Raw genomic sequence first — 107155 nt, forward strand, 5'->3', positions numbered from 1 at the left:
GGTTCGCGATCCTTCATGAAGTTCAGTTGCGAACCGAGCCCACCCGTTGGCGCGGAAGTAGGTGTTGCCGGTGCTGATAGAAGAGCTGCCGTGCGAAAGCGCCATGAAGAGCGGCTTCAAATCCACGTTGAAATAAGCCGCCATCCGACTTCACCCATCGCGACGAATATCACGGGCGCATGGGCAAACCCTCGAGAACCAATTGGTGACATCTTGGATGCAACGTGCCAGTGCTAAGCCTGCGAAGTATTGATCGGCGTGGACATGGGTGTCGATGACGTGGGCAATCGCCACACCAGTTTCTCGGCCTCGGCGAGGCAGTGGAGCAAGGACATGGAGCCTCATGTTGTCTCGGCGACGCCGCGCTGGGAGATTCTGAGGATCGTTTGACAGCGCCATGACGCGACTTCCGGAGTCGCTGTCACCCCAAGCAACGTCACGCCGGCACAGTCAGCGAGTCTGTTCCTGCTGCTGGCCCGAGGATTCGATCACGTTGGGGTGGCCGGCAGGATGCAGGCGCGGCTCGAAGGCATTGTGGACGGCCAGGCCGATGAGCGCCCCGATCAACTCTGCGAGCACGAAGCCCGGCGCGCTGGCGGGCGCGATGCCGGCAAAGCTGTCGCTGAACATCCGGCCGAACACCGCCGCCGGATTGGCGAACGAGGTCGACGCGGTGAACCAGTAGGATGAACGACCTGAACATGCAAGGCCATCCCATTGCGACGACGTGGGGCCGCTCTGACCTTGCCTCCTCGGACATGATGAGCATGGAGACCACCAAGCGTGTGTGGCAGGCCCGCCTGGATCCGCGGCGCAACACGCCCTCGATCGGCATTTACTCCCATGTGGGAGATCGATGGGGCATCTTTCACGCACAACCCTTTGTGCTGAACGAACGGCAGGCCGGCGTGGCGATCGAAGGGGTCGTGCGGCAAGAGCGGATCGTAACTTCTCAGCTCGCCGTAGATTCCCACGGCTACACCGACTTCGCGATGGGTCTGTCTCGCCTGTTGGGCTTCGATCTATGCCCGCGGCTAAAGGATCGTAATAGTCCGGCCGACCCCGTTCTTGACGTCAGTGGTCACGGCCAGGAGGGCGTCAGGCTGTGACGTCAGTGATGTGCTGAAGGAAGGCGAACCCAACTCGCCAGGCACGGCCGTCGCAATGAATGGTGGCGGTGCGTTGGTTGATGCGCGTGATTTGCCCGATGTGCCGCTGCAAGCCTTGATCGGCGAAGCTCACGCGCTGGCCGACACGGAAGTTTTCGCGGCGCGGAATCTCCGGCGGCGGAGTGGGCTTGCTCGGCGCGGATGCTTGCTCGCCCGTGTTTGCGGTGGCCGACTCCGTCGTCATGATGGCGGCGTAAGGCAGGCTGAGATGTTTGTTGTTGGCCTCGTCGAGCACCGTCACACGGTCGTTCTTCATTGACACGACCCGCACCGTCCGCCACTTGCCGTCGCCCCAATGGAGATACTGCACCTGCTGACCCAGATGCAGTTGGCTGCGCGCCTGTACGACGCGCCGCGGATCGGCCAGCAGTTGTTCGATCACCCAGCTGAGCTGGTACAGCTCAGCACTGGTGGCCATGGGCAAGTCTTCGATCAGCTTGATGCGCATGGCCCATTTTGCCCACGACGCCAGCTCAGGCGGCCTGCGCGAGCTCCTCGTACCAGGATGGCCGAAGCTGTTGGAGCTGGGGCGCCACGACCTAGGGCAGCAGCTCGTCGATTCGGTTGATCGGGTGGTCGGCGATGCGCTCCAGTACATGGCGTAGATACGCCTGCGGGTTGATCCCGTTGAGCTTGGCCGTTCCGATCAACGTGTAGATCACTGCAGCGCTGTGGCCGCCGGCATCCGAGCCCAGATGCAAGAAGTTTTTTCTTCCGATTGCAACGCCGCGCAGCGCGCGCTCGGCCGCATTGTTGTGCGCCTCGATGCGCCCGTCATCCACGAAGCGTGTGAGCGCCGTCCAGTTGCCCAACGAGTATCCGATGGCCAGCGCCAAGGGCGACTTTGCCGAGAGCTGCGCCAAGGTCGTGTTCAGCCAGAGCTTCAGGTCCTCGAGCAAGGGGCGCGTGCGCGCCTGCCGAACGCGCATGCGTTCATCGGGCGGCTTGCCATTGATCTCGGCCTCTACCTTGAAGATCTTGCCGATGCGCAGCAGCGCTTGATGCGCCAAGGTGCCAGCCAGCTTGTGTTGCCGCTCGTGGATGTCCCACACCTTTCGTCGCGCGTGGCTCCAGCATGCCGCCTCGATGACCCGGCCGTCTTCGTAAAGGGGGTGATACCCCGCGTACGCATCGGCTTGCAGGATTCCCCGGAAGTCCTTCAGGTGACGCACCGGATGCTCGCCCCGGCGGTTGGCCGAGTACTGGAACCACACCGCCGGCGCGGCCGTGTCGGCACTCGGGCGATCATCTCGCACATAGACCCACAGCCGCCCGGTGCTCGCCTTGCTCCCGGCACCGCCGAGCACACGGATAGGCGTGTCGTCGCCGTGGACCTTTGCGGCGCGCAGCACATGGCGCCCGAGGGCATCGGCCAGCGGCGCCATCAGGCGTGCCGCCTGGCCGACCCAGTCTGTCGGCGTGGAGCGAGGCAACTCCACGCCATCGCGCGCATAGATCTGGCACAGCCGGTACAGGGGCGTGTGGTCCGCGAACTTGCTCGTCAGTACGTGGGCGAGCAATCCGGCACCGGCCAGGCCGCGCGCGATCGGACGGCTCGGCGCGAGCGCCTGCACGATCGTGCTGCATCCGCCGCAGGCCAGCTTCGGTCGAACATGGCGCACGACGTGGAAGCTGCCGGGCTCGTAGTCGAGGACCTCCGAGACGTCCTGGCCGATCTCGCGCAGGCCGTTGCCGCACGCCTCGCACGTGCAGCCACCTTCAGGCGTGTGCATCACGGTGCGCCGCGGCAAGTGCTCGGGCAGTCCGCGCGAGCCGGTTTCCTGCCCGGCCTTGCGCTTCTTGCGAGCGTCTTGCATCGACCTGACGTTGGACTGCTGCTCGCTGTCTTCGGCGCCCTCGCTGCCCTCGCAATGAGCCGTCAACACCACGGCCGGCTGCGCGACCTGGCCACCCACTAGTTCAAGCTGTGCATGCTCGAGCTGTTCGCTGGAACGGCCGTATTTCATGCGCCGCAAGTAGGCCAGCTCGACCTTGAGCTTGTCGATGGTCAGCAACGCGATCTTCAACGCCTCCTGCGAACGCACCACTTCGCCATTGAGCAAAGCGTTGCTGGCAAGCAGTTGTTCGGGCGTCATGGCATGACTGTGCCGGATGCGCCCGGCACTCCCCACGGGAGATGTCCTGTCAACCCGTCGGCTTGGGTCTACGCCGCGGCACGCGGTTGCCAGGTGCGCTCGGGGCGGCGCCAGTCGATGCCTTCGAGCAGCATGGACAGTTGCGCGGCACTGAGCGCGATCGAGCCGGACTCGGCGTTCGGCCAGATGAAGCGGCCACGCTCCAGGCGCCGGGACAGCAGGTACATGCCGTCCCCATCGCTCCACAGCAGCTTGACCAGATCCCCGCGGCGGCCGCGGAAGACGAAGACGTGACCGCCGTACGGATCTTCAGTGAGCGCGGTCTGCACTTTGACGGCGAGCGTGTCCATGCCACAGCGCATGTCGGTGACACCGGCGGCCAGCCAGATCCGGGTACCCGCGCGCGGACCGATCATGACGATTGGCGCAGCGCGCGCAACACGCTGCACAGGCTCGCTTCGTCGACGGCGCCGTGCAGGCGCAACTGCGCACCTGCGATCTCCAGTTCGATGACGCCGGTCCGCGCGGGCTTGGCCGGCGCCGGTGCGATGGTGGCAAGCGGCGAAATCGCGTTGACACCCGAATCTTCGCCGACCGATGCCAGGCGCACGGGCAGCAGTACGGCAGGCGTCGTATGAAGCAACGTCAATTCGCGTTGGCGATCGCGCCGCCACTTGAACAACAGGTTGGCGTTGATGCCGTTGGCCATCGCGATGGCCGACACCGACGCGCCGGGCTGCATGCTCAACTCGATCAGCCGCGCCTTGAATGCGCGCTCGTGATGGCGACGTGACGGTTCGACGCCCTCTGCTTGACTCTTCATGGTGTGCACGATCTCCTGTTGGTGCACACCATCTCCGGGCACGCACTGTTCAGGTCACATGCTCCGAGATCTCGCCAGCTCCAACAAGAACGGTGCTGGCCGGACTATTACAAAGGATCTGAAGCAACGACAGCTCTATGTTCCCCGTGGCATGCCGATACCGGCCGACGTCGCATCGGTGTGCGTAGCCAGCGTCGATGCTTCGCTCATTGCGTCGCACTGGGACGCGCTCGTTCACCTCACTGCGTCCGTGATGTCCGCGCACGCCAGCGCGGTGGCCGTGTTGGCGCGCTTCGGATCGGCCTCCAGGTCTGACCCGATCTATGAGGCCGGCGTGCAGCTTGGCAGGCTGTGGCGGACGGCCTTCCTGGCGGACTACTTCGTCAACGCAGCGTTCCGTCGCGAATTGCATCGGGTGCTCAACCGCGGCGAGGCGGTCAACGCCTTGAAGCGCGCCATTTACACCGGGCGGGTCAGTCCAGTGCAGGCCAGGCGTGTCGACGAGATGCAGGCCGTGGCCGACGCCTTGAGCTTGCTCGCCAACATCGTGATGGCATGGAACACCGCGCAGATGCAGGCGGTGCTCGATCGGTGGGCCAATCGGCGTCAAATCGTCCCAGCCGAGCTGATCGGGCGGATTGCGCCCACGCGACTGGAAGGCATCAATCTTCGCGGAGTGTTTCGGTTTCCCATCGAGCGCTATGCCGACCAGCTCCTACCGTCACAAACTGCAGCGAAAAAGAGCGCCAGAGCTTGAAATCGACCACAGATCGGGCCGTCCCGCAAGGCAATTGGGGGGTAACAGAATCTCAAGGTGGGACAAGGACTTAGGAGTGACGACGCGTGGAAAGCCGCATTCTTGACGGTGCCCTTACCGTCACTCAGTGCACTGAAAACGAGTCGACCCCTCTTTCGCCGCATCCGCAAGGGCGGGCATCTCGGGGAGCCACTCGCGCCAGCGGCCGTGCGCGACATCGTGAAGGAGCGATGCACGCTCGCCGGCGTCCAAGGGAAGTTCTCGGCCCACTCGTTGCGCGCGGGGTTCGTGACCGAGGCCGGAAAACAGAACATGTCGCTGCCCGAGACCATGGCGATGACGGGACACCACAGCGTGGCCACCGTGATGGGCTACTTCCGCGCCGAGAGCTCGCTGGGCAGCAAGGCCAGCCGAATGCTCGACGAAGATTGAACCGCCCCCAGATCTCCGCTTCGAAACCAGCCATGCATACGCCGTCAAACAGCACGGCTACATGTACATGATGATAATATACATCCATGATTGACCTGAACCCCGTGATCGGGTTTGACTGGGATGAAGGCAACGCCCGCAAGAACGAAAAGCATGGTGTTTCCAAGGCGGAAGCGGAGCAACTCTTCTTCAATGCGCCATTGCTTCTCTTGGAAGACGTGGCCCATAGCTACCAGGAACCTCGGTTCCACGCATTGGGAAAGACTGACGACGGGCGAACGCTGCACATCACATTCACCCTGCGCCAATCGAACCTGTTGATTCGTGTTATCTCAGCGAGGGACATGCACCGCAAGGAGCGCGCAATCTATGAACAAGCAGACTAAAGCCATCCCGAAGTTCGCCAGCGAAGCGCAAGAGCGCGCCTACTGGGAAAAGCATGACTCCTCGGTTCACCTTGACTGGTCGAAGGCCAGAAAAGTCACGCTGCCCAACCTGAAGCCCACAACGAAGACGATTTCGCTGCGCCTGCCCCAGCACTTGCTGGATGCGATCAAGGTTGCGGCCAATTCCCGAGATGTGCCTTATCAGTCGCTGATCAAGGTCTGGCTACAGGAGAAGCTGCGCGCGCATTGAATCGCCCCGTGTTTCGCGGAGGCCCGTTGGCTTGAGTCAGGCCGACATGGCCTGCAGCTCCCGACGGGCACGACAGCTCAAAGTGCCTCGGCGCAGAAAGCGACTGGGGTGACGATGCGACAGTGGCCAAGATGCCCACGCTTCAGGAGGCCGGCGCGATGATCGCCGGTCACGAGGTAGTCGGCGTCGCCGGTTCTGGCCATGGCCAACAGGAACGCGTCGAACGGATCGTCGGCCTCGACGTCCGTTGGCAGTTGCTCCAACACGAGCGCGCGTTGCAGGTTGTTGACCATCGTGCCAACGCGATGAGGCTGAAGCACGGACTTGAACTTTGGGTAGCGACTGGCGCGCCTGAGTTCTTCGAGTTGGGACAACGAGGTCACGACCTCGAAGCGTGCCGCGCGCCAAGCGCGGTAGATCGCCTCGGGCGACCCGTGCGGCGAGATGAGGGCGCTGAGCAGGACGTTGGTGATGGCCTCAACCGGCCAGATAGTTGTCGTTAACCGGCCAAGGTAATTGTTGTCAGCCAAGTTCGGCTGATCGCTCGGCCGATATGAAGTACAGGGTGCGCTTGTCCGTCAGCACGTGGCCAAGGTGATGACGGTCGGGCCACAAGGGTCTGGTGCTGACCAACCAGGTCATGGCTTCCGCGGTGCTGAAGTAGCGCAAAATGTTCAAAGCAGAACTCATTCTTCTCTATTTCCCCGACCGGCTACTCCGTACCCAGTCGTTCGAGCAACACCATGGATTCGATCTCGATACGTCCATAGCCAAGGCAGATTGCCCCATGGTGGGCCAATGCCCTCAGCTCCTTACTCAGGGTTTGTCGTGTGATGCCCAGCATCATGCTCAGAGCTTCCTGCGACACCGTCAGCACTACGCGCCTATCAAGAGCGCTGCTGGCTTCATTGCGCGCCAGCAGCAGCAGCCGGCGTGCCACGCGTGCACCAGTGGATCGCAGCGTCGCGTCTTCAATCAAGCCGTAGACCAAGCGTAGGCGCGCGGCAAGCATGCGGCACATCGCCTCCGAGAACACGTTCGTCTTCATGAGTGCGTCGAAGGCCGGACGTGGCAACGCTAGCAGTTCGGTCGGGCCCAACACTGTGCCCTGGTGCGGCCGCGGCTGGTGGTCGATCAGCGCGATCTCGCCAAACCAGTTGCCCGCCTCCAGCACCGCGAGAATGGCTTCTTTGCCGTCTTCACGCAAGCTCGACACCTTCAGACGGCCCTTGACCAGGCAATAGAGCGCCCCGGTGCCCGGCTTCAACTTGTCACCCTGCCGAAACAGCACCTCCCCTGGCCCGAGCCGCCACCACGTACATGCCGACAGCATCGCCTTCCGCTCGCTCAAAGGCAAACTGCCAAACCAATGGTTGGCCGACAAACTCGGCAAAAGCTCAAGAGTGGATTTCGTGAAGGGTGGTGAAAGATCGATTTTCCGGCGAGACATTGTTCAATCCTTGACAGTCAGCGGTCCGGGCGCCTGCGAAGATTCGTTCGCGTCCCCGATCCGCAAGGCCTTTGCACTTGCATCATGACCATTGAACTCCCACCGGAAAGGAAATCCTCACCATGAAAATCGCGTCCTTGAAGGAAGTCGTCAGCGCCGAGGAATGGCAGCTGCGCGTCGACCTCGCGGCTTGCTATCGCCTCGTCGCACTATACGGCTGGAGTGATCTGGTTTTCACGCACATCAGCGCACGAATTCCTGGTCCCGAACATCAGTTTCTGATCAATCCGTATGGACTGATGTTCGATGAGATCACAGCGTCTTCGCTGGTCAAGGTGGACCAGCAGTGCAACAAGCTGATCGAGTCGCCCTTTCCCGTGAATCCAGCAGGCTTCGTGATCCACAGCTGCATCCACGACGCGCGGCCCGACGTCGGCTGCGTGCTGCACACCCATAGCCGCGCCGGTGTGGCCGTCAGCGCGCAGAAGAGCGGCGTACTGCCCATCAGCCAGCAAAGCACCTTTGTGCTGGCGTCTCTGGGCTACCACAATTACGAGGGTATCGCGGTGCGCGACGACGAAAAAGCCTGCTTGCAATCCGACCTGGGCACCAACAAGTTCCTCGTGTTACGCAATCACGGTCTGCTGACTGCGGCCGGAACCGTGCCCGAAGCTTTCCTCGCCATGTACACCTTCGAGAACACCTGCCGCATCCAGGTCGACGCACAGGCAGGCGGTGAACTCATGTTCTTCGATCCGCACATCATGGAAGGCCTGGCGGAAGCGCGAAAGACTGCCACCCTGGGGCAGGGCTCCAATATCGCGTGGCCGGCACTGATTCGCAAGCTGGACCGAATCGATCTGAGCTACCAGCAGTAGGCGTCTTGATGAACCCGGTGCCCTTGCCGAGCAGCAAGGCGAGGGCCTGCGCCTCTTCGGGATGAGATTGCTCTAATACATGTCCACAGCGGCATCGCCTGACGCAGGCGGAGCGGTCGCTACTGAGGGCATCGGTCGCGCGCGTCCGACACGTTGTGCAACCGGCTTTTGCCGCGGTCAAGTGACCGCCTCAATATTCATAAGATTGGAGACACGCGATGTCGAAGTTCCCGCTTTCATTGCGCCGCCGTGATGCAATGGCCGCGCTGTTCGCCTCGGGCGCCCAGATGGTGTGGGGCAGTGCCATGGCCAGCGACCCTTACCCTAACAAGTACATCGTACTGGTGATGCCGTTTCCCCCGGGCGGCTCGATCGACCCCATCTTTCGGCCCCTGGTCGAAGCCGCGGCGCGCGACCTGGGTCAGCCCATCGTGCTGATGCACCGGCCGGGCGCCGGCGGCATCACTCGTAGCGCGAGTGTGGCGATGATGAACGAGGCCGACGGCTACACCATCGCCGTCATGCACAACTCGGTGATTCGCGCACCGCTGGTACAGAAGGTGGCTTGGGATCCGCTGCGCGACTTCACCTACCTGGCTGGCCTGTTCGGCCTGACCACCGGCGTTACCGTTGCCGTCGACGCACCGTGGAAAAGTTTGGCAGAACTGCTGGCCGACGCAAAGACGCGCCCGGGTCAGATCAGTTGGGGAAACGTCGGTGCGACAAGCGCTAACCGCATCTATGGCGAGCGCCTAGCGAAGCTGGCTGGGACCAAGTTCAACATGGTCCCGTTCAAGGGTGGCGCCGAAAGCTTCCAGGCGCTGATGGGCCATCACCTCGACGTGATGGGGGATCCCGGCTTCGGCCCACAGGTTAAAGGCGGCAAGGTGCGGCTGCTGGCCACCTTCACGGCACAGCGGCTCATCAGCTACCCCGACGTACCGACGGTGAGGGAACTGGGTTATGACCTCGTGATCGAGTCGCCCATCGGTCTGGTCGCACCCAAAAACCTCGATCCCAAGATCGCCGCGCGACTAGGCGCCGCTTTCCGCAAAGCGACCACCGACCCGACGTACCTGAAGCAGCTAGACCAGTTCGATATGCAGCCCAATGTGATGAACGGTGAGGTCTACACGGCGTACGCCAAGGCTCAGTTCGAACGCGAAGGCAAAATGCTGTCCGAGATTGGCTTTAAGCAAGAGTGAACCGCCCCAATGGGAGGGACGCCCCACCAGCAGCTTCATCCGCGTGCTGCGGGCGACAGGTAGCCGTGGTGCGCCTGATGTTGATTCCCGCTGAAAACTGACCCACTTCGCGAGTGATGGCCCGAAGGGGCGAGAGCGTCAGAGCAATCGCGAAGCAGCTGGAGTGCTCGCGCAACACGGTGCGTCGATATCTGAGGGACGAGACGGCACGGCGCTACGGCCCGCGCGAACCGCGAGCGTGCAAGCTCGACGTTCAAGCCCTATTTGCGTGAGCGCGTCGAACAGGCGCGCCCGCGCTGGATTCCAGCCACAGTGCTCTTGCGGGAGATCCGCGAGCGCGGCTACGCCGGCGGCATCAGCCAACTCAAGGCCTGGCTGGCGCCTCTGAAGAAGAGCGAACCAGAGCCATTGGTGCGCTTCGAGACGCCGCCGGGCAGCCAGATGCAGGCCGACTTCACCTATGTCCGGCGATGCCGCCATCCGCTGCTGGCGCTGGTGGCCACCATGGGCTAAAGCCGCGCAAGCTTCGTGAAGTTCGTCGAGTGTGCCGGCGAGAACGTCAGCACCCTGTGTGCCGGCCTTCGCGAAGCCTTCGACTACTTCGGCGGGGTGCCTGAGCATGTCCTGTTCGACAACACCAAGGCCGTGGTGATCGAGTGCGATGCCTACGGCGAAGGCCTGCACCGCTGGAACAGCGAGTTGAGGGATCTCGCCGAGGCTTGCGGCTTCACGCCCCGGCTGTGCCGGCCCTACCGAGCGAAGACCAAGGGCAAGGTCGAGCGATTCAATTCGTACCTGAAGGGCAGCTTCCTAGTCTTACTGTGTTAGTAATTTGAGCGAAATCAAGGCATTATGCGCACTTCTTCAGGAGAAGGGTGAACCTTGATGGAAGACTTACAGGAATTCGAGCGCTACATGGCCCATCTGAGCGGGGGGCTGGGTCATTCCGACCGTCATGCGGGCTTGCGGGGTTACACCACGGGGCTGATGTCGCCGCTGCAGCGCAAGAGCGTGGAGCCGATGGCGGCGCATATGGACCCGCTGAATGTGCGTTCGCGCCACCAGTCGCTGCACCACTTCGTGGCCGATGCGAATTGGTCGGACGAGCAGATGCTGCTGGGGGTATGCCAGTGGGTGGTGCCGTTGATGGATTTCAGCGACGGCGGTTGGTGGATCATCGACGACACGGGATTTCCCAAGCAGGGGCGGCACTCGGTGGGCGTGGCGCGCCAATACTGCGGGATGCTGGGCAAGCAGGACAACTGCCAGGTGGCGGTGAGCGTGTCGCTGGCCTGCGCGGCGGCCAGCATTCCGGTGGCGTGGCAGCTGTACCTTCCCCAGGAGTGGGCCGACGACCCGGCCCGACGCGAGAAGGCCCGCGTGCCCGAAGCGCTCGAGTTCGCCACCAAGCCTCAAATCGCGCTGCAGCAGATCGAACACCTGCTGGCCCAGGGGGCGCCGAGGCACTGCGTGTTGGCCGACGCGGGTTACGGCGTGGACACGGCGTTTCGCGAACGCCTGGGCGAGCTTGGCTTGCGCTACGTCGTGGGGGTGACAGGCAGCGTCACGGTGTGGCCGCCCGGGCACGAACCCCTGCCGCCCAAGCCTTACAGCGGCAGGGGCCGTGTGCCACGGCGGCTGCGCCACGGCGATGCCACCGCCCCAAAGCACCGGCCCCGCACGGTCAAGGACGTGGCCTTCGACATCGAGCCCGACGACTGGCAAGAAGTCACCTGGCGCGAGGGCACGAACTCTCAGCTGCGCTCGCACTTCGCCCGAGTGAGGGTACGTGCGGCGCATCGCGACCAGGAGCGCAGCGAACTGCGCGAGCCGCAATGGCTGCTGATCGAATGGCCCGAGGGCCACGACGAACCGCTGAAGTACTGGCTGTCGACGCTTGCCGAAGACACACCGCTGGAGCGCATGGTCTATGAGGCCAAGATGCGCTGGCGCATCGAGCGCGACTACCAGGATCTCAAGCAGGACCTGGGCCTCGGACAGTACGAAGGCCGAGGCTGGCGCGGCTTTCATCATCACGCCAGTCTCAGCATTGCCGCCTACGGCTTCTTGCTTGCGCAACGGCTGCAGCACCCCGCCGAGATCGACGGTAAAAAAAACTCCGCACGCCAGGAGCCTGCCCTACCCACGCATTACAAACCTCGGGGAAGCCCAGAGGGCGCAGCGCCACGTCCCATCCTCCATCACGAGCTTGCGATTGCGTATCGGCGCGCTGCTGGCTCGTAACCTGCCTCGGTGTCCCTGTTGTCTTCGGCATCAACCAGCACCAAATATCTAACACAGTAAGACTAGTGGTCTGCAAAAACAGGCCCGCGACTTGCATGGTCTGAAGCCATGATTGCCAAACGCGTGACCGCCTGTTGATTGGAGTTCAAGTTGGACCCACTATCAACTTGGTGACCGAACCGGCGTCAGCAGCGATGGTCCGGTTGCTATTCACCAACGCAGGAGCCGATGGCCAATCGCGGCGCCGGCCAGCACCGGCAGCGTCATGCCGGCCACATACCAGATTGCCAGGAACGACGCGGCCAGTTCCGGGCAATGCAGCGCATAGACCGCGGCCCCCGCGCCACCGGCCATCGCGCCTCGCGGCTGGCCTTGCTGCGCAGCAGGTCGATCATCTTGTAGCGCGCGATCGCATGCACCCAGGCCGTCAGGGGGCCTTCCACTTCGTCGGGCCAGCCGAACAGCCGCCTGCCCAAGAACGCGCGCAGGTATGCGCTGAGCTTCTGCAGGAAGGCGTGGTAGGCCTGGGCGTCGGCGTCCAGGCCGCGCACGAACAGGTCGTGCAGCACCGTCTCCGCTTCGCCTTTTGCCATCGGGCCCCACTTGTCGTGAGGTGTAGTAAAGATGCTTCTTTTGCGTAGTAAAGTTGCTCCATCTGAATTTCCTGACGCATCGTCCCCTGAAGCGCGCGAGCCGGCGATGGCGAATTGGCTCGCTGGACTTTCGTCGGTCGATTGTGTAGGATTTAATCCTATTGAACGAGTTGGGAGCGTGTTCATGCGCACAACGCAACAACTGAGCATCACCCTGCCCAAGGAGATGGCCGAGGCCGTGAAGGCGAAGGTCTCGGCGGGCGAATACGCCACCGAGAGCGAGGTCATCCGCGATGGACTGCGCGCCCTGATGGCGCAGGACCGCGCCATGCAGAGCTGGCTGCGAGATCAGGTCGGTCCGGCCTACGACGCGTTGAAGGCTGATCCATCGCGCGCCGTCACCGCCCGTCAGGTGCGCGCCAAGCTGGCGGCCGAGCGCGCCAAGGGGTGACGCCTTACCGCGTCGTCTTCTCGCCCGAGGCCGAGGAGCAACTGGCCAATCTGTACCACTACATCGCGCACGCGGCTTCTCCGGACATCGCGGCGAACTACGCCGAGGCGATCGTCGCCTACTGCGAGAGCCTTCAGACGTTCCCCCATCGCGGTACCAAGCGCGATGATGTGCGCCCGGGTCTGCGCATCACCCACTACAGGAAGCGCACGGTTATCGCCTTCGATGTCGCCGCCGAACAGGTTTCCATCATCGGCATCTTCTACGGCGGACAGGATTACGAGAGCCTCTTGCACGACGAATCCGAGAACCCTTGAGCGTGGAGTCCTAACCTCACTCCGGCGTCCACCCCTGGCGATACCTGAAGCGCGAGCCGATCAGCGCAGCAGTTCCGGCAGCAACGCTACCTTCCGTCCCTGTGCCAGCATCGCCTCGACGAGGCGGCGGCTTTCACGCTCGACGCGTTCCGTCTCCAAGACCCGGATAGCCCCGATGCGCGAAGGTCACGCCGTAGCAAGGGCACGTGCCCAGAGCACACTCACAGCCTGGGCCGGGCTTGCCGGCCCGACCCCAACCGCGCTCTCACTTCTGACTTCGAAATGATCCATCCTCGGCGAGAGCAAAATATGGCCCATTTCGCACGCATAGCAATTGCACTACAATGCACATCTATGAAAAGCGCTCAATTGCCTCCGGTGCGCGTCACGCCAGCTGTGCGGCACCAGATCGAGAGCGTCCTGCATGACGGAGAAACGCTCTCTCAATTTGTCGAGCAGGCCGCAGTCCAAGCCGCGCAGCGCCGCAAAACTCAACAGGAATTTGTTGCGCGCGGCCGCGCATCGCTGGCCCGCGCGCGAGAGACCGGAGAGTACTACCCCGCGACGGACGCGCTTAGCGCGATGCAGGGGCGACTTGATGCCCGGCTTGCAGCACCTCGACAACGCGATCGCGTTTCCAAGCGAAGTTCGTGACCTACACAGTTAGCCTGACGCACGAAGCAGTCGAAGACCTGCAGCGACTTGAGAACTTCCTCCTAAACACGGCACTGGAGCATGGGGACTTGGATCTGCCAGACCGGGCACTCGCCGCCATCCGAGCAGAGTTCAGAATCCTCGAGCGCAATCCGTTCACCTGCAGAATCGCTTTCGATGACCGCCTTGAGCGCGAACTGGTGATTCCATTTGGTGCAGCGGGATACGTCGCGCTGTTCCATATCATCAGTGATCGAGAAGTCATCGTTTCGGCGATCCGACATCAGCGAGAAGACGACTATCACTGACGAATTCGCGCATCAAGCTCGACAAGCCGAACTGGACTGCGCACACGCCGGCGCGGCTTTCTTACAGCTCGGCTATGCGGGAACGCATGGCACATGAGCTCGCATGCCTGGCGCTCGGGCTCTCTGCGATCAATGCGGTCACTTCGACAGCGCCTTCGACTGCGCGGCTCACCAGACCAGCAGCACAACCCGCCCGGTCCGTTCCTGCAGCTGCGCCGAGCGCTGCTGATCGTGAACATCCTGTGCCAACCGCCGCAACGGCGTCGTGAAGTCGTGTTGCGTTGCGGCGAGCGTGATCAAACCAGCAGGATGCCGCAGGCGCTCGATGGTTGCCATGCCGATCCACAACGGGCGCGGCGGCCCTGCTCCGACGTTGTCGACGACATAGGTCGACGGCCACAGACGCAGCACGATGCGTTCGTCGGCGTTCAGCACTTTCAAGAAGGTCATCCCTTGCGCTTCGCCATGGTCGAGCTTTGGCAGCACGGCGAGCTGATCGATCGGCGTGTTCGGCAACAGCCACAGCAGCGCCGTCTTCGCGGCCCAGGGCGGGGGGACATGCCATCCCGCGCCCTTCAGAACGCCCGCGACCTCCTCCGCCGGGCCCGCCCATTGAACCGACAGCGGCTCTTCGGCGTCCCCGCCGAGGTCGGTTCGGGTGGAGGCAAGTCCGCGCCATCCGTCCGCTCGCCAATCGGCGACCGGCACCGTGTCGCTTCGTGGGCGGTAGGCGTACTGCGCCAGATCGGCGCGGTGATATTCGCCGACAACCCAACCACCGACGAGCGCCAAGGTCATCCCGGCGACCATCGACAGCGGCAAGGCAGACACCTTCTCAGGTCGCACATGGTTGGGGTAGGCGATGCTCAGCAACGCCACCCAGGCAAGACCCAGGCTCAAGCTGGCGAGCACGTCCGAGAACCAGTGAGCGCCCAGGTACAACCGTGAGAACGCGACCAGCGCAATCACCATCGCGGCCGATAGCGTGATGGCGATTTTCGTTCCAATCGGTTTGGCACGCGCCAGCAGGAAGGCCAGGAAGCCGTAGACCACGATGTTCATCGCGGCGTGGCCGCTCGGAAACGAAAAAGGATCGATCCCGCTGTAGATCTCGGTCGGTCGCGCTCGGCCGAGAGTGAACTTCAGCGTCCAGACGAGCAGTTGGGCAAAACCGGCGGCCGCCAGCCAATAGCCCAGTGTGCGCCAGCAGCGCTTTGCTGCCAGCCACAACGAGACAGCGGCGATGACGGAAATCACGACGGGGGCACTGCCCAGTTCGGTGACGGCCACCATGACACTGTCGCCCCAGCCCGTGCGAAGCGCCTGCAGTATCGAATAGATGCTGCGGTCGACCTGCACCAGCGGGTCGTTGGACAGCACGTCCTCCAGCACGCCGAAGAACAGCCAGGCGCTGCCGATCAGCATCAACGCGGCGGCGAGCAGCGCCTTGGACTCAGCTCGGGCGGGATCGAACAGGGACAGCACGATGCGCGCGGGCAGGTTCGATCTTGTGCTGGCCCAGGCCACGGCGCGATCTCGCCAGCCTTCGATGCGCGGCCGTGCCCGGCGATGCAGGAAGGCGATGACCCAAGCAACGAGCCACAGGGCGCCGACGACGAGGAGCACCAGGACGGCGAGCCGTGAACTCACGGCACCGGCCAGTTGGAGCGAGGCACCAAAAAGGAAACCGGGAGCGAGGTGAGCCGCCGCCCACACCAACGCCGACAGGACGTTGAACACGTAGAACTGCGGGGCCGGCAGACCCGACATGCCGGCGATGATGGGCACGATGGCTCGCAGCGGGCCGAGAAAGCGTGCGAGAAAAACGCTCTTGCCGCCATTCTTCGAGAAGTACGCTTGCCCTCGATCGAAAAGGGCGGGATAGGCCTTGATCGGCCACAGCGCGCGAATCCGATCGCGATGGCGGTGGCCGAGCCAGTAGCTGATGCTGTCGCCGGCGACCGCACCGCTCACCGCGGCAGTTGCCGTCCACGCCGGGTCGAGCGCCTGGAGGCCGACGAGCATGCCGCCGACGAAGACGATCGAACTGCCCGGAACAACCGTACCGATCACCGCCAGCGCCTCGAGCAAGGCCGCCGCGAACACCGCACCGAGCGCCAGTTGCGGGTGCTCTGAAAAATAGCCGATCAGTGCTTGAAGATGTGGTTCCACCAGCGTTCCATTGTCGGCGCCCGCACCATTCACGGGTGATCGAACGTTGTGATCGGACTTGGCCGTCGTTGCATCAGTGCTAGGCGGCCAAGCTGGCGTTGGGAGAGCAGATGTGCGACGGAGCGCGAGGAAGCGATACGCGAGCATGTCGCAGAGACCCGCGCCTTGTTGCAGGAGTGACCACCGAGAGCAGTTCCTGATCACTGATCTCGGTCTTCAGTTGCGGATAGGCGGTGTCGTTGATGCCACTCATGGGACGGCCCCTCCAGCGGGTGCGGGGGCGGACAAGATTCGATTGAATCGCTGGTACCGCCCAGGCATTTTGTGCTGCCGCGTGCGCTGTCCGGAGCAGCAACGGCCATGTCGCGACGGCCGTCAAGTTGGCGAAGCGCACGCGGCGGGGTCCGCGCGCGAATCATCCCCACAACATGGCTTCTGCGCCTGGACCGGTGGGCACTTCACCGAACCGAAGGAGCAGAACACGCAGCAATCGCAGGGCTTCGGGCGCAGCAGTGTCTTGCAGTGCTCGCACTCATAGAAGAACTGACACGCGTCGGCGGGCATGTGCTCGCATTTCGCGTGGCCGCAATACGGGCAGGTCAGCACCGCGTCGAGAACCACGGTGCTGTTCATGCTCCGCCCTCGCGTCATGGGCGCGCCTGCCGGGTCTCACAGCCCTCTGCACTGCAGCGCTTGTTTATCGGCGACAAGAGATCCCACAGTGAGATGCCGACCATGAAGGCCAACCCGGTGTACATCAGCCCGGGGGTCCACCATTGGCCGAAGAACAGCAGCATGGCCGCGAGCACCATCGCCGGGCCGATCATGCCAAGCAGGCTTGACGCAGGCGCGGCAGGAGCCGGTCTCGCCTTCCGAGTTCGTGGCCTCCACCTTCCATGCTCTCCTTGCTTCGATTGGATCACTAAGCAAGGGATACGGTTTTCAGGGGCAAGGTCAGTCGAAGAAATGCGCCAGACGGCATGGACTCGTCCGCGATCGTCGATCTGCGTTGTGTTTGACAAAAGCCAACCTCCTTTACAGGACTTTCCTATCCTTTACTGGTCGACCTTGATGTTCGCCTCCTGCGCGATCTTGCGATATTTGTCGATTTCCGCCTTTTGAAAGGCCGCGAGCTCTGACGGCGAATTGCCGATGGCCTCGCTGCCCTGCTCCGACATGCGCGCCTTGTAGTCGGGCGACTGCACGATGCGCGTGATTTCCGCGCTCAGCTTGTCGAGCACGTCCTTCGGCGTCGCGGCCGGCGCCCACACGGCGTTCCACTGGCTGATGTCGAATCCGGGCAGCGTCTCGGCGAGCGCTGGCACGTCCGGCAACAGCGGCACCCGCTTTTGCGTCGTCACCGCCAGGGCGCGCAACTTGCCGCTCTTCATATGCTGCATCGCCGGCAGCAGCGTGGCAAAACCGCTTGGTGAATGCCCGCCGAGCAGATCGATGATCAACGGGCCGGAGCCCTTGTACGGCACGTGCACGATGTCGACCTTGGTCAGCATCTTCAGCCACTCACCGGCGAAGTGGTGGGGGGTACCGTTGCCGACCGAACCGAACGTCATCGATCCGGGCTTCGCCCTTGCGATCGCAATGTATTCCTTCAACGAAGTTACGGGCACCGACGAATGCACGACGAGCGCCATGGGGGTCACCGTCGCCAGCGTGATCGGCGCGAAATCCCTGACCGGGTCGTACGGCATCTTCGGGAAGAGCGCAACATTGAGCGCGACTTCCGCCGAGGCACTGACCAAGAGGGTATAGCCGTCGGGCGGCGCCTTGGCGACAATGTCCGCGCCAATCATGCCGCTCGCCCCGCCGTGGTTCTCGATGATGACCGGCTGGCCCCAGCGTTCGCTGAGCATCTGGGCGATCGGCCGCGCGGTGATGTCGGCGCCGCCGCCCGGCGGGTACGGCACGATGATGCGAATCACCCTGCTCGGGTAGGTCTGCGCCAACGCCGTCGCGGCTGCAAGCGCGAGCAGTGCCGCGCAAATTCGGTGTACTGAGAGGTGTGTCATGTTCGTTCCTTGGTTGGAATGAACTGCGGCGTCAGCTCAGGCAGTCCGGCGTCTCGCGCAGCACGCGCCGCGCGAGGTAATTGAACGTCGCAGCGATGTACTTGGGACTGCCGCGATAGCTACGGGCCTCGCGCGCAAGTTCCGGCTTCACCCGCCTGATCGGCCCCACCGCTCGCGCGATGAGTTGCAGCTTCGCCGCGCGCTCGACGTAGAACGCGAGCACCGCCGCGTCCTCGATCGTCGTCGCCGCAGTCAGCAGGCCGTGGTGCGCGAGTAGCACCGCCTGCTTGTCGCCCAGCGCGGTCGAGATCATCTCGCCCTCCTCGTCGCCGATCGGCACGCCCGGCCACTCGGGGAGATAAGCGCAATTCTCGTAGAGCACGCAGGTGTCCATGTGCGACACGATGAGTTCCTCCGCGATCATCGACAGCGCCGAAGCGTGCGGCGGATGGGTGTGCACGATCGCGTTGGTCTCGGGACGGGCGCGATAGATCCAAAGATGGAATCGATTCGCGGGGTTGGCCATGCCCTCGCCCGCGAGGACGTTCAAGTCATCATCGATCAGCAGGATGTTGCTCTCGCGCGCCTCGTCGAAGCCCAGCCCGAAGCGCAGCGTCCAGTAGGTGCCGGGCTTCTCCCCGCGCGTCGAAACCTGGCCCGCGAGCGCGGACTCGTGCCCGTCGCGATCGAGGATGCGGCACGCGAGCGCGACCTTCTGTTGCAGCGTCCAGCTGGTCACTTGCACGAACTTGTCCAGATCGGCCCGGAACTTCGCGTCGTACTCGGATTTGGGCCGGGATACCATGTTGTTCACTGGGGATTCCTTTCTCTCTCACACCCCACATTCAGCTCACCGGCCTCGACCGGGCGAACGCGAGCAATTCCCGGCTGCGCGAGGCTCTCGCTCAGCGAAGGCGACGACCGTCGAGGCCGCCACAACACCAATGAGGGTGAGCATCGCTGCGCTCCCGGTTGATGGCACTACGTCAAAAGTTTGGACGCGCCCGGCCCCGTTCGCAACTGATCTTTCGGAACGCCGGCCGTCGCGGGCCGCGATGGCTCAACCCGCAGCGAGATGCGCGAGGAGTTCCTCGATCACAGGGGTGCCGGCCGTGCGCGGGGCGCACACCAGGTAGAGCTGCATGCACGCCCAATCGTCGGTGAGCGGCAGCGCGCGCACCTGTAGGAGATCCTCGTACGGCAGAATGTTTGGCGCCGGCATCACCGCGATACCGAGACCCGCCTGCACCATCGCGCGCATCGCCTCGTAACTCTGGACCTGCATGGTGAACTTCGGCTTGCGCGCCATGCGTGCTGCTGCTGCCAGCGCCCAGCCGCGGATTGCGGTACCTTGCACCAGCGTGATGAGATCGAACTCGAGCGCTTCCGCGAAAGAGATCGCCCCGCGGCTGGCGAGCGGATGCGAAACCGGCATGACCAGCATGAGAGGAATGCTGCGATAAGGAACGACGCGCATCCGGTCGGTGGGCTGAAAGTGGCCGATGATGCCGATGTCGGCGCTCCCTTGCGCGACTTCCTCAATGATCGGCAGACTCCGGCCTTCTTCAAGACGAATCTTCACCCCGGGCCGCTGCGCGATGTAGCCCGCGAGATCCGCGACCACGACGACGACCGCGGTCTGATTCCCCAACATCCGGATATCGGGCTGATCGTCTACGGCAAGCGTGCTGATCGCGCCGGGTATTCGGTCGAGCGTCTTGATGACCTCGCGCGCATGGCGGGCGAGCGCTTCGCCCGCGGCGGTCGGGACGACTCCCGCGTGCTGGCGTACGAGTAGCGCGACCCCGAGCCCGGCCTCGAGGTCAGCGATGCGTTTGCTCGCCGCCGAAGCGACGATGTGCTCGCGCTCTGCGGCTCTAGCGATGCTGCCGTGCTCGATCGCGCTGACGAAGAGCTTTAGCGTGGTGAGGTCGAATCGCACGAATAGTAGAGCGTTGGAGCATTCGGGAAAGAAAGATACTACTGCGCTCGATTCCTGGCGTGGAGCGCCGCGTTAAAAGCTCACTTGCCGACGCCAGAGAGCTTGTATCCGACATCGGAATGCTCCAGAGGCTGACTCACTCGGTCGCCACGCCTTGATCGCCAACGCGGAGGATCTGATAACGCAGGCAGCGGCAGCGCGGGTTCGACGTATGGCATCGCCTTGGACAGTGCCGAGTTGCGGAAGACAGACGACAACCCGCTCCAGGGATAGTTAAACCCGCCCCCTTGGTCGTGGTTGCCCGGAATGCCAATGGGACGTTCCGGAAGCTTGAGCCTGTTCGAACCGGGGAAAGCGTAGTCCTGCGAAGTCCCAAGGTTCACCTCCGACGCGGAGGTACTGCTCGACCGTTTGAACTCCGCTGACCACCGAACCGGGTGTGTCTCCCGTCACGATCAAACGAAGGAGACCTTCCGCCGGCCTGGGGTAGGTCTTCCAAAAGCTGGCCAGGTCCTGAAGCGACTGCCCCTGGTGTCCAAGGAGACCGTCGCACGCACTGAATAGACATCACGAGAGCTGATCCTCATGACGGGCGGCTCCTGGCCGAGTGGAGCCGACCGATTCTCGCCAACGAACGGCCGGTCCCCACCAGGTTGCAGACCTTCAGGTCGTGCGCGCGGGGCCGTCAGACCGCAGTGACGTTGAACCGATCGCAGAGGTCATCCACCTGCCGCGCCTTGAGCTTCTCCCCTCGCAGCTTGCGAAGCCCGCTGCGCTCAAAGATCGCGTATGCAAACCCCTTGTTCATCTGCCGCGACACGTAGCGAATCCCGTCCCAGCGGGAACCCGCTCCGTGAATGGCCTGCGCCCAGGCTTGGCTCGCCGAGTAGTCGGCCGACGCACTGATGTCGTTGTTCAGGCCCAGGGACTTGAGTGCCGCCCCAGTGAGGTCGGCCAACACCAGCGTCTTGCGTCGAACGCAGGCAAAGCGTACGACCGAGCGCTCGGTCAGTTCGGCGACTGGCACCTCGTAGGTACCGCCTACGAACCGCCAGGACTCATGGATGACGCTCTCAGCGAAGGCCACCTCGATGGTGCTGGCGGTGTAGCAGGTGCCGAACGCGCCGGCACGGCCGGGATCTGGATCATCGAAGCGGTAGACGCCAGCCGACCAGTAGGGCTCTGGGCCGGATGCCGGCTCAGCCGCACGAGCGACGCGACCTCGATCCTGACCGGTCGAAGCAGATCTTCGAAGGAACCGGGCTCAGGCAGCCGCAGCGACACGCGCGGCTCCCCGCTCGCGCGCCCACGCCGCAGCCAGGCGTTCCACCTTGGCCACGGCAACCCCCGCCTCCAATGCCGCGGCGACGCTCTTGCCTGCCAGGGCACCATGGTCGCGCAGCCAGAACATCAGCTTCTCGCTGGCGCCGAGGTCACCGAGTGCGCGGCAAACCGTGGCCACGGTCTCGCGCTCCATGCCCAGGAACGCCTGCGGGTAGTACAGCCGGTTGCCGACTTTCATCGCGAACACTTCGCCCCTGTCTGCGGCCGGCGCCAAGGCCTGGCGCGTGAGTCCCCAGGCTTGCGCAAGCTGCTCGCCGGGCACGACGAGGCCATCCTTGACCCACTGGACACGCACCGCCTCGCCACGCGCAGTGGCACCAGCCAAGCCGCCGGCGGCCCGGGTTTGCGGGGTGCTGTCTGTGGTCGAGGCCTCGGCACGTGGCGCCCGCGCTCGGACGCCTCGCGTCCTCGGCACCTGCAGCCCTTGCTTGCTGACCGCCGAGCGAAGGCTGCCGACATCTTCGCTGAGGCGCCCGACGGTGGCTTCGAGTTGCGCAATCCGGCGCAGCAGAACAGGGGTACTGAGATCGGTGCTCATGCGTACATTCTAAGCAAATTCGGATATCGAAGCAAACGCAGACAATGTAGCAAACCGCAGCGGCCGGCCGGCAGGCGACGCACCGGTGCTGCCTGCGGGACTCAGGGATTCAGACCGATGGCGAGCCAAGCCCGAATTCGGCGGAGCATGTCCTGAGCGAGGGGTCGCTTGCCGCGCCTATTCCGATAACTTACGATGCTCAAACGCGCTCGCCCCTTCATCCGGGAGCGACGGTCACGTCGGGCCTTTGGTCGTTACGTAGCCGCCGGCCTCATGCTGTATCACAGTGACAGCGATGCCTTGTTTCTTGCACCATGCCTCGATCACCCAGAGCACCGACCCGGCTTCGGAGTGGGTGGATCCGCCTTGTTCGATGAACTCCTTGATCACACTGCGTGCGGTGTTATGAGAAACCCCTCTGGGGCGGGTACCCGGGCGTGGCGCTATGGGCTCCGCCCTCTCTCGCCCGTCGCCATCGAACGGGGCGAAGTTCAAGGAGGGACGCTGGCCAACATGAAGGACCTGGTGGTCAAGGAAGTGCACGGCGCCGGCGGCTACGGCATGCTGATCGGCCCGGCTGCAACGCAGGCCGAGATCGAGGATTTCAAGAAGGCCGTGCTCGCCAAGCCCGACGGCTACATCGCACAGCCGACGCTGAGCCTGTCCACCTCGCCGACCTTCGTGGATGCCGGCTTCGCGCCGCGCCACGTCGACCTCCGGCCCTTCGTGCTGTCGGCCAAGGAAGTCCAGATGGTGCCCGGCGGCCTCACGCGCGTCGCGCTCAAGGAGGGCTCGCTGGTCGTCAATTCGTCGCAGGGCGGCGGCACCAGGGACACCTGGATCCTAGAGGCGGATCGCAGCGCCAAGCCCCGGGTGCAATCGCAATCTCAGAGCCAGTCGGTTTGATTAGGGGAGCTTCAGATATGTTGTCACGCACCGCCGATCACCTCTACTGGATGTCGCGCTACACCGAGCGGGCCGAAAACACCGCGCGCATGCTCGACGTCAACTACCAGACCTCGCTCTTGCCGCAATCGGCCGAGGTTGCCAAGTACGGCTGGCAGGGCCTGCTCTCCATCAGCGAGCTGCTGCCCTTGTTCAACGAAAAGCACGAGCACATCGTGCCCGACGAGGTGATGGAGTTCATGGTCAAGGACGAGTCCAATCCCTCGTCGATCCTTTCGTGCCTCCGAGCCGCGCGCGAGAACGCGCGGGCCGTGCGCGGCGCGCTCACCACCGAAGCCTGGGAGACGCAGAACACGACCTGGCTCGAGGTCAACCGCATGCTGCGCGCCGGCGAATTCGAGCGCGACCCGGGCCAGTTCTTCGAATGGGTCAAGTTCCGCTCGCACCTCTCGCGCGGCGTGATGTTTGGCACCATGTTGCAGGACGAGGCCTTCTACTTCTCGCGGCTGGGCACCTTTCTAGAGCGTGCAGACAACACCGCACGGCTGATCGACGTGAAGTTCCATGCCCTCAACAGCGAGTTCTTCGGCACCGCCACCGAGGAAGACCTCGAGTACGACTTCTATCACTGGAGCGCGATCCTGCGCAGCGCTTCGGCCTTCGAGGTCTACCGCAAGGTGTACCGCGACGTGATCAAGCCCGAACGCGTGGCCGAATTGCTGATCCTGCGCGCCGACATGCCGCGCTCGCTACACGCCAGCCTCCAGGAGGTTGTCAAGAACCTCGACAAGGTGAAGAACGACCAAAGCGCTGAGACGCAGCGCCGCGCCGGCAAGCTGCTGGCCGACCTGCAGTACGCGCGCGTCGACGAGATTCTGGCGACCGGGCTGCACGCCTATCTAACGCAGTTTCTCGATCGGGTGAATGAACTGGGGTGGCGAATCAGCCAGGACTTTCTGGTGCCGGGGCGTTGAGTGCATCGCTACCGAGGCCTGCGGACCGATTCTGTTGAGACCAAAGGGACTTGCGAGGGGGTAGTCGTACTTTCGGTGCATGGATGGACCCGACGCCTTTTGCAAGCTCTCGTCCATAATGGGAACGGTCTGCACGGACAAATCAATACCGAGCATTGGACGTCTCTCAGCGTAGGCGAAGTGCGTTTGCCCGGGCTGGGCGTCGTCGATGCGGATTCGACTGACGTCCCCAAAACACAGCGCCGGAGATCAAAGTGCGTACGGCGCGAAGTCGATGGGATGGGCGATGACGGACTGACTGGCGCAGCCCCGCTTGCACATTCCGCCATCCATTTTTATGGGCATGAGGGTGCTCGTCGGGCTCGATACCGCGCATCGAGGGTCGTCGCCCGCGCCTGATCGCTTGCTTGTCAGTACTGAACGGGACTTCTGCGTACCGGCTTCTGCCGGCGCAATGGACAAGGCTCCCGAAAGAACCTCTTTGGCTGACGCTGGAAAGCGCTCAGTAACCGCCGCGGCCTCCGCCGCTGCGATTTCCGCCACCACCATAACCGCCGCCACCGCCGCTGCGACCACCACCGTAGCCGCCGCCTGCAGGACGGGGCTCCATCGGGCGGGCTTCATTGACGGTCAGGTTGCGACCGCCGAGCGAGTGGCCGTTCAGGCCTTCGATGGTCGCCAGCGCTTCCGCGTCGGTGCCCGTTTCGACGAAGCCGAAGCCTTTGGAGCGGTCGGCATCACGCTCGACCATGACCTTGGCGCTGGCGATCGAGCCGTATTGGCTGAAAGCCCGTTCAAGATCGTTGTCGACGAACCTGGCAGTGAAACGCCCAGGAACGTCCGAGCACTAGAGCTGGCCCGGTTGCAACCCGGGCTCAGTGTTTTCCTGAGCGGGGTGATGAGAAACTTCGCTAGAGTGAACTGCGCCGGTTCAGGTTCGTCCACTTCAAGGAACGCGCATGAGCAAGAAAGTCGCATACGTCACCGGGGGCATGGGAGGCATCGGAACCGCCATTTGCCAGCGCCTGCACAAGGATGGTTTCACGGTCATCGCCGGCTGCGGCCCCACCCGTGACCACGCCAAGTGGCTGGGCGAGCAGAAAGCCGAGGGCTACGAGTTCCACGCGTCGGTCGGCAATGTCGGAGACTGGCAGTCGACGGTCGAGGCCTTCACCAAGGCCAAGGCCGAACACGGCAGCGTCGACGTGCTGGTCAACAACGCCGGCATCACGCGGGACCGCATGTTCCTCAAGATGACGCTCGAAGAGTGGAGCGCGGTGATCGAAACCAACCTCAACAGCATGTTCAACGTCACCAAGCAGGTGGTCGCGGACATGGTCGAAAAGGGCTGGGGCCGCATCATCAACATCAGCTCGGTCAACGGCGCCAAGGGTCAGGCCGGCCAGACCAACTACTCGGCCGCCAAGGCCGGCATGCACGGCTTCACGATGGCGCTGGCGCAGGAGCTGGCGGCCAAGGGCGTGACGGTGAACACCGTGAGCCCGGGCTACATCGGCACCGACATGGTCCGCGCGATCCGCCAGGAAGTGCTCGACAAGATCGTGGGCACGATCCCCGTCAAGCGGCTGGGCGCACCGAGCGAGATCGCCTCGATCGTCGCCTGGCTCGCGAGCGACGAAAGCGGCTACTCCACCGGGGCCGATTTCTCGGTCAACGGCGGCTTGCACATGCACTGAGGCACGGAGGCGCTGAAGCGTTCGCGCCGCGGTGTTTTCGGAGACCCGCTGCGGCGGGTCTTGATGATCCAGACGGCGGGCTCACCCCCTCGACCGAGACCGTGATCCGCAGCCATAACGAGGACGAGGCACGGTTGCTCCCCCAGGAAGCGTCGGCCGACCTTCGTTCGCATTTTGCGACCCATGGCCTGGTCGCGGGCGACAGAACGGTGCTATTTGGCCAGCTCCTTGATCCGGTCGACGACCTCCGGATTGGCGAGGGTGGACACGTCGCCTGGATCCTGGCGGTTCGAAATCGCTGCGAGCACGCGACGCATGATCTTTCCCGAGCGCGTCTTGGGCATGTCGGGAACGACGATCACCCGGCGCGGACGCGCAATGGCGCCGATCTCGGACACCACCGATGCCGAGACCCGGTCGGCGATCTCCGTGGAGGGTGCCAACCCCAGCTTCAATGCCACATACAGGTCGGGCACCTTGCCCTTGACCGGGTCGGCCACCGGAACCACGGCCGCCTCGACGACCTCTGGCACGAGCAGCGCAGCCGATTCGATTTCCTTGGTGCCCAGGCGGTGGCCGGCAACGTTGATCACGTCGTCAATGCGGCCGAGGATGCGGTAGTACCCGTCGGCCGCTTGCACCGCGCCGTCGCCCGCCAGGTAGGGCCAGTCGCGCCAGTCCTTGCTCTTGGGGTCCTTGCAGTAGCGCGAGTAGTACTGGCGCACATAACGCAATTCCGATTCCACAGCCGGACCCCGATCCGATTGTTGCCCCTCCCATGAAGATTGAACCTGCCGAAGCCGAAGCCACGTCGCCGCTTGCAGAGTCGCCAGAGTCCAAGAGCGCTGACCACCTGGCAAGGACAAGAACGCGGCGGGGTTCATCAAGCCGAAGGCGCCCTAACGCCGACGACCGGAGATTTCATCGGAGCTTGCAAGGCTTGGAAGCAAGCGACAGGCGATCGCGATCGCAGCGGCCTTCGGTATGCGCTTCTCGATTGCACCGCACGGCACTTTGGCACACGTCAGCGGGAACCTGGACTCTACCGTCGGCTTACGCGTCAAGCCAGCTTCACCAGAACTTCCACCATGGCCGCGGTTTGGGGCTCCTCGGTTGTTCGAGCGTCGCGAGAGGCGAGACCTGGCTGTCCCGCACGCGGCGGCGAAGTTCTGCCTCGAAAGCATGCGCGAGGCCAAAGGCGAGCGCATCCCCGCGTGCGGCCCGACTGCGCCACTCCCGGGCCATCTCGGCCAATTGATCGTCGTCGAGCTCATGCGGCGGCACGCGGTCACTCACGTCCGTTCGTTTCTCTATTTCGTCGGGAGAAGACATTCAGTACCTGATGAGGTGGCTACGCAAAAATAGACCGCGCCACGTCGACATGGCCGTCGCTGGGCTTGGCAGCTTCAATCGTCGAGTTGCGCAGAAAGCTGAGGATCGCCATGTGGCTCGGCGACTCTCGTGCTGACCGAGGGCCGCCGCGCGCGGCCCACGAAGTTTCGCAGTCGCCGTCGCCGACAGCACGTAGCGACCAGAGCCATTGGGACCAGATCGCGCTTCGCAGACCGTCCCCGAGAAAAATGCATGCACCCAGCATCCGAACTGGGCAAAGATTTCCGGGCTGCCGACACCGACCACTGCGCGCCGTCCGACAGTTTTCTCAAATGCTCTCGCTCGCGTCAGCGGCTATCAGGGCTTCGCAGCCATTTCCTCGTCTTGCTCCATTCCGCTTGGGACGAAAGTGACGCCGTGGTGCGCCAAGTAGTCGCGAATCAGACGTCGAACGACCTGCGAAGGGGTGACATCCTGGCGGGCGCAAAGTGCCTCAAAGGCCTTTTTCTTCGAGGGATCGACCAGCACCGTCAGGCGCGCTGTCTTGAGTTCCATGAGCTATCCCTATGTCAGTTTCATGATAATAACAGTATCATCCAGCGCAATCGAATTTCAAGCTAGGCCAAGGCGCTTCCGATGCCCGCTTGGCGGAGATGCCGGAGTTGTTCATTGCATTGTCTCGTTGATTCCTGCGCACCGCACGCGGCTTGGCCGTCCGGTTCGCTGCAGCGCGTAACCGGACGAGTTCGAGACGGCTTCGCGGCGCCCCAGGCTCCGGAACACCAATGACGGCTCTCAGCGCCGCCGTATTCGTCTTGCTGCTGGGCGCCGCAGCTTGTCTGCTGCCCTTGCGCAGCGCCACGCATGCAGGCATCGGGGTGCTTTCGCAAGTGGTCGCAACGGCATTGGTCTGGGCCACGGTGATCCCCGTTCTGGCCGGTGGAGCGGCCGTGGTCGGCGAACTGGCGTGGGCCTATCCGGTTGGCACGCTGCGGGTGCGATTGGACGCGTTGGGTGCCTTCTTCCTGGCCTGGTCGCTCCCGATGACCTTGCTGGGCAGCATCTACGCGGTGGGCTACCTGCGGCCGTACTTCGGATCGAAGCGGCATCTGGGGGTGCACTACGCGTTGCTGAACCTGACGTCCTTGTCGTTCGTGCTCGTCTACACCGCGGATCATGCGCTGATCTTCCTGCTCGGCTGGGAGACCGCCGCTCTGGCCGCATGGCTTCTCGTCATCTGGGACTACACGAACCAGAAAGTCCGCTTTGCCGGGTTCAACTACCTGGTGTCCACGCACATCGGTCTGATCTTCCTGGTTGCGGCGTTCATGATCCTGTACACGCACTCGCGCTCGTGGGACCTCAGCAGCTTCGGGGGATGGCTGCGCGACAACGCAGGCTCGGAACGCAACCTCGTCTTCCTGCTGCTGGTCACGAGCTTCGGCCTCAAATCCGCGTTCTTCCCGTTTCATTCCTGGCTGCCACGGGCCCACGCGGCGGCGCCGGCGCACGTGTCGGCGCTGATGTCGGGCGTCATCCACAAGGCCGGCCTCTACGCACTGGTGCGCTTCGTTTTTCTGATCGGCAAGCCTGACGAATGGATGGGCTGGTTCCTGATCGGCTTCTCCGTCCTGTCGGCGGTGGTCGGCGCCCTGTACACGGTCGGGCAACGTGACCTGAAGCGCCTGCTGGGCTACTCGTCGACCGAAAACGTGGGCATCGCCGGCATCGGCTTCGGTGTCGGCTGCCTCGGGCTGAGCTGGGGCAACGCCTCGCTGGTAGCGATCGGATTCGCGGGTGGATTGCTGCACGTGCTGAATCACGCGTTCTTCAAGTGCCAACTGTTCTACGCCGCCGGCGCGGTCTACCAGGCGACACATACCGTCGACATGGAAAAGCTGGGAGGGCTGTCACGCTTGATGCCCTGGACGGCGCTGAGCTTCCTCCTTGGCGGCGTCGCGATCGCCGCGCTACCGCCACTCAACGGCTTCACCAGCGAGTTCGTCATCTACTCGGGTCTGTTCACCGATGCCCCCATCGGCGCCTGGGCCAAGGTGGCGCTGTGTGCAGCCGGTGCGCTACTGGCCTTCGTGGGCGCAGTCTCCGCGTTGAGCATCACGCGCGCCTTCGGCGTGGTCTTCCTTGGCGTGCCGCGAGACCGCAACGTGACGCCACCCACCGAGGTGAGCCGCTGGATGCTGGTGCCCATGGGCGTGCATGCGGTGGGCGTCATCGTACTCGGCGTCATACCGGTGCTGGGCTTCAAGCTGGTGCAAGGCTCCACCATCATCGCGCTCGGGGCGTTGCTTAAGCCGACCGTCAACGTCCTGCAGCCGATCGCCGACACGCTGATGTGGATTGGCATGATCTCCGGTGCGCTCGCTCTGTCGATCAAACTGCTGATCTGGTTGCGATCCAGATCGGCGTCCCAGTCGGCTGCGAGCCATGTGACCTGGGGCTGCGGCTATGGTGCGCCGACCCCGCGCATGCAGTACACCGGCTCCAGCTTCTCTTCAGACTTTAGCGCCCGCTTTCGCGCTGTGGTGCTGATGCTGCGGCGGCGGAAAGCGCCAGCGGGTTACTTTCCGACCGAAAGCTACCTGGTCACCGACTGTGTGGACGCGGTCGAGCGAAGGCTGTTCTCCGTCATCGGCCACGGAGATGCGTCGGCTGGCGACCTGTCGAAGAGGTTGCGCGAAGACGATCCGCGCGTCGCCTTCGCGGCCGCCCTGGTCGGCATCGTGGTGATCGCCGGAGTGCTGGTGCTGGCGAGCGGGCCGCTGCGATGAAGCTGTTGATCGTGGTCGCCCATGTGCTCATTGCGCTCGGCATGCCAGTGCTGATGGTCGGCCTCGTGAACCGAACCAAGGCGCTGTGGGCCGGGCGCAAGGGACCGCGTCTCATGCAGTTGGGCTGGGACCTCTTGCGCCTGCTGCGCAAGCGGCCGGTTTTCAGCGTCGTCGCCACGCCCTTGTTCCGGACTGGTGCCTGGGTGGTCCTGGCGGCGTCCGTGCTCGCCGCGATGATCGCGCCGATTCTCGGCAGCATCGCGCCGCTCGAGTTCAGGCATGACTTCATCTTCTTTGCCTACACGCTCGCGCTGGCCCGCATCTTTCTCATGCTGTCGGCCATGGACGTCGGCAGCTCGTTTGAGGGCATGGGCGCCGCCCGCGAGGCATCGTTCACCGCCTTCGTCGAACCGGCGCTGTTCATGCTCGTCGGGGCTGCCAGCGTGGTCACCGGCCACAGCAGCTTCGCCGGCCTGATCGGCCATCTGCACCAAGCCGAGTCGTTCCGCTGGCTGGCGGCGCCCGCTGTCGCAGTTCTTTTCGTCCTGCTGCAGGCCGAAGCCTCGCGAGTGCCCGTGGACGACCCGCTGACACACCTCGAGCTGACGATGGTCCACGAGGTGATGGTCCTCGACCACAGCGGCCCGGAACTGGCTGCGATGCAATTCGCGGCGGCCCTGAAAATGACCATCTATGCGGGTTTGATCGCGGCACTTCTCAATCCCTTTGACCCCCTGAACGCGCCGCTGGCCTGTGTGGTCGCCTCGCTGTTCATCATGGCCGGCGTCGCCGTGGTGGTGGGATGCGTCGAGTCGCTGGTCGCGCGACTGCGCATGAGCCTGGTGCCGCGGTATCTCATGCTGGCGTCGGCCGTGGCGGCCCTGTGCCTGGGCGGCGCCGGCTGGTTGGGGAGGTCCTGATGAGGCTAGCGCTGGTCGTTTTCCTGGTCGCCGCCGTCATTCCGGTCTTCTTCGGCAAGATCCGCTCCGCGCCGGTCTGGCTCGCGTTGCAGGCCCTGGCGTTGGGCTGGAACGGCATCGTGCATCACGCTGAGGTATCGGTCCATGCGCTCGTGGCACTGCTTGAGGTCCTCCTCGTGCGTGGTGTCATCGCCCCGCTACTGTTGCGCCGGGCCATCCGCCTGCGCGCAGAGCCGAACCTCGACCTGATGCCTTCGAACCTCTTTACATGGGCGATCGCCATCGCGCTCATCGTGCTGGCGTTCGAATTCGGCGCTCCCGCCATGTCCGATCGGCAGGCCCTCGCGCTCGGCGTCGTCGGTGCCACAGTGGCCGTGGCCTTGTTGGTACTGTCGACCAACAATTCGCCTCCAGCCCAGTTGGTTGCCGTGCTCTTCATGGAAAACGCACTGGCGTTGTTCGAGTCGCTGCTTCCCGAGCCGTGGCCGCTGCCGGTCCACGCTGCGCTGAGTGCCATCTACCTGCTCACGGTCGGCGTGGGCGGCTGGCTGGTTGGAGTACCCGAATCGGGCCAAACGAACGGCGAGCCACACGTGGTGAAGGAAAGCGCATGAGCCCGCCGCCAGCCAGTCGCGAGGCAGGCGCGCTCACGCTTGGCGGGGTTGCGCTCGACACACAGAGTGCACTCATGACCCTGGCGGATCCGAGTTCGATAAGCCCAGACCCGGGCGTTCGTCATCGATGGGTTGGCCCGGCGATGGTCGCGGTGGCACTGGCCAGCCTGTTGCTGTCAGCCACCCTCTTCGTGCTCACGCCGCTTACCGAACTGCCGCTCTATTTTGCACAGCGCTATTTCGTGATCGACGCGACCTCGCTGCTGTTCCTGCTGGTGATCAACAGCGTCTTCCTGGGTATCAGCGTCTACATGGCCTCGCGCGTGGGTACGTCGACTGCGCTGGCCAAGAACATCCTGTCCAGGACTTCACTCACGCTCGCGTTCATGGCGGCCATGAACCTGGGCGTGATGGCCAACAACCTGCTGCTGTTGTGGGCGTTCATCGAGCTGACTACCTTGTGCGCAGCGCCTCTGGTCGCCCAGGGCAGTGCACCGGCGCCGCATCGTGTCGCTTGGCGCTATCTGCTGTATTCCAGCATGTCCCTCGCGCTGACTTTCCTGGGCATCATGTGCCTCACCCGCTCGGCGTACCTGCAGGGCGTGGAGATCAATTTCGCCCTCGGCGAAATGGCGGCGGCCGTGCCGACCGTCGGCGACAGCTGGCAACACCTCGGACTGGGGTTGATGCTGTTCGGCCTGGGCAGCAAGCTTGGCCTCGCGCCACTGTACAGCTGGATGCCGGAGACCTATGAAGCAGCGCCGACCAGCACGAGCGCGCTGCTGGCGGCTGTGCAGTTCAACATCAGCGTGGTGGCAGTCTTCCGCATCCTGCAGGTGTTTCGCGCCCAGGACACCGGCTTCGTGGCATATCAGCTGTTGATCATGGGCTGCCTGTCGCTGGTGGTGGCGGCGATTCAGGTGATGGCCGCGCGCAGCTACAAGCGGCTGATCGCCTATGCGTGCGTCAGCTCCTCCGGCGTGATCGCGATCGGGTTGTCGGTGGGCAAGGCGGCGGCGTACGGCGTGCTGCTCTACGTCGTCAGCAACGCCTTCGTCAAGGCACTGCTGTTCCTCACCGCAGGCCGGCTGCGGGCCGTCTACGGCACCAACGAAGTCAAGGCACTGAGCGGTGTGATCCGGGTGCTACCGTTCTCAGGGCTGCTGTTCGCCGTGGGCACTTTCGCCCTGCTGGGCTTCCCACCGTTCGGCAGCTTCATGGCCGAGATGCTGATCTTGTCGGGCATCGTGCAGTCGGGCAACCTGATCGCGTTCACGATGATGTGCACGATGCTGACGATCATCTTCGTCGCGACCGGCCGATCCATTTTTCCGATGCTGTGGGGACCGTCGGACCGGCAAGGTCCACCGATCACCGAAAGCTGGGTGACTGCGGTGCCCAAGCTCGGATTCGTTGTTGTCCTGGTCCTGCTCGGCGTCTACACACCGGCCCCGATCAGCCAACTGCTGCTGCAAGTGGCGCAATCGATTGGCGGGCAATGATGGGACCCGCCAAGCCAGTTGCCATGGTGCCGACCCGCGAGATCGCACCCTTCGGCTTGGCCGAGTGGGCGGGCTGCTGCGCGCAGGCCCTCGGCGCCGGCGATCGCATGATCACGCTTTTCGGGCGCCCCGATGCGAACGACGAAGTGGTGGTCACGGCGGTTCTGCAGGGCCATGAAGGGCAGCTCAGCGCCCTGCGCGGCCGCGGGAAGTGCCACGAATCGTTCCCATCGCTCACTCCGCGGCATCCGGCCGTACAGATGTTCGAACGGGAGTTGTGGGAGCAAACAGGACTTACCCCTGTTGGGCATCCCTGGCTCAAGCCGGTGCGCTACGAGGGGCCTCGCCAGCAGCGCATGGCTGAACATCCATTCTTCAAGGTGCGCGGGCAGGAGATCCACGAGGTAGGAGTCGGTCCGATCCACGCCAGCGTGATCGAGCCGGGACATTTCCGCTTCATGTGCCACGGCGAGCAAGTGCACCACCTGGAAATCCAGCTCGGCTACCAGCACCGCGGCGTCGAGGCACTCCTGTTGCGCCGCCCGCCGCTCGCGCTCACGTCGTTGGTCGAGTCCATCGTTGGCGACAGCAGCATCGCTTATGCGTGGGGCTACTGCGCCGCGGTGGAAGCGCTGTCCGGTGCTCAGGTGAGCATCGAGTCCGATCTCGTGCGCGGCGTCGCGTTGGAACTCGAGCGCGTGGCCATGCATCTGGCAGGCCTCACCGGGCTCGCCACCGACATCGCGTTCCTGCAGGGGGGCGCCACCTATGGGCGTTTGCGCACGGCGGTCATCAACGCATCCATGCGCGCCTGCGGCAGCCGCTTCGGCCGGGGTTGGTTGCGACCGGGCGGCGTGCGGTTCGGGATCACCAATGAGCTGCGACGGGACCTGCTCACGACCATCGCGGCCTTCACGAAGGACATTGCCGAAGTCAACGACCTGATGCTCAACGCGCGCAGCGTTCAGTCGCGGTTTCAGGGAGTGGGCGTCGTCAGCAACGAGGCTGCGCAGGATATCGGGCTGGTGGGCTTGGCGGGGCGCGCCAGCGGCGTTGCCGTTGACATGCGCATCAGCCTGCCCGGGCAGCTGCACACCAGCCATCCCATCAGGCTTCTGACCGAGGAGACGGGCGACTGCTGGGCGCGACTGAAGCTTCGCATGCGCGAGATCGACGAATCCATCCGCTGGTTGACGCAGGTGCTCGATGCGCCGGGGCCCGACCTGATGACCGCGACGCCCGCGCCGGTAGGGCCGCTCAGCCCTGACACGCTGTGCGTCTCGGTGCGCGAAGGCTTCCGAGGACCCGTGGTCCAAGCGTTGGAAACGGGCGCCGATGGGCGCCTCCTTCACTACAAGGTCCAGGATCCGTCGCTGCTGAACTGGTTCGGCCTCGCGCTCGCCCTTCGCGACAACGAGATCTCGGACTTCCCCATCTGCAACAAGAGCTTTGATCTTTCCTATTGTGGGAACGATCTTTAGGAACATCGGTGCTCCAGTCGATCAAGGTCAGGGTCTCGCAGGGGACTCAATACATCAAGGATCCTCGCCAAGCGAACCCTGTCGGCTTCCGCGGCAAGCCCGTCATCGGTGCCGCTCCCTGCGAAACGGGTTGCAATGCCTGCGCTACCGCCTGTCCAGCCGAGGCGATCACGCCGGACCCGGTGCAGATCGATCTGGGCCGCTGCGTCATGTGCGGCGATTGTGCTTCCGCATGCCCAAGCGGGAAGCTTTCCTTCACGAACGACTTCCAACTGGCCTCTACCAGCCGCTCGGGATTGGTGATCAGCGCCGCGCGGCCGGCACCTGATCCCGTCAAGGTATCCGAAGCACTGCGCAAGCGATTTGGTCGTTCGCTCAAGCTGAGATCGGTCTCGGCAGGCGGCTGCAACGGCTGCGAGCTCGAGGTCAATGCACTCACCAATGTCAACTTCGACATCGGGCGCTATGGCATCGACATCGTGGCATCCCCGCGGCATGCGGACGGCCTGGTGTTGACGGGGCCGATCACGCGCAACATGGCCGCGGGGCTGCAGCTGTGCTGGGACGGCATGCCCGACCCCAAGCTGGTGATCGCAGTCGGGGCCTGCGCGATATCGGGCAGCCCCTTCGAGGAATCGTCAGCCTTGGAGCGAAGTTTCCTCGACCGATTCAAGCCGACGCTCTACGTGCCTGGGTGTCCGCCCCATCCGCTCACTTTCGTATGCGGGGTGCTCGACCTGCTCGGCATCAGGAGCTGAGATATTTCACTGACTCGCGGCTTAGAGGGGGCCCCACAACCAGAGCCACAGTATTAAGGGCGATGGTCTTTGTTCTGGATGAGGCGTATGCTTTTTGCCCCGTTTACAGTTCTCGCCCCCCTCGTACTGGGGCGGCAGTTTGAGCGTCGTTCACCGGAATCTTCGCCATGTCTTCCCCCCACACCCATGCCCATTCCCAAATCGACTTCGTATCTGGCGACGTCGATGCGCTCGCATCTCACATGCGGCAGTGCGCGCTTTCGCGGGAGCGGTTGTTTGCGTTTAAGAACAGCCTCCAGCGGGTGCGCTCGGTCGCTGCCGGTCACATCGTGACGATAGTTTGCGTGGCCGTCGTGCTCGGCCTCGGGATGTTCGCGGTCGCTTGACCGCCGCAGCAGTCGTCCGGCGCGGCCTGCTCACAATGGTTGGCGTGGAGACGATCGGCGCGGAGGAATCTTCCGAAGTACATCGTGCGCTCTAACCGGCGATCAGGGGTACCGGCTTGAGTGGCTCCAGTCCTTGAAACGATCGACCGTTCTGACCTGCGCCGGCCGAATCTTATTTTGCGAGTGACCGCGCATGCCGCCGCGGCCTCTGGGTGGTGCGCTCGACCGTTGGCTGTTCACCCGCATTCGCCCGGCTCGGTATCGTGAGCTGCCCTGGAAGCTCTCGCAGCCGCCAGTCTGCCGAGCATGACCACTGAAACAGCGCCGACCGCGCCGCAGATGTACCTTGCAATGGCATTCTGCGGGACCATCCACGCGATCCCGGCGTCGGTGGCCAGCATGACACCGCTGATCCAGCCAAGAAGTAATCCACCTGCGGTCACGACGATCGGGTAGCGATCCATCAGCCGCAATGCCAAGCGGCTGCCGACAACGATGATGGGGATGCTTACCAGCAGCCCGAACACCACGATCGCCATCTTGTGCTGGATGGCGGCGCTTTCAGCTGCCGCGGCAATCGCCAACACGTTGTCGATACTCATCACCAAGTCGGCGGTAATCACAGTTCGTATGGCTGTGCCGAGTTGTTCGGTGCTCCCGACGTGCGCATGGCTACTGCCTTTATCTTGCGGGAGAACCAATCTGACCCCGATCCATATGAGGAGCACCGCACCGACGATCTTCAAGTAGGGAATCGCAAGGATGTGGAGCGCGAAAAAGATTAGAACAACTCGCATGAGGATCGCACCAAGCGTTCCCCACACGATCCCTTGGATGCGCTGGTAATCGGGCAGCCCGCGGCAGGCCATCGCGATCACAACGGCGTTGTCGCCACCCAGCAGGATGTCAATCATGATGATCTGGCCAACCGCGAGCCAGAAGGCAGGAAGCAACAGCTGTTCTGTCAAAGGCATCCCTCCAACGGCTTGCAAGCGACCTTGTCTCTCCCACAAGTACCGCAACCCTGCGATGAACTCGACGAGACAGGTCTCCCAGGTTCTAGTTGACGATGCCCGAAACGTCGATGTTGTGGTGATCGCGCCGATTCACCAGGGCCTTGAACATTCCGGCGCCTTCTCGTTGTTGTCGGCCATACGGGCGGCGGCGACGGGTAACGCCTCTCTGCTGCATTGCCGCATCACGGTTGGCCATGCCTGCCGCGATCCGGCCTACGTGGCCGCCAAACATGGTAATATCATTACCATTGCAATTACACCTTCAACGCATTACATTTGCCTTGAAGCTTATGCCTCCTTGAGCGCGTTGGCTAGCCCAGCGTCGAGAAATCGCGGCGCTGGCCACACTTGCAGCGTGGAGGCTCGATGACGTGGGGTGCATTCGCCCGACTCTTGTTGTTGTTCCGGCAGCGACGGCGATCGCAGTTCGAGTTGACCGGCGGTGTTCACCGAGACGACGGCTGATCAACGTCGTTCGAGGGGCCTGAGGCGACCACCATGCCCCAACAGCATTTCAACAGGCCCGCAGCGGCCGGCGGATCACATCTCAATCACAACCTGATGCTGGTGCAATTTCTGCCGCCCGGCGGGGAACCACGAGTTGGTGCAGCACTCTGGCGCGAGGGTGACCGTGTCCACCTCGCAGCGCCGCTCATGCGCGCACGCAACGGCGTTCGGGATCCGAAGTCCTTTGCGCGGCAATTTCCCGATGCCTTGGCGTCGATCGATGCCTTCGAAGAAGCCATGACCTGCCTGGATGCAGCGTGCTACGCTGCCGCCGATCCGCACGAGGTTGACACTGCCTGCCAGCTGTACCCTGAGTGGAGGCTGCAATGCTTGCGCTACGACGGAAGCGATTCGAGCTTGTTGGGGCTCGCAAGTCTCATTCGAGCGGCCGGGACCACCGGCTCATTCCCGAAATTGATCATGCGCGACTGCCTGCTGGAAATCGTCAGGCAGATACTGAAGAATGCCCCCGAGTTGGCAGCAGTCCAGATCGAATCGACTTCTCAAGAGGGGGATGATGTGGCGACGCTGGACCTGGGGCTGGATGGCCCGGTGGTCGTCACCTTGCTCACGAACATCGCCTCGACGGACGTCGTACGGCAAGGGGTATTGGCACATCACCGGATGACTGACCCGAACAGTGCTCACGTTCAATGCCTGCTCGTAGTACCCAACCTTCAGATCAGCCAACCGACATTCCTCACCCCGCGCGTAGTGATCGCCAACATGGACACTGAGCACATTCGCGCCTCGCTGGTACACATGGCCAAGCGCTGAAACCCAAGTAGCCCCTCAATCAAGAAACAGAAAACCGACCTTGCCCATGTCCGATCGTTCCGCATCTGCGCAGCACGTCAAACCCTTCATCTACGAGACCACCAACTCCAAGGCCCTCCACTTCTGTATCAGTGACGTTCAAAGCTACATGCGGACCAATGATCCCAATGCGCTGGCTCTCGAATACACGCGCACGATGATGGGCTTCCTGCTTTTCAAGCCGGAACCGCGCAGCATTGGGATGGTCGGCTTGGGCGGCGGGTCGCTGGCCAAATTCTGCTACCGCTATTTGAGCCGCGCCCGAATCCAGATCGCAGAGATCAATCCGATGGTGATCGCGTTGCGCGAGGAGTTCCACATCCCGCGCGATGACGCGCGGTTCATCGTTTTCCAAGCCGATGGGGCGGAATTTGTACGCCGTAGTCCAGCCCGTTTCGACGTGTTGATCGTCGACGGCTATGACCTTGAGGGACTGCCTGCCCAGTTGTCTTCTCAAAGCTTCTACGACGACTGCCGCGAGACGCTCCAGCCCAACGGAATCATGGTGGTCAATTTGCAGTACGGCGACCCCGAAACCGACGAGCACCTGGCTCGCATCCGTCGCAGCTTCAATGGCTCGGTCCTGGTTGTCGATGACGGCGAGGAGAGCCACAGCATCGTGTTTGCCTGCAACGGCACTGCCCTGGAGACGTATCGGTTGGGAGCGATTCGCAGGCCGCCAAACCTCGACCCAGGCGCAGCCAGCCAGTTGCTCGCAGGGTTTGCATTGATCGCATCGGTGCTGAAAGATCAGCGACGCTAGTGTTGCGAGTTAGAAGTTCGTTGAACTAATCTTACTGTGTTAGTAATTTGAGCGAAATCAAGGCATTATGCGCACTTCTTCAGGAGAAGGGTGAACCTTGATGGAAGACTTACAGGAATTCGAGCGCTACATGGCCCATCTGAGCGGGGGGCTGGGTCATTCCGACCGTCATGCGGGCTTGCGGGGTTACACCACGGGGCTGATGTCGCCGCTGCAGCGCAAGAGCGTGGAGCCGATGGCGGCGCATATGGACCCGCTGAATGTGCGTTCGCGCCACCAGTCGCTGCACCACTTCGTGGCCGATGCGAATTGGTCGGACGAGCAGATGCTGCTGGGGGTATGCCAGTGGGTGGTGCCGTTGATGGATTTCAGCGACGGCGGTTGGTGGATCATCGACGACACGGGATTTCCCAAGCAGGGGCGGCACTCGGTGGGCGTGGCGCGCCAATACTGCGGGATGCTGGGCAAGCAGGACAACTGCCAGGTGGCGGTGAGCGTGTCGCTGGCCTGCGCGGCGGCCAGCATTCCGGTGGCGTGGCAGCTGTACCTTCCCCAGGAGTGGGCCGACGACCCGGCCCGACGCGAGAAGGCCCGCGTGCCCGAAGCGCTCGAGTTCGCCACCAAGCCTCAAATCGCGCTGCAGCAGATCGAACACCTGCTGGCCCAGGGGGCGCCGAGGCACTGCGTGTTGGCCGACGCGGGTTACGGCGTGGACACGGCGTTTCGCGAACGCCTGGGCGAGCTTGGCTTGCGCTACGTCGTGGGGGTGACAGGCAGCGTCACGGTGTGGCCGCCCGGGCACGAACCCCTGCCGCCCAAGCCTTACAGCGGCAGGGGCCGTGTGCCACGGCGGCTGCGCCACGGCGATGCCACCGCCCCAAAGCACCGGCCCCGCACGGTCAAGGACGTGGCCTTCGACATCGAGCCCGACGACTGGCAAGAAGTCACCTGGCGCGAGGGCACGAACTCTCAGCTGCGCTCGCACTTCGCCCGAGTGAGGGTACGTGCGGCGCATCGCGACCAGGAGCGCAGCGAACTGCGCGAGCCGCAATGGCTGCTGATCGAATGGCCCGAGGGCCACGACGAACCGCTGAAGTACTGGCTGTCGACGCTTGCCGAAGACACACCGCTGGAGCGCATGGTCTATGAGGCCAAGATGCGCTGGCGCATCGAGCGCGACTACCAGGATCTCAAGCAGGACCTGGGCCTCGGACAGTACGAAGGCCGAGGCTGGCGCGGCTTTCATCATCACGCCAGTCTCAGCATTGCCGCCTACGGCTTCTTGCTTGCGCAACGGCTGCAGCACCCCGCCGAGATCGACGGTAAAAAAAACTCCGCACGCCAGGAGCCTGCCCTACCCACGCATTACAAACCTCGGGGAAGCCCAGAGGGCGCAGCGCCACGTCCCATCCTCCATCACGAGCTTGCGATTGCGTATCGGCGCGCTGCTGGCTCGTAACCTGCCTCGGTGTCCCTGTTGTCTTCGGCATCAACCAGCACCAAATATCTAACACAGTAAGACTAATCAATGTCGCGTTGATCGATCGTGTACCGTATGTTCACGACGAGGCCGCGATGCGTGGGAAGACCCAAGACCGAACTGGTGTTGACGGAAGACGAGTACGAGCAGCTCACCGCACTGACATTGCGGCGCAAGACCGCGCAGGCCTTGGCGCTGCGGGCACGCATTGTTCTGAGCTGTGCCGAAGGCGTTGATAACAAGGCAGTTGCGAGCCGGCAGCGCGTGACGCCTCAGACCGTCTCGAAGTGGCGTGCCCGATTCGTTGAGCATCGGCTGGACGGATTGCTCGATGCCCCCTCGACCCGGCGCACCGCGCACGATCGACGACGCACGCGTGGACGCCGTGATCGCCAAGACGCTGGAGAGCGTGCCCGACGCCGCGACGCACTGGAGCACGCGCACCATGGCGCGCGAAGCCGGCCTATCGCAAACGGCGGTGTCGCGCATCTGGCGCGCATTCGGACTGCAGCCCCATCGCCAAGATACCTTCAAGCTTTCCAGCGACCCGCTGTTTGTCGAGAAGGTGCGCGACATCGTCGGGTTGTACATGGACCCGCCGCTGATGGCCATGGTGTTGTGCGTCGATGAGAAGAGTCAGATACAGGCACTGGACCGCACGCAGCCCTTGCTTCCCCTGGCGCCCGGCATCGCCGAGCGGCGCACCCATGACTACGAGCGCCATGGCACGACCACCCTGTTCGCAGCGCTGGACATTGCCACCGGAGCCGTCATCGGAGATCTGCATCGGCGCCACCGCAGCGCCGAGTTCCTACAGTTCCTGCGCACCATCGAGGCCAACGGTAATAGTCCGGCCGACCCCGTTCTTGACGTCAGTGGTCACGGCCAGGAGGGCGTCAGGCTGTGACGTCAGTGATGTGCTGAAGGAAGGCGAACCCAACTCGCCAGGCACGGCCGTCGCAATGAATGGTGGCGGTGCGTTGGTTGATGCGCGTGATTTGCCCGATGTGCCGCTGCAAGCCTTGATCGGCGAAGCTCACGCGCTGGCCGACACGGAAGTTTTCGCGGCGCGGAATCTCCGGCGGCGGAGTGGGCTTGCTCGGCGCGGATGCTTGCTCGCCCGTGTTTGCGGTGGCCGACTCCGTCGTCATGATGGCGGCGTAAGGCAGGCTGAGATGTTTGTTGTTGGCCTCGTCGAGCACCGTCACACGGTCGTTCTTCATTGACACGACCCGCACCGTCCGCCACTTGCCGTCGCCCCAATGGAGATACTGCACCTGCTGACCCAGATGCAGTTGGCTGCGCGCCTGTACGACGCGCCGCGGATCGGCCAGCAGTTGTTCGATCACCCAGCTGAGCTGGTACAGCTCAGCACTGGTGGCCATGGGCAAGTCTTCGATCAGCTTGATGCGCATGGCCCATTTTGCCCACGACGCCAGCTCAGGCGGCCTGCGCGAGCTCCTCGTACCAGGATGGCCGAAGCTGTTGGAGCTGGGGCGCCACGACCTAGGGCAGCAGCTCGTCGATTCGGTTGATCGGGTGGTCGGCGATGCGCTCCAGTACATGGCGTAGATACGCCTGCGGGTTGATCCCGTTGAGCTTGGCCGTTCCGATCAACGTGTAGATCACTGCAGCGCTGTGGCCGCCGGCATCCGAGCCCAGATGCAAGAAGTTTTTTCTTCCGATTGCAACGCCGCGCAGCGCGCGCTCGGCCGCATTGTTGTGCGCCTCGATGCGCCCGTCATCCACGAAGCGTGTGAGCGCCGTCCAGTTGCCCAACGAGTATCCGATGGCCAGCGCCAAGGGCGACTTTGCCGAGAGCTGCGCCAAGGTCGTGTTCAGCCAGAGCTTCAGGTCCTCGAGCAAGGGGCGCGTGCGCGCCTGCCGAACGCGCATGCGTTCATCGGGCGGCTTGCCATTGATCTCGGCCTCTACCTTGAAGATCTTGCCGATGCGCAGCAGCGCTTGATGCGCCAAGGTGCCAGCCAGCTTGTGTTGCCGCTCGTGGATGTCCCACACCTTTCGTCGCGCGTGGCTCCAGCATGCCGCCTCGATGACCCGGCCGTCTTCGTAAAGGGGGTGATACCCCGCGTACGCATCGGCTTGCAGGATTCCCCGGAAGTCCTTCAGGTGACGCACCGGATGCTCGCCCCGGCGGTTGGCCGAGTACTGGAACCACACCGCCGGCGCGGCCGTGTCGGCACTCGGGCGATCATCTCGCACATAGACCCACAGCCGCCCGGTGCTCGCCTTGCTCCCGGCACCGCCGAGCACACGGATAGGCGTGTCGTCGCCGTGGACCTTTGCGGCGCGCAGCACATGGCGCCCGAGGGCATCGGCCAGCGGCGCCATCAGGCGTGCCGCCTGGCCGACCCAGTCTGTCGGCGTGGAGCGAGGCAACTCCACGCCATCGCGCGCATAGATCTGGCACAGCCGGTACAGGGGCGTGTGGTCCGCGAACTTGCTCGTCAGTACGTGGGCGAGCAATCCGGCACCGGCCAGGCCGCGCGCGATCGGACGGCTCGGCGCGAGCGCCTGCACGATCGTGCTGCATCCGCCGCAGGCCAGCTTCGGTCGAACATGGCGCACGACGTGGAAGCTGCCGGGCTCGTAGTCGAGGACCTCCGAGACGTCCTGGCCGATCTCGCGCAGGCCGTTGCCGCACGCCTCGCACGTGCAGCCACCTTCAGGCGTGTGCATCACGGTGCGCCGCGGCAAGTGCTCGGGCAGTCCGCGCGAGCCGGTTTCCTGCCCGGCCTTGCGCTTCTTGCGAGCGTCTTGCATCGACCTGACGTTGGACTGCTGCTCGCTGTCTTCGGCGCCCTCGCTGCCCTCGCAATGAGCCGTCAACACCACGGCCGGCTGCGCGACCTGGCCACCCACTAGTTCAAGCTGTGCATGCTCGAGCTGTTCGCTGGAACGGCCGTATTTCATGCGCCGCAAGTAGGCCAGCTCGACCTTGAGCTTGTCGATGGTCAGCAACGCGATCTTCAACGCCTCCTGCGAACGCACCACTTCGCCATTGAGCAAAGCGTTGCTGGCAAGCAGTTGTTCGGGCGTCATGGCATGACTGTGCCGGATGCGCCCGGCACTCCCCACGGGAGATGTCCTGTCAACCCGTCGGCTTGGGTCTACGCCGCGGCACGCGGTTGCCAGGTGCGCTCGGGGCGGCGCCAGTCGATGCCTTCGAGCAGCATGGACAGTTGCGCGGCACTGAGCGCGATCGAGCCGGACTCGGCGTTCGGCCAGATGAAGCGGCCACGCTCCAGGCGCCGGGACAGCAGGTACATGCCGTCCCCATCGCTCCACAGCAGCTTGACCAGATCCCCGCGGCGGCCGCGGAAGACGAAGACGTGACCGCCGTACGGATCTTCAGTGAGCGCGGTCTGCACTTTGACGGCGAGCGTGTCCATGCCACAGCGCATGTCGGTGACACCGGCGGCCAGCCAGATCCGGGTACCCGCGCGCGGACCGATCATGACGATTGGCGCAGCGCGCGCAACACGCTGCACAGGCTCGCTTCGTCGACGGCGCCGTGCAGGCGCAACTGCGCACCTGCGATCTCCAGTTCGATGACGCCGGTCCGCGCGGGCTTGGCCGGCGCCGGTGCGATGGTGGCAAGCGGCGAAATCGCGTTGACACCCGAATCTTCGCCGACCGATGCCAGGCGCACGGGCAGCAGTACGGCAGGCGTCGTATGAAGCAACGTCAATTCGCGTTGGCGATCGCGCCGCCACTTGAACAACAGGTTGGCGTTGATGCCGTTGGCCATCGCGATGGCCGACACCGACGCGCCGGGCTGCATGCTCAACTCGATCAGCCGCGCCTTGAATGCGCGCTCGTGATGGCGACGTGACGGTTCGACGCCCTCTGCTTGACTCTTCATGGTGTGCACGATCTCCTGTTGGTGCACACCATCTCCGGGCACGCACTGTTCAGGTCACATGCTCCGAGATCTCGCCAGCTCCAACAAGAACGGTGCTGGCCGGACTATTACGGCCAACGTGCCGGTAGTGCTCGACGTCCACCTCGTGACGGACAACTACGGCACCCACAAGACACCTGCCATCAAGAACTGGCTCGCCCGGCATCCTTGCTTTCACGTGCATTTCACGCCGACCTCCGCGTCTTGGCTCAACCAGGTCGAGCGCTGGTTCGCCACCCTGACGCAGAAGTGCATCCGCCGCGGGACTCATCGCTCAACTCGTCAGCTCGAGCAGGCCATCAGGCACTACATCAAGATCAACAACGACGACCCGAAGCCGTTCGTATGGTCCAAGACAGCTGATGACATCCTCGCAAGCGTCGAACGGTTTTGCTTGCGAACTTCTAACTCACGACACTAGCAGCCAGTTGAGGACGATGGCTGCACCCCCCAGCGCTGCCCAGCAGAAGAGGCGAAACGAGAGCTTGCCGCGCAGCATCCCCATGGCCGCGCAGACGATCAGCAGTGTTGCCGCGCCAAAGGCGCAGCGCTAGAGAAGAAGGTCGATGATCGGCTGACCCGAGCGCACGACGAACCATCCGATGGTTCCCGAGATCACCATGGCGGCGGTCATCTCGATCGAGCCGCGGGTCTTGTTGTTCATTGCTGAGAGTGCCACTGGAGACGACGCTATCGCAGCTTTTCGATGTAGAAGCCGCTGAGTTCACCCGTCGAATGCCGTATCAATTGATACGCGACGCCTTGCTTCTTGCACCAGGCAAGGACAACCCACACTGTGGCTCCAGCGGCCGAGTGAGCGGATCCGCCCCTCTTGACAAACGAGTCAATGATTTGCCGTGCAACTGCAGGAGTCACCGCCACTGGATGGGTGTCAGGTGGCGGATCAATCGGGTCCAACAGTCGGCGGCTGCGGCCGTCAAATGGATCGTAGTTCATAACCCTGGTAGACGCTGAGGTTGAGCCCTTGGCAGTGGCGGTACTGGTTGTGCGACCTTGCCGCTCTGCCATTGAGCTACCCCACTGGCGCAGCAGCCCGATGCCGTACGCGGTGGCGAGGCTCATTGCAAACAGCTCTCCTCCGTCTTCGATCACGTTCATGCCGCGAAATCCGATGCCAGCGGAAACCAGCGCGACATGACCCATGTCGACAACGACACCGAAGAACAACAGCACGGCGAACATCCACAGCAACTGAAGGGAATGCGATTGCGCAAGCGGTTTGCTGCGGCGATGCGCCCACCAGCACAGCGCAATCAACGGCACGCCGAAAAACGCCGAAACCATTAGTTCGCCGAAGTCCTGCCCGCGCAGCCCGATGGCACCTACGAAGCCGAGGAAATGGGCAAGCCTGAAGCCGCCGCGTTCATGAATCATCAAGGAGTCGTCGAGTAGCGCGTACGCGAACACCAGCGCCCACGCGGCGTAGACAGGCTGGCGGGAACGCGCGGACATGATCGCCAGCGCAACGGCAACAGCGCTCGCCTTCAGGTATTGCCACCACTCCGCAGCGCCACGATCGACGTTGAGCAGCAGCAGGTCGCTTTCCAGGACCTCCAGCCAGCGAGCGACGTGGAGGGTACAGAACACGAGGTCGACCAAAAGCAGCGGCACGAGGCCGCCGCGAAGCATCACCAAAACGAGTTCGCGGCGGCCTGCCACCGGCGCCCTGGGCGAAGCGGCCGTCATTCGGCCTCCATCGACGACTTCGGGTTGTCCATTTACTGATTCGCTTGGTTCTTCCTTGTGATGCCCGCTTTCACGGATGGCTGGCGAGGATCGATCGTGCGATCCCCCGCTCAGTGCGCTGCCGGCACCACGTCGCCGGAGGTCGCTTCGTTCGAGCGCCTCTCGCGGGGCGCCATGGCCGTCACGTCCGCGTCGTGTCGCTCCGACAAGCGGGTGGAGGGATGCAACTGAATGACCCGATCGCACGAGCGGATGGTAGGCCGTTTCCTGCTCTCCAGCCTGCCGAGTGGCCTTCAGACTCTCGCCATTGACGGCAGACATCCGGGGCCGGGCAACGCCAACTACGGTGAGTACTTCATGCTCGTCGACCTGAAGGCGGGGGAGACGACGCTCCTGCCCGATGGACATCTGGCTCACCAAACTCGATCCGCGCGGAACGGTCAAGATTGCATCGCCGACGGTGGTGGAGACCGTTGTCAAGACGCCTGCGATCCCAGGGCTGGAATTGCGCATCCCGCCCGGCACGGTCATTCGTGACAGCCGAGGCAAAGTCGTCACCGAGCTCAACATCACGCCGGTTCCCGTGGACCGACCCCCGGTCCCGCTCCCAGGCTTTGAGGTGCCCGTGTACTTCACCATCCAGCCGGGTGGCGCCTGGCTGCAGGGACTGACCGCGAACGATGCCAAGGGCGCCCGACTGATCTACCCGAACTACACGACCGAGCTTGGTGGCGGCCGGTTTTCTTTCTGGAACTACGACGCGCGCGAAAAGGGTTGGTTCACCTACGGCGTTGGAACGGCCAGACCGGTGCCCGCCCGTTGGAGCAATGGCGTGCTGACGCCGAACAGGATGGCCGCCAGCAACGCCAGAAGGCCGCCGCGCAACGCAGGTAGGTGAGTAGGGCTCACATCTTCGGCCTCTCTGGGATCAAGAAGCAGATTCTGCACAAGTGACCGTCCGCTCGAGCATCGCCGAGGGAGGACAACGAACTCAATCGGCCGTTACCGCCAACACATAGAGCTGTACTGCCACCCAGCCCAAGGCCACAACGCCGGCCACCGCCAGCAACACGGCCATGCCACGCATGGCGCCCCGCGGCCTTTGGCGAGGCCCCCGATGCCGGAATCGCTGCGAAGTCTGCATGGTGTGGCTCCTTGCTTCCGGGTTCAATGTAGGCTGTTCTGCACCGATCCGCCAGCCAGCAAAAATCGCACCTCAGGCCATGGCCGCCCGCGCGATGTGTTGCCACGCCAACCCCACCAGCGCGAGCAGGCAGAAGGCCGCGCCGGCATAGAACGTGACCGGCGCGCCGAGGCGGTCCCACAACAGCCCGGCGACTACGCTGGCGACCAGCATCGCCGCTCCGCTCACCAGGTTGAAGAACCCGTAGGCAGTGCCGCGCAAGTCTGCAGGCGCAGTATCAGCCACCATGGTGGCCAGCAAGCCTTGCGTGATGCCCATGTGCACACCCCACAGGGCGACGCCCGCCAACACGACCCACCAATGGTCATCGCTGACGAGCACGACATCGGCCGCAATCAGCACGATCAGGCCGAGCGCCAGCAGTTTGGTGTGGCTCATACGGTCGGAGAGCTTGCCAAATGGATAGGCCGACAGCGCGTAGATCAGGTTCATCGCCACCATCACGAGCGGCACCAGGGCGACCGCGATGCCGCCTTGCTGTGCTCGCAGCACCAGGAATGCCTCGCTGAAACGCGCCAGGGTGAACACCGCACCGATAGCCACCACCCACCAATACGACCGGCCAAGGCGCTTCAAGTTTTCACGACGGATCGGATTGGTCCGCTTCTCAACCTGAGGATGTGACGGCTCCCGCAGGCCGAACAGGAGCAGCGTGACCGCCATCAAGCCCGGGACCACCGCCACCCAGAACACGGCCCGGAAATCGTTGGCCCAGAGCAGCATCAAGCCCACGGCCAGCAGCGGGCCGAGGAAGGCTCCCACCGTGTCGATCGACTGGCGCAGGCCGAAGGCGGCGCCGCGCAAGTGCGGCGGCGCAATGTCGGCGACCAACGCATCACGGGGTGCACCGCGCACCCCTTTGCCGACCCGATCCAGCAGCCGGGCCGTCAGCACCATGCCGACGGTAGGGGCCAGCGCGAACAGCGGTTTGGACAGTGCGCCCAAGGCGTAGCCAAACACGGCAAGCCCTTTTCGCTTGCCGAGATAGTCGCTGAGCGTGCCCGAGAAAACCTTGACGATCAGCGCCGTGGACTCGGCCAGCCCTTCGATCAGGCCGACCGCCAAAGCGCTGGCGCCCAAGGTCGAGACCATGAACAGCGGCAGCAGGCTGTGGATCATTTCCGAAGAGATGTCCGCCAGCATGCTGACAAAGCCGAGCACCCATATGCCGGCGGGAATTTGACGCAGGGTGGCGCTACTGCTTTTCGTGGTCATAGGGGTTCCGGCGCAGCATTGCTGTCGAAAGCCATGCAGGCGTGATGTGGGTTGGATCACTCACGGCTTGGCGGCCCGTTTGGCAGGCCGCTTTGCGGACGCTTTCTTCGCAGCTGCGGGCCGTGTCGTCGGTGCGGTCTTCGTGTTCTGCTCTCGCTCGAAAACCTCATTGGCGTAGTTCGTGGGCTCGACCGCCGCCAGCACACTGATCGACGAACTGCCCGAGCTCGGTCTGCTCACGCGCAAACAGATCACCAGCCTGGTGGGCCCGGCACCGCTGAACGCGACTTCGGCACCTTCAGGGGCCAGCGCCATATCTTCGATGGTCACGCCAGTGCGCGCCGCGTGCTCTACGTCGCAGCCCTGGGCGCCACGTGCTTTAATCCGGCCATCAAGGACTGCTACTCCCGACTCTTGGCCGCAGGCAAGCCCAAGATGGGCGCCCTCGTGGCCTGTATGCGCAAGCTGCTCATCACGCTCAATGCCATCGCCCGCACCAAGCCGCCTTGGCGCAACGACTTCGGCTCGGCTTGACTTCAAGGTTTTCAAGATGATTGCTGTGTGAATCTCGACGGCAGACGATGGCGCGCGCATGGTCGAGCGCGGCGACCCTTGGGCCCGGCTGCGGACGGATGCCGTCGAAGCTGAAGGGCAGGCGCGTGGTGAGGTACTCGTACGAGCCGTTGCTGACAGGCGCAGAGTTTTCGCGCTGTGCGAACTGCAGATCGCGCATGGCCTCCTCGACGCGCAGGTAGCGGGAGCACGGGACGCCCCGGGCAGACAGAATGGTCTCGTACTCGGCTGCGTCAATGCGCAGGTACAGCCCATGCCGAGAATTGGCTTTTTCTGTGGATCATTGTTCAGGCGGACAGGCGCTTTGAGTCCCAATTTGGCCGTCGACCTATCTCGGCAATGCGCCAAGCCCCGAACCCTGGATGCGCCGCCAAGGCGCTCCCACGCGTTCACGACGCCCCGGACACGCCGGCGCAGCTTGCTCAGCGGTCGTCCCTCGTCCTCACCGCATTCGCACGAGTCGCAGCGCACCGGCGACATCCTGGATGCCCGCGCGTTCGCAGATCTGTTCGAGTTCCTCGATCAACAGATCGATCTGGTTCAGGAACGCAGCCTTGTCCAGCGGCAAGCGCTGCGTGCACAAGGCCCACGACAGCTCGGCCAGGCGCCGCTCGTCCGCGCAACGAGCCCATGGACGGATCTCACAATAGCACAGCGCCGCAAGACGCGGCAGATCGAGGCCGCGGCGCGCATGCAGCACCTCCGCCGAGAGATCCTCGAGGGCGAGAAGAAGGCTGCCATACAACGCCGGGGTGTTCATGCTGCAATGCAACATTCTGAACGCCCGCGACCGATCGTCAAGCTTGAAATTAGGGTGCTCGCTCCAGTCCGTGGCCAGCCAAGCTATCCGTGCGAATGCCGAGCAGTTGCTCCATCGCTCCATTAGCGGTCACTCGTTGCTCTCCAAACCCCGCTGATCATCTCTGCGCCGCATACGGACCATACTGCGCGGCAGACATTCGCGCGGAAGACGCCTTGTATCTTCAAGCCCAGGTTTCGGACCGGCTCACATAGCCCGAGACGCCCATGGGAGGTTGTTGAAAGCCCATGAGTGAGCACTGGGCGCGTGAGCCGGACCGTCCTTTCCTGCAGCCCGAACGGTTGCAGGAATTCATAGTTCGCATGGACAAGGATGGGAGCGAAAGGACGCTCGCGAGGTCATCGAGGTCGAAGCGCGCGAGGTGCCCGACGTCGCGCCAGCCGGCGTCGAAATGCCCGCGCCGGATGTCGCCTCCGGCCGCTTCATCGCCGGCAGTTATGCCGACGCCGTGGGCCGCCGCGCCTACAAGCTCTACGTCCCGCGCCTGGCGCCAGCGAGCATCCGCTGCCGCTGCCGCTGCCGCTGGTCGTGATGCTGCATGGCTGCACCCAGGGTCTCGACGATTTCGCCGCGGGCACCGCGATGAACGAGGCGGCGCTGGCGCAGGGCTTCTTCGTGCTGTATCCCGCGCAGTCACAGCAAGCGAATCCACAGCACTGCTGGAAATGGTTCAAGCACAACCACCAGCGGCGCGGCCGCGGCGAGCCGGCACTTCTGGCCGGCATGACGCGCGACGTGATGGCGCGCCACGCGATCGACCCGGAACGCGTCCACGTCGCCGGACTGTCGGCCGGCGGCGCGATGGCCGCGATCCTCGGCGACGCCTACCCCGACCTGCATGCCGCGGTCGGCGCCCACTCCGGGCTCGCGGCAGGTGTCGCATCGGACCTGCCGTCGGCGCTGGCGGCGATGAAGGGCGGCGGCACCAACGTCCTAAGCGTCCCCAGCGGCGTGCCGACGGTCGTCTTCCACGGCGACGCCGATGCCACGGTCCATCCTTGCAACGGCGAGCAGGTCATCGCCGCCAGGCGCTGGCACCGCGACGACGGTCGAACTGCAGAAGCTGCAGGACAGTTGTGGTCGCGCCTGCACGCGACGCGTGCACCGCGCCGCCGATGGTCGGGTGGTCGCCGAACATTGGCTGCTGCATGGCGCGCCCCACGCCTGGTCGGGCGGCAGCGCGAAGGGCTCGTACACCGACGGCCGCGGGCCCGACGCCAGCGCCGAAATGCTGCGCTTCTTCTTCTTCGAGCACCCTCGCCGGCCGACGCACTGACGGCGGCCGGCCGTTCACCTCGGAGGCGCCTGCGCGATCGGCGCGCGGCGTGGCGTGCTGGACGACGGCTCGCGCGCCATGGATCATCTTCAGACTCCCGACGCTTGGCAAGCCATGAGCCCTTGCTTCATTTCAGGGGTCTCGCGAAGCTCAACTCGTGGCCGTCCGGGTCCGTGATGTGGAAGTAGCGCTCGCGCCACGCGGCATCGCGAGGCGCAAAGTCGGGCTTCAGACCGCGGGCGATGGCACGTCGGTAAACGGCGTCCACGTCGCGGACGTAAAAGATCACTCGACCCCACCAGGTCCAAGCTCGATCGGAGCCTTGGGCAATGAGATTGAGATAGCCGGTTCCGGCGGCCAGGCTGGTAAATGACGCCGATTCACCGCCATGGCGGATCGGAAAGCCCAAAGCCTCATAGAACCGCACGGCCCGACCCATGTCGTGGGTCGCCAGAGTCACCGCGCTGATGGCATCAATCCCTGGTGGTGCAGGAGCCTGGTCACTGCTCTCATTGCGTAGCGTTGGGGGCATCGCCGTCCTCACATTTCCGTGCACGGCGCACAGCGCACAGCGCACGAGCAACCTTAGCCGCTTCCCTATGGTGTTGCATGGCCAACGAGATGATGAAGAAACAGGCGACGACCGGAATTCGTCCTCCAGTCGGTCGGTCGGGCACTGCCTGACCGGCTTTCTTTCGCGGGCTGCTTCAATCGATGGACATCGTGTGGATTGCCGCGCTTGCGGCACTGTGGGTCGTGGCCGAAGCGTGCTCCGGCAGCAGGCTCGACGCACCCAAGGGGGAGCGCCCGTGATCGGCCTCGATGTTCTTTACAGGTTCGGCGGTCTCATCGCCGTGATCCTGTTCGCCTACCTGGTGTTCGCGCTGATCTGCGCCGAGGAGTTCTAACATGGACGCTTCCCGCCTCCAACGGGGCGACCGCGGCCAGCGCTCCGCCAGATCCGTGCATGCACCAAGGAACAAGGGCACTCCAGCTTGCATTGCAATCAAGCCCCGTCGCACGCAGCGTCGGGATGGTGTGCCGAGACGTTGGGTCTGGTCGTGACGTTGCGTTGGCTAGAACGGGTACGGCTGCTCGGCAGCGTTGCCAAACTCGGCCCGCTCCCTACGCAGCATTTGCTGACATGGCTAGCGCCTTTAGCTGACCTCAACACTTGCCGCCGAGGCCGAAGCGGCGGTTGAACCACTGGCTCAAATCGCTGTCGGGCTGATAGCGCAGCCAGCTCCACGAGCAACGTCCGCGCGCGCTTGTTGCCAGCTTTGCTGCCGCGAATCTGGCCCGCATGAGCGGCGATCGCGCGCAACCTATCGCTCGAGGCGCGCGAACGCGTCATCGCCCGGCTCGAGGCCCATCGGGCTCCGCTGGCCTGGATCGCCCGCGTGCGCGACGTCGTTCCGCTCGACGAAGCCGGCGAACGCGGCGTGTTCGGCGAGGCCTTGCCGCCGGGCTTGAAGCTGATCGGCTGAGCGCCGACGAGAAAAAGGGGCCCAATCTTTCGGTCGGGCCCCGAGTCATCCGGAACGCGAGGCCCGAAGGATCAGCCTTCGATCTTTGCGAGTGCCTTGCTCGAGGTGTCCGCGACGGTCTCGCTGACCTTGGTGACGTTGGAAACCACGGCGTCGGAGACTTGTTTCGATGCCTTGTTCACGCCTTCGTAGGCGTTGTTCGCGGCAGCCACCGCAGACTTCGCCAGCGCCAGAATCTGCTCGGAGCCGGGGGCGTTGTTGAGGGCGCCGTTGACGGTGTCGAGGAACCTGGCCTGCATGTCGGCCATCTGCTTCTCGAAGGCGGCGCGCTGCGAGGCGGTCAGGGTGGTGAAGATCTCCTGCACCTGGCGGCCATAGGCCAGCGCCTTCTGGGGAGCGGCTTGCAGGGCGGCGGTCTGCAGTTCGATGAGTTCTGGCAGGCTCTTCGCTGACAGGGCACTCTGACCACTCTCCTGGCTTTCGGCCAGCAAGGTCTTGATCGTCTGCAGGTTGAGTTTGGCAAGCTGTTCCGCGCCTTGGAAGGCCTGGCCGGTCAGGCCGAAGAGAGTGTCAACGGAAGCCTTGCTGGCGGCGGCGAATTGCTCTGATTTCATGATGGGCTTTCTCTGGGGTTGGGTGGGTGGTGGTGTTTGCTGCACTGCAACATGATGAAGTCTAGTGTGGGGTTCCCCCGATACAAGCGATATCTGCTGCGGTGCAGCACATTAGAGGATCGCGCTTAGAACATTCGCCCCGCGTGGCGTGACCTCACCTCTTGGTAGAACCGCGCATCGCCGCGATCATGCGCTCGGGCAGCGGCGCAGGCTGGATCAGGTGGAACCAGTGGTAGTACGCGGTGCGAAGGCCATGTCGGTCGCGCCGTACATGTCCAGCGTGGGCGCGATGTCGATCAGCGCGAGCTTCTGCACCGCCTCGGGTAGTCGAGCGCGAGCCGGTGCGCGACGCGCGCGGCGCGGTCGTGGCCGGCGAGCGCAAAGCTCTCGTGGCGTAGAGGAAAGTAAATCTGATACCACCCCCCGCGTGCCGGTTTCCTCAGACGCCTGCTCGCCTGGTCCCAGACTTACCGTCGCAAGAAGGAAGGTAAATCTGGTATTTCGCATCTACGTCTACCCTTGCAAGGACGTGTTCGGAGCATAGGCGAACGAGCGCGCCGCCGTTCGCATCGGCGCGATCAGTGCTTGTGTGTCGGCCACATACTGTGACCTTCGCCTTGCGCCAATTGCCGGGCCACTTCCTGGCCGTGATGAAAGGCCGCTTCAATGGGCCGCTTCAATGCTTACCACCTCAACTGCGGTCCGGCGGTCCGCTGCTGCGCCCAGCGGACGGCGGCATGGTGCGAGGGCCTGCCGCACCTGCTCAAGGTGCGCACCTGGGCCTCGTTCATGTCGATCACCATCGGTTCGATGATCGACACGGCGCGCCAGCGAGCTGCCCCTCAGCCGCCCAACCGCCAGCTCCAGCCCCCCTTCAGGCTCATTCCTCATTGGATTCTTGCAACAGGCTCCAGACGCACTCCTCGTTGGAAAAGACTCAATCTTGCTTCCACGATCGCGAGCAACGACAATTTCGGACATCATGTTTAAGACCACCCAAGTGATCAAGGCGACTTTCGCCACCTGACATTGCCTTTCGATCGCTTCGGAAGGCTATGCGCCTTCCGGCCAAGAACCCCGGTAGGTCGCACCTTCCGGGGTTTTTTGTTTTTCGAGGTTCCAACATGCGCACCTACGACAAGTTGATCGCCACGATTTCCGCCCGCCGGAGCGTGGACGACGTGCGCCCATGCTCCGGCCGCAGACTGCATCTCTTACGCTAGCCTTCAGGCGAATCGCGCCTGGGGCTGGCCTTTGCCAACCAGGCGACAACGAAGCTCGCAGGACGCGCCTCGACAGAAAGATTCGCTATGAACTCGAACAACAGAAACCTCAGGAACATCGGCGTCATTGCCCACGTGGACGCGGGCAAGACAACGACCACCGAGCGCATCCTGTTCTACACGGGTGAGAGCCATCGCATCGGTGACGTGGATGACGGCACGACCCGCATGGATTTCGATCCCCAGGAACGCCAGCGCGGCATCACCATCAACAGCGCCGCCATCACGGTGCACTGGAAGGGCGTCCAGATCAACTTGATCGACACGCCGGGCCACATCGACTTCAACATCGAGGTGAGCCGTTCGCTGCGCGTGCTTGATGGCGCGGTTGTCGTCTTCGACGGCGTCGCCGGCGTGGAGCCCCAGACGGAAACGAACTGGCGGCTCGCGGACAAGTACCGCGTGCCGCGCATCGCCTTCGTCAACAAGCTCGACCGCGTGGGCGCGGACTTCCTGCGCGTGGTCGCAATGATCGAAGAACGCTTGGGTGTGACGGCGCTGCCCGTGCAGTTGCAGATCGGCGCAGAAGGTGACTTCCGCGGCGTGGTGGACCTGCTGACGATGCGCGCGCTCGTGTGGGACAAGGACGACGCAAGCGAGCCGTTCCGAGAAATCGAGGTGCCCGATGAACTGCTTGACGCAGCAAGGCGTCATCGCGCGATGCTCGTCGAGACCGTCGTCGAACAGGAGGAGGCGTCGCTGAATGCCTACCTGCGCGGCGAAGAGGTCCCGGTCGACGCCCTACGCGACTGCATCCGAAAGGGTGTGCTGGCGGGCGCGTTCGTGCCGGTGCTGGCCGGGGCGGCCTTCAAGAACCGCGGCGTGGAGCCCTTGCTCGACGCCGTTGTGGACTATTTGCCGCGACCCAGTGAAGTGACGGGCGTGGAAGGGCAGCCGGCGGCTGATCCGCAGGGGCCGTTCGCCGCGCTCGCGTTCAAGGTCGTTACCGACGACCACGGGGCGATGGTGTTCGTGCGCGTCTACCGCGGGCGTTTGCGGCGCGGCAACGTGGTGTTCAACGCGACGACCGGAAGGAACGAACGTGCGGCGCGGCTGTACGAGGTGCAAGCTGACCATCACATCGAACGCGACGAACTCGTGGCGGGCGACATCGCGGGCATCGTCGGGCTGAAGGACACGCTGACCGGTCACACACTGTGCGAGCGGAATCATCCAGTTCATCTGGAGGAGATCAGCGTTTCCGAACCCGTGATCCACGTGGCCATCGAGCCGAAAGCGCAAGCTGATCAGCAGGGGCTGCCCCACGCACTGCAGGCCCTGCTGCGCGACGACCCGAGCCTGCAGATTCGGCACGACGCCGAGTCGGGGCAGACGATTCTCTCAGGCATGGGCGAACTGCAGCTCGAGGTGTCCGTCGAGAAGTTGCGCGCAAGGCACGGCATCGAGGTGTCTGTAGCCAGGCCGCAGGTCGCCTACCGCGAAACGATCACACGCAGCGTGGAGGTGAATCATGTTCACAAGAAGCAGACCGGCGGGCCCGGTCAATTCGCAGAGCTGAAGCTGCGCCTCGCGCCCGTAGCGCGAGGCGAAGGCGTGCGCTTCGAAAGCCAGCTGGTGGGCGGCGCCATCCCGCGGGAGTTCATTCCTGCGGTGGAGCAGGGCATTCGCCGCGCGGCGCAAGCGGGTGTGGTGGCAGGCTTCCCGTGCGTGGACTTCGTGGCCACGCTCGTGGACGGCAGCCATCACGAACGCGACTCGTCAACGCTGGCGTTCGAACTCGCAGCGGCCGCCGCGTTCCGAGAAGCGGCGGCGAAGGCCGAGTCGACGCTGCTCGAACCCGTGATGGCCGTCGAGGTCATCACGCCGCTTGACTACCTCGGGGACTGCATCGGCGACCTTCATCGCCGGCGCGGGGTGGTTCATGGGAATACCATGCGCGGCTATACCGCCGTCATCGACGCCCATGTGCCGCTGAAGGAGATGTTCGGCTACATCGGTAGCTTGCGTGCGCTGTCTTCGGGCCGTGCACAGTACTCGATGCAGTTCGACCACTACGAGGTGGCGCCTGCGAACGAGGTGGCCGCGCTCGTCCGGAGCTAGGCCTCTACAGGCCAGGCGCGGGTCGATCGGTCTGCGCCTCGTTCTTGGGTGGCTCCGCTGGGCCGCGCGCCCGATAGCCGTCATTCGAGCGCTAGACCTGAATCCGTGAGCGCAAGAGTGAAAGTGGTTCACCCTGAGGGTGAGGCCGATGCGAGGTGGTTGGGTAAACGCCTGAGGCGTTCGGTGCGTTTTTCCGGCTGTTGCAATCGCTGTGTTCGGAGACCTTGTAGTGCGCCCCTTAATCGTCAAGCAACTCAACTACGACCTTACGCCTGTGGTCGGCCTGGCGCTGGTGGGCCATCACTGAATCGACTCGCACCGGTGTTCAAGCAACTCAATGCCGCATTGCCCGTGAAAAGTGGCGTTGCAAAAAATTCCAAGTAAGTTGAAAACCGACAACTACTGCAAATCGCGTTCGATCAGTTCAGATTCGGCTTCGCCAACGCCGTCAGCGAGCAGGAAGCCAAAGAACTCTACGAGACCTTTGCGGTGCCGGCGTCCGGCGCGCCGCTCTTCCAGGCGGCGGCAGCCAAATCTGAACCCGTGGACCGAAGCGGAGGTGGACGTCGAGAACCCCGAGCGGGGGCCGCTGCTGATCATTTCAGGCGAGAAGGACAACACGGTCCCACGGTCGATCGCGAACGCGTCGTTCAGGCAGCAGCAGCAGCAGCGCAACGCAGCGCCAACTGAGATCGTCGAGATGGCCAACCGCGGTCACGCACTGACCATCGACAGCGGTTGGAGAGAGGTCGCCGATACCTCGCTCGCCTTCGTCAGGCGCTTCATTCCGTCGGCCATCGCGCCAGCGGCTTGATCAACAGGCGACGCGCCGAAACGGATCCGCGCCGGGGGTTGCTCCAAACCGGGGCGGGAGGTTCTGAGTCGATGGTGTCCGAACCGGGCTTGTCGGCCCCCGAGGCCCAACGCCTGCATCGTGGCGTCATGCGAACGTTTCTTTCTGACCGAACGTGACGGCAAGGACCGACCGCGTCAGGCGTTATCGAATCTGGTGGCGGCTTTCGGCGACAGAGATCGACGAGCCAGCCGGCGCGAGGCGACCCCAACTGGACGGCGACAAGGCCGAATCGGACGCCGGAAAGCGGCCGTTGAGCGCGCAGGCAGCGCGCAATGACGCATGCTCGCGCTGACCCCTGTTCAGCTGTGAAACACCCTGCCGACCTCGTTGGATCATCACCGCGCAGCGGAGCGTTTTTCGAACACTCCTCCAGCTCTTTGCCTCCGCATCACAAGCAGCGCAGATCCAGGCAGAAGGGGCTGAGTCCATGAGCAGGCGCAGACCGTTGGGCGCAGGTTGAATCACGGGGCACGACTTCCAGGGTAACCCGCTCGGCCCGGCGTTGGCTGGCCGCCGCGAGGTCCAGCGGCTGCCCTGGATAGGCGACGCCGTCAGGATGCCATTCATGCAGGGTGACGAGATAGTCCTCCGGGTGGCCGGGATGGCACAGCACCAAACGCACCGGCGCCTGGACACCGAGGATCGGGTGCAGACCCCAGGTGGGATGAAACTGCGGTAGCGCAAACCGAAGACCTGCAACCCGCACTGGCCGTCCCGCTCGTGTCGCATGGGCAGTGCAACGCCCGCAGTGATGACCTGCCAGCCGTGCCCGTCAGATTCGCTTCCTGGCTCGGGCCGCAGCCGCAGTTCCACCCGCGCCGTGCTGGCATCCACCAGACGGAAGCTGCCGCCCTGCTCGGGCCTGGCGGCATCGCCCAGCAGGGGCCAGAATTCCAGCGCGCGCCTGATCTCCAGCGCGCAGCCCGGTAGGGCCACATCCCCCCAGCGGCGGAAAGCCTCGCGCAGCAGCACCGAGCGGATCGCCTCGTCCAGGCCCAGGCCGGCCGGGGCCAGGGCGCTCAACACTTCGTCCAGATCCTGCTCCAGGTAGAAGGGGAAGGCAAAGCGCTCGTGCAGTTCGCGGCCCCAATCGATGAGGGGCAGCGCGTAATCCGCGCACGCCAGCGTTGCCACGACGCTGCGCAGTAGGCACGCCAAGGCGGTGGCCCGCTCCGGCGTGTGCTGCATGCGCAGGGCACGAAACTCCACCAGGCCCTGCTTGCCCCGCCCGGCCAGGAAGGGATTCCACAGCTTTTCGATGTTGATCTCGGCGCGATGGCTGTTGCCGGTGGCATCGCAGAGAAACGGGGCCAGGCCGTGCCAGAGCAGTTCGGGCGGCGGTTCCTCCGCGCCGGCCGTCGCATCGGGCACCTGTTCACGCTGCCACTGTGCGATCCCGGGCACCACCAGTCGGGGCAGGAGAAGGGCGTCGTCAGCCGACACCCGCACAAGGCGAGGTTTGAGGCAAAGTACGGCACGGAAATGGAGCTGCTCGCGCGTCGCACACCTTGGACTACCGATCGCGATAGCCGAAACAAAGAGGCCCGGCGAGACGTCTCGCCGGGCCTGGGTTCCCTCCGGTGCTGCGATTGCCTACGAGAGGCTGCATTGCCTGCAAGAGGCGCACTTGGGGAGCCCGATGAAACATTTGATGCGCTTCGGGCGCCTCGTCTGTCGGACGAGGCCGCGTCCTCGTCCTCTCGAAGCTTCAGTGGCGTAGAACAAAGCAAAAGTGGCGCTGGTGCAAATCGCGCCTCCGGTAGGCTTGTGTAGGCTTGTGGCTTTGAACTGAAGGCGGATCGATGGCACAGAGGATGCAGAGCATGCACGAACTGTTCAAAGGGCGACACTTCGAGCGCGAGATCATCGTCCTGTGCGTTCGCTGGTACCTGCGCTTCAAGCTGAGCCTGCGTGACTTGGTGGAGATGATGGCTGAGCGCGGCCTGGCCTTGGCCCACACGACCATCCTGTGATGGGTCCAGCGATTCGTGCCCGAGTTCGACAAGCGCTGGAACCGTTTCGCCCGCAAGGCCGGTCGCTCATGGCGCGTCGACGAGACCTACGTGAAGATCCGCGGCAAGTGGGACATCTCTCTATCGTGCCGTCGATCGAGAAGGCCAGACAGTCGACTTTCGCTTGAGCACCAACCGCGATGTGAAGGCGGCCAAGGCATTCTTTCGCAAGGCGCTGCAGACTCAAGGCCGACCTCCGGTGAGCATCACGCTGGATGGCTACCTCGCATCGCGCGGTGCGGGAACTGTCCGCGCAGGACCCGCGCTGGACAGACACGCGGGTGCGATCGTCGAAATTCATCAATCACATGATCGAGCAGGACCATCGGACCATCGAGCGTGAGGTCACGCATCAAACCCATGCTCGGCTTCAAGGTCTTCGACCGCGCGGCGGTGACGATCGCCGGCGTCGAGTTGCCGCATCGCATCCGCAAGGGACAGTTCAACCTTCGTCGGTTGCACCTCAAAGGCCATGCCGCGTCTGCCTTCTGGAACGGGGTGCTTTCGGCCTGACCGGCGCAACGCTGCTTGGCCGCCTGTGTCAAAGCGTGCTAACCCTTTGTCTTTTTGCGTGACCCGAGAGGGGCCGCAGCGGCCGCTCATTTCTTCGCGGCTTTGATCTCGGCCTTTCCTTAGCCTCTTCGGCCTTGGCCTGCTTCACACAAGCGGCCTTGGCATCGCCCTTGTGAGCATCGCATTTCTCCTTGGCGACGTTGTAGGCGGCCTCCACCTTGGCCTCGGCGACCTTGCGCGCATTGCTGTCGCTGGGCTTGCGCTGCTGGTCGAGCTCGGCCTTGGCGATCTTTTCTTTGCCCTTGGCTTCCTCGATGCAGATGTCCTTGGCGTTGTCCTTCATGGCGTCGCAAAGCGCCTTGGCAGCCTTGTGGTCGGCCGCGATCTTGTCGCGGGCCGCCATGTATTCGGCGTCGGCCGGATCGACCGCAGCCTTCGGCGGCGGGGTGATCTGCGCGCCGGTCTGGCCGGCAACCAGGCACGACGCTGCAACGGCGAACATCAACAACGGCTTTTTCATGGCGGCCTCCTTGGCGCCGACGGGTGTAAAGGACCCGGTGTTTCCTGCTTGAGCTTCGGCGTCATCGGCAATGTAGAAATCGACCAGATCCCGCCAAGGTAGGACGCTCCGTGGAACGGTCGCAGGTGCATGCCGATACCCAGCGCAACCATGGCGGATCTGCAGGCGATGCAGTCTTCCAGGCCACCGGCTTGATGATCGCGCGCCGCGTTTCGGCTCTGGGTGGCTGTCTATTTCTCTGCCGCAGGTCGAACACGGATCTCGGGGAACTTGTCGTCTCGGAAGGCCAGCCTGTTCTTCAACTGCCGGTGTTCGTCGTACGGGTCCTCGTAGGTCCAGACGGCGTCTTTCAAACGCCTTTCACCGAGGTTCAGATCGAAGTAGTTCGCCGTGCCCTTGAACGGGCATTCCGTGGTGCTCTCCGAGCGCTCCAGCTTCTCCATCCTGACATCCGAACGTGGGAAGTAGTAACGGGCGGGGTACTTGTCTTCATCGACCTTGATGACGTCGGTCGAATGGGCAATGACGACGCCTTCGACTTCCACCTCGACCAATTGCTGCAGTTGCTCTTCCCGGACCTGGTGATCGGGCCATTTTTGATGGCCTGGTGATTTGCTCATGCGGTACTCCTAGAGTTGATTGCCGAGATGGCGAAGGAACCAGTCGCGCGCCAGCGACGAAACGGTTCCGAGCGCGTCGGACTCTTCGAACAAGTGGGTGGCGCCGGGCACGATCGTCAGTCGCTTCTGGCTGCGCAGCAGCTCGAGCGCTTGCCGATTCAGATCGATCACCGCGCCGTCGTTGCCGCCGACGATCAGCAGCGTGGGTGCGCGTACGCGAGCCAGCGCCTGCTTAGCCAAGTCCGGCCGGCCGCCGCGGGAGACCACGGCATGGACCGTGTCGGGCCGCTGCGCTGCTGCCGCCAGCGCGGCCGCCGCGCCGGTGCTTGCGCCGAAGTAGCCGATGTTCAGACGCGCGGTTCGCTCGTCGGCGCCCAGCCAGTCGGTCAGATCGACGAGCCGGTCGGCGAGCAAGCCGATGTCGAAGCGCAGTTGGCGCGTGCGTTCGTCGACCGCGTCTTCGTCGGCGGTCAGCAGGTCCACGAGCAGAGTCGCCAGGCGGGCCTCGTTGAGCTGCTGGGCCATCTCGCGGTTGCGTGGGCTGAAGCGACTGCTCCCGCTTCCATGCGCAAACAGCACAATCCCGCGCGCCGCAGCAGGCAGGGCCAAGTCGGCTTCGAGCTTGACCCCGCGCGCCGCGATCCGAAGCGCATGCTGTTCGATCGATTTCATTGCGGCGTCCATCATTGCCGTCCAAGGGACGAAGCACCAACTGATGGTGGCACGCTCACGAATCCCCTTGCATGAATCACCTTATTTCTTGCTTGTTGGAGTTCTGTAGGGTGATGCCCACATTGGCGTAGGCGCGGCGAACGCGCTGGACCGCCTTGCAAAATCTATCCGCAGTGTCCAAAGGTTCCAAAGTGGATCTCATAGGCGAAATCCCATGAGCTGGGTTGCGTCCGAGCATTTCTCGGGTGAGGCCCTGATCGACGACCCGCGCCAGCTCTCGGGGGCTAGCCCAGTGCGTCGCGAGGCGCAATGATCCGGCATCCGCAGGTGTTCCTCTACGACGAACCGCTGTCGAATCCTCGACCTCGAGCTTCGCGTACGGCTGCGGCTGGAGACCGCGCGCACGCAGCGCACGCTCAAGTCGACCGCCGTCTACGTCACGCACGATCAGACCGAGGCGATGACCCTGGCCGACCAGATCGTGGTGCTGCGCAAGGGCCGCATCGAGCAGGTGGACTCGCCGCTCGCGCTCTACCAGACGCCGGCCAACCTATTCGTCGCGGGTTTCATCGGCACGCCGCGCATCAACCTGTTCACCGTGGTGCTGCCACGGCGTAGTGTGGTGCCGCCCGCATCGGCCTCGACCGCATCGATCGTTGCGCGTGCCGCGCAGCCTGCCTGGGCCCGTCGCCACACTGGGCCTTCCGCGCCGAGCAGGTGCGCCTGGGCGAGGCCGGGCCGGGCGAGATCGCCGTCGAGCAGCTGAGCGACCGCGCCTTCTGCTACCTGCGCTGCGCGCTGGGCGAACTGGTGCTCCTGAGCGTCGGCACCGACAACCGGCTCGGCGGCACGCTGCGACTGGGCTCTCGCCGTCCCCGCTGCACTTCTTCGGCGCCGACGGATAGGACGGTGCGTAGCGAAGGCCTCGCGACTTGACGCCAAGGTCGCGGAGGCTGCGCTTCGGCGTGCGCAGACCGGTCTTGGGCGCGCGATAGTGCCGCCCTCCTACATCCTGCCCAGGCATTGGATCTGATGGCCAATCGCGCGCGCAGATGTCGGCGGAGAACACGCTTGCCATCAACGCAAGCGGTCAGGAGGTCCTGCGCGGCCTGACATTCGACGAGTCGCAGTTCCTGATCGACTGCGCAGGCCAGCCGCCCAAGGATGCGGCACAGGATCGAGGCAGTGAGCTCGCGCTCAAGCACGAAAAGGCATGGCTGCGAATCGCGACTGTCGACGAGGAGAGCACAAGCGACGAGGAGCGGCCGCCCATCGTGGCGAAGTTCTAGCGGGAGACCGCGAGCCCGGTGGTTTCACTTCGACCGCGCGATCCAGGTTTCGAAGGTGACGGTACCGATGCGCGACTGGTCGCCCGGCGTGAGCGACGAGTCGTTCAGCTCGATGCCGACGCAGTTGCCTGAGGTCGTTGAATACCAATATCGCTGGCCCCATGACCCGCGTCAACTTGACGCCAGGTTCGCATTGCAGGATCTGTCCGACAAGGAAAACCATCATCTGGCGGCAAGATGATTTGTCGAAAATTCGATGCCCACCATCTTGAGGAGCGCAGCCATGCCGATGAAATTGCTGGAGGAACTCGCCAACGCTGAGCTCCCAATCAAGTTGAGCAACTCGGCACACGTCGACAAACTGCGCATTCTTGCGGCCGCCGGACACGTCCTGTCCGATATTCCCAAGCAGTGGCACGATCCCGATCAGCGCGGAAGTCAAAGGCCCGCCACCGTCTTTCAGGTGACGCCTCTCGGATACAAGGCCCTGCGGTACTTCGCGCCTCCCAAGTCGCACCCCAGCAGCAGGAGCACCAGTACAGGCTGTCGGGTGCGTGCTGGTTTTGATGCAAGGACGATCTAAAGCAGCCGGCCGAAGGGAGCCGCTTTGCGGTGTCGCTTCATCCCAAACCAAATCCTCAACCACAGGGCGATCGCTAAATGATGCACAGAATCACGCTGCAGCTTCTGGCGTGGATCCACGCGATCGCGTGTCTCAGCCAATGATCCTCTCGGCGGGTCCTTGGCGCCTGCTTCGCCATCGAGCGTGAGCAGAACGCGAGGACCGCGCCGGCGACGCGGACGGACCGTACTTGACCATGCCCACGCCTGCCAATTCAAACGATCCCTGCTTGGACTTCGCCCCGTTCGATGGCTACGGGCGAGCGAGGGTGGAGCCCATAGCGCCGCGGCCGGGCACCCGCCCCAGGGGGGTATCTCATAGCACCGCGCGCAATGTGATCAAGGAGTTCATCGAACAAGGCGGATCGACCCACTCCGCGGCCGGATCGGTGCTCTGGGTGATCGAGGCATGGTGCAAGAAACAAGGCGTCACCGTCGCTGTCATGCGGGACGAGGCGGGCGGCTACGTAACGTCCAGAAGCCCGATGTGACCTGCGCTCGCAGATGAAGGGCTGCAGTGCAGCGCTTTCCGAAACGGACTACTTAGTCATCATCGACTGCGTTGCGAAACTCGCCCCTTGCGACCTCCGCAGGGTCGCGCTCGTTCTGTGCAGGCCACAGGCCCAAACCCCAGTCCAGCATGTCGTTGTACGCCGCATGCCCTTCCGTAAGACGCAGCATCTCAGCGGCAAATTTCTCAGCCCAATCAACCATCGCTCCCTCTTCCACAATTCCGCGAGGATTATGCCCACGCGCGCCCTGCGCTGCGCGCGCGAGGTTATTCAGGTTATTGGGGTTATTCATGCCCTGGCATCTCGGCAAGGTGGGGGTTGGCTGGACGCTCACGCAGCGGCCGCTGCCGGGCGCCGTCGACGGTTTGCACGAACATGACCGGTTCGCCTCCTTGCCCTCCCCACGATCAGTTCGAATACGTTGGGTTCATCATCACGATGGAGGTCACGAACAGAGGCGAGGGTCACCGCCCCACCTCGCGCACCCGCGCGGCAACTGCGACGCGCGGCCACTGGACGAGTCGCTGCGCACGGTCGGCGCCGGTGGCCAGCACCATGGGCTGGTCGAGTACCACATGGCGCCCGAAGCTGAAGCCGGCGCGCTACGCTGCGCCGCGTTCCTGATCCGCTACTACGGCGAGGGCGGCCATGGGGTAACCTGCACGAGCCGTTGCACACCGTCACGACGAACGACCGGCTGGCGCTGGTCACCGTCTGGGTCCGCGGCGAGCCGTGGGTGGTGGTCGACATCTGCCTGCGCATGCTGGTGCCGCGCGAGTTGGCCAACGCCACGGGTTTCCCACGTCAGTACGTGATCGACCGCGGCCACGACGGCCGAATGTTCACCAAGACCCAGCAGGTGGCAATGATCAGCAACGCCGTGCCGCCCGGGCTGCAGCGCGCCGTGACGGCCGCCAACTACAGCGATCTGTGGGATCAGCCGCTGCGGTGGGCCGCGTGAATCATCCTGCTTCAGTAGTGAGGCAACTCGTCCAAGGAAGAGCTTGCTGCCCTGCCCACGATGTGCACAGAGGCCAGGTCGTCAGATCCGTCCTTGCATCGAACCTCATCGCCTACGAGGTAACCACCGCGCCCGTTGGCAACAGCCGTCCATATTCGGTTGCCCCCGTGCCAAAGGTTTGCAACGTCGGAAGCGGCGGTGTCTACGCCCTCGCTCAGTTCGAATTCCCCCGGGGCGTTCATGTCGACCGCATGAAGCATGACGTGCTCCAGGGTGTCACCTCCGAAATGAACCTGCGTGATTGCGTAGTGCGACATGTCCATCTCCATCGTTTGATGCCTGGAGTATGCCGGCCGCAGCTACGCGCGGTGAAGGCTTGCGGGACGTCAGCCCATCCGATTGCTCACGAAGTTGTCCATTTCCATGGCCAGCTTGGCGGCCATGCGCTCCAGGTTCTCAACTTCGTCGATCTCAGCGACCGTCGGATCAGGCCCTGGTGCGCTCCCGACGCGTGTCACTTTACGCGTCGACGACGCGAAGCCGCCTATGCTGCGAAGGCGGAAGCATCCGGAAGCGGCTCGACGCCGGCGGTGGATCAGCCACTCTTCGACCCCGCGCGCGACGGCCTGACAAACCACGCCGCTTCCCCCAATCGCCACAGATGGAGGCGAAGAAACCATGAGCGCGCGGTCGCTGTATCTTGACCGGACCGCTGTGGCTGAGTTCGTTGCCCTGTCCGAATCGACGATCGAGAAGCTCGTGCGCGAGAACGAGTTTCCGAAGCCGCGAATCTTGTCCGGCCGGCGAGTCGCCTGATCGGCGTCGGCAGCAAGTCATTCGGCTCGACCACGGTGAAGACGAATTGAAGCTGCTGATCGTCGGGGCGGTCTCGCCGGCCTGGCACTTGCGATCGCCCTGCGCGAGCAGCGGGTGCCGGTGACCATAGTCGAGCGCGCAAGCAACTGGGCAATCCCCGGCGCCGGGCTGGTACCTCGTCGGCAATGCAACGCGTGCCTTGCAGGCTCCGGGTTTGTGCGTCCGTCGACAGGAGCCTATGTCATCTGGACGGGCGGCCCCACCACGGGTCGCAGCCCCGGTGCCAGACAGGGGTCGGCCGGCCGCTCATTGATACTCCATGCCGATTGGCAAGCCGCGCTCTATCGACGGGACCGTCCTATTTGGGTCGAACCGAACCTGGCGAGACCATGGCAGGCGGCTCGATGCATGCAGGCAACCTCGAGGGAGCCTTGATTCGCAGTTGCTTGTTGACGTTCTTGCGCCCGAACACAACCTCGATAGCGGAGCGCGATACGCCAAACTCGCTGGCCAGGAAACGCACCATGTGGTCCGTTGCACGGCCCACGCGCGGCGCCTCGGTGACGCTGACTTTCAACTGATTGCCCTTGACCTTGCCGATGGCGTCTTTTGCTGCGCCGGGTGTCCCGAGAATGTTGAGGACCAGGATGTCCCCCTCCCACCTGTAGAACGAGTTCTTCTTCAATTGGTGGCCACGCACCGGGTCAGGCGGCACGCACGGCATCGAAGCATCACGCGATGACAACACGCGTGCACAGCAACTCGGCCTCAACGGCGAGGTGACCGTCTACAAAGCCGCTCCCCTTGAACTTGAAGACCCCCGCCTTCCTGCGCACCAGCCGCACGTCCATCATCAACTGATCCCCAGGTTCGACCGGCCTCTTGAATCGCGCCGCATCGATTCCACCGAAGTAGTACATCTTCGTGTCGTCAGGTGTTTCACCGAAAGTCTCGAATGCGAGCAATGCAGCGGCCTGCGCCAGCGCTTCCAGCAGCAGCACGCCGGGCATCACGGGACGGTGAGGAAAGTGCCCCTGGAATATCGCTTCGTTGATCGTGACATTCTTCAGCGCCTCGATCCGCGTGCCCGTCTCGAGCTTCACGACGCGGTCCACCAAAAGGAACGGATAGCGGTGGGGAAGCCTATTCAGAATTTCGTAGATGCCCAACTTCACACAAACCCCTTGCCCATCGCGGTTTTCTCGGCATAGCCGGTAACGAACAGCACCTTGAGGCCGGGGTCGTGTCGCCCGGCTCCTCTTGGCCAGATCCCGGCCCTTCACCCTGCCACGCAGACCGAAATCCGCAGAAAAAACTCCGTCAGCTCCCTCGAGGACTGCCGAATAGCTGGCGCTCGGCTGCGAGGAGTGTGACGCCGAGGCGCCGAACAGGCCATTCGAGCACTTTCATTGAGCCTCAGGCGAAAGCGTCGCAGATGCGGTGTTTCGACGGGCGTACCTGTCGCGCTGATGCGCTCGCAATATATGTTAATCAAATGATAATTGCAATGATACACAATGAAAACTATATTCGCGCTTCCGCCGTGAAGCCCGATGAGCTCGCGACGCCCCCCACCGTCCATGCGAGCCAACATTCTTCAAGCACTTATCCAGTTGGTTCGGACCCAACGAACAAACCGACAGCTGGGAGGCGCGCTCGCGTTCATTGCCGGCGCGATCAACGCCGGTGGGCTTCTGGCGGTGCAGCGCTATACGTCGAACACGACCGGGATCGTGTCCGCCATCGCGGGCGACCTGATCTCCGGGCACGTCGCCTGGGCGCTTGCCGGAGTCGCGTTACTCATTTCATTTATTTGCGGAGTGGCAACCACCGCGGCGCTGGTCACTCGTGCGCGTCGCCGACGGTTACAGGGCGAGTTCGCGCACCCCCTTGTGCTCGAGGCGGTCTTGCTGCTGCTGTTTGGTTTGTTGGGCGCCAATCTCGAGCTGCTTGGCGAATGGTTCGTTCCGTCCACCGTTTTGCTCCTTTGTTTCATCATGGGGCGGCAGAACGCGATCGTCAGCAAGATCTCGAAGACCGAGATCAGGACGACACACATGACTGGCGTTATCACGGACCTGGGCGTTGGACTGGGTCGATGGATCCACGGTGACGATCCTCGGGGAGTCGATGGCCAACGCATGGTGAAGGCCGACTCCGAGAAGGTGGCTCTCTATACGACGATCCTCGGGTTGTTTGTGGGCGGAGGCGTTGTCGGCGCCATCGCCTTCTCGGTTGTGGGCTCTGCTGCGGCGGTGCTCTTTGCCGCCGTGCTGGTGACGTTGGCTGCACCGCCGGTGCGGCAAGACTTGAGGTCGATGGGTGACAGATCTACGGGGGATGTTTCGTGAAAGCCGCTGCGGGAACGAACCGCACCGTCAGCCGACACATCAAGCTGCTGCGTTACCAGCCTCCATCGGGAGGTGCAAGCCGCACCTTCGGTGCGGTTTGGCAACTGGGCAACGAAGTCCGTTGGACGTCACCGATCACACGAAGACTCAATGACGTGTTGGACCCGAAGCTCTTCGTTGACCGGTTTCCAGAAGCCACATACGAATTTGATCACTTCGCTGCCGCTATCACCTGGCTGCAGTCAGTTTGCAGCGCTGCGCGCGAGCTACTGGACGTTGCACAGGCCTGCCAGACAGAACCGGGCCTGGGGTTGAGCTGCATTCGGTACGAAGGACCGGATCGTGGCGGGGATCTCGCCAGCCTGCTGGAAGGAGAGAACCAAGCGCAGTTGCTGGATGTCGAGATGCTTCGGACCGTTGTGAACCTGACCTTGGAGCACCTCGTCAAGGAGCATGCCGTTCTCAAGGGCCTTCCATTGGAGCTGATATCCGAGGAGGGTTCGAGCGAATGCGCGCGACTTCTCCTCCCTGACGACCGGCTCGTACACCTCTACTTTGATCGCGATACGCGTCCGAGTCGCGTGGTCCCGCAGTTGCTTGCAGAGAGCGATCGGCTTTTTCGCCTGCGCTCGGACTCGGAAGTCTCGTTCTTTGTATTCGCTCAGTTGAAGGGCGCGCTACCTCTTCGGCTGACAACCAACGTGCTCGCGACGGGGATGCGACTTCCGCACATCGCCAACGGGTTGGTTCGGCTGGTGTGGGCTACGCCACTGTAGCCATGAAGCTGCCCCGCAGACCTCGAGGACCAACGCGTTCAGTTGATCGGGAAGCGCATCTCTGCTCCGTAGGAAGCGCCAGAACAGGATCCTTATGACCAACCCCGCTGATCCGTTTCGCCTTGCCGCGCTTGAATATCACGGGCATCCGGTCCCGGGCAAGATCGCGATCGCGGCGACCAAGCAGATGCTCAACCAGCGCGACCTGGCGCTGGCCTACTCGCCCGGCGTGGCGGCACCTTGCGAGGAAATCGTCAAGGACCCGGTCAACGCCTTCAAGTACACCGCGCGCGGCAACCTCGTTGCGGTCATCACCAACGGCACCGCCGTGCTGGGCCTCGGCGACATCGGGCCGCTGGCCGCCAAGCCGGTGATGGAAGGCAAGGGCGTCCTGTTCAAGAAGTTCGCCGGCGTCGACGTGTTCGACATCGAGATCGACGAGAAGGACCCGGCCAAGCTGGTGGAGGTCATCGCCGCGCTGGAGCCGACCTTCGGCGCCATCAACCTCGAAGACATCAAGGCACCGGACTGCTTCTACGTCGAGCGCGAGCTGCGCAAGCGCATGAAGATCCCGGTCTTCCACGACGACCAGCACGGCACGGCGATCACGGTGGCGGCCGCCATGCTCAACGGCCTGAAGGTGGTGGGCAAGGACATCTCGCAGGTCAAGCTCGTCACCTCGGGCGCCGGCGCCGCGGCGCTGGCCTGCCTGAACCTGCTGCTGAAGGTCGGCCTGAAGCGCGAGCACGTGTTCGTGACCGATCTCGCCGGCGTGGTCTACGAAGGCCGCACCGAGCTGATGGACGACGACAAGCGCCAGTACATGCAAAAGACCTCGGCGCGCTCGCTGGCCGAGGTGATCGAAGGCGCCGACGTGTTCCTCGGCCTCTCGGCCGGCGGCGTGCTCAAGCCCGCGATGGTGGCGAAGATGGCGGCCAAGCCGGTGATCTTCGCGCTGGCCAATCCCAACCCCGAGATTTCGCCCGAGGACGCGCATGCCGTGCGCGGCGACGTGGTCATGGCCACCGGGCGCACCGACTACCCGAATCAGGTCAACAACGTCCTGTGCTTCCCCTACATCTTCCGCGGCGCGCTCGACTGCGGCGCGACCACCATCACCGACGAGATGGAAGTCGCAGCGGTGCATGCCATCGCCGAACTCGCGCAGGCCGAGCAGAGCGAGCGCGTGGCTGCCGCCTATGTCGGCGAAAAGCTCAGCTTCGGTCCCGAGTACCTGATTCCGAAGCCCTTCGACCCGCGGCTCATGATGAAAATCGCGCCGGCCGTGGCCAAGGCCGCGGCCGAGAGCGGCGTCGCGCTGCGCCCCATTGCGGACCTGGACGCCTACCGCGACAAGCTGCAGAGCTTCGTCTACGCCTCGGGCCCCGCGATGAAGCCGATCTTCGACGCCGCCAAGCGCGCGCCGAAGAAGCGCGTCGCCTACTGCGAGGGCGAGGAAGAGCGCGTGCTGCGGGCGGCGCAGATCGTGGTGGACGAAGGCATCGCCCGTCCCACGCTGATCGGCCGGCCCGCGATCATCGCCCAGCGCATCGAGAAGTTCGGCCTGCGTCTCAAGGAAGAGCTGGACTACGACATCGTCAACGTCGAGCACGACCATCGCTACCGCGACTTCTGGCAGACCTACCACCGCATGACCGAGCGCAAGGGCACGACGGTGCAGACCGCCAAGATCGAGATGCGCCGCCGCCTGACGCTGATCGGCGCCATGCTGCTGCACAAGGGCGACGTGGACGGCATGATCTGCGGCACCTGGGGTACCACCGCCATCCACCTGCATTACATCGACCAGGTGATCGGCAAGCGCGCCGGCGTCTCCACCTATGCCTGCATGAATGGCCTGCTCCTGCCCGACCGGCAGGTGTTCCTGGTCGATACGCACGTCAACTACGACCCGACGCCCGAGGAGCTCGCCGAGATCACCACCATGGCGGCCGAGGAAATGATGCGCTTCGGCCTCAAGCCGAAGGCGGCGCTGCTGTCGCACTCCAACTTCGGCAGCAGCAACCAGCCGAGCGCTATCAAGATGCGCCAGACGCTCGACGCCCTTCTGATCCAGGCGCCTTGGCTGCAAGTCGACGGCGAGATGCAAGGCGATGTGGCGCTCGATGGCATGCAGCGCGTCGCCGTCATGCCGCACAGCGCGCTCGCCGGCGACGCCAACCTGCTGGTGTTCCCGAACATCGACGCCGCCAACATTTCCTACAGCCTGATGAAAACTGCCATGGGAGGCGGAATCACCATCGGTCCCATCTTGCTCGGCACAGCACGGCCCATCCATGTTTTGACGCCGTCGGCAACGGTGCGCGGCATCTTCAACATGACTGCCCTGACTGTCGCCGAGATCCCAAGCGACAAGTAGTCCTTCCAAGCTCGTGCGCCCGCCTCGCCGCCCCGCTCGCCCCTTTTTTTCATCTCATTCAATCATTGATGTCAGACCGCCTCGAGTACAACCAGCACCCGCGACCTCTTGTTGACAAATCGCTGAACTCAAAGACCATGCATTTCTCGATCTGCGACGTTCAAAGCCGGATGCAGATCGACCGGCCCAACAACCTCATGCTGGCGTACACGCGCCTCATGATGGGCTTCCTGCTGTTTGCGCCCAATCCCCGCCACATCGCCATGGTGGGTCTGGGTGGCGGGTCACTGGCGAAGTTCTGCTATCGGTATCTGCCAGATTCACGGATTCAGGTGATCGAAATCAATCCCTATGTCATCGCGCTTCGCGATGAGTTTGAGGTACCCAGAGACGATCACCGGTTTCAGATCCGCAAGGAGGACGCTGCTGACTATGTTCGTACTGCCCAGTATCGCTACGACGTGATCGTGGCCGACGGCTTCGATGCCAACGGGGTGCCTGCGAGTCTTTGCTCGCGCTCTTTCTACGACAACTGCTTTGACATGCTGGATCCCAACGGGGTTTTGGTGGCAAACCTCCACTCCCATCATGAGCACTTCCCGGTCTACCTTGAGCGGATCAAAGAAAGCTTTGCTGGACGTGTCGTCACCGTGAATGACTTTGATCATGGCAACACCATTGCCTTCGCATTCAAGGAAACGCCCACGCCGCCGCTGCTTGCAAACCTGCAACGCTGCGCATCGACGCTGGCGCCTGAAGCATGGGCGCAACTGGCGCCCAGCTTTTCCATGATCAAGCAGTTCGGCAGATGGCATAACCAGGGGATGCCTTAAGGACACGGGAGGCCCGCAACGGACGCATTTCGCATCTCCCACCTGACAAGCCGGACGGATGCCGGACTGGGGCATTGTGATGCTGAGCATCGAGCTCGGGTGCGCACGGCTCCCGGCCGTCATGCGTCGAATGCAAGAGTCGCAACGCGCAGTGCGCCGCGCCTCTGATTCTGACACCGGCACCTCGCACCGCTTACACGCAAACTTTTGCCCGAACATTTTTCGATCACCCGGAGTCATTCCATGAACAGCAGCAATCGTCGGAGCTTCATGCTTCAAGTCGTCGCCACAGGTTCAGCACTCGCGGTCACTGGCGTCTACGCCCAATCTACGGGGCCCAAGCTGGAAGAAAGCGATCCCCAGGCAACGGCGCTCGGCTACAAGCAAGACACTACCAAGGTGGATCCCAAGAAATACCCCAAGCACGTGGTCTCGCAAACCTGCGCGAACTGCCAGTTATTCCAGGGCAAGCCGAAAGAAGCGACAGGTGGCTGCCCCTTGTTCCCGGGCAAGCTGGTGGCAGCCAACGGTTGGTGCAGTGCATGGGTCAAGAAGGCGGGTTGACCGCTGGGCGCCTACGCGACGACGTTGATGTTCTGGACGCTGCCGAGCCTGTTCTTCACCGGGGTGGGCATGGCGGCGGCGATCGGCCTGATCAATTCCGTTGGCGGTCTCGGCGGCTTCCTTAGTCCTTACGTCGTGGGTCTCGTCAAGGACGCGACAGGTTCTACGGTCCCGGCGGTGCTTATGATTGCGGCGGTCGGCGTGATCGGGGCGGTGCTCGTGCTGCGGCTTCCTCGCGCGTCGACCAATCGCAAAGCGGACGCAAAGGACACGAATGGCGAAGCCGGCTTGGTCAGCGAACTGCCGCCCGACGTCGATCGGGCGCTCGTTGCCAACGGCTACAAGACGCGGCTCGGCGCGCCCGCGCTCAACACACTGGTGCACCGCATCGCCGTGCTGTCCAAGGCGCATCAGCTGGCCAAGGAGCCGAACCCTTGCGCGGACCCGCTGGTGCGCGAGCTGCTCGGCCAGACGCGCCGCGCCTATGCCAAGCGCGGCGCGCGGCCGCACAAGCAGCGCGCGCTCACCAGGGATCCGCTGCAGGCCGTGCTCGCGACCTGCGACGACACCCTGCGCGGAAAACGCGATCGCGCCCTCCTCCTGTTTGCCTGGGCGACCGGCGGGCGGCGGCGCTCGGAGGTCGCCGCAGCCACGCTCGAGAACCTGCGGCGCGTTGGTGGAGAGAGCGCGAAGTCCTACCTCTATACGCTCGCGCCAAGACCAACCAGGCCGGTGCGGACCGACCCGAGGACGTCAAGCCGCTGGTCGGCAGCGCGGCGGCGGCCATGCAGGACTGGCTCGCCGTGCTGACGGAAAGAGGGATCAAGGATGGCGCCCTCTTCCGCCGCATCCGCAAGGGCGGCCACCTCGGCGAAGCGCTGGCGCCAGCGGCGGTGCGCGACATCTTCAAGGAGCGGTGTGCGATGGCGGAGCTGGACGCGGGTTTTAGCGCGCACTCGCTAAGAGCGGGCTTCGTGACGGAAGCCGGCCGACAGAACATGCCGCTGCCCGAGACGATGGCGATGACGGGCCATCGGAGCGTCGCGACCGTCATGGGGTTACTTCCGGGCCGAGAGCGCACTGGGCAGCAGGGTCAGCCGGATGCTTGACGAAGATTGAATGCCTGCAAGCTGGGGTAATCGTTCCGTCGGTGCAGAGCCCCGAAGATGTCCTGTCAGTAACTACCCGGATGTGAGCTTCTTGTCTGGGCACTATGTTTGAACATCCTTGACGACAGGGGCCCGACCATGAAGTCCCATCCAGATCTCGCCCGTCGCAGCTTGCTTGCCGGGACCGCGAGCGCTTTGGCTGCAGCTGGCTTCCCAAGGCTGGCGCAAGCGCAGTCTGGTCCGGCATCTGCGCGCGCCAGCCTGCCGCCGTACGTCGCCTGGAAGAATGCCGACCACCTGATCGTACATACCGCTACGACGATCGAGACGAAGCGATCCGCCTACGGCACGAGCATCATCACTCCGGCGGACCGGCTGTACATCCGGAACAACTTGCCGGCGCCGGACGTCTCCATCGTCGCCAATCGCGACGTCTGGTCGGTATCGGTTGAAGGAGTCAGGCAGCCGCGCACGCTGACGGTTGCGGAACTGAAGATCGTGGGGTTGGAGACCGTGGCCGCGGTGCTGCAATGCTCCGGTAACGGACGCGGCTACTTTGCCGACAAGCCGAGCGGCACGAAGTGGACCATTGGAGCCGCCGGCTGCGTGATCTGGAGCGGGGTGCCGGTGCGAGACGTGGTGGCCGCGCTGGGCGGTATTGCGGAAGGAGCGCAGTTCATGACCGGCACAGGTGGCGAGATGCTGCCTGCGGGCCTGGATCCGAATTCCATCATCGTCGAGCGTTCCGTGCCGCTGCGCGCCTTCGAAGACGCGCTGCTGGCCTGGGAGATGAACGGCGAGCCGGTTCCACACGCCCACGGTGGACCGTTGCGCCTGGTTGTGCCCGGCTACAGCGGCGTGAACAACATCAAGTACATCAAGCGGCTCGCATTCACTCAGGCGCAGACCGAGGCGGCGATCCAGAAGACCGGTTACCGCATCTCTCCACCTGGCGCGAAGGGAGATCCCAGCCATCCTTCGGTCTGGGAGATGGACGTCAAGTCCTGGATCAATGGGCCGGGGCCCGAGACGGGGCCCGTCAGGGCCGGATGGGTCCAGATCCATGGTGTGGCCATGGGCGCGACTCGCGCGTTGCGGCGGGTGGATGTTTCACTGGATGGCGGGCAAACCTGGCGGGAGGCGCGCCTGGTGGGCCCCGACCTGGGCCCATTTGCGTGGAGGCAGTTCGTTCTGCCGGTGCGTCTCCAGCCGGGGCAGTATCTGCTCGCGTCGCGTGCTCAAGACGTCCAGTTCAACTGGCAGGTCGAAGCCACGCCGTCGAACGGCGGCGGATATTTGAACAGTGGGTGGCGCGTACATGCCTTGCCCATCACCGTCGTGTGATGCGACCCGCACTGTGGCACTTGACGCTCAGCGCGTATTTGGCAGGTGTCGCGCTGGCAGCCCATGCGGACGAGGAAGGTCGCCAACTGTTCATCTCGGTCGTGCCGGCATGCGCCCTCTGTCACACCCTGAAGGACGCCGGTGCGACTGGCGCGGTGGGGCCTTCGCTGGATGAGCTGAAGCCCGACGCACCGAGGGTTGCAAAAGCCGTACGCAACGGCATCGGCCAGATGCCTGCTTTTCCCCAGCTCACGGAAGCGCAGGTTCAGGCACTGGCCCGTTACGTCGAAGAAGCGACCAGGTCATCGGCCCCGACGGCGGGCGAGCATCGGCGACCGCATCAGAAGATGACCGATGACATCGGGAGTCATTGTCGAAATCCAGGGCAACGCGGATGCGCCGCATTGCCCTCCCTGCCATATCCATGCACCGCTAAGAAGAAGCAGGCGGCCATCTTCGACACTTCAGTTGAACGGCCCGCCTTGGGTGGGATCAAGTTCTGCAGACCATCCTTAGCTATTGGCCCGAAGCACGGCAAGCCGCGCACTGACGACAACCTCAAAAAAAGCCGCGTTGACGCTTTGAAGGAGAGCAAGCGACCACGCGTGTGATGGGCAAGCGGGCGCAGGTTAGATCTGTTCGCTTGCGACTTGACACGGATCGAGGGCACAGCGGAAGCGGATTGGTCGACTTTGTGGACGCCAAGGGAGAAAAGCGCTCTGTGTACAGAGAGCTCAGGCGGAGATTGCATGCTCGCGCGGACGCACCTCTTTCTCGATCTGCTTCGCGGCCTCCTTCTCGGCCATCTTGAGGTCGTAGACGCTCTGCATGTTGAGCCACCATTGCGCCGAGCCGCCGAAGTAGCGGGACAGGCGCAGGGCCATCAGAGGGGAAACGCCGCGCTTTTCGCGCACGATGTCGTTCACGGTCGGCGCGGCGACGTGCAGTTCCTTTGCGAGCGCGCTGGCGCTCATCTTGAGGGGCTCCAGAAAGTCCTCCCGGAGCGTCTCGCCGGGGTGAACCGGGCGCATTCCGTTCTTAAACATGGCTCTTGCCCTTCTGCCCAAAGGGCGATTCGCATCTTGCGAAGATAAGTCGCTGGGCGTTTGGCGCCGCCCGGCCTGCGCTAGTGTGGGTCGTAAATCTTCACGTTCTCGGGCCCGTCGCCGATCCACTGCCAAGCTAGCCGCCACTGGTCATTGATCCTGATGTGCCAGAAGCCATCGTAGAACTTCAGGTCATTGCCCGGCGGCGAGCCCGTCGTCGTTCGTGACAGCCGCGTCAAGCTGCGTCAGCTTGCGGGTTGCCACTCTCACGGAACTCTTCCGCAAAGGGAAGAACAAGAGGTTTGCAGCCATCGGTGTCATGTTCACACTCAAGACTCGGGGCGCGCTCGGCGTTCCCGACATCGCCAAGATTCTGAATGTGACGGTGGAAGCGGTGCGCCAGTCGACCACGCCGCGCGCAAGGCGGATGCGGCTTCCCAGGCCGGCCTGGTGAGCGAGCTGCCGCCGGACGTGCCCAGACGCGCCGCGCCTACGCCAAGCGCGGCGCGGCCGCGCAAGCAGCGCGCGCTCACCAGGGATCCGCTGCAGGCGGTGCTGGCGACCTGCGACGACACCTTGCGCGGAAAACGCGATCGCGCCCTCCTCCTGTTCGCATGGGCCACCGGCGGGCGACGGCGCTCCGAGGTCGCCTCGGCCACACTCGAGAGCCTTCAGCGCGTTGGCGGGGATGGCGCCCGCTCCTATCTCTACACCCTCGCGCACTCCAAGACCAACCAGGCCGGCACCGAACGCCCCGAGGACGTGAAACCCCTGGTGGGCAGCGCAGCGCAGGCCATGCAGGAGTGGCTCGCCGCGAGCGGCATCAAGGAAGGCGTCCTCTTCCGCCGCATCCGCAAGGGGGGCATTTAGGCGAGCCGCTCGCGCCAGCGGCGGTGCGCGACATCGTGAAGGAGCGATGCGCGATGGCAGGGGTGGAGGGGAAGTTTTCTGCGCATTCGCTCAGGGCCGGGTTCATGACGGAAGCCGGCCGACAGAACATGTCGCTGCCCGAGACGATGGCCATGACCGGGCATCACAGCGTCGCGTCCGTGATGGGCTACTTCCGCGCCGAAAGCGCGCTGGGCAGCAAGGTCAGCCGGATGCTGGATGAACCGTGAAGACGTTCTACCGCATTCTGTAGCCGAGAAGCTCCGGTAGCCTACCCACTCGCATCCAGATTGATGCACAATTGCATCATTTCAGGCGGCTGACATGCGAACGACTGTGACAATCGACGATGCGCTGTACGCAAAAGCCCTGGATGTGGCAGATCCCGGGATGGATAAAGCCGAACTGTTTCGCGAGGCCATAGAAACCTTTGTTCGCGTCCGGGCTGCTAAGCGCCTCGCCGCGCTGGGTTCGTCTGCGCCTAGCATGCGAAGTGTTCCTCGCCGGCGCCCTCGGCGCCCAGCAACGCACTCCTGATGGGGCCCGTTCTTGTCGACACCTCCGTGTGGGTCAGTCACTTCCGACACCGGAACAACGCCCTGATGGCGCTGTTGCAGGCGGATCTCGTTCTGACACATCCGATGATCGTTGCCGAGCTGGCATGCGGGACGCCGCCGGAACCGCGACGGCGAACACTGGGCGATCTGGACCTTTTGCAGAAGGTTCAGCAGGCGACTCTCACCGAGGTCAGGGACTTCATCGAACGGGAACGCCTCTACGGGCTCGGTTGCGGTCTGGTGGATCTCTCACTGCTCGCATCCACGATGCTCATGCGGCCCGCCGAACTCTGGACGCTCGACAAAAAACTTGGCGCCCTTGCTGTGCGCTTGGGCGTCATGCATCGGCCAGCACTGCACTGAGCTCGCGCGATCCGCCGTAGTTTCGACTAGGTACGACTGGCGGCCACGGGTTCGAAGCCCAGGACTGCCTTCGTCTCGAAATGCGCCGCCAGTGTCATAGTGCTCGACGGGCGGCGCAGCGCGGGCGGCCAGATCTACCCCTCCGTCACCGACGCGTTGTCACGCTGGTCGACGAGCTCGGGCCGGACTCACGATCGCGGGCGTGGCGGGCGTGGCGGGCGTGGCGCGCGAAGACGCGGGGGCGGCATCGGGCGTCGTCAATGCGGCGCATCAGCTGGGAGGCTCGCTGGGGCTCACCATTCTGGTGCTCGTCTTCGTTGCCGCCGGCTCGGTCATGGGGACGCGCGGACCGTGCTCGCCCATCGCATCGGCAATGCCCTCGGCGTCGAGTCGCTCATGCTTGTGATGGCCTTTGTGCTCGTGATATCCCTCATCGTCCGTCCGCGCCCGGGTGCCGCGCCAACTTGAAAACTAGGCCGGCACCGAACGCCCCGAGGACGTGAAACCCCTGGTGGGCAGCGCGGCGCAAGCCATGCAGGAGTGGCTCGCCGCGAGCGGCATCAAGGAAGGCGCCCTCTTCCGCCGCATCCGCAAGGGGGGTCATCTAGGGGAGCCACTCGCGCCAGCGGCGGTGCGCGACATCGTGAAGGAGCGATGCGCGATGGCAGGGGTGGAGGGCGCAGCGACGAGACCTGCGCCGGGGTCGCCGGCGAGAGGAAGTGCCTGCGGTGCCGTGGACCGCTTGGACGCCACGACGGCGGATCAGCGGTTCACCCAAGGAATCGCGTCGTAGATCAGCAGTTCGGCCTGATTGTCGGACTCGGCCATGAAGTAACCGCGCATCGACTTGCCATCGGCGTTCGGCTCGAGCCAGAACGCGTTGTGGGTCAGCGCCAGTGTGGCCTTCATGCCACTGCCTTCATCGATGAACAGGTTGACCGGAATCTGGTGCTCCAGGCGGTTGCTGCGCAGGTCCAGAAGCTCGAGTCCACCGAATGCGATATTGCCCAGCGGGCTCGAATAGCCGCCGACGCCGCCGCAGAGCATGTATTGCACGCCCTGGTAGTGGCAGTCCTGGTAGTCGATGGAGAACTGCGGATTGGGCACCCAGGTCGAGGCACCGGCCTTGCCTTGTTGATTCTTGTTGCCCAGGTCCCAGGTGTAGAGGCGCCGAGAGCCCCAGCTCACGCCGTGCAGCGTGCCCTTGGCGCGGTTGAACACGAGGCCGCCGATGTGATCGTTCTCGCCGAACACGCGCTCGGCCGCCAAGGTTCTGGGATCGACGCGGTAGACGGTCGCACTGCTGTTGGGTCGATACTCGGCAACCGGAACCCACAGGTTCGTGCCGTCGTAGTCGATGCCACCAGGGTGATAGCGCAGCCCGTAGGTCAGCTCAGTCTTCGCGATCAGTTGACCCTCGAGCGTGAACTGGAAGAGCCAGCCTCGGCCCGTGCCGGCACTGCGGTCGATCGAGAAGTCGTAGAGCGCGTCGGTGGTGACGGCGGTATTGCGCTGCGTGGGCTGGAGTATCTCGACCGCCGTGACGTACAAGGTCCGATCGATCTTGACCATGCCCTGCGTGTGGAAGGTCTGCCAATTCATCGGCACGGAGGCGACCTGTTTCCAGATCGTGTTTTTGCCCATCAGGCGAAACAGTTGCGTCGTCTCATTGTCCCGCGCGCCGGGCTTAGCCGCGGGGGCGTTTGCCGCATGCCCGGACCGGTCACCGTCCTGCGCCGAGGCGGCAGACGAAAGGCCGCCGATCAGGCTGGCCAGGACAATCCACATTGGCAGCTTCTTCAAGTTGACCCTTGTCTCGTGAATTTGCGGAAGGGCGCCGAGCCCATCGGCTGGAGCACCGGCGCCAGCTTCGGTGGTTCGACGCGCCCGACCATGCGAGTCTGTTGACCGAACGTGACTCGGGTGTGACGCCCCTTGCCAGGGGCACCACCGGCGGTGCGACGAGGCACAGAAGCATGCGAGAACGAAGCACCTTCGGCAGCATGCCAAGGCCGGGATGACTCGCGCGATGGGTGCAGGCATCGCGAGTCCTGCGGATCGAGCCCGTTCAGCTTGGCCACCCAGACTGTAGATCGCCGCGGCGCGCTCGCCTCCGGCGTCCGAACCCATGAAGAAATAGTTGGATCTTCCAAGGGCGACAACCCGTGCAATCACGCGCAGGTTCGCGAGCTGATCAAGAACGTGCGCAGCGGCAATGCCAAGCGCAGCGTGAAGCCCCACAAGCAGGCGGCGCTCACGAAGGCGCCGATGGAGGCGATCCTGGCCACCTGTGACGATTCCCCCCGCGGCAAGCGCGATCGCGCCCTCCTCCTCTTCGCCTAGGCCAGCGGCGGCCGCCGGCGCTCTGAAGTCGCTGATGCGACGATGGAGAGGCTCCGCAAAGTCGACTCGCGCGGTTACCTCTATGGGCCACTCCAAGACGAACCAGGACGACAAGGAGAACCCCGACGACGCCAAGCCTGTCTCCGGAAAGGCCGCCGTGGCGATGGACGCCTGGCTCGAGGCGAGCGGGATCACCGAAGGCCCGATCTTCCGGCGCATCCTCAAGGGCGGAAAGGTTCTTGATGAGGCGCTCGATCCGACCGCTGTGCGCAAGATCGTGAAGCGCCGATGCATCCAGGCCGGCCTCCCCGGCGACTTCTCGGCACACTCGCTGCGATCGGGCTTCGTGACGGAGGCGGGCCGGCGCAAGATGGACCCGGCAGACGCCATGGCCATGACCGGCCATCGCCACTACGAGACCTTCATGGGCTACTGCCGCGCCGAAGATCCGCTCGACCGCAAAGCCAGCCGCATGCTCGACGACGACGCAACCAGTGAGGTGTGCGCGCGCATTGACTCTGCCAATTTGAACGCTAGGTTTTTCTGCCAACCGGCGGCTAGATATTGCTGTGGGCGCGGACCTACGAACGGACGGTAAGTTTGAAATTGCACGACTTATCGTAGTCTTGCTACGACAGCCACCACAAAACAAAACATTGCGCGTGCTTATGAATATCGGAATAATCGTAGCGTGACTACGATAACCAGGTCAAAACTAAACAACCTGCTGACGCAGGTTCCCAGCGGCACGCCCGTCACCAGTGACGACCTCGCCCTCGAAGGCATCTCCGCCGACCTAGCAGTCCACTACGTTCGCGCGGGATGGCTCAAGCGACTCGCACGCGGTGTGTACGCCCGCCCCGATGCCTCGCTGCAGCGAGACCCCAGTCTTTGGCTGCTCCAGCGACAGATACCTGGTCTCCACGTTGGCGGCAAGACTGCGTTGGATTGGCATGGCGTGCGTCACTATGTCTCTCAGGAGCCCAAACTACACCTGTACGGTCTGAAGTCGGCCAAGCTGCCGGAATGGTTCACGGACCCCTTCCCGGCTGAATACCACCGCAAGCAGCTCTTCAGCAGCGACGCATTCGGCATGAAGCATGTTGGCCCCTTCGAAGGCCGTGCGCACGGGCCGAATGTCTCCGCCCCTGAGCGCGCGTTCCTGGAGCTGTTGAGCGAAGTGGGCGTGCGGCAGCCGCTGTCCGAAGCGCGCGAGCTTGCCGAAAGCACCTACAGCCTTCGCGCATCTGTTCTTGGCGAGCTGCTCCAGGAGTGCACGAGCGTCAAGACGGTCCGCCTGTCCCTACAACTCGGGCGTGACCTATCCCTGCCCTGGGCGAAAAAGCTGGATCCGGCACGCCTGCCGGCCGGTGGCGCTCGACGCTGGGTCTCTCAAACCAACGAAGGACTGCTGGTCCTCAAGAAATGAACGACATCTACCTCAGGACCGCGCGCCTGCTGACCCAGGTCGCCCCCTTAGTCTTTACCGACGACACGTTCGCTCTCAAGGGCGGCACGGCCATCAATCTGTTCGTTCGCGACATGCCCCGCCTGTCTGTCGATCTCGACCTGGTCTTGCCCGACCACACCTTGTCTCGCGCCGCGGCGCTCGAGCAGATCAAAGCGTCGCTCGGACGAGCAGCCGACCAGCTCAAGTCGAAGGGATTCCAGTCGCGGATGAGGCGGGCGCCCCAGCGAGCCCACCCGTGGACCATCGCGACCGCGGCCATCAAAGTGTTCTTTCCTCGCGTCCCCTACGCGACGCGCGTGATAGTGACGTTTATCTCGCCCCGATTGTTCCAGTACGCAAACCAGGCATCGTTGGCGAATAGGTTCAGCTCTTCATCGCGGCTGCCGCCCTGCCCCTCATAGGTCCACTGAAGGTGCTTCCCAACTGGGAAAAAGTGTTCATCGGATCGTCCCACGGCACCGATCAGCTGGAACCATCTTCCTGACTTGCAGCGCAAGGCCCACTGCGCCATCGACTGCACGAAAGTGGGTCTGTCCCGCCCATCGGCATCTGAGTCGAGCTTCCAGTCCTGCCAGTGGCTCTTGTCCGCGGTGATCACGTATTTAGCGCCGCGCTTGAGGACTACACCGGTCGGAACGTAGCGGGAGGCGCTCGACACACACACGCTAGTGGACTGACCGATGGCTAGCTGCGCAGCGTGGTGCCTGTGTGCGCTCAACGCGCGCCCCTCGTACCTTGCGCGCCCTTGGCGCGTTGAGCATCCAAACAAGCCAAGATCATGGCGCTCATTGATCCGGTGCGTTGAAGTAGCAGGTCAGACCGTCTTCGTCGCCCTTGATCCCATAGATCTTCCGGTCGATCTCGTCTGCCTCCAGATCGCGCCGCGAACTCAGGATGCGTCCGAACACGTTCTGCATCTTCTTTGGCATCTTGTCCTGGACAAAGTACCCATGGCCGCCGCCGCCATTCCTCGCATTGGTGCAGCTGATGTAGGCGCATGTGGGGGACGCGAAGACGATCGGATGTTGGGTCTGTCCCGAGCTTCAGCTGTGTGTCGCCCGTCAAACCGTTGTCGGCGATGCTTGCTCCGGCTAAGACCGTTACAGCGCCGCAGGCGGGCTTGATGCGGGCCTTCATCATGCTGTCGGCAGTGAGCGTTTGACCTACGCGGCGCCGAGGGGCAGGAGTTGCACTTCAATATCGCGGTTCATCGCTCCATCATAGAGACTGGAGTCGGTGGCCGTCTAGGTCGGCGGACGGTAGCGCGCGGCCGCCGGTAGACCAGGAAAACATCTGCGAAGTTTCGACGCCGCGATGCTCCAATTCCTTGGATGCACCCGAACGACTTTCCACTCCTTCGCGCGGCCGCGCAGAGCTTGACTCGGCTCGACGCCGCCCTAGTGGTCATCAGCAATGGAATTGCGGACGGCGCCACTCGGAACGTCGCCCTCCAGGACGCGAAATTCACCCTCTCGAATGCTGTGGAAAACGCCTGGCGCAAGCACGTCAGCGATCACTACTTCACGGGCGAAGCCTGCCGCAACGGCAAGATGTCGGAGATTCTGAGGGAGCTTTTCTACAAGCTATTGCCTGCTAAGGTTGCAGCATGACGGCGACGTCCACGCGAACCCTATTCCCGATCATTCGCGACCGTGCGGGCCCGGTTGAACCCATTCCCGCGGCGCTCGCGGCCATCACCGGACAGCCCCTAACCGCGGTGGTCAGGGTGCTTGGGCAGTGCATCGCGGATCTGACGGGGCTAGCCGGGGTTCCCGGCACGGTAGCTCCCGAGGATGCCTGCCACGCAGCACTTCACCGGTTTGGCTACGAGCCGCACCGGCTTTATGCCGACGCGCATCGTCGTCCGCTCATGGGGCAGCTGTTTCGCGCATACGCGCAGTCCCCTGGGCCAGCGGAACGACTGTTGGCGATCTGTGACTCCGGCGACGCCTTCGCATTCCTGGGCAACCAGGCGGCGGCCTGGTCGAGCAGCGCCCCAACCGACCTCGGTGCTCTCGTTCGAGCGGGGGCCCTCGACATGGATGCGCCCGTGAGGTTCGCATTCACGATGACACCCCACCGCGCGGTCCCGCTAGTCTCCCCAGACCATGAGTTCCTCGAATCGGTCGCCGGACCGGCGTTCGCCCTGGCCGACGCCTACAACATCGAGGTGCTTCCGGTGGGCTGGCCGTACTGGAAGCTCTCCTTCCCTGGCGAGATGACGGATGGAACACCAGGTTCGGGCGACAGGCTGGTTTGCGGCGAGCACGAGCTTCTGAGCGTTATCAATGACCGCGTGCGCCAGGTCGAGCAAGCTGGAGAGATGACCGGCGAGTTGCTGGCGCGCATCGGACGCGGTCCGTCGGGGCCCTCGCCCTAGGCGCCTGCTGCAGGGCCGCTCGCCTGCTGGCGCTCTCGGTGCTCGGCGTGTCGGCGAGTAACTCTCGTGGTGTAAGGAGCGCACCTGCGGCGAAGATAGGCTGGATGTCTGCGCCTCTCACCGCTTCTTGGTTGTTCCTCCTCGCTTCCTTATCTGCTCCCTCGTGGTCGCAAGCCGTGAATCGAGGCCAGCTTGAAGCATCCGCGTCGATCCTGCTGCGTGACGTCGCTGCCGAGCTGTGCGGCAAGAGCGCCCGTCCCGCGGATGCTGACCTGGCTCAGCCGTCGCCGACGTCTCGAAGCCGCTTGAACGACGCAGAGTTGGTGTTCAAAAGCCTTGGCTATGGGCAGGCATCGATCAACGGGTTCGACACGCGCCTGCAGGGTCTGCCGGCCGGGCCGGAATGCCGCGCGCACGCGATCTCGGCGCTATGGCAACACTTCACCGCGTTGGGCCGCCCGAAGGCTGCTTCGAGCAGCGAGAGTGCTGGAGGCCCCGAGATGGTCGACTTGCCTGCAGTCGCCGAGCTTCCGCAGCTCCCCACGGCCACGGAACGGCAGAGGGCGTCGTCCACGCCGAGCAGGCCACGCCGGCAAGGCTCCCAGCAACTGCCGAGCCTGAGCGTCGCGCCCCTTGTTGGACCCGAGGTAAGCAGGCCATCGGATGCTGCGCCGCCGCCGGCGCCGGCGCCCATGGCGGAGAGCGCGCCCGCCAGCGGACCAGTTGCCGCAGAAGGCGCGAGCGGCGGTGGAACTACGTCTGCACAGGTCCTAGCGGCGACCTCGGGCGCCCGGTTGCCGTTCGCTACGAGGCACCTGGGATGGGTCGGCGTGGGTCTGATGATGGTAATCGCCGCGCTCGGAGGCTGGTGGCTCCGGCGGGGGAGGAAGGTCACGAGTGCCGAGCTGGCGCGCCGGCGTCTGCGACCCACCTGAGCATCCAGGTACGACCTCAGGCGGAATGCGCGAGTGCGCGGCCACGCCGGTCACTTCTTCGGACGCGGCTTGATCGCCTTTGGCCTATCGCCTCCATAGTCCTGGGCCTCCATCGGCAGGCTGGCGCGCGCGATTCGCATCGGCTCGGGCTCGCCAGAGATCGTGACGACAACCCTGGTCCAGCCGTCGGTCGTTCTCCCGAAGACTGCCGTCCCCTCGACGCCAGGGGTGCGCACCGCGCGCAGGATCCGCGCGTCGTTGACTTCGAAGTCCTCGGGGGCGTAGACGAAGGGGATGGTTTCGGTAGCGCTCATGGGGACCCTACAACCAGCCGGTGTTGAGACCATCTGTACGATTTTCCGGGCTCCATGTGACGCATCCTATGCGACGTTCCCGGGCGCGGAAAGTGGACGAATTCCGCCTCTAGCGCGGACAGGAAAAACATGGCAAGTTGGGGTGATCATACTTTTCGTGATTGGTACGGTTTCACCGTTTTGATGAGGAGTGCCGGCCCCTTGCGATTGCGCGCGACAGGGCCTTGCTTCGCTGTTTCGCTATCGCGCGGTTGGCACGGCGAACGCGGCATCCATCTGCCGAGCCCGCTTGACCTCATCGCTGTGCAGGTAGATGGACGTGGTCGACACCGAGGCGTGCCTCAGGTTGTCGCACACGGTGGTGAGCTCGGCCCCACGCGAGAGGGCATGTCACGGAAAGACGCCATCGGAGCGACCGACCTGACCGTGTCGCCGAGTCTGTACGCCACGCAAGCATTTGCAGCAAACGGGTGTCTGCCATGCCTGAGACGCAGGAACTGAAGGTCTTCATTTCCACCGGTGAGTCGACTTGCGGCGATTGCGGCGAGAAGCTGGGTCGCCACGCGTGGATCTTCCTGGCCGGCGAACGCGGTGCGCTTTGCTTGTCCTGTGCCGACCTGGAGCATCTTGTCTTCCTGCCGCCCGGGGTCGCTGCACTGACGCGCCGGGCGCGAAAGTACTCGATGCTGTCCGCTGTGGTCCTCCGATGGAGCCGCGCCCGCCGCAAGTACGAGCGGCAGGGCGTCCTGGTCGAGGAAGCGGGTCTCGCCCGGGCGGAGGCGCAATGCATGGCCGATGACGACGCGCGGGCAAGGCGGCGCAACCGCGAGGCCCAGCGGCGCGCGGACCAGGACCAGACCTATGTGGAGCGTTTTGCGCAGCGCGTGCGTGAGTGTTTCCCAAGCTGTCCTGCCGGAGCCGAACACGCCATCGCGGAGCGCGCCTGCCTCAAGTACAGCGGTCGGGTCGGGCGCTCGGCCGCCGCCAAGGACCTCGACGAAAAAGCGGTGTTCCTCGCCGTCGTCGCGCACATCCGCCATGTCGAGACGCCCTACGACCGGCTCCTCGGTGCCGGAGTGGATCGCGAGCTGGCCCGCCGGCAGGTCGAGGACCAGGTGCGCGGCATCGCACACGAATGGGAAACCTCTCCCGTCGCTGCCGCGAAAACATAGTGCAGATCCGTACTGGACATCTTCTTGTCGGCCGCCTCGGAGGGGTACCAAGAAAGCTGCCCGAGGCCGGAACTGCTTGGACCCATTTCGGCTTCGCCGAGTCGACCAATGAAAGCAGCCCATGGATCGTCGTCGCGGTTCAAGTCGCCAAGGTGAGGACGGTGCCAAGATGACGATCATGAAGCAGAACCCCTTTTCCGGTCCTTGGCGCATCGTCTGGATGTCCGGCTGGGACCAGAACTACGTGGACATAGAAGTGCCCGGCCACATCATCTTCAGCGCAGACCGGTCCGGCAGCTTCCAGTTCGGACTGGTACAAGCACAGATGGACTGCAAGATCGACAAGCGGCAGGGCCAACGCATCGAGTTCACCTGGCACGGCTTCGACGAGGGCGATGAACTGACTGGGCGCGGGCATGCTGAGATCGTCGACGGCGAGTTGCACGGTCACCTCTACATCCACCTCGGCGACGAATCCGCGTTCCGCGCGGTCGGGGAAACGGCCGCCAAGCGCAAGTCCGCCCGCAAGCGAACGGGCTGAGCCTACGCTGATGCAATCATATGAGCGAGTACCAATACTACGAATTCGCGGCCATCGACCGGCCGCTGACCCGCACCGAGATGGCCGAACTGCGCGCCGTCTCCACACGCGCGGAGATCACGCCTTCGGGCTTCGTCAACCACTACGAGTGGGGAGACCTGAAGGCTGATCCAGCCGAATGGATGCGTCGCTACTTCGATGCCTTCGTCTACACCGCCAACTGGTGCAGTTGCCGGCTGGCCTTGCGCGTGCCGCTGGCCACGTTCCGCAAAGCCGAACTGGCGCCCTTCTCTTCTCGGCATGCGCTGACAATCGAGACCAGCGACACGCACTGGATCATCGACTGGTCGCTCGACGAGAGCGAAAACTACGATCGCTTCGGCATGGAAGACGGAAGCGGCTGGATGCGGCGCCTGGCGCCGCTGCGCGATGAACTATTGCGCGGCGACCTGCGGCCGCTCTACCTCGGGTGGCTGGCCGGAGCCGCTGGCGGCGAACTCGCGGACGGCGCGCTGGAACCGGAAGTGCCGCCCAGCCTGTCGGCGTTGTCACCTCCTCAGCAGGCCTTGGTCGAATTCCTGGAAGTCGATCCCGACATGCTCGCGGCGGCGATGGCAGGCAGTGGATGCGCTTCTGAGGCTGATTCAGCGCAAGGCGATCGAATCGATGCGTGGCTGAGTGAATGGTCGCATGACGAGATGGCAAACATGTTGAAGCTGATCGCACAGGGCCGTGGGCACGAAGCGGAGCGCCAGGTCAGATCCCGCCACGCAGCTTGGCTGAAGGCACGACGCCCTTCGTCCGCATCTTCCGCATCGCGGCGCAGCGTAGGCCAACTGCGTGCACTCGCCCAATCGGCCTCTGGCGCTCGCTTGGAGCGCGAGACAAAGGAACGCGCGAAGCAGGAGACGAAGCACCGGCAGCAACGCGAAGCGGCCCTTCAGTTGTTGATGACCGATGTGGACAAGCGCTGGGCTGCCATCGACGCACAGGCTCGGCGTGGTTCGGCATCGGGTTACGAGCATGCGGTGCGGACACTGGTCGACTTGGCGGAGGGCTATGCACTCACGTCTAGCCGCAAGGAGTTCGACCGCGCGCTGCGGCGCTTTCTGATTCGTCATGCAACGCGTGGCGCATTGTTGCGCCGTCTGACCGAAGCAGGTCTGTGGTCAGGATGAATTCGTCATGACTGCACACAGCGGCGACGAACTCGCGCGGTTGCGCGCCGAGAACGCTCGGCTGGCCGGGCTGCTCGAGGCCCATGGCATAGCCTGGCGCGTGCCCGAAGCCGCGGTCGCGCCGGCTGCGATGATGCCGCTGACTATAGACGAGAAAGTCGCGCTCTTTCGCCGGCTGTTCCGAGGACGCACCGATGTCTATCCCGTGCGCTGGGAGAGCAAGGCGGGTAAGACGGGCTACTCGCCAGCGTGCGCCAATGAATGGCGTGTGGGCGTATGCGAGAAGCCCCGCATCAAATGCTCGGATTGCGGCCATCGACTGCTGATGCCTTTGGTCGACCAGACCATCTACGACCACCTCGCCGGTCGTCATACCGTCGGCGTGTATCCGCTACTGGCAGACGACGACTGCCACTTCCTTGCCGTGGACTTCGACGATGCCGATTGGCGCAGCGATGCCCAGGCCTTCATTCAATCCTGCCGTGAATTGGGCGTGCCGGCCGCGCTGGAAATCTCGCGCTCCGGCAACGGCGCCCATGCGTGGGTGTTCTTCTCATCGAAGGTCGCGGCGCGGGATGCACGACGGCTTGGAACCTCCCTCATCAGCCATACCTGTGCACGCACCCGGCAATTGAAGCTCTCGTCCTATGACCGCCTGTTCCCGAACCAGGACACGATGCCGAAGGGTGGATTCGGCAACCTGATTGCCCTGCCACTGCAGAAGGCATCTCGCGAGCGCGGTGGCAGCGTGTTCGTGGACGATACGCTGCAACCCCACGTGGACCAATGGGCCTTCCTCGCATCGGTGCAGCCGATGGCACTGCAAGACATCGAGCCAACGATCCTGCGCGCCACCGGCGGCTCGCATCCGCTCGACGTCACCTTCATCACCGAGGAAGAACAACAAGCGCCATGGAAGCGAACAGTACCTGCCAAGCAGCGCCTGCCCGGCGCCATGCCTGCATCTCTGACCGTGACTCTGGCCAACCTGCTGTATTTCGGCAAGGCATCCCTGCCTCAAGCGCTTGCGAACCGCCTGATCCGCTTGGCCGCGTTCCAGAACCCAGAGTTCTACAAGGCGCAGGCGATGCGCCTGTCGGTATGGAATGAGCCACGCGTGATCGGCTGCGCCGAGAATTTCCCGAACCACATCGCCCTGCCGCGAGGCTGCCTGGATGCCGTCCGGGAGCTTTTGCGCGAGAACGGCATTCTCTGCGAGTTGCAGGATGAGCGATTCAGCGGTGAACCGCTGGAGGTGAGCTTCGCCGGCACGCTACGGTCGGACCAAGAGGAAGCAGTCGCGGCGATGCTTCGTCACGACACCGGCATCCTGTGCGCGCCAACAGCATTTGGCAAGACGGTCACAGCGGCGGCGTTGATCGCACGGCGGGGCGTGAACACGCTGGTGTTGGTGCACCGTGCCGAACTCCTCAAGCAATGGCAGGAGCGGCTTCAGGCTTTCCTGGGCGTTGGCAAAGGCGTGATCGGCACCATCGGGGGCGGTAAGGCCAAGCCTACGGGCCGGATCGACATCGCGTTGATGCAGTCATTGTCTCGGCAGGGGGAAACCAACGAGATTGTCGAGAACTACGGCCAGGTCATTGCCGATGAATGCCACCACCTGTCGGCGTTTTCGTTCGAAGCCATCATGAAGCGAACGCGGGCGAGGTACGTGCTCGGGCTCACCGCTACGCCGATCCGACGCGACGGGCGACAGCCGATCATCTTCATGCAGTGTGGCCCCACGCGACACACAGCTGCACGCCCGACGGGAGCCCCGCAAACCCTGGAGGCAATTCCCCGCTATTTGTCAGCGCACATCGACCTTGCCGCCGACGCCGGCATACAGGACGTGTTCCGGCACGTTGCCAACGACGCCAGCCGTACCGAAGCCATCGCAGATGAGATCGCGAGCGCTTTCGAGCAGGGGCACAAGGTGCTGGTACTGACCGAACGGACCGACCACCTCGACGCCATCGGCACTACCTTGGCAGGCCGCGTGCCAACGCTGTTCACGCTGCACGGCCGCATGTCAAAGAAACAGCGCGTTGCACTGATCGGTGCACTGGATGCTCTGCCGCCTGATGCGCCGCGCGTGCTGCTGTCCACCGGCAAACTGGTTGGCGAAGGCTTTGACCATCCCCCGTTGGACACGCTGGTGCTGGCCATGCCCATCTCGTGGAAAGGCACGTTGCAGCAGTACGCCGGACGCCTACACCGCGAACATGCTGAGAAGACCCGCGTTCGCATCATCGACTTCATCGATGCCGGACACCCGGCCTTGCTGCGCATGTGGGACAAGCGCCAGCGCGGCTACCAAGCCATGGGTTATCGGATCCCCTCAGCAGGCGTCAACACCCAACTGGCCTTTGACGAGCAACAGCGGGATGGTGTTCAAGACTCTCCCCACGCCAGTGCGGTGTCATCGCTTGCAGGCAAGACAATATCGGCATGAAGCAGCAACAGCTTGCCCTCAATCTGAGCACGCGGCGCACACGCAGGCTCCGTCGCAACAAGCCGCCGAAGGCCTGGGAAGGCGCGACGGCAGTCGCCGCTCAAAAGGCCAGCGAGTGGAACTGCCGGCCGCAGACGTGGTTGGTTCCCAACCTCGCGCCCGACAAGGGCGCGGTCCTCCCGAAGCCGCACGCCTGCTGAGGGCCGGGCGCCGCCTGACGCTGGCCGACATCGTGACCGATGTGCATTTCCCCGAGGGAATCCCCTGCGCCCCGTTGACGCGGTCAGCGTGAATGTATATACTGTTTGTATATACACAGGAGGCCCGATGACTTACGCCCGTGTTTTCCAGTCCGGCAACAGCCAGGCTGTGCGCTTGCCGAAGGAGTTTCGATTCACAGCCGAGCAGGTGGAGATCTTCCGCCAAGGCAACGACATCGTTTTGCGTGAGCGGCCCGCCAGTGCAGCCGCCATCTTTGACGCCCTCGTCGGCATGCCTGCCGACTTCATGGCCGATGGCCGCAGCGACAGCCCTCCCCAGGAGCGGGAGTCGTTCTGAATGGCCATTCGCTATCTTCTCGACACCAACATCTGCATCTACATCGCCAAGCACAATCCGGCCACCGTTCGAGCGCGCTTTGAGCAACTCAGCGCCGACGTCCTGGCCATGTCGGTCATTACGCTGGGCGAACTGCAACACGGCGCGGAAAAAAGCCAGGCCCGTTCCAAGGCCCTGGCTGCGCTGCGGCAACTGCAGAGCGCCATCCAGGTCGAACCACTCACACAGGCGGTGGGCCAGCACTACGGCCAGATCCGCAGCGTCCTTGAGCGCAAAGGCCAGTACATAGGCAACAACGACCTTTGGATCGCCGCCCACGCCCGTGCCGAAGGCTGGGTGCTGGTCACCAACAACGAGCGTGAGTTCAGCCGAGTCGACGACCTGGCTGTTGAGAACTGGGTTTGATGAGCCATCGAAATCAGCCGAAGATTTCGACAATTTGTCCAATATTTTGGACATTTCCAGGCGCTACGTAGAGACGGAAACCGAACTGAGGGCGGGTCGAGTTCGGAATGATGTAAATCACTGCTCGCCAAGCTCACCACGAAGAATGGCGGCAATGTCTTGGCGCTCACCGACCAGGCGGACAACGTCGAGATGATCATCCGCTTCAAAGTAGAACCACTGCACGGGAAAGCCCGTGACGCGCCATGCGCGCAGCCGCGGTATGTCACACAGCTTTCCGAGCCGCGGCGATCCCAAGGCCGGCATGCGCTGAATCGGCTCCAATGCAGCCAGAGCCGTGTCGAAGAAGCGCTCGCCAAGTGCACGATCGCCCTCGCGTACGTAGTACTGAGCGATTTCGACAAGATCTTGCTCCGCCAGCGGCCTTAGCTTCGCGCGCTTCAACGCGAGCTTCCCAGCGCTCGTTGTTTCAACTCAGCGGCGACTTTTCGAGTGACCAAGCGCCCCCTGCCCGACGCGAGCCCCTCTTTGATCAGTTCACGCAACTGCTTCTTGGCCTGATCCTCCTGGTCCTTGCGAATCAACTCCCGAAGGTATTCGCTCGTGTTCCCATATGCGCCAGAGCGCACCCGCTGATCAACGTAGCTGCGCAAGGCCTCAGGGAGCGCGAAGCTCATAGTGTTAGTGCTCATGGGGTAAATCTTGGTACGACTATCAATAGTTGTCAATACCATCGGCCGCGCGGGCATCGACCAGACAAGCGGTCGTGTGGATTGACAAGGCTCAGCGATAGCGCAAACGTCATTCAGGTCGCGCCGCAGCAGACCTGGCAGCTCTACAGCGACGTCCATGAGCGCAAAGCTCGGCCCCTGGTGCAGGCGCGAGTTGCGCCCCGAATGGCCTACTGGATTGCATACTCTGCCAAGGACGCGCTCGACGCGATGCAAGCGCGCCTCGATGCGCGCGTTTCGCAGCTCGCGCAGGAGAAGCGCGGTAGAACCGCTCGTTCGTGACTTACACCGTCACCCTCACGCGTGAGGCCCTTGAGGATCTGCTGCGTCCCGAAGACTCTCTCGTCGAGTCCGCTCTGTAGCACGGAGACTTCGATCTGCCGCGTCTTGCAATAGCGGCCATCCACACGGAGTTCCGAATTCTGAAAACGAATCCGTTCACTTGCCGCATTGCCGAATAGCGGACGTCCGCGCTTCCGCGACACCAGGCCCGCCGCGCCTCGCGCTGCCAAGCCATTCAACTTGTCGTCGGCTCATGCCAAGCCGATAAGCGGCCTGGCCGACCCGAAGCATCCAGCCAGGCAATTTGGGGCCCATACATCACGACCGCACAAGGTTGATTGTTGATTTTCGGATCATCCGATCGTCTGATGCAACGCTTGAAGTCTGACGCTCCCCGCACAAGCCCCGCGTCATCCGAACAACTCGGCGCCAAGGCGCCCTGCTGCCCCCGCTTCTAGGTCAAAGCGCTCTAGCGCTTGACGCTCGGCCGCGTCAAACTTGCGATCTTGCTCAGCGGACGAATCTTGCATTCCGAGTACGCAAGGAGCGTGCTCTTCGACCGCAGCACGCAACAGTGGTTCGTGAGGCAGCTATGGTAGGCGCATGCATGCGATATTGTAGTAGGATGTGTACATCCGACCACTCTTCTCGTGCCACCGCTCCAGATCTTCCATGTCTACCACCATGACTGTTCGACTTGACGACGAAGTCAAGGATCGCCTCGACCATCTGGCCGAAGCGACGCAGCGCAGCAAATCGTTCTTGGCAGCCGAAGCGATCCGTGCCTATGTTGACAACAACGAATGGCAGATCGGCGAAGTCCAGGCCGCGCTGAGGGAAGCCGACGCAGGCGACTTCGCCAGCGACAAGGAGATCGCCGCATTCGCACGAAAATGGAAGGTGAATGCGGGTTAGGTGGCTGCGTAATGCGCTGCACAACTTGGACGAAGAGGCCGCGTATATTGCGACCGACGACGCGGCTGCGGCGAGGCGGGTCGTCGGACGCATTCTCGACTCTGCAGCCCAGATCGCTCATCAGCCTGGCCTTGGCCGCCCTGGGCGTGTGCCTGGAACGCGCGAATTGATCGTGCAAAAGACGCGTTACATCGTGCCCTATCGCGTGCGCGGGGACGCGGTCGAGATTCTGCGAGTGTTTCACACATCCCGCCGCCTGCCGCAGCACTGGTAGATCAGCGCGGGCACGAAAGCCTGATCTCCAGCACGCCGCCCCAAAATGAAAACTGAGCGCTCGCGCCACAGAATCGATCACCCTCCTTCGCCCTCACAAGCGACGCCGATAGCCGCCCTGACTTTGTGTGACTGACTATGTGTGTGTTTTTGTCGGCAACAAGATCGATTATGTTAAGTGACGCCATCTGCTCGCAGCAGAGGCCGGTGTCAAGGTGAACTGCAGCGCCCTCTTCGCCTTCAGGTGATCCACCAACGCGTCGTGCATGCCTGCGAGCGCCATGCCCACCTCCATCAATAGAAGCCACGAGTATGAGCATTCGCCAGCACATTGAGCGTCCGCTTCGAGCTGCGGACTACCGCTACTAGGCCGCCAGTGGCACCACGCTGTTGCCCTAAAGTCTTGGATCAGTGCTTTAAACAAACTTGTGGAGTTCACCCTGGATCTGCGCGATCTCCAGTACTTTGAAGTTATTGCCGAGCTCGAGCACATGGGGCGCGCGGCCGAACGGCTGCACCGGACGCAACCCGCGTTGACAAGCTGCGTACGGCGGCTGGAAGAGGCGTGCGGCGCCCTGCTCTTCGAGAAAACAGGCCGCGGCATCCGCCTGACCAGTGCGGGGAAGGCGCTTCTCAAGTGGGCCCAGCGCACACGCTTCGACGTGGAAAGCGCGCGCCGCGAGATCGGCGACATCGGCAGAGGCCTGACTGGAAACATCAAGATCGGCATCGTGCCGACGGCCGCGCAGTTCCTTTTGCCGCCAGCCGCGCGCGACCTGATGCGCGAGGCACCCGAAGTCACTTTGCGGACCACCGTGGCGCTGGTTGACATCCTGAAGCCGCTGCTGCGCGCCGGTGATATCGATCTGATGGTCGGCACCGAGGGCGCTACTGAACCGGGGTTCGCTTCGCAGAACCTGGCCGAGGACGTGATCGTGGTCGCCGCCGCCGACACGCACGCGATCTTCGACAAGCCGAAGCCGGGCCTGAAGGACCTGGCGGGCTATCGATGGGTGCTTCAGCCCCCTGGGGCGCCGACGCGGGACTGGCTCGACCAGACCTTTGATCGCCATCGAGTTCCCCGGCCCGTGGTGCAGGTCGAAAGCACGATGCTGCTGATGCTGCCGACGCTGATCGGTGAGACCGGCCTGCTGAGCTTCATCTCGCGTCTTCACCTGCAGGCCGGGCGTTCCGGCGCGGCGTTGCGCGAAGTGAAGCTGCCGGCCACGACCATGCGCCGGCGCATGGTCGTGACCTATCGCGACAGCGGCTACATCTCCCCGGCAGCACAACGGCTGATCCATCTGTTGGCGAAATATGCCGATTCGCCACCGAGGTAATACCCAAAGTCAAATCTATCGATCTTCAAAAAGTATCGATTGGACTGAATAAGCCCCACGCCGAATACTTGCCTCCACTGAACGCACCGCCCGCAATCGAGCAGGGTGGGCTAAACAGGAGACAAGTTCATGCAACATCGTGCCCTCGCCGCCGCGGCTTCGCGCCGCCTCATCGGCGTCGCCGCCACCACGCTCGTTGCCGGTGCGACGCTCATGGCCCACGCAACGGCGTCCGCACAGGCCTATCCATCGCGCCCGATCAAGCTGATCGTTCCCTTTCCGGCCGGCGGCGGCACCGACCTGATTGCGCGTGAAGTTGCCAACAAGGTGGCCGTCGCCAACGGATGGTCGATCGTCATCGACAACAAGCCCGGCTCCGGCGGCAACTTGGGAGTGGATGCCACGGCCAAGGCTCCGGCCGACGGCTACACACTGGTGCTGGGCCAGACCAGCAACCTGGCCATCAACCCCACGCTTTACGCCAAGCTGCCTTACAACCCGGAGAAGGACCTGACTCCGATTGTCGAGGTTGCAAGTGCGCCGCTCGTCCTCGTGGTGGCGGCGGACTCGCCGTACAAGACGCTCGCCGATGTCGTGACCGCTGCCAAGGCCAAGCCCGACTCGCTGAACTACGCCAGTTCCGGCAGCGGCACGGTGGCGCATCTCGCGACCGAGTTGTTCCAGAAGACGGCAGCAGTCAAGTTCACGCACGTTCCGTACAAGGGCGCTGCGCAAGGTTCGACCGACCTGATTGGCGGCCAGATCCAGATGTATATGTCGTCGGTGCCTACGCTGATCGGTTACGTCAAAAACGGGAAGATGCGCGCCATCGCCGTGACCTCGCCCAAGCGCACTGCCGACCTGCCATCGGTGCCCACCATTGCGGAATCCGGCTTCAAGGGTTTTGAAGCCGTCACCTGGTTCGGCGTTGCCGGGCCGGCGGGCTTGTCGAAGGACGTGGTCGCCAAGCTGAACGGCGCATTCAACAAGGCGCTACAGGATCCGGAAGTCAAGAAGAAGCTAGCCAGCCAGGGCGCCGATGCGCTCGGTGGAACTCCTGAGCAGTTCGCCAAGCTGATCCACGACGACATCGGCCGCTGGGGCAAGATCGTCAAAGAGTCCGGCGCCAAGGTCGACTGACGCATTCAGCAGCAGACGAGCGCGCGATGCAGACGTTGGACAAGGAGAAGGCGGTCGCGCCTTTCTCTTCGGGGCAGGGCCGCACGAACGTCGAGGTGCCGGCGGGCGCCTGCGATTGCCATGTGCATGTGTACGACGCCCGCTTTGCGCCCGTGCCGGACGCGCGCCTCCTGCCGCCCGATGCGAGCGTCGACGATTACCGGCAACTGCAGCAGCGCACCGGGACCGACCGCGTGGTGTTCGTCACGCCATCGACCTACGGCACCGACAACCGGCCGATGTGCGAGGCGATTGTTGCCTACGGCGAGGGCGCGCGGGGAATCGCCGTTGTCGACGAGCAGATATGCGATGCCGAACTTGAAGCGTTGCATGCCAAAGGCGTACGTGGCATCCGCCTCAATCTCTCGCTGGGTGTCACGAACTCAGCGCAGCAGATCGACGTGTTGGCCGCGCGTGTCGCGCCCTACGAATGGCATCTGCAATTGCTGGCAGCTCCGGACACGCTCGCTGCCCTCGAGGCCCGCCTTCTGCAACTCCCGGTTCCTGTGGTCTTCGATCACATGGGCCGCATCGCACCATCGCTGGCGCAACGACATGCAGCCCACCGATTGATTCTTCGCCTGATCGACTCAGGTCGCGCCTGGGTCAAGTTGTCGGGCGGCTACATCGTGAGCGAGGAAGGCCCGCCGGCCTACACCGACATCGCGCTGCTGGCGCGGGGCTACCTGCTGGCCGCACCCGAACGCGTGGTGTGGGGAAGTGACTGGCCCCATGCGTCTGCCACTGCGGGTCACCAGCCCCTGCCCGACGACGCGCAGCAAATGGACCTGCTCGCGCAATGGGCTGGCGATTCGACCGCCCTGCGGCGCGTGCTGGTCGACAACCCGGCCGCGCTCTACGACTACCAAACCTGATTCTTGACAAGGACAGCCATGACCAAGCTTGACCGGCGCACCGCCCTGACGATAGCCATTTCACTTCTTGGGCTTGCTGCCATGCCCTCCACGGCGCAGGTCACCTGGCCGACCGGGAAACCCATCACCTGGGTCGTGCCCTACCCCCCGGGTGGCACCACCGACATTCTGGGCCGCGCCATTGCACTGCGGTTGGGCAACTCGCTCGGCGCCACGGTGATCGTCGACAACAAGGCTGGTGCCACCGGCACGATCGGCTCAGCGTCCGTCGCCAAGGCGGCACCGGACGGCTACACCTTGCTAGGCACATCGATTGGCCCTCAGGCCATCGTGCCGAGCCTCATGCCGAAGATGCAGTACGACCCGGTCAAAGCATTCGAGCCAGTTGTTCTGATCGGCACGATCCCCCATGTCCTCATCGTCGGCGCGGCCCAGCCCTTTCGCACGGTGGCCGAACTCGCCGCGGAGGCGAAGGCCCATCCGGAAGCGGTTTCGTTCGCCTCCGGTGGCAAAGGCACGATCCTCCAGATGCAGGGCGAACTGCTGCGCTTGCAAACCGGCACCCGAATGACTCATGTGCCCTACAAGGGCGATACCCCGGCCATCCAGGACGTGCTGGCCGGCCATGCGACCTTTATGTTTGCGCCGGTGGCTGCGGCGCTGCCGCACATCCAGAGCGGCCGGCTGCACGCGCTGGCCGTGACCTCTGCGGTCCGGCTGAAATCCATGCCCGAGGTGCCCACGATGGGTCAGGCCGGCTTCAAGGATTTCGTGGTGGAGCAGTGGCAGGCAGCCTACGCGCCGGCCGGCACGCCTTCGGCCGTGGTGCAGCGGCTGAACCAGGAGATCGTGCGCATCCTCAAGGACGCCGAGGTCGTCGCCATGGCGGACAAGCTCGGCGTCACGCTGGTGGGCAGCACGCCGCAGCAACTGGCAGAAACCCAGAAAGCAGACCTTGCCAAGTGGGCCAAGGTCATCAAGGACGCCGACGTCAGGGCCGACTGACCCACTTCCATTCCTCCTCTTACATCCGAAAGAATCCCATGCCTTCCAATCTTCCCGACATCATTCGCGACTTCGAACGCGTGCCTGCGCACATCGTGGCGCAGGCCGCTGAATTGCAGCCGGCCATCCTGGCCGATGTGGCCGGCCGTCGCGGCGCCGTGGATGGCCGCATCAAGGCGCTGCGTCCGCGCATGAAGCTCGCCGGCACCGCCTTGACCGTCGAAGTGCGGCCGGGTGACAACCTGATGATTCACGCCGCCATTGCAATGGCCAAGCCAGGCGACGTTCTCGTCGTCGACGGCAAGGGTGACCAGACCTCGGCGCTGATGGGCACCATCATGATGACGGCCTGCAAGCAACTGGGCATCGCCGGCGTGGTGATGGATGGCGCCTGTCGCGACAGCATCGAGATCGACGAAATGGACTACCCGGTGTTCAGCGTCGGCACCAACCCGAACGGTCCTACCAAGAACATCGGCGGCCGCATTGGCCATCCGATTTCCATCGGCGGTGTGACCGTGCACGCCGGCGACTTCGTGATCGCCGATGGCGATGGCGTCGTGGTGGTCGAGCGCGAGAAGATCGAAGGGCTGTTGCCGCTCGCGGCCAAAAAGGTGAAGGATGAAGCCGCACGCATCTCCGCCATCAAAACTGGCGATACCGCTGCGAAATGGCTGAACGCTGCTCTCCGAACAGCCGGTGTGCTCAAGGAAGGGGAGGCGCTGTGAGCACGATCCTCGTCACGGGTGCTGACCTCGCGCCGCAGGCGCTCGCGCTGCTAGTGGGTCACGATGTCATCTATGCCGGCAAGACGCCGACCGAAGATGACCTGGTGGCACTTTGCCGTGCGCATGATCCGGTGGCCATCATCGTGCGCTACGGCAAGGTCGGCAGCGTCGTGATGGACGCAGCGCCGTCGCTGCGCGTGATCTCCAAGCACGGCAGCGGCACCGATACCATCGACAAGGTGGCGGCGCAGGCCCGCGGCATCGACGTGGTCGCGGCAGCCGGTGCCAATGCCGCGGCAGTGGCCGAGCAGGCACTGGCCCTCTTGCTGGCGTGCGCCAAGTCGGTGGTGGCCCTGGATGCACGCATGCACGCCGGTCATTGGGACAAAGCCACGCACAAGAGCCTCGAGCTCGGTGGCCGCACCATCGGTCTGGTCGGCTTGGGCGCGATCGGACTGCGCTTTGCGCGCATGGCCCATGCCCTCGGGATGCGCGTGATCGGGTTCGATCCATTTGCGAAAGACTTGCCAGCGTGCGTGGAATGCGTCGACTTGCCGACGATCTGGCGCGAGTCCGATGCGATCTCGCTGCACTGCCCTCTGACAGAAGACAACCGCGGCCTGCTCAATGCCACCACGCTGGCCCAGTGCAAGCGCGGCGTCGTCCTGGTCAACACGGCGCGCGGCGGGTTGATCGACGAGGCCGCGCTGCTGAGCGCAGTACGTTCCGGTCAGGTTGCAATGGCCGGTCTCGACAGCTTCGCGGTAGAGCCGATGACTGCCGGCCATCCGTTCCAGGGTGAAAAGAACTTCGTACTGAGTCCCCACATTGGTGGCGTGACCAGCGATGCCTACGTGAACATGGGCGTCGGCGCCGCCAAGAATGTGTTGCAGGTGCTGACACGCCAGCCAGCCACGACCTGATGGCCCCGTGATGCAGAACAAGAAGGAGACATCCGTGAAACGATACTTCGCCATCGCATGGCTGATGGGAACGACTGGTCTGTTCGTCACGCTGTCCGCCCAGGCGCAGTCGACCTGGCCAGCCAAGCCAGTGCACGTCCTCGTCGGTTTCTCGGCGGGTGGGCCGACCGATGTCGTCGCGCGTGCATTCGCCGACTATGCCTCTCGCACGCTGGGCCAGCCTTTCGTGGTGGACAACAAGGCCGGCGCCAATACCATCCTGGCGGCCGAGGCGGTGGCGTCTGCGCCAGCGGACGGCTACACGCTCCTGCTCGGTGCAACCAACCACACGATGATTCCCGCGCTTTACAGCCAGCGGGTGAAGTTCGACGCTGTGCGCTCTTTTGCGCCGGTGTGCTCGCTGGCCGTCAGCCCGACGGTCCTGGTCGTCGGCCCATCGATGCCGGTCAAGACGCTTGGAGACTTCCTGAAGGAGGTCAAGGCCGCCCCCGGCAAGCGCACCTACGGCACGCCGGGCAGCGGAAGTTCCGGCCATTTTGCAAGTGAGCAGTTCACGCGGCTGACCGGAACCTCGATGAATCACATCCCCTACAAGGGCGCGGCCCAAGCCACGACCGACATGATCGGCGGGCAGGTGGACAGCTCTTTTGCCACGCTGGGGTCGGTGCTGCCTCAGGTGCAGGCAGGCAAGCTGAACGCGCTGGCCGTCGCCGCGCCCAAACGTTCGGCGCTGCTGCCGAACGTGCCGACTTTCGAGGAGGCCGGCGTGAAAGGGTATTCCGCCGATGCGTGGTATGGCCTGCTCGCGCCCGCGAACACGCCGGCAGCGACCTTGGCGGTGCTGCGTCGGGTTGCGACCGAGTTCGCCCAGTCGCCTGCCACGGCAGAGAAGTTCAGGCTCCTGGGTATGGAAGCGCAGAGTACCTGCGCTGAAGCCTTCGGCGCGCAACTGACGCGCGAAGTGAAGGCTTACGGTGAGCTGGCCCGTGCGCTTGACCTCAAACCTGAATGAGCGCTCGCCGTTCGCCAGATTCCCGTCCGACATTCTTCGAGAACCAACCCATGAAAACCTTGATCCGTCGCGTGCTCGCTGCATGCCTCTTTGTCGCCGCTTCCGCACAGGCGGCGTTTCCGGACCGACCAATCACGCTAGTCGTGCCCTACGCACCCGGAGGCTCGGCTGATGCGCTGGCGCGCGTGCTCGCGGTGCGCATGGGCGCGAAGCTCGGCACCAGCGTGATTGTTGACAACCGCCCCGGGGCGAGTGGCACCATCGGCGCAAGCTATGCCGCCAAAGCGCCGGCCGATGGCTACACCATGCTCTACGACGCCACGCCCTATTCGATCAATCCGCACCTGTTTCCGCGCATGCCCTTCGCGAGCAACGCCCTGCAGCCGCTGTCGCTCGTCTCGCTGGCGCCGAACATCATCATCGTCAAGGCCGAGTCGCCGATCAAGGATGTGAAGGACCTGGTGGCCAAGGCCAAGGCGACACCCGGCAAGCTGAACTACGCCTCCGGCGGTAGCGGCACGGTGCAACGTCTGGCGGCAGAACTGCTGCGCCAGAAGCTCGATCTCGACATGGTGCATGTTGGCTACAAGAGCGGGGGTCCTGCCATCGTCGACGTGACCGGCGGTCAGGTCGACTTCATGTTCAGTGCCATCGCGGCGTCATACCCGCTGGTCTCATCGGGCAAGCTGCGCGCGCTGGCCGTGTCGTCGCCCGAGCGTTCGAAGCGCCTGCCCGACGTGCCAACGGTGGCCGAATCGCTGGTGCCTGGCTATGAGGCATTCGAGTGGAATGGTTTGCTGCTGCCGGCCGGCACGCCCGAGCCCGTCGCTGCGAAGTTGCACAAGGCCCTGGTCGACGTGCTGAAGGAAGACGAGGTGAAGCAGCGTTTCACCGACGTCGGCGTGCAAGCCGTCGGGTCCACGCCAGCCGAGTTCGCCACTTTCCTGAAGAAGGAAGACGCGAAGTGGGCCGAAGTGATCCGCAAGGGCAACATCAAGCTCGACTGAATTGCCGATGGCTGCCCTCCCGCCCACGCGTCCCGTCCCGCATTCGGTTGGTCTTGAACGACCGTCGCGCGCGCTGCCCGCCGGTGCGTGCGACAGCCACATGCATATCTTCGATCCGCGGTTCACGCCGTCGCCGCACTGGAAGCGCCAGCCGCCCTGCGCAGAGGTGGCCGCCTACCGCCAGCTCCAGCAACGGCTCGGGACGTCGCGAACGGTGGTCGTCAACCCGTCGACCTACGGCACCGACAACGCCTGCATGCTCGACGCACTTGAGCAGCTTGGTGATGAAGCGCGTGGTGTTGCGGTGGTAGGCGTCGACGTGGATGACGCCGAACTCGAGCGACTCAACGCGCAACGCGTATGTGGACTGCGCGTGAACTTCGTGACGCCGCAATCCTGGGGCATCACCACGACGGAAATGCTGCGGACGCTTGCGCGCAGGGTCGCCCACCTTGGCTGGCACATCCAGGTCTTCGTGCACCCCGAACAACTGGTTGAACTCGCGCCGGTGCTCGAGGCGTTGCCAACCCCACTCGTGGTTGACCACATGGCCCGCATCGATCCCGCCGAAGGTCTGGACAGCGTCGCCTTCACCACGTTGCGTCGGCTGCTCGACCGGGGCAACACATGGGTGAAGCTGTCCGGTGTCTACATGCGCTCGCGCGAAGGCGCTCCCGCATACCGCGACGCCCAAGCGCTCGGGTGTGCATTGGTGCAGGCCGCACCGCAGCGCATGGTGTGGGGCAGCGACTGGCCGCATACCACCGAGGCATCAGGCTCCGTTGACGACGCAGACCTGGTCAATGTGCTGCGCGGCTGGTGTGGCGACGACGGGGTGATGGACCGTATCCTCATCGACAACCCGGCACGACTCTACGGCTTCGGCGGCGCCTGACCACACGCGTTCAAGCCTGCCTTCACAACTGCGGCGGCATCGAAGCCGCGACGGAGATCCACGGTGTTCTTTCTGCAAGCCCCCCAAGTTCACGAGCTCGAGGTGTTCTCGCGAATGCCCGAAATCTTCCGGCGGCGCAAGACAAGCGCGTGGGCCGACGCCAACCGTGGCGGCCAGGTCACGGACTCGTTTCTCGAAGGACCGGTTTTCGATGACGCCGGAAACCTTTACGTAGCCGATATTCCCTTTGGGCGCATCTTCCGCATCGACCCCGCTGGTGCATGGACACAGGTGACCGAGTACGACGGCGAGCCCAATGGGATGAAGTTTCTGGATGCGCACACCCTGCTCGTCACCGACTACAAGAACGGTCTTATGCGCATCGACGTGCGGGATGGCGCCGTCACACCGTATCTGCAGCGGCGCAATAGCGAAGGCTTCAAGGGCGTCAACGACTTGGTGCTCGACGAACAGGGGAACATCTACTTCACTGACCAGGGCCAGACCGGGTTGCACGACCCGACCGGGCGTCTTTACCGGTTGCGACCGGACGGCCAACTCGACCTGTTGCTGACCAACGTGCCCAGCCCGAACGGCGTGGCACTGTCACCGGATGGCAAGCTGCTCTACCTCGCCGTAACACGCGGCAACTGTGTGTGGCGCGTGCCGCTTCTGACCGACGGGAGTGTGGCGAAGGTAAGTCAGTTCTTCACGTCGTACGGTCCGAGCGGCCCGGACGGCCTTGCCGTGGACGCACAGGGGCGCCTGCTGGTTGCGAACCCTGGGCTTGGCTATGTCTGGGTGCTCAATGCGCGTGGCGAACCCGTGATCGTGTTTCGCGGCCCGACAGGCGCTTCGACGACGAATCTGGCCTTTGGCGGCAGTGGAAGGTCGACTCTTTTCATCACCGATTCGACGCATGCTCAGGTGCTTATGGCCGCGCTCGATTCCGCAGGGCTTGTATTGCATCGCGGTCGCAACACCGATGGCTTTGCTTGATTCCTGGGCGATTTGATCAAGGCGCCGAGCCTGAGACGCGTTAGCCTCGCCCTGGCGCAGCACATCTTCAGTAGACAAGTTCTCCACCGTGCCGGTGGACAAGGCTGTGGAAAACGACGTGCACATCGCGGCAGACTGTTGTCACGCGGGCGTCACCCTGCTCTGCCTGCAAAAGCGGCATCGCGCCCGCTGAAATTGAGACAGCCGCCGGCATCGAGGATGCCGCCCAATCTGGGCGGGTGCCGAAGCGACCTCTACCAGCGCCGGCCGACTGTCAGTCTGAAGCATGACGCATTCGTATGACGCCGGGATTAAGTGACGGTTCCAATGCGCAACGGCAGCGCACTGCGGTGCTCGATCAGCGGCAAGGCTGCAATGAAGCGGCGGCTGCTGCTCGCCGAGATCGTGCCGGCCGCACAGTCCCTGACGCTCGGCTTGGTCCAAGAGGTCGTGGATGACGCCGGCCTGGGCGCGCGGGTGGCAGCGATCTGCGCGCAGGTGTCGCAGTGGTCGCCGACGTCCGTAGCGGTCACCAAGCGTGGTGGAAGGAGATGGGCGACGAGCTGTTTGCCAGGGCCGCCACTGCCGGCGCCTACCTGGGCGCCAGGAAGTTCACCAAGCGTAAGCGAGCAGCCGTGCCCTGATGGCGCACGCGGACGGCGTGCAGCCATCCTGGCTGCGGCTACGATTCGATTTTGATCCACAGGCTGCCATGCTTCCCCGCATTGACGAAGAAGTCACATTCCGCAAGCTGGAGATTCTTCTGGCCTTCATGGAGACCGGCAATCTCGCCCGCGCGGCAGAAAAGCTCGAGATCAGCGCCGTCAGCGTGCACCGCGCCTTGCATTCGCTGGAAACTGGGCTGCGCTGCGCGCTGTTCCGGCACGAAGGCCGCAACCTGCACCCGACTGAAGCCGCTCATGCGCTGGCGGAGGTGGCACGCGAGGTGCTTCGCACGATGTCCGCGGGCATCCGCGCTACGCGAGAAGTCGCCGGCTACTCGGCCGATCGGATCCGCATCGGCTCTCTTTATTCTCTGACGAGTCGCACGGTGCCGCAGCTGATCATGGGAATGAAACTGCGCAAGCCGGAACTGCACACCGAGCTCGTCCTCGGGTCCAATGCCGACCTGCTGCAGAAGCTTCGGGAAGGCGCGATCGATGCCGCACTCATGGCGATCCCCGAAGATGCTTCCGACGTCGAATCGGAGCCGCTGTTCCAGGATGACATCCAGTTCGCCGCACCAGTGGACTCTCCTTATTCATCGCAGAAGGAGATCGACCTGAGCGCCTGCGCCGGCGAGCGCTTCGTGAGCCTGAGTGAAGGCTTCGTCACCTACAGCGGTTTTATGGAGTCGTTTCGTGTGGCCGGCTTCACACCGAACGTGGTGATGAAGACCGGCGACATCTTCTCCCTGATGAACCTGGTCAGCGGTGGCGTCGGCTACACGCTGTTGCCAGGCCGTGTGCGCGGCGCCATGCCCCAGAAGGTGCAGTTGATCCCGTTGCAGCCCAGGTACCTGATGCGCCAGACCATCGCGCTCAACTTCCTGCGCACGCGCGAACGCGATCCCAACCTGCTCGCGTTGCTGTCAGTGTGCCGCCTGGCGAAAGCGGAACTCGGCTGAACGGGAGCCATCGACTGGGCTCGGGTTAACCCTCGATCGTTTCAATTCGCGTAAGGATCGACGCGACAGCTTCATTGATCGTCCTGGAGGGGGTGCGTACCTTACGCACCCAGATGCACAGCCCGATGCGTCGAACCCCAAAACCCCCGGAGACGCATTGATGACTTCTCATTGGATCTCGATCTACGCACTGGTGGGCATGTTCGTGCTCGCCACTGTGCTGCCGATCAACATGGGCGTGATCGCCTTCGTCGGCGCGTTCCTGGTCGGCACGCTGGTGGCCGGCATGAACGCCAAGGCGATCATGGGCGGCTTTCCCGCCGACCTGTTTCTCACCCTGGTCGGCATCACCTACCTGTTCGCGCTGGCGCAGAACAACGGCACCATCGACTGGCTGGTCAAGCTGGCGGTGCGCGCGGTGCGCGGGCGCATCGCCGCCATTCCGTGGATCATGTTCTTCATCGCCGCGCTGCTCACGGCGGTGGGAGCGGTCAGCCCCGCGGCGGTGGCCATCATCGCGCCGATCGCGCTGGGCTTTGCCGCCAAGTACGGCATCAATCCCCTGCTGATGGGGTTGATGGTCGTGCACGGCGCGCAAGGCGGCGGCTTTTCGCCGATCAGCATCTACGGCGGCATCACCAACAAGATCGTTGCCAAGGCCGGCCTGCCGCTCAACGAGATCGCGACGATGCTGGCGAGCCTCGGCGTCAACCTGTGCGTGTCGCTGCTGCTGTTCTTCCTCATGGGCGGCATGAAACTGCTGCGCCAGAAGGCCGACGTGACCGGCGCAGTGCCGGCAACGCGCCGCACGGCGCATGCACAGGGCGGAGCGCAAGTGTTCGGCGGCGCGGAGGCCGAATCGTTCGCGGAAGAGCGGCGCGTCGCGACTGCGGCTGGCGAGTCGCTCATGGACGCGGCGCCGGCGGTCCCGGCCGACCAGGGTTCACGCCTCTACCAGATCGTCACCGTGCTGGGCCTGCTGGCGCTGGCCGTGCTGACGCTGTTCTTCAAACAGGACATCGGTTTCGTCTCGATCACCATCGGCCTCTTGCTGACGCTGATGGCGCCCAATCTGCAGAAGCGCGCCCTGGGCCAGGTGTCGTGGCCGGAGATCATGCTGATCGTGGGTGTCAGCACCTACGTGGGCGTGATGGAAAAGATGGGCACGATCGATTTCGTCGGCCACAGCGTGGCCGGTCTCACCTCGCCCATGGTGGCCGCGTTGCTGTTGTGCTTTGTCGGCGCCGTGGTCTCGGCCTTCGCCTCGTCGACCGCGGTGCTCGGCTCGCTGATTCCGCTGGCGGTGCCGTTCCTGCAAGGCGATGCCGGCGTCAGCGCGGTCGGCTTCATCGCGGCGATGGCCGTGTCCTCCACCATCGTCGACGTCAGTCCGTTCTCCACCAATGGCGCGCTGGTGCTGGCCAATGCCAAGGGCGTCGACCGCGACGTGTTCTTCCGACAACTGATGGTGTATGGCGCCATCGTCACGCTCGTCGCACCCGTGGTGGTGTGGCTGCTCTTCGTGGTGCTGTGAGGCGGCGCCTCCCATTCGACTGAATTCCATGCAAACCCTTCGGACCGACATGAACTCCAGATCCTGGACCTCCAAGGCCGACGACCGCGCCGCCCGGCTGGCGCGCGCGGCCTCTGCACTCGGAACTCGGCTCGCCGGCAAGCGCGTCGAAACGCAAGCGATCGCCACCTTGCTCGAAGCGGTGCTCTCGCCCGGCGACCGCGTCTGCCTCGAGGGCAACAACCAGAAACAGGCCGACTTCCTGGCGCAGGCGCTGGTGCAGGTCGATCCCCAGCGCGTCCATGGCCTGCACATGGTGCAGTCGGTGCTGGCACTGCCCGAGCATCTGGACAT

The 107155-nt window shown here is 63.8% G+C and carries 120 protein-coding genes and 20 pseudogenes (2 of these 140 cut by a window edge); 87 read left to right on the forward strand and 53 right to left on the reverse strand.

Annotated features, from left to right (window positions below):
• Window positions 1-19, forward strand: the 3' portion of a protein-coding gene (locus ACSQ89_RS34050; RefSeq protein ID WP_436295907.1) for an MFS transporter. 1238 nt of this gene lie to the left of the window's left edge; 19 of the gene's 1257 nt are visible here — the last part of the coding sequence; the start codon falls outside the window, past its left edge; its stop codon occupies window positions 17-19.
• A 431-nt stretch (window positions 20-450) separates the two neighbouring features.
• Here the strand turns inward: ACSQ89_RS34050 and ACSQ89_RS34055 are convergent.
• Window positions 451-690: pseudogene (locus ACSQ89_RS34055) on the reverse strand (aquaporin family protein); the annotation flags it as partial.
• 11 nt (window positions 691-701) lie between these two features.
• Between ACSQ89_RS34055 and ACSQ89_RS34060 the strand changes: the two are divergent.
• Window positions 702-1037, forward strand: a pseudogene (locus tag ACSQ89_RS34060) (Tn3 family transposase); the annotation flags it as partial.
• A gap of 61 nt (window positions 1038-1098) precedes the next feature.
• On the opposite strand, the gene ACSQ89_RS34065 reads toward ACSQ89_RS34060, so the two are convergent.
• From ACSQ89_RS34065 to tnpA (ACSQ89_RS34080), 4 genes are all read right to left on the reverse strand, one after another.
• Window positions 1099-1617 (reverse strand): hypothetical protein, encoded by a 519-nt coding sequence (locus ACSQ89_RS34065; RefSeq protein WP_436295681.1) that lies wholly within the window; start codon window positions 1615-1617, stop codon window positions 1099-1101.
• Between the two features lie 91 nt (window positions 1618-1708).
• Window positions 1709-3265 carry an IS66 family transposase gene (tnpC, locus tag ACSQ89_RS34070; protein ID WP_436296563.1) on the reverse strand — a complete coding sequence of 519 codons (1557 nt, stop codon included), beginning with the start codon at window positions 3263-3265 and terminating at the stop codon, window positions 1709-1711.
• A 68-nt stretch (window positions 3266-3333) separates the two neighbouring features.
• Window positions 3334-3681: an IS66 family insertion sequence element accessory protein TnpB gene (tnpB, locus tag ACSQ89_RS34075; RefSeq protein WP_436295679.1), complete on the reverse strand. Its 348-nt coding sequence runs from the start codon at window positions 3679-3681 to the stop codon at window positions 3334-3336.
• Complete coding sequence (tnpA, locus tag ACSQ89_RS34080) at window positions 3678-4088, reverse strand: IS66-like element accessory protein TnpA (RefSeq protein ID WP_436295678.1); 411 nt, start codon at window positions 4086-4088, stop codon at window positions 3678-3680. The genes tnpB (ACSQ89_RS34075) and tnpA (ACSQ89_RS34080) overlap by 4 nt, the downstream gene beginning before the upstream one ends.
• Before the next feature lie 112 nt (window positions 4089-4200).
• Here tnpA (ACSQ89_RS34080) and ACSQ89_RS34085 point away from each other — a divergent pair.
• The 4 genes and pseudogenes from ACSQ89_RS34085 to ACSQ89_RS34100 form a co-directional block, all read left to right on the forward strand.
• Window positions 4201-4845: pseudogene (locus tag ACSQ89_RS34085) on the forward strand (Tn3 family transposase); the annotation flags it as partial.
• Between the two features lie 147 nt (window positions 4846-4992).
• Window positions 4993-5277, forward strand: a pseudogene (locus ACSQ89_RS34090) (tyrosine-type recombinase/integrase); the annotation flags it as partial.
• 86 nt (window positions 5278-5363) lie between these two features.
• A complete protein-coding gene (locus ACSQ89_RS34095; RefSeq protein WP_436295908.1) occupies window positions 5364-5663 on the forward strand; it encodes a BrnT family toxin in 300 nt (99 codons plus the stop codon).
• Window positions 5647-5913 carry a BrnA antitoxin family protein gene (locus tag ACSQ89_RS34100; protein WP_436295909.1) on the forward strand — a complete coding sequence of 89 codons (267 nt, stop codon included), beginning with the start codon at window positions 5647-5649 and terminating at the stop codon, window positions 5911-5913. The genes ACSQ89_RS34095 and ACSQ89_RS34100 overlap by 17 nt, the downstream gene beginning before the upstream one ends.
• Window positions 5914-5990: 77 nt before the next feature.
• Here the strand turns inward: ACSQ89_RS34100 and ACSQ89_RS34105 are convergent, their stop codons facing one another.
• The 3 genes from ACSQ89_RS34105 to ACSQ89_RS34115 are packed head-to-tail and all read right to left on the reverse strand — an operon-like array spanning window position 5991 to window position 7363.
• Window positions 5991-6443, reverse strand: a complete 453-nt coding sequence (locus ACSQ89_RS34105) for a putative toxin-antitoxin system toxin component, PIN family (protein ID WP_436296904.1) — start codon at window positions 6441-6443, stop codon at window positions 5991-5993.
• Complete coding sequence (locus ACSQ89_RS34110; protein WP_436295964.1) at window positions 6436-6591, reverse strand: hypothetical protein; 156 nt, start codon at window positions 6589-6591, stop codon at window positions 6436-6438. The genes ACSQ89_RS34105 and ACSQ89_RS34110 overlap by 8 nt, the downstream gene beginning before the upstream one ends.
• Before the next feature lie 34 nt (window positions 6592-6625).
• Window positions 6626-7363 carry a Crp/Fnr family transcriptional regulator gene (locus ACSQ89_RS34115; RefSeq protein ID WP_436295965.1) on the reverse strand — a complete coding sequence of 246 codons (738 nt, stop codon included), beginning with the start codon at window positions 7361-7363 and terminating at the stop codon, window positions 6626-6628.
• Between the two features lie 122 nt (window positions 7364-7485).
• On the opposite strand from ACSQ89_RS34115, the gene ACSQ89_RS34120 reads away from it, so the two are divergent.
• From ACSQ89_RS34120 to ACSQ89_RS34135, 4 genes and pseudogenes are all read left to right on the forward strand, one after another.
• Window positions 7486-8241, forward strand: coding sequence for a class II aldolase/adducin family protein (locus tag ACSQ89_RS34120; RefSeq protein WP_436295966.1), 756 nt, complete (start codon window positions 7486-7488; stop codon window positions 8239-8241).
• Window positions 8242-8459: 218 nt separating this feature from the next.
• Complete coding sequence (locus tag ACSQ89_RS34125; RefSeq protein ID WP_436295967.1) at window positions 8460-9446, forward strand: tripartite tricarboxylate transporter substrate binding protein; 987 nt, start codon at window positions 8460-8462, stop codon at window positions 9444-9446.
• 116 nt (window positions 9447-9562) lie between these two features.
• A pseudogene (gene istA, locus ACSQ89_RS34130) lies at window positions 9563-10268 on the forward strand (IS21 family transposase); the annotation flags it as partial.
• Between the two features lie 63 nt (window positions 10269-10331).
• Window positions 10332-11690 carry an IS701 family transposase gene (locus ACSQ89_RS34135; protein WP_436296018.1) on the forward strand — a complete coding sequence of 453 codons (1359 nt, stop codon included), beginning with the start codon at window positions 10332-10334 and terminating at the stop codon, window positions 11688-11690.
• Between the two features lie 210 nt (window positions 11691-11900).
• Here ACSQ89_RS34135 and ACSQ89_RS34140 read toward each other — a convergent pair whose 3' ends face one another.
• Window positions 11901-12044 (reverse strand): NrsF family protein, encoded by a 144-nt coding sequence (locus ACSQ89_RS34140; RefSeq protein ID WP_436295950.1) that lies wholly within the window; start codon window positions 12042-12044, stop codon window positions 11901-11903.
• 423 nt (window positions 12045-12467) lie between these two features.
• Between ACSQ89_RS34140 and ACSQ89_RS34145 the strand changes: the two genes are divergently transcribed.
• From ACSQ89_RS34145 to ACSQ89_RS34160, 4 genes are all read left to right on the forward strand, one after another.
• Window positions 12468-12734 (forward strand): ribbon-helix-helix domain-containing protein, encoded by a 267-nt coding sequence (locus ACSQ89_RS34145; RefSeq protein ID WP_436295951.1) that lies wholly within the window; start codon window positions 12468-12470, stop codon window positions 12732-12734.
• The gene (locus ACSQ89_RS34150; protein WP_436295952.1) at window positions 12731-13051 is read left to right on the forward strand and encodes a type II toxin-antitoxin system RelE/ParE family toxin; all 321 of its coding nucleotides are present in this window, start codon (window positions 12731-12733) and stop codon (window positions 13049-13051) included. The genes ACSQ89_RS34145 and ACSQ89_RS34150 overlap by 4 nt, the downstream gene beginning before the upstream one ends.
• A gap of 354 nt (window positions 13052-13405) precedes the next feature.
• On the forward strand, window positions 13406-13705 hold the full coding sequence (locus ACSQ89_RS34155) for a YlcI/YnfO family protein (RefSeq protein WP_436295953.1): 300 nt from the start codon (window positions 13406-13408) through the stop codon (window positions 13703-13705).
• The gene (locus ACSQ89_RS34160) at window positions 13702-14013 is read left to right on the forward strand and encodes a type II toxin-antitoxin system RelE/ParE family toxin (RefSeq protein WP_436295954.1); all 312 of its coding nucleotides are present in this window, start codon (window positions 13702-13704) and stop codon (window positions 14011-14013) included. Before ACSQ89_RS34155 ends, ACSQ89_RS34160 begins: the two co-directional genes overlap by 4 nt.
• A gap of 168 nt (window positions 14014-14181) precedes the next feature.
• Here the strand turns inward: ACSQ89_RS34160 and ACSQ89_RS34165 are convergent, their stop codons facing one another.
• The 9 genes and pseudogenes from ACSQ89_RS34165 to ACSQ89_RS34205 all read right to left on the reverse strand — a co-directional run bounded on the left by ACSQ89_RS34165 (window position 14182) and on the right by ACSQ89_RS34205 (window position 22426).
• On the reverse strand, window positions 14182-16185 hold the full coding sequence (locus ACSQ89_RS34165) for a phosphatase PAP2 family protein (protein WP_436296905.1): 2004 nt from the start codon (window positions 16183-16185) through the stop codon (window positions 14182-14184).
• 375 nt (window positions 16186-16560) lie between these two features.
• A complete protein-coding gene (locus ACSQ89_RS34170) occupies window positions 16561-16818 on the reverse strand; it encodes a GDCCVxC domain-containing (seleno)protein (RefSeq protein WP_436295956.1) in 258 nt (85 codons plus the stop codon).
• Window positions 16819-16832: 14 nt separating this feature from the next.
• Window positions 16833-17012 (reverse strand): hypothetical protein, encoded by a 180-nt coding sequence (locus ACSQ89_RS34175; RefSeq protein ID WP_436296906.1) that lies wholly within the window; start codon window positions 17010-17012, stop codon window positions 16833-16835.
• A 228-nt stretch (window positions 17013-17240) separates the two neighbouring features.
• Complete coding sequence (locus ACSQ89_RS34180) at window positions 17241-18212, reverse strand: Bug family tripartite tricarboxylate transporter substrate binding protein (RefSeq protein ID WP_436296907.1); 972 nt, start codon at window positions 18210-18212, stop codon at window positions 17241-17243.
• 31 nt (window positions 18213-18243) lie between these two features.
• Window positions 18244-19017 carry an aldolase gene (locus ACSQ89_RS34185; protein WP_436295962.1) on the reverse strand — a complete coding sequence of 258 codons (774 nt, stop codon included), beginning with the start codon at window positions 19015-19017 and terminating at the stop codon, window positions 18244-18246.
• A 255-nt stretch (window positions 19018-19272) separates the two neighbouring features.
• Window positions 19273-20154: a LysR family transcriptional regulator gene (locus tag ACSQ89_RS34190; RefSeq protein WP_436295959.1), complete on the reverse strand. Its 882-nt coding sequence runs from the start codon at window positions 20152-20154 to the stop codon at window positions 19273-19275.
• 685 nt (window positions 20155-20839) lie between these two features.
• A pseudogene (locus ACSQ89_RS34195) lies at window positions 20840-21346 on the reverse strand (RES family NAD+ phosphorylase); the annotation flags it as partial.
• Window positions 21347-21418: 72 nt separating this feature from the next.
• Complete coding sequence (locus ACSQ89_RS34200) at window positions 21419-22036, reverse strand: hypothetical protein (protein ID WP_436295960.1); 618 nt, start codon at window positions 22034-22036, stop codon at window positions 21419-21421.
• Between the two features lie 234 nt (window positions 22037-22270).
• The gene (locus ACSQ89_RS34205) at window positions 22271-22426 is read right to left on the reverse strand and encodes a hypothetical protein (protein WP_436295961.1); all 156 of its coding nucleotides are present in this window, start codon (window positions 22424-22426) and stop codon (window positions 22271-22273) included.
• 111 nt (window positions 22427-22537) lie between these two features.
• Between ACSQ89_RS34205 and ACSQ89_RS34210 the strand changes: the two are divergent.
• Window positions 22538-22942, forward strand: a pseudogene (locus ACSQ89_RS34210) (circularly permuted type 2 ATP-grasp protein); the annotation flags it as partial.
• 17 nt (window positions 22943-22959) lie between these two features.
• Window positions 22960-23916 (forward strand): alpha-E domain-containing protein, encoded by a 957-nt coding sequence (locus tag ACSQ89_RS34215; protein ID WP_436296908.1) that lies wholly within the window; start codon window positions 22960-22962, stop codon window positions 23914-23916.
• Window positions 23917-24418: 502 nt separating this feature from the next.
• On the opposite strand, the pseudogene ACSQ89_RS34220 reads toward ACSQ89_RS34215, so the two are convergent.
• A pseudogene (locus ACSQ89_RS34220) lies at window positions 24419-24724 on the reverse strand (RNA recognition motif domain-containing protein); the annotation flags it as partial.
• Window positions 24725-24875: 151 nt separating this feature from the next.
• On the opposite strand from ACSQ89_RS34220, the gene phbB reads away from it, so the two are divergent.
• A complete protein-coding gene (phbB, locus tag ACSQ89_RS34225; protein WP_436296909.1) occupies window positions 24876-25613 on the forward strand; it encodes an acetoacetyl-CoA reductase in 738 nt (245 codons plus the stop codon).
• Between the two features lie 212 nt (window positions 25614-25825).
• Here the strand turns inward: phbB and ACSQ89_RS34230 are convergent, their stop codons facing one another.
• From ACSQ89_RS34230 to ACSQ89_RS34240, 3 genes are all read right to left on the reverse strand, one after another.
• On the reverse strand, window positions 25826-26359 hold the full coding sequence (locus ACSQ89_RS34230; protein ID WP_436296910.1) for an AMP-binding enzyme: 534 nt from the start codon (window positions 26357-26359) through the stop codon (window positions 25826-25828).
• 325 nt (window positions 26360-26684) lie between these two features.
• The gene (locus tag ACSQ89_RS34235) at window positions 26685-26945 is read right to left on the reverse strand and encodes a hypothetical protein (protein WP_436296036.1); all 261 of its coding nucleotides are present in this window, start codon (window positions 26943-26945) and stop codon (window positions 26685-26687) included.
• 357 nt (window positions 26946-27302) lie between these two features.
• Window positions 27303-27500: a ribbon-helix-helix protein, CopG family gene (locus ACSQ89_RS34240; RefSeq protein ID WP_436296045.1), complete on the reverse strand. Its 198-nt coding sequence runs from the start codon at window positions 27498-27500 to the stop codon at window positions 27303-27305.
• Between the two features lie 230 nt (window positions 27501-27730).
• Between ACSQ89_RS34240 and ACSQ89_RS34245 the strand changes: the two genes are divergently transcribed.
• The 7 genes from ACSQ89_RS34245 (at window position 27731) to ACSQ89_RS34275 (ending at window position 35395) form a co-directional block, all read left to right on the forward strand.
• Window positions 27731-29734, forward strand: a complete 2004-nt coding sequence (locus tag ACSQ89_RS34245; RefSeq protein WP_436295859.1) for a proton-conducting transporter transmembrane domain-containing protein — start codon at window positions 27731-27733, stop codon at window positions 29732-29734.
• The gene (locus ACSQ89_RS34250; RefSeq protein WP_436295858.1) at window positions 29731-30654 is read left to right on the forward strand and encodes a respiratory chain complex I subunit 1 family protein; all 924 of its coding nucleotides are present in this window, start codon (window positions 29731-29733) and stop codon (window positions 30652-30654) included. The genes ACSQ89_RS34245 and ACSQ89_RS34250 overlap by 4 nt, the downstream gene beginning before the upstream one ends.
• Window positions 30654-31268, forward strand: a complete 615-nt coding sequence (locus ACSQ89_RS34255) for a hypothetical protein (protein ID WP_436295857.1) — start codon at window positions 30654-30656, stop codon at window positions 31266-31268. Before ACSQ89_RS34250 ends, ACSQ89_RS34255 begins: the two co-directional genes overlap by 1 nt.
• The gene (locus tag ACSQ89_RS34260) at window positions 31265-32770 is read left to right on the forward strand and encodes a complex I subunit 5 family protein (RefSeq protein WP_436295860.1); all 1506 of its coding nucleotides are present in this window, start codon (window positions 31265-31267) and stop codon (window positions 32768-32770) included. Before ACSQ89_RS34255 ends, ACSQ89_RS34260 begins: the two co-directional genes overlap by 4 nt.
• 107 nt (window positions 32771-32877) lie before the next feature.
• Complete coding sequence (locus ACSQ89_RS34265) at window positions 32878-34251, forward strand: NADH-quinone oxidoreductase subunit C (RefSeq protein ID WP_436296911.1); 1374 nt, start codon at window positions 32878-32880, stop codon at window positions 34249-34251.
• An 8-nt stretch (window positions 34252-34259) separates the two neighbouring features.
• A complete protein-coding gene (locus ACSQ89_RS34270; protein WP_436295855.1) occupies window positions 34260-35009 on the forward strand; it encodes a 4Fe-4S dicluster domain-containing protein in 750 nt (249 codons plus the stop codon).
• Between the two features lie 167 nt (window positions 35010-35176).
• On the forward strand, window positions 35177-35395 hold the full coding sequence (locus ACSQ89_RS34275) for a hypothetical protein (RefSeq protein ID WP_436295854.1): 219 nt from the start codon (window positions 35177-35179) through the stop codon (window positions 35393-35395).
• Window positions 35396-35631: 236 nt separating this feature from the next.
• On the opposite strand, the gene ACSQ89_RS34280 is transcribed toward ACSQ89_RS34275, so the two are convergent.
• Window positions 35632-36363 (reverse strand): TerC family protein, encoded by a 732-nt coding sequence (locus ACSQ89_RS34280; RefSeq protein WP_436295853.1) that lies wholly within the window; start codon window positions 36361-36363, stop codon window positions 35632-35634.
• Between the two features lie 91 nt (window positions 36364-36454).
• Window positions 36455-36643, reverse strand: coding sequence for a hypothetical protein (locus ACSQ89_RS34285; RefSeq protein ID WP_436295852.1), 189 nt, complete (start codon window positions 36641-36643; stop codon window positions 36455-36457).
• Window positions 36644-36909: 266 nt separating this feature from the next.
• Here ACSQ89_RS34285 and ACSQ89_RS34290 point away from each other — a divergent pair, with 266 nt between their 5' ends.
• From ACSQ89_RS34290 to ACSQ89_RS34305, 4 genes and pseudogenes are all read left to right on the forward strand, one after another.
• Entirely contained in the window at window positions 36910-37695 is a 786-nt protein-coding gene (locus tag ACSQ89_RS34290; protein WP_436295851.1) for a hypothetical protein, read from the forward strand.
• Window positions 37696-37741: 46 nt separating this feature from the next.
• Entirely contained in the window at window positions 37742-38497 is a 756-nt protein-coding gene (locus tag ACSQ89_RS34295) for a fused MFS/spermidine synthase (protein ID WP_436295850.1), read from the forward strand.
• A 100-nt stretch (window positions 38498-38597) separates the two neighbouring features.
• Window positions 38598-39956, forward strand: a complete 1359-nt coding sequence (locus ACSQ89_RS34300) for an IS701 family transposase (protein ID WP_436296018.1) — start codon at window positions 38598-38600, stop codon at window positions 39954-39956.
• Window positions 39957-40052: 96 nt separating this feature from the next.
• Window positions 40053-40818 (forward strand): annotated as a pseudogene (locus ACSQ89_RS34305) (IS630 family transposase); the annotation flags it as partial.
• A gap of 55 nt (window positions 40819-40873) precedes the next feature.
• Here ACSQ89_RS34305 and ACSQ89_RS34310 read toward each other — a convergent pair.
• The 4 genes from ACSQ89_RS34310 to tnpA (ACSQ89_RS34325) form a co-directional block, all read right to left on the reverse strand.
• Window positions 40874-41392: a hypothetical protein gene (locus tag ACSQ89_RS34310; protein ID WP_436295681.1), complete on the reverse strand. Its 519-nt coding sequence runs from the start codon at window positions 41390-41392 to the stop codon at window positions 40874-40876.
• 91 nt (window positions 41393-41483) lie between these two features.
• The gene (gene tnpC, locus ACSQ89_RS34315) at window positions 41484-43040 is read right to left on the reverse strand and encodes an IS66 family transposase (RefSeq protein ID WP_436296563.1); all 1557 of its coding nucleotides are present in this window, start codon (window positions 43038-43040) and stop codon (window positions 41484-41486) included.
• 68 nt (window positions 43041-43108) lie between these two features.
• Window positions 43109-43456, reverse strand: a complete 348-nt coding sequence (gene tnpB / locus ACSQ89_RS34320; RefSeq protein ID WP_436295679.1) for an IS66 family insertion sequence element accessory protein TnpB — start codon at window positions 43454-43456, stop codon at window positions 43109-43111.
• Window positions 43453-43863: an IS66-like element accessory protein TnpA gene (tnpA, locus tag ACSQ89_RS34325; RefSeq protein WP_436295678.1), complete on the reverse strand. Its 411-nt coding sequence runs from the start codon at window positions 43861-43863 to the stop codon at window positions 43453-43455. The genes tnpB (ACSQ89_RS34320) and tnpA (ACSQ89_RS34325) overlap by 4 nt, the downstream gene beginning before the upstream one ends.
• A 103-nt stretch (window positions 43864-43966) precedes the next feature.
• Between tnpA (ACSQ89_RS34325) and ACSQ89_RS34330 the strand changes: the two are divergent.
• Window positions 43967-44323, forward strand: a pseudogene (locus ACSQ89_RS34330) (transposase); the annotation flags it as partial.
• Between the two features lie 269 nt (window positions 44324-44592).
• Here the strand turns inward: ACSQ89_RS34330 and ACSQ89_RS34335 are convergent.
• From ACSQ89_RS34335 to ACSQ89_RS34350, 4 genes and pseudogenes are all read right to left on the reverse strand, one after another.
• Window positions 44593-45609 (reverse strand): hypothetical protein, encoded by a 1017-nt coding sequence (locus ACSQ89_RS34335; RefSeq protein ID WP_093103309.1) that lies wholly within the window; start codon window positions 45607-45609, stop codon window positions 44593-44595.
• Between the two features lie 789 nt (window positions 45610-46398).
• Window positions 46399-46518 (reverse strand): annotated as a pseudogene (locus tag ACSQ89_RS34340) (EamA/RhaT family transporter); the annotation flags it as partial.
• 82 nt (window positions 46519-46600) lie between these two features.
• Window positions 46601-46753, reverse strand: a complete 153-nt coding sequence (locus tag ACSQ89_RS34345) for a hypothetical protein (protein ID WP_436296912.1) — start codon at window positions 46751-46753, stop codon at window positions 46601-46603.
• A gap of 72 nt (window positions 46754-46825) precedes the next feature.
• Window positions 46826-48028, reverse strand: a complete 1203-nt coding sequence (locus ACSQ89_RS34350; RefSeq protein ID WP_436295849.1) for an MFS transporter — start codon at window positions 48026-48028, stop codon at window positions 46826-46828.
• Window positions 48029-48209: 181 nt separating this feature from the next.
• On the opposite strand from ACSQ89_RS34350, the pseudogene ACSQ89_RS34355 reads away from it, so the two are divergent.
• A pseudogene (locus ACSQ89_RS34355) lies at window positions 48210-48562 on the forward strand (transposase); the annotation flags it as partial.
• Here ACSQ89_RS34355 and ACSQ89_RS34360 read toward each other — a convergent pair.
• Together ACSQ89_RS34360 and ACSQ89_RS34365 are read right to left on the reverse strand one after the other, a co-directional pair.
• Window positions 48507-48761 carry a hypothetical protein gene (locus tag ACSQ89_RS34360; protein WP_436295861.1) on the reverse strand — a complete coding sequence of 85 codons (255 nt, stop codon included), beginning with the start codon at window positions 48759-48761 and terminating at the stop codon, window positions 48507-48509. The pseudogene ACSQ89_RS34355 and the gene ACSQ89_RS34360 sit on opposite strands and share 56 nt — an antisense overlap.
• A gap of 282 nt (window positions 48762-49043) precedes the next feature.
• Complete coding sequence (locus tag ACSQ89_RS34365; RefSeq protein ID WP_436296914.1) at window positions 49044-49484, reverse strand: hypothetical protein; 441 nt, start codon at window positions 49482-49484, stop codon at window positions 49044-49046.
• 328 nt (window positions 49485-49812) lie between these two features.
• Between ACSQ89_RS34365 and ACSQ89_RS34370 the strand changes: the two genes are divergently transcribed.
• Together ACSQ89_RS34370 and ACSQ89_RS34375 are read left to right on the forward strand one after the other, a co-directional pair.
• Window positions 49813-49953, forward strand: coding sequence for a hypothetical protein (locus ACSQ89_RS34370; protein WP_436295833.1), 141 nt, complete (start codon window positions 49813-49815; stop codon window positions 49951-49953).
• Window positions 49953-50885, forward strand: a complete 933-nt coding sequence (locus ACSQ89_RS34375) for an extracellular catalytic domain type 1 short-chain-length polyhydroxyalkanoate depolymerase (protein ID WP_436295832.1) — start codon at window positions 49953-49955, stop codon at window positions 50883-50885. Before ACSQ89_RS34370 ends, ACSQ89_RS34375 begins: the two co-directional genes overlap by 1 nt.
• On the opposite strand, the gene ACSQ89_RS34380 is transcribed toward ACSQ89_RS34375, so the two are convergent.
• Window positions 50825-51229, reverse strand: a complete 405-nt coding sequence (locus ACSQ89_RS34380; protein WP_436295831.1) for a VOC family protein — start codon at window positions 51227-51229, stop codon at window positions 50825-50827. The two genes, ACSQ89_RS34375 and ACSQ89_RS34380, sit on opposite strands and share 61 nt — an antisense overlap.
• 277 nt (window positions 51230-51506) lie before the next feature.
• On the opposite strand from ACSQ89_RS34380, the gene kdpF reads away from it, so the two are divergent.
• On the forward strand, window positions 51507-51605 hold the full coding sequence (kdpF, locus tag ACSQ89_RS34385; protein ID WP_436295830.1) for a K(+)-transporting ATPase subunit F: 99 nt from the start codon (window positions 51507-51509) through the stop codon (window positions 51603-51605).
• A gap of 265 nt (window positions 51606-51870) precedes the next feature.
• Here the strand turns inward: kdpF and ACSQ89_RS34390 are convergent.
• Window positions 51871-51982: pseudogene (locus tag ACSQ89_RS34390) on the reverse strand (IS110 family transposase); the annotation flags it as partial.
• A gap of 67 nt (window positions 51983-52049) precedes the next feature.
• On the opposite strand from ACSQ89_RS34390, the gene ACSQ89_RS34395 reads away from it, so the two are divergent.
• Window positions 52050-52184, forward strand: a complete 135-nt coding sequence (locus tag ACSQ89_RS34395; protein ID WP_436297270.1) for a hypothetical protein — start codon at window positions 52050-52052, stop codon at window positions 52182-52184.
• 71 nt (window positions 52185-52255) lie between these two features.
• On the opposite strand, the gene phaP is transcribed toward ACSQ89_RS34395, so the two are convergent.
• Together phaP and ACSQ89_RS34405 are read right to left on the reverse strand one after the other, a co-directional pair.
• Entirely contained in the window at window positions 52256-52843 is a 588-nt protein-coding gene (phaP, locus tag ACSQ89_RS34400) for a TIGR01841 family phasin (protein ID WP_436295829.1), read from the reverse strand.
• A gap of 133 nt (window positions 52844-52976) precedes the next feature.
• Window positions 52977-53196, reverse strand: a pseudogene (locus tag ACSQ89_RS34405) (alpha/beta hydrolase); the annotation flags it as partial.
• Between the two features lie 268 nt (window positions 53197-53464).
• Here ACSQ89_RS34405 and ACSQ89_RS34410 point away from each other — a divergent pair.
• The 3 genes from ACSQ89_RS34410 to ACSQ89_RS34420 all read left to right on the forward strand — a co-directional run bounded on the left by ACSQ89_RS34410 (window position 53465) and on the right by ACSQ89_RS34420 (window position 56956).
• The gene (locus ACSQ89_RS34410) at window positions 53465-53788 is read left to right on the forward strand and encodes a hypothetical protein (protein ID WP_436295828.1); all 324 of its coding nucleotides are present in this window, start codon (window positions 53465-53467) and stop codon (window positions 53786-53788) included.
• A 320-nt stretch (window positions 53789-54108) separates the two neighbouring features.
• Window positions 54109-56142, forward strand: a complete 2034-nt coding sequence (gene fusA / locus ACSQ89_RS34415; RefSeq protein ID WP_436296915.1) for an elongation factor G — start codon at window positions 54109-54111, stop codon at window positions 56140-56142.
• A 559-nt stretch (window positions 56143-56701) separates the two neighbouring features.
• Entirely contained in the window at window positions 56702-56956 is a 255-nt protein-coding gene (locus ACSQ89_RS34420) for a hypothetical protein (protein ID WP_436295826.1), read from the forward strand.
• 183 nt (window positions 56957-57139) lie between these two features.
• Here the strand turns inward: ACSQ89_RS34420 and ACSQ89_RS34425 are convergent, their stop codons facing one another.
• Entirely contained in the window at window positions 57140-58441 is a 1302-nt protein-coding gene (locus ACSQ89_RS34425) for a transglutaminase family protein (RefSeq protein WP_436295825.1), read from the reverse strand.
• A gap of 371 nt (window positions 58442-58812) precedes the next feature.
• Between ACSQ89_RS34425 and ACSQ89_RS34430 the strand changes: the two are divergent.
• Window positions 58813-59523 (forward strand): annotated as a pseudogene (locus ACSQ89_RS34430) (IS6 family transposase).
• Window positions 59524-59609: 86 nt separating this feature from the next.
• On the opposite strand, the pseudogene ACSQ89_RS34435 reads toward ACSQ89_RS34430, so the two are convergent.
• From ACSQ89_RS34435 to ACSQ89_RS34445, 3 genes and pseudogenes are all read right to left on the reverse strand, one after another.
• Window positions 59610-60043: pseudogene (locus tag ACSQ89_RS34435) on the reverse strand (hypothetical protein).
• A gap of 230 nt (window positions 60044-60273) precedes the next feature.
• Window positions 60274-60663: a DUF427 domain-containing protein gene (locus ACSQ89_RS34440; protein WP_436295824.1), complete on the reverse strand. Its 390-nt coding sequence runs from the start codon at window positions 60661-60663 to the stop codon at window positions 60274-60276.
• Window positions 60664-60672: 9 nt separating this feature from the next.
• Entirely contained in the window at window positions 60673-61326 is a 654-nt protein-coding gene (locus ACSQ89_RS34445; protein WP_436297271.1) for a dienelactone hydrolase family protein, read from the reverse strand.
• Window positions 61327-61795: 469 nt separating this feature from the next.
• Here ACSQ89_RS34445 and ACSQ89_RS34450 point away from each other — a divergent pair, with 469 nt between their 5' ends.
• The 6 genes from ACSQ89_RS34450 (at window position 61796) to ACSQ89_RS34475 (ending at window position 63736) form a co-directional block, all read left to right on the forward strand.
• Complete coding sequence (locus ACSQ89_RS34450) at window positions 61796-62101, forward strand: hypothetical protein (RefSeq protein WP_436296916.1); 306 nt, start codon at window positions 61796-61798, stop codon at window positions 62099-62101.
• Window positions 62053-62271 carry a hypothetical protein gene (locus ACSQ89_RS34455; RefSeq protein WP_436296917.1) on the forward strand — a complete coding sequence of 73 codons (219 nt, stop codon included), beginning with the start codon at window positions 62053-62055 and terminating at the stop codon, window positions 62269-62271. Before ACSQ89_RS34450 ends, ACSQ89_RS34455 begins: the two co-directional genes overlap by 49 nt.
• A 116-nt stretch (window positions 62272-62387) precedes the next feature.
• The gene (locus ACSQ89_RS34460) at window positions 62388-62624 is read left to right on the forward strand and encodes a hypothetical protein (RefSeq protein ID WP_436295822.1); all 237 of its coding nucleotides are present in this window, start codon (window positions 62388-62390) and stop codon (window positions 62622-62624) included.
• Window positions 62625-62691: 67 nt separating this feature from the next.
• Entirely contained in the window at window positions 62692-62865 is a 174-nt protein-coding gene (locus tag ACSQ89_RS34465) for a hypothetical protein (protein WP_436295821.1), read from the forward strand.
• Window positions 62866-62907: 42 nt separating this feature from the next.
• Complete coding sequence (locus ACSQ89_RS34470; RefSeq protein ID WP_436295820.1) at window positions 62908-63207, forward strand: hypothetical protein; 300 nt, start codon at window positions 62908-62910, stop codon at window positions 63205-63207.
• A 373-nt stretch (window positions 63208-63580) separates the two neighbouring features.
• Entirely contained in the window at window positions 63581-63736 is a 156-nt protein-coding gene (locus ACSQ89_RS34475) for a hypothetical protein (protein WP_436295819.1), read from the forward strand.
• A gap of 52 nt (window positions 63737-63788) precedes the next feature.
• Here the strand turns inward: ACSQ89_RS34475 and ACSQ89_RS34480 are convergent, their stop codons facing one another.
• Window positions 63789-64049 (reverse strand): hypothetical protein, encoded by a 261-nt coding sequence (locus ACSQ89_RS34480; protein ID WP_436295818.1) that lies wholly within the window; start codon window positions 64047-64049, stop codon window positions 63789-63791.
• A 378-nt stretch (window positions 64050-64427) separates the two neighbouring features.
• On the opposite strand from ACSQ89_RS34480, the gene ACSQ89_RS34485 reads away from it, so the two are divergent.
• Complete coding sequence (locus tag ACSQ89_RS34485; protein WP_436295817.1) at window positions 64428-64718, forward strand: DNA cytosine methyltransferase; 291 nt, start codon at window positions 64428-64430, stop codon at window positions 64716-64718.
• 11 nt (window positions 64719-64729) lie between these two features.
• Here ACSQ89_RS34485 and ACSQ89_RS34490 read toward each other — a convergent pair whose 3' ends face one another.
• Together ACSQ89_RS34490 and ACSQ89_RS34495 are read right to left on the reverse strand one after the other, a co-directional pair.
• Window positions 64730-65035 (reverse strand): hypothetical protein, encoded by a 306-nt coding sequence (locus tag ACSQ89_RS34490; RefSeq protein ID WP_436295816.1) that lies wholly within the window; start codon window positions 65033-65035, stop codon window positions 64730-64732.
• Between the two features lie 69 nt (window positions 65036-65104).
• Window positions 65105-65398, reverse strand: a complete 294-nt coding sequence (locus tag ACSQ89_RS34495; protein ID WP_436295815.1) for a hypothetical protein — start codon at window positions 65396-65398, stop codon at window positions 65105-65107.
• On the opposite strand from ACSQ89_RS34495, the gene ACSQ89_RS34500 reads away from it, so the two are divergent.
• The gene (locus tag ACSQ89_RS34500) at window positions 65397-65534 is read left to right on the forward strand and encodes a helix-turn-helix transcriptional regulator (protein ID WP_436295814.1); all 138 of its coding nucleotides are present in this window, start codon (window positions 65397-65399) and stop codon (window positions 65532-65534) included. The two genes, ACSQ89_RS34495 and ACSQ89_RS34500, sit on opposite strands and share 2 nt — an antisense overlap.
• Window positions 65535-65892: 358 nt before the next feature.
• Here the strand turns inward: ACSQ89_RS34500 and ACSQ89_RS34505 are convergent, their stop codons facing one another.
• Together ACSQ89_RS34505 and fabZ are read right to left on the reverse strand one after the other, a co-directional pair.
• On the reverse strand, window positions 65893-66219 hold the full coding sequence (locus ACSQ89_RS34505) for a DUF167 domain-containing protein (RefSeq protein WP_436295813.1): 327 nt from the start codon (window positions 66217-66219) through the stop codon (window positions 65893-65895).
• A gap of 46 nt (window positions 66220-66265) precedes the next feature.
• Entirely contained in the window at window positions 66266-66703 is a 438-nt protein-coding gene (fabZ, locus tag ACSQ89_RS34510) for a 3-hydroxyacyl-ACP dehydratase FabZ (protein WP_436295834.1), read from the reverse strand.
• 411 nt (window positions 66704-67114) lie between these two features.
• On the opposite strand from fabZ, the gene ACSQ89_RS34515 reads away from it, so the two are divergent.
• The 8 genes and pseudogenes from ACSQ89_RS34515 to ACSQ89_RS34550 all read left to right on the forward strand — a co-directional run.
• Window positions 67115-67885 (forward strand): YoaK family protein, encoded by a 771-nt coding sequence (locus tag ACSQ89_RS34515; RefSeq protein ID WP_436295812.1) that lies wholly within the window; start codon window positions 67115-67117, stop codon window positions 67883-67885.
• Window positions 67882-68661 (forward strand): hypothetical protein, encoded by a 780-nt coding sequence (locus tag ACSQ89_RS34520; RefSeq protein ID WP_436295811.1) that lies wholly within the window; start codon window positions 67882-67884, stop codon window positions 68659-68661. The genes ACSQ89_RS34515 and ACSQ89_RS34520 overlap by 4 nt, the downstream gene beginning before the upstream one ends.
• Before the next feature lie 94 nt (window positions 68662-68755).
• On the forward strand, window positions 68756-71041 hold the full coding sequence (locus tag ACSQ89_RS34525) for an NADP-dependent malic enzyme (RefSeq protein WP_436296918.1): 2286 nt from the start codon (window positions 68756-68758) through the stop codon (window positions 71039-71041).
• 137 nt (window positions 71042-71178) lie between these two features.
• Entirely contained in the window at window positions 71179-71874 is a 696-nt protein-coding gene (locus ACSQ89_RS34530) for a fused MFS/spermidine synthase (RefSeq protein ID WP_436296919.1), read from the forward strand.
• 243 nt (window positions 71875-72117) lie between these two features.
• Window positions 72118-72438 (forward strand): high-potential iron-sulfur protein, encoded by a 321-nt coding sequence (locus ACSQ89_RS34535; RefSeq protein WP_436294861.1) that lies wholly within the window; start codon window positions 72118-72120, stop codon window positions 72436-72438.
• Between the two features lie 282 nt (window positions 72439-72720).
• A pseudogene (locus tag ACSQ89_RS34540) lies at window positions 72721-73557 on the forward strand (site-specific integrase); the annotation flags it as partial.
• Window positions 73558-73685: 128 nt separating this feature from the next.
• On the forward strand, window positions 73686-74891 hold the full coding sequence (locus ACSQ89_RS34545) for a sulfite oxidase (RefSeq protein ID WP_436294862.1): 1206 nt from the start codon (window positions 73686-73688) through the stop codon (window positions 74889-74891).
• Window positions 74891-75190: pseudogene (locus ACSQ89_RS34550) on the forward strand (c-type cytochrome); the annotation flags it as partial. The gene ACSQ89_RS34545 and the pseudogene ACSQ89_RS34550, both read left to right, overlap by 1 nt.
• Window positions 75191-75625: 435 nt before the next feature.
• On the opposite strand, the gene ACSQ89_RS34555 reads toward ACSQ89_RS34550, so the two are convergent.
• Window positions 75626-75937 carry a HigA family addiction module antitoxin gene (locus ACSQ89_RS34555; protein ID WP_093110419.1) on the reverse strand — a complete coding sequence of 104 codons (312 nt, stop codon included), beginning with the start codon at window positions 75935-75937 and terminating at the stop codon, window positions 75626-75628.
• Between the two features lie 319 nt (window positions 75938-76256).
• On the opposite strand from ACSQ89_RS34555, the gene ACSQ89_RS34560 reads away from it, so the two are divergent.
• From ACSQ89_RS34560 to ACSQ89_RS34580, 5 genes and pseudogenes are all read left to right on the forward strand, one after another.
• The gene (locus tag ACSQ89_RS34560) at window positions 76257-76391 is read left to right on the forward strand and encodes a hypothetical protein (protein WP_436294863.1); all 135 of its coding nucleotides are present in this window, start codon (window positions 76257-76259) and stop codon (window positions 76389-76391) included.
• Between the two features lie 19 nt (window positions 76392-76410).
• Window positions 76411-77055 (forward strand): annotated as a pseudogene (locus tag ACSQ89_RS34565) (site-specific integrase); the annotation flags it as partial.
• 94 nt (window positions 77056-77149) lie between these two features.
• The gene (locus ACSQ89_RS34570; protein ID WP_093110422.1) at window positions 77150-77362 is read left to right on the forward strand and encodes a type II toxin-antitoxin system VapB family antitoxin; all 213 of its coding nucleotides are present in this window, start codon (window positions 77150-77152) and stop codon (window positions 77360-77362) included.
• Window positions 77362-77745 carry a type II toxin-antitoxin system VapC family toxin gene (locus ACSQ89_RS34575; RefSeq protein ID WP_093110423.1) on the forward strand — a complete coding sequence of 128 codons (384 nt, stop codon included), beginning with the start codon at window positions 77362-77364 and terminating at the stop codon, window positions 77743-77745. Before ACSQ89_RS34570 ends, ACSQ89_RS34575 begins: the two co-directional genes overlap by 1 nt.
• 475 nt (window positions 77746-78220) lie before the next feature.
• Window positions 78221-78424, forward strand: a pseudogene (locus tag ACSQ89_RS34580) (integrase); the annotation flags it as partial.
• Between the two features lie 83 nt (window positions 78425-78507).
• Here ACSQ89_RS34580 and ACSQ89_RS34585 read toward each other — a convergent pair.
• On the reverse strand, window positions 78508-79389 hold the full coding sequence (locus ACSQ89_RS34585) for a DUF6454 family protein (protein ID WP_436294864.1): 882 nt from the start codon (window positions 79387-79389) through the stop codon (window positions 78508-78510).
• 429 nt (window positions 79390-79818) lie between these two features.
• On the opposite strand from ACSQ89_RS34585, the gene ACSQ89_RS34590 reads away from it, so the two are divergent.
• The 4 genes from ACSQ89_RS34590 to ACSQ89_RS34605 all read left to right on the forward strand — a co-directional run bounded on the left by ACSQ89_RS34590 (window position 79819) and on the right by ACSQ89_RS34605 (window position 81960).
• Window positions 79819-80088, forward strand: a complete 270-nt coding sequence (locus ACSQ89_RS34590; RefSeq protein WP_436294951.1) for a hypothetical protein — start codon at window positions 79819-79821, stop codon at window positions 80086-80088.
• Window positions 80089-80170: 82 nt separating this feature from the next.
• The gene (locus tag ACSQ89_RS34595) at window positions 80171-80686 is read left to right on the forward strand and encodes a tyrosine-type recombinase/integrase (protein WP_436294865.1); all 516 of its coding nucleotides are present in this window, start codon (window positions 80171-80173) and stop codon (window positions 80684-80686) included.
• Between the two features lie 93 nt (window positions 80687-80779).
• Window positions 80780-81517: a type IV toxin-antitoxin system AbiEi family antitoxin domain-containing protein gene (locus ACSQ89_RS34600; protein WP_436294866.1), complete on the forward strand. Its 738-nt coding sequence runs from the start codon at window positions 80780-80782 to the stop codon at window positions 81515-81517.
• The gene (locus ACSQ89_RS34605; protein ID WP_436294867.1) at window positions 81514-81960 is read left to right on the forward strand and encodes a nucleotidyl transferase AbiEii/AbiGii toxin family protein; all 447 of its coding nucleotides are present in this window, start codon (window positions 81514-81516) and stop codon (window positions 81958-81960) included. The genes ACSQ89_RS34600 and ACSQ89_RS34605 overlap by 4 nt, the downstream gene beginning before the upstream one ends.
• Before the next feature lie 384 nt (window positions 81961-82344).
• Here the strand turns inward: ACSQ89_RS34605 and ACSQ89_RS34610 are convergent, their stop codons facing one another.
• Window positions 82345-82488 carry a hypothetical protein gene (locus ACSQ89_RS34610; RefSeq protein WP_170855742.1) on the reverse strand — a complete coding sequence of 48 codons (144 nt, stop codon included), beginning with the start codon at window positions 82486-82488 and terminating at the stop codon, window positions 82345-82347.
• A gap of 402 nt (window positions 82489-82890) precedes the next feature.
• Here ACSQ89_RS34610 and ACSQ89_RS34615 point away from each other — a divergent pair, with 402 nt between their 5' ends.
• Entirely contained in the window at window positions 82891-83169 is a 279-nt protein-coding gene (locus ACSQ89_RS34615; RefSeq protein WP_436296920.1) for a hypothetical protein, read from the forward strand.
• Window positions 83166-83939, forward strand: a complete 774-nt coding sequence (locus ACSQ89_RS34620; RefSeq protein ID WP_436294869.1) for a hypothetical protein — start codon at window positions 83166-83168, stop codon at window positions 83937-83939. The genes ACSQ89_RS34615 and ACSQ89_RS34620 overlap by 4 nt, the downstream gene beginning before the upstream one ends.
• A gap of 985 nt (window positions 83940-84924) precedes the next feature.
• Here the strand turns inward: ACSQ89_RS34620 and ACSQ89_RS34625 are convergent.
• Window positions 84925-85188, reverse strand: a complete 264-nt coding sequence (locus tag ACSQ89_RS34625; protein ID WP_436294870.1) for a hypothetical protein — start codon at window positions 85186-85188, stop codon at window positions 84925-84927.
• A gap of 479 nt (window positions 85189-85667) precedes the next feature.
• Between ACSQ89_RS34625 and ACSQ89_RS34630 the strand changes: the two genes are divergently transcribed.
• The 7 genes from ACSQ89_RS34630 (at window position 85668) to vapC (ending at window position 91497) form a co-directional block, all read left to right on the forward strand.
• Window positions 85668-86360 carry a DUF2293 domain-containing protein gene (locus ACSQ89_RS34630; RefSeq protein WP_436294871.1) on the forward strand — a complete coding sequence of 231 codons (693 nt, stop codon included), beginning with the start codon at window positions 85668-85670 and terminating at the stop codon, window positions 86358-86360.
• Between the two features lie 121 nt (window positions 86361-86481).
• Window positions 86482-86901 carry a hypothetical protein gene (locus tag ACSQ89_RS34635; protein ID WP_436294872.1) on the forward strand — a complete coding sequence of 140 codons (420 nt, stop codon included), beginning with the start codon at window positions 86482-86484 and terminating at the stop codon, window positions 86899-86901.
• 20 nt (window positions 86902-86921) lie between these two features.
• The gene (locus tag ACSQ89_RS34640; protein ID WP_093110433.1) at window positions 86922-88079 is read left to right on the forward strand and encodes a hypothetical protein; all 1158 of its coding nucleotides are present in this window, start codon (window positions 86922-86924) and stop codon (window positions 88077-88079) included.
• Window positions 88080-88086: 7 nt separating this feature from the next.
• The gene (locus ACSQ89_RS34645) at window positions 88087-90534 is read left to right on the forward strand and encodes a TOTE conflict system archaeo-eukaryotic primase domain-containing protein (protein WP_436294874.1); all 2448 of its coding nucleotides are present in this window, start codon (window positions 88087-88089) and stop codon (window positions 90532-90534) included.
• Window positions 90531-90734, forward strand: a complete 204-nt coding sequence (locus tag ACSQ89_RS34650; RefSeq protein ID WP_436294875.1) for a hypothetical protein — start codon at window positions 90531-90533, stop codon at window positions 90732-90734. The genes ACSQ89_RS34645 and ACSQ89_RS34650 overlap by 4 nt, the downstream gene beginning before the upstream one ends.
• Before the next feature lie 127 nt (window positions 90735-90861).
• The gene (locus ACSQ89_RS34655; protein ID WP_093110435.1) at window positions 90862-91092 is read left to right on the forward strand and encodes an antitoxin; all 231 of its coding nucleotides are present in this window, start codon (window positions 90862-90864) and stop codon (window positions 91090-91092) included.
• Entirely contained in the window at window positions 91093-91497 is a 405-nt protein-coding gene (gene vapC, locus ACSQ89_RS34660) for a type II toxin-antitoxin system tRNA(fMet)-specific endonuclease VapC (RefSeq protein ID WP_436294876.1), read from the forward strand.
• Window positions 91498-91614: 117 nt separating this feature from the next.
• Here vapC and ACSQ89_RS34665 read toward each other — a convergent pair whose 3' ends face one another.
• Both ACSQ89_RS34665 and ACSQ89_RS34670 read right to left on the reverse strand, forming a co-directional pair.
• On the reverse strand, window positions 91615-91941 hold the full coding sequence (locus ACSQ89_RS34665) for a type II toxin-antitoxin system RelE/ParE family toxin (protein WP_436294877.1): 327 nt from the start codon (window positions 91939-91941) through the stop codon (window positions 91615-91617).
• Window positions 91938-92246, reverse strand: coding sequence for a type II toxin-antitoxin system ParD family antitoxin (locus tag ACSQ89_RS34670; RefSeq protein WP_436294942.1), 309 nt, complete (start codon window positions 92244-92246; stop codon window positions 91938-91940). The genes ACSQ89_RS34665 and ACSQ89_RS34670 overlap by 4 nt, the downstream gene beginning before the upstream one ends.
• A 948-nt stretch (window positions 92247-93194) precedes the next feature.
• Between ACSQ89_RS34670 and ACSQ89_RS34675 the strand changes: the two genes are divergently transcribed.
• From ACSQ89_RS34675 to mdcA, 15 genes are all read left to right on the forward strand, one after another.
• Window positions 93195-93425 carry a CopG family ribbon-helix-helix protein gene (locus ACSQ89_RS34675; protein ID WP_436294878.1) on the forward strand — a complete coding sequence of 77 codons (231 nt, stop codon included), beginning with the start codon at window positions 93195-93197 and terminating at the stop codon, window positions 93423-93425.
• 25 nt (window positions 93426-93450) lie between these two features.
• Window positions 93451-93699, forward strand: coding sequence for a type II toxin-antitoxin system RelE/ParE family toxin (locus ACSQ89_RS34680; protein WP_436294879.1), 249 nt, complete (start codon window positions 93451-93453; stop codon window positions 93697-93699).
• Between the two features lie 427 nt (window positions 93700-94126).
• Window positions 94127-95038 carry a LysR family transcriptional regulator gene (locus ACSQ89_RS34685; RefSeq protein WP_244504046.1) on the forward strand — a complete coding sequence of 304 codons (912 nt, stop codon included), beginning with the start codon at window positions 94127-94129 and terminating at the stop codon, window positions 95036-95038.
• Window positions 95039-95167: 129 nt separating this feature from the next.
• Window positions 95168-96178: a Bug family tripartite tricarboxylate transporter substrate binding protein gene (locus ACSQ89_RS34690; protein WP_093110439.1), complete on the forward strand. Its 1011-nt coding sequence runs from the start codon at window positions 95168-95170 to the stop codon at window positions 96176-96178.
• Between the two features lie 26 nt (window positions 96179-96204).
• Window positions 96205-97092 carry an amidohydrolase family protein gene (locus ACSQ89_RS34695; protein ID WP_436294882.1) on the forward strand — a complete coding sequence of 296 codons (888 nt, stop codon included), beginning with the start codon at window positions 96205-96207 and terminating at the stop codon, window positions 97090-97092.
• Window positions 97093-97110: 18 nt separating this feature from the next.
• Window positions 97111-98097: a Bug family tripartite tricarboxylate transporter substrate binding protein gene (locus ACSQ89_RS34700; RefSeq protein WP_436294883.1), complete on the forward strand. Its 987-nt coding sequence runs from the start codon at window positions 97111-97113 to the stop codon at window positions 98095-98097.
• 38 nt (window positions 98098-98135) lie between these two features.
• The gene (locus tag ACSQ89_RS34705; protein WP_436294884.1) at window positions 98136-98825 is read left to right on the forward strand and encodes an RraA family protein; all 690 of its coding nucleotides are present in this window, start codon (window positions 98136-98138) and stop codon (window positions 98823-98825) included.
• Complete coding sequence (locus tag ACSQ89_RS34710; RefSeq protein ID WP_436294885.1) at window positions 98822-99748, forward strand: NAD(P)-dependent oxidoreductase; 927 nt, start codon at window positions 98822-98824, stop codon at window positions 99746-99748. The genes ACSQ89_RS34705 and ACSQ89_RS34710 overlap by 4 nt, the downstream gene beginning before the upstream one ends.
• A 64-nt stretch (window positions 99749-99812) precedes the next feature.
• Entirely contained in the window at window positions 99813-100760 is a 948-nt protein-coding gene (locus ACSQ89_RS34715) for a Bug family tripartite tricarboxylate transporter substrate binding protein (protein WP_436294943.1), read from the forward strand.
• A 50-nt stretch (window positions 100761-100810) separates the two neighbouring features.
• Window positions 100811-101767 (forward strand): Bug family tripartite tricarboxylate transporter substrate binding protein, encoded by a 957-nt coding sequence (locus ACSQ89_RS34720; protein ID WP_436294886.1) that lies wholly within the window; start codon window positions 100811-100813, stop codon window positions 101765-101767.
• A 7-nt stretch (window positions 101768-101774) separates the two neighbouring features.
• Entirely contained in the window at window positions 101775-102662 is an 888-nt protein-coding gene (locus ACSQ89_RS34725; RefSeq protein ID WP_093110446.1) for an amidohydrolase family protein, read from the forward strand.
• Between the two features lie 63 nt (window positions 102663-102725).
• Complete coding sequence (locus ACSQ89_RS34730) at window positions 102726-103661, forward strand: SMP-30/gluconolactonase/LRE family protein (RefSeq protein WP_436294887.1); 936 nt, start codon at window positions 102726-102728, stop codon at window positions 103659-103661.
• A gap of 712 nt (window positions 103662-104373) precedes the next feature.
• A complete protein-coding gene (locus tag ACSQ89_RS34735; RefSeq protein ID WP_436297272.1) occupies window positions 104374-105288 on the forward strand; it encodes a LysR family transcriptional regulator in 915 nt (304 codons plus the stop codon).
• Window positions 105289-105448: 160 nt separating this feature from the next.
• Window positions 105449-106822, forward strand: coding sequence for an SLC13 family permease (locus ACSQ89_RS34740; protein WP_436296921.1), 1374 nt, complete (start codon window positions 105449-105451; stop codon window positions 106820-106822).
• Window positions 106823-106871: 49 nt separating this feature from the next.
• Window positions 106872-107155: the start of a malonate decarboxylase subunit alpha gene (gene mdcA / locus ACSQ89_RS34745; RefSeq protein ID WP_436296922.1), read on the forward strand. It continues 1399 nt past the right edge of the window; only the first 284 of its 1683 coding nucleotides appear in the window; its start codon is at window positions 106872-106874; its stop codon lies off the right edge, out of view.

Source organism: Variovorax sp. LjRoot175 (assembly GCF_964253805.1).
Lineage (GTDB): Bacteria > Pseudomonadota > Gammaproteobacteria > Burkholderiales > Burkholderiaceae_C > Variovorax.

Bases quoted from the DNA above. Each gene is read 5' to 3' on its own strand.
- ACSQ89_RS34065 (WP_436295681.1), bottom strand. From the start codon at position 1,617: ATGCGCATCAAGCTGATCGAAGACTTGCCCATGGCCACCAGTGCTGAG.
- tnpC (WP_436296563.1), bottom strand. From the start codon at position 3,265: ATGACGCCCGAACAACTGCTTGCCAGCAACGCTTTGCTCAATGGCGAA.
- tnpB (WP_436295679.1), bottom strand. From the start codon at position 3,681: ATGATCGGTCCGCGCGCGGGTACCCGGATCTGGCTGGCCGCCGGTGTC.
- tnpA (WP_436295678.1), bottom strand. From the start codon at position 4,088: ATGAAGAGTCAAGCAGAGGGCGTCGAACCGTCACGTCGCCATCACGAG.
- ACSQ89_RS34095 (WP_436295908.1), top strand. From the start codon at position 5,364: ATGATTGACCTGAACCCCGTGATCGGGTTTGACTGGGATGAAGGCAAC.
- ACSQ89_RS34100 (WP_436295909.1), top strand. From the start codon at position 5,647: ATGAACAAGCAGACTAAAGCCATCCCGAAGTTCGCCAGCGAAGCGCAA.
- ACSQ89_RS34115 (WP_436295965.1), bottom strand. From the start codon at position 7,363: ATGTCTCGCCGGAAAATCGATCTTTCACCACCCTTCACGAAATCCACT.
- ACSQ89_RS34120 (WP_436295966.1), top strand. From the start codon at position 7,486: ATGAAAATCGCGTCCTTGAAGGAAGTCGTCAGCGCCGAGGAATGGCAG.
- ACSQ89_RS34125 (WP_436295967.1), top strand. From the start codon at position 8,460: ATGTCGAAGTTCCCGCTTTCATTGCGCCGCCGTGATGCAATGGCCGCG.
- ACSQ89_RS34135 (WP_436296018.1), top strand. From the start codon at position 10,332: ATGGAAGACTTACAGGAATTCGAGCGCTACATGGCCCATCTGAGCGGG.
- ACSQ89_RS34140 (WP_436295950.1), bottom strand. From the start codon at position 12,044: ATGGCCGGTGGCGCGGGGGCCGCGGTCTATGCGCTGCATTGCCCGGAA.
- ACSQ89_RS34145 (WP_436295951.1), top strand. From the start codon at position 12,468: ATGCGCACAACGCAACAACTGAGCATCACCCTGCCCAAGGAGATGGCC.
- ACSQ89_RS34155 (WP_436295953.1), top strand. From the start codon at position 13,406: ATGAAAAGCGCTCAATTGCCTCCGGTGCGCGTCACGCCAGCTGTGCGG.
- ACSQ89_RS34170 (WP_436295956.1), bottom strand. From the start codon at position 16,818: ATGAACAGCACCGTGGTTCTCGACGCGGTGCTGACCTGCCCGTATTGC.
- ACSQ89_RS34175 (WP_436296906.1), bottom strand. From the start codon at position 17,012: ATGATCGGCCCGGCGATGGTGCTCGCGGCCATGCTGCTGTTCTTCGGC.
- ACSQ89_RS34180 (WP_436296907.1), bottom strand. From the start codon at position 18,212: ATGACACACCTCTCAGTACACCGAATTTGCGCGGCACTGCTCGCGCTT.
- ACSQ89_RS34185 (WP_436295962.1), bottom strand. From the start codon at position 19,017: ATGGTATCCCGGCCCAAATCCGAGTACGACGCGAAGTTCCGGGCCGAT.
- ACSQ89_RS34200 (WP_436295960.1), bottom strand. From the start codon at position 22,036: ATGAGCACCGATCTCAGTACCCCTGTTCTGCTGCGCCGGATTGCGCAA.
- ACSQ89_RS34215 (WP_436296908.1), top strand. From the start codon at position 22,960: ATGTTGTCACGCACCGCCGATCACCTCTACTGGATGTCGCGCTACACC.
- phbB (WP_436296909.1), top strand. From the start codon at position 24,876: ATGAGCAAGAAAGTCGCATACGTCACCGGGGGCATGGGAGGCATCGGA.
- ACSQ89_RS34235 (WP_436296036.1), bottom strand. From the start codon at position 26,945: ATGTCTTCTCCCGACGAAATAGAGAAACGAACGGACGTGAGTGACCGC.
- ACSQ89_RS34240 (WP_436296045.1), bottom strand. From the start codon at position 27,500: ATGGAACTCAAGACAGCGCGCCTGACGGTGCTGGTCGATCCCTCGAAG.
- ACSQ89_RS34245 (WP_436295859.1), top strand. From the start codon at position 27,731: ATGACGGCTCTCAGCGCCGCCGTATTCGTCTTGCTGCTGGGCGCCGCA.
- ACSQ89_RS34250 (WP_436295858.1), top strand. From the start codon at position 29,731: ATGAAGCTGTTGATCGTGGTCGCCCATGTGCTCATTGCGCTCGGCATG.
- ACSQ89_RS34255 (WP_436295857.1), top strand. From the start codon at position 30,654: ATGAGGCTAGCGCTGGTCGTTTTCCTGGTCGCCGCCGTCATTCCGGTC.
- ACSQ89_RS34260 (WP_436295860.1), top strand. From the start codon at position 31,265: ATGAGCCCGCCGCCAGCCAGTCGCGAGGCAGGCGCGCTCACGCTTGGC.
- ACSQ89_RS34265 (WP_436296911.1), top strand. From the start codon at position 32,878: ATGATCACGCTTTTCGGGCGCCCCGATGCGAACGACGAAGTGGTGGTC.
- ACSQ89_RS34275 (WP_436295854.1), top strand. From the start codon at position 35,177: ATGTCTTCCCCCCACACCCATGCCCATTCCCAAATCGACTTCGTATCT.
- ACSQ89_RS34285 (WP_436295852.1), bottom strand. From the start codon at position 36,643: ATGTTTGGCGGCCACGTAGGCCGGATCGCGGCAGGCATGGCCAACCGT.
- ACSQ89_RS34290 (WP_436295851.1), top strand. From the start codon at position 36,910: ATGCCCCAACAGCATTTCAACAGGCCCGCAGCGGCCGGCGGATCACAT.
- ACSQ89_RS34295 (WP_436295850.1), top strand. From the start codon at position 37,742: ATGTCCGATCGTTCCGCATCTGCGCAGCACGTCAAACCCTTCATCTAC.
- ACSQ89_RS34300 (WP_436296018.1), top strand. From the start codon at position 38,598: ATGGAAGACTTACAGGAATTCGAGCGCTACATGGCCCATCTGAGCGGG.
- ACSQ89_RS34310 (WP_436295681.1), bottom strand. From the start codon at position 41,392: ATGCGCATCAAGCTGATCGAAGACTTGCCCATGGCCACCAGTGCTGAG.
- tnpC (WP_436296563.1), bottom strand. From the start codon at position 43,040: ATGACGCCCGAACAACTGCTTGCCAGCAACGCTTTGCTCAATGGCGAA.
- tnpB (WP_436295679.1), bottom strand. From the start codon at position 43,456: ATGATCGGTCCGCGCGCGGGTACCCGGATCTGGCTGGCCGCCGGTGTC.
- tnpA (WP_436295678.1), bottom strand. From the start codon at position 43,863: ATGAAGAGTCAAGCAGAGGGCGTCGAACCGTCACGTCGCCATCACGAG.
- ACSQ89_RS34335 (WP_093103309.1), bottom strand. From the start codon at position 45,609: ATGACGGCCGCTTCGCCCAGGGCGCCGGTGGCAGGCCGCCGCGAACTC.
- ACSQ89_RS34345 (WP_436296912.1), bottom strand. From the start codon at position 46,753: ATGCAGACTTCGCAGCGATTCCGGCATCGGGGGCCTCGCCAAAGGCCG.
- ACSQ89_RS34350 (WP_436295849.1), bottom strand. From the start codon at position 48,028: ATGACCACGAAAAGCAGTAGCGCCACCCTGCGTCAAATTCCCGCCGGC.
- ACSQ89_RS34360 (WP_436295861.1), bottom strand. From the start codon at position 48,761: ATGCGCGATCTGCAGTTCGCACAGCGCGAAAACTCTGCGCCTGTCAGC.
- ACSQ89_RS34365 (WP_436296914.1), bottom strand. From the start codon at position 49,484: ATGGAGCGATGGAGCAACTGCTCGGCATTCGCACGGATAGCTTGGCTG.
- ACSQ89_RS34370 (WP_436295833.1), top strand. From the start codon at position 49,813: ATGCCCGCGCCGGATGTCGCCTCCGGCCGCTTCATCGCCGGCAGTTAT.
- ACSQ89_RS34375 (WP_436295832.1), top strand. From the start codon at position 49,953: ATGCTGCATGGCTGCACCCAGGGTCTCGACGATTTCGCCGCGGGCACC.
- ACSQ89_RS34380 (WP_436295831.1), bottom strand. From the start codon at position 51,229: ATGCCCCCAACGCTACGCAATGAGAGCAGTGACCAGGCTCCTGCACCA.
- ACSQ89_RS34410 (WP_436295828.1), top strand. From the start codon at position 53,465: ATGGGCCGCTTCAATGCTTACCACCTCAACTGCGGTCCGGCGGTCCGC.
- fusA (WP_436296915.1), top strand. From the start codon at position 54,109: ATGAACTCGAACAACAGAAACCTCAGGAACATCGGCGTCATTGCCCAC.
- ACSQ89_RS34440 (WP_436295824.1), bottom strand. From the start codon at position 60,663: ATGAGCAAATCACCAGGCCATCAAAAATGGCCCGATCACCAGGTCCGG.
- ACSQ89_RS34450 (WP_436296916.1), top strand. From the start codon at position 61,796: ATGACCCTGGCCGACCAGATCGTGGTGCTGCGCAAGGGCCGCATCGAG.
- ACSQ89_RS34460 (WP_436295822.1), top strand. From the start codon at position 62,388: ATGTCGGCGGAGAACACGCTTGCCATCAACGCAAGCGGTCAGGAGGTC.
- ACSQ89_RS34465 (WP_436295821.1), top strand. From the start codon at position 62,692: ATGCGCGACTGGTCGCCCGGCGTGAGCGACGAGTCGTTCAGCTCGATG.
- ACSQ89_RS34470 (WP_436295820.1), top strand. From the start codon at position 62,908: ATGCCGATGAAATTGCTGGAGGAACTCGCCAACGCTGAGCTCCCAATC.
- ACSQ89_RS34480 (WP_436295818.1), bottom strand. From the start codon at position 64,049: ATGAATAACCCCAATAACCTGAATAACCTCGCGCGCGCAGCGCAGGGC.
- ACSQ89_RS34490 (WP_436295816.1), bottom strand. From the start codon at position 65,035: ATGTCGCACTACGCAATCACGCAGGTTCATTTCGGAGGTGACACCCTG.
- ACSQ89_RS34500 (WP_436295814.1), top strand. From the start codon at position 65,397: ATGAGCGCGCGGTCGCTGTATCTTGACCGGACCGCTGTGGCTGAGTTC.
- ACSQ89_RS34495 (WP_436295815.1), bottom strand. From the start codon at position 65,398: ATGGTTTCTTCGCCTCCATCTGTGGCGATTGGGGGAAGCGGCGTGGTT.
- ACSQ89_RS34515 (WP_436295812.1), top strand. From the start codon at position 67,115: ATGCGAGCCAACATTCTTCAAGCACTTATCCAGTTGGTTCGGACCCAA.
- ACSQ89_RS34525 (WP_436296918.1), top strand. From the start codon at position 68,756: ATGACCAACCCCGCTGATCCGTTTCGCCTTGCCGCGCTTGAATATCAC.
- ACSQ89_RS34530 (WP_436296919.1), top strand. From the start codon at position 71,179: ATGCATTTCTCGATCTGCGACGTTCAAAGCCGGATGCAGATCGACCGG.
- ACSQ89_RS34535 (WP_436294861.1), top strand. From the start codon at position 72,118: ATGAACAGCAGCAATCGTCGGAGCTTCATGCTTCAAGTCGTCGCCACA.
- ACSQ89_RS34545 (WP_436294862.1), top strand. From the start codon at position 73,686: ATGAAGTCCCATCCAGATCTCGCCCGTCGCAGCTTGCTTGCCGGGACC.
- ACSQ89_RS34555 (WP_093110419.1), bottom strand. From the start codon at position 75,937: ATGTTTAAGAACGGAATGCGCCCGGTTCACCCCGGCGAGACGCTCCGG.
- ACSQ89_RS34560 (WP_436294863.1), top strand. From the start codon at position 76,257: ATGTTCACACTCAAGACTCGGGGCGCGCTCGGCGTTCCCGACATCGCC.
- ACSQ89_RS34570 (WP_093110422.1), top strand. From the start codon at position 77,150: ATGCGAACGACTGTGACAATCGACGATGCGCTGTACGCAAAAGCCCTG.
- ACSQ89_RS34575 (WP_093110423.1), top strand. From the start codon at position 77,362: ATGGGGCCCGTTCTTGTCGACACCTCCGTGTGGGTCAGTCACTTCCGA.
- ACSQ89_RS34585 (WP_436294864.1), bottom strand. From the start codon at position 79,389: ATGGGCAAAAACACGATCTGGAAACAGGTCGCCTCCGTGCCGATGAAT.
- ACSQ89_RS34595 (WP_436294865.1), top strand. From the start codon at position 80,171: ATGGGCCACTCCAAGACGAACCAGGACGACAAGGAGAACCCCGACGAC.
- ACSQ89_RS34605 (WP_436294867.1), top strand. From the start codon at position 81,514: ATGAACGACATCTACCTCAGGACCGCGCGCCTGCTGACCCAGGTCGCC.
- ACSQ89_RS34610 (WP_170855742.1), bottom strand. From the start codon at position 82,488: ATGCCAAAGAAGATGCAGAACGTGTTCGGACGCATCCTGAGTTCGCGG.
- ACSQ89_RS34615 (WP_436296920.1), top strand. From the start codon at position 82,891: ATGCACCCGAACGACTTTCCACTCCTTCGCGCGGCCGCGCAGAGCTTG.
- ACSQ89_RS34620 (WP_436294869.1), top strand. From the start codon at position 83,166: ATGACGGCGACGTCCACGCGAACCCTATTCCCGATCATTCGCGACCGT.
- ACSQ89_RS34625 (WP_436294870.1), bottom strand. From the start codon at position 85,188: ATGAGCGCTACCGAAACCATCCCCTTCGTCTACGCCCCCGAGGACTTC.
- ACSQ89_RS34630 (WP_436294871.1), top strand. From the start codon at position 85,668: ATGCCTGAGACGCAGGAACTGAAGGTCTTCATTTCCACCGGTGAGTCG.
- ACSQ89_RS34635 (WP_436294872.1), top strand. From the start codon at position 86,482: ATGGATCGTCGTCGCGGTTCAAGTCGCCAAGGTGAGGACGGTGCCAAG.
- ACSQ89_RS34640 (WP_093110433.1), top strand. From the start codon at position 86,922: ATGAGCGAGTACCAATACTACGAATTCGCGGCCATCGACCGGCCGCTG.
- ACSQ89_RS34645 (WP_436294874.1), top strand. From the start codon at position 88,087: ATGACTGCACACAGCGGCGACGAACTCGCGCGGTTGCGCGCCGAGAAC.
- ACSQ89_RS34650 (WP_436294875.1), top strand. From the start codon at position 90,531: ATGAAGCAGCAACAGCTTGCCCTCAATCTGAGCACGCGGCGCACACGC.
- ACSQ89_RS34655 (WP_093110435.1), top strand. From the start codon at position 90,862: ATGACTTACGCCCGTGTTTTCCAGTCCGGCAACAGCCAGGCTGTGCGC.
- vapC (WP_436294876.1), top strand. From the start codon at position 91,093: ATGGCCATTCGCTATCTTCTCGACACCAACATCTGCATCTACATCGCC.
- ACSQ89_RS34670 (WP_436294942.1), bottom strand. From the start codon at position 92,246: ATGCCCGCGCGGCCGATGGTATTGACAACTATTGATAGTCGTACCAAG.
- ACSQ89_RS34675 (WP_436294878.1), top strand. From the start codon at position 93,195: ATGACTGTTCGACTTGACGACGAAGTCAAGGATCGCCTCGACCATCTG.
- ACSQ89_RS34690 (WP_093110439.1), top strand. From the start codon at position 95,168: ATGCAACATCGTGCCCTCGCCGCCGCGGCTTCGCGCCGCCTCATCGGC.
- ACSQ89_RS34695 (WP_436294882.1), top strand. From the start codon at position 96,205: ATGCAGACGTTGGACAAGGAGAAGGCGGTCGCGCCTTTCTCTTCGGGG.
- ACSQ89_RS34700 (WP_436294883.1), top strand. From the start codon at position 97,111: ATGACCAAGCTTGACCGGCGCACCGCCCTGACGATAGCCATTTCACTT.
- ACSQ89_RS34705 (WP_436294884.1), top strand. From the start codon at position 98,136: ATGCCTTCCAATCTTCCCGACATCATTCGCGACTTCGAACGCGTGCCT.
- ACSQ89_RS34715 (WP_436294943.1), top strand. From the start codon at position 99,813: ATGGGAACGACTGGTCTGTTCGTCACGCTGTCCGCCCAGGCGCAGTCG.
- ACSQ89_RS34720 (WP_436294886.1), top strand. From the start codon at position 100,811: ATGAAAACCTTGATCCGTCGCGTGCTCGCTGCATGCCTCTTTGTCGCC.
- ACSQ89_RS34725 (WP_093110446.1), top strand. From the start codon at position 101,775: ATGGCTGCCCTCCCGCCCACGCGTCCCGTCCCGCATTCGGTTGGTCTT.
- ACSQ89_RS34735 (WP_436297272.1), top strand. From the start codon at position 104,374: ATGCTTCCCCGCATTGACGAAGAAGTCACATTCCGCAAGCTGGAGATT.
- ACSQ89_RS34740 (WP_436296921.1), top strand. From the start codon at position 105,449: ATGACTTCTCATTGGATCTCGATCTACGCACTGGTGGGCATGTTCGTG.